General features: G+C 68.1%; 96 protein-coding genes and 6 pseudogenes (2 of these 102 running past the window's edge). 65 read left to right on the forward strand and 37 right to left on the reverse strand.

What is annotated here, in order from left to right:
- The 4 genes in view from ACZ5RK_RS09775 to ACZ5RK_RS09790 are tightly spaced (at most 12 nt apart) and all read left to right on the forward strand, a layout consistent with a single transcriptional unit that may run on beyond the window.
- Positions 1-1,434 carry the 3' portion of an MBL fold metallo-hydrolase gene (locus ACZ5RK_RS09775; protein ID WP_464909007.1) on the forward strand. The gene continues 3 nt to the left of window position 1, outside the view, so only the last 1,434 of its 1,437 coding nucleotides appear in the window; the start codon falls outside the window, past its left edge; it ends in the stop codon at positions 1,432-1,434.
- 12 nt (positions 1,435-1,446) lie between these two features.
- On the forward strand, positions 1,447-2,106 hold the full coding sequence (locus ACZ5RK_RS09780; protein WP_464909008.1) for a rhodanese-like domain-containing protein: 660 nt from the start codon (positions 1,447-1,449) through the stop codon (positions 2,104-2,106).
- Positions 2,103-2,849: a sulfite exporter TauE/SafE family protein gene (locus tag ACZ5RK_RS09785; protein WP_464909009.1), complete on the forward strand. Its 747-nt coding sequence runs from the start codon at positions 2,103-2,105 to the stop codon at positions 2,847-2,849. Before ACZ5RK_RS09780 ends, ACZ5RK_RS09785 begins: the two co-directional genes overlap by 4 nt.
- Positions 2,850-2,858: 9 nt before the next feature.
- A complete protein-coding gene (locus ACZ5RK_RS09790; RefSeq protein ID WP_464909010.1) occupies positions 2,859-3,707 on the forward strand; it encodes a nitrilase-related carbon-nitrogen hydrolase in 849 nt (282 codons plus the stop codon).
- Here the strand turns inward: ACZ5RK_RS09790 and ACZ5RK_RS09795 are convergent.
- The gene (locus ACZ5RK_RS09795; protein WP_464909011.1) at positions 3,702-4,616 is read right to left on the reverse strand and encodes a peptidylprolyl isomerase; all 915 of its coding nucleotides are present in this window, start codon (positions 4,614-4,616) and stop codon (positions 3,702-3,704) included. The two genes, ACZ5RK_RS09790 and ACZ5RK_RS09795, sit on opposite strands and share 6 nt — an antisense overlap.
- Between ACZ5RK_RS09795 and hemE the strand changes: the two genes are divergently transcribed.
- The 6 genes and pseudogenes from hemE (at position 4,615) to ACZ5RK_RS09825 (ending at position 16,512) form a co-directional block, all read left to right on the forward strand.
- A complete protein-coding gene (hemE, locus tag ACZ5RK_RS09800; RefSeq protein WP_464909012.1) occupies positions 4,615-5,655 on the forward strand; it encodes a uroporphyrinogen decarboxylase in 1,041 nt (346 codons plus the stop codon). The two genes, ACZ5RK_RS09795 and hemE, sit on opposite strands and share 2 nt — an antisense overlap.
- Positions 5,652-6,604: pseudogene (hemH, locus tag ACZ5RK_RS09805) on the forward strand (ferrochelatase). The gene hemE and the pseudogene hemH overlap by 4 nt, the downstream one beginning before the upstream one ends.
- Complete coding sequence (hemG, locus tag ACZ5RK_RS09810) at positions 6,592-7,947, forward strand: protoporphyrinogen oxidase (protein WP_464909013.1); 1,356 nt, start codon at positions 6,592-6,594, stop codon at positions 7,945-7,947. The pseudogene hemH and the gene hemG overlap by 13 nt, the downstream one beginning before the upstream one ends.
- A gap of 35 nt (positions 7,948-7,982) precedes the next feature.
- Entirely contained in the window at positions 7,983-10,232 is a 2,250-nt protein-coding gene (locus tag ACZ5RK_RS09815; RefSeq protein ID WP_464909014.1) for a diguanylate cyclase, read from the forward strand.
- A gap of 57 nt (positions 10,233-10,289) precedes the next feature.
- On the forward strand, positions 10,290-12,848 hold the full coding sequence (locus ACZ5RK_RS09820; RefSeq protein ID WP_464909015.1) for a sensor domain-containing phosphodiesterase: 2,559 nt from the start codon (positions 10,290-10,292) through the stop codon (positions 12,846-12,848).
- Positions 12,849-12,855: 7 nt separating this feature from the next.
- Complete coding sequence (locus ACZ5RK_RS09825) at positions 12,856-16,512, forward strand: PAS domain S-box protein (protein ID WP_464909016.1); 3,657 nt, start codon at positions 12,856-12,858, stop codon at positions 16,510-16,512.
- Here ACZ5RK_RS09825 and ACZ5RK_RS09830 read toward each other — a convergent pair.
- The 8 genes from ACZ5RK_RS09830 to ACZ5RK_RS09865 all read right to left on the reverse strand — a co-directional run bounded on the left by ACZ5RK_RS09830 (position 16,509) and on the right by ACZ5RK_RS09865 (position 27,349).
- Positions 16,509-17,348, reverse strand: a complete 840-nt coding sequence (locus ACZ5RK_RS09830; protein ID WP_464910080.1) for a protoglobin domain-containing protein — start codon at positions 17,346-17,348, stop codon at positions 16,509-16,511. The genes ACZ5RK_RS09825 and ACZ5RK_RS09830 overlap by 4 nt on opposite strands.
- 206 nt (positions 17,349-17,554) lie before the next feature.
- Positions 17,555-18,886 carry an MFS transporter gene (locus ACZ5RK_RS09835; RefSeq protein ID WP_464909017.1) on the reverse strand — a complete coding sequence of 444 codons (1,332 nt, stop codon included), beginning with the start codon at positions 18,884-18,886 and terminating at the stop codon, positions 17,555-17,557.
- Positions 18,883-20,211: an MFS transporter gene (locus tag ACZ5RK_RS09840; RefSeq protein ID WP_464909018.1), complete on the reverse strand. Its 1,329-nt coding sequence runs from the start codon at positions 20,209-20,211 to the stop codon at positions 18,883-18,885. The genes ACZ5RK_RS09835 and ACZ5RK_RS09840 overlap by 4 nt, the downstream gene beginning before the upstream one ends.
- Before the next feature lie 3 nt (positions 20,212-20,214).
- The gene (narI, locus tag ACZ5RK_RS09845) at positions 20,215-20,892 is read right to left on the reverse strand and encodes a respiratory nitrate reductase subunit gamma (RefSeq protein ID WP_464909019.1); all 678 of its coding nucleotides are present in this window, start codon (positions 20,890-20,892) and stop codon (positions 20,215-20,217) included.
- 3 nt (positions 20,893-20,895) lie between these two features.
- Positions 20,896-21,408, reverse strand: coding sequence for a nitrate reductase molybdenum cofactor assembly chaperone (locus ACZ5RK_RS09850; RefSeq protein ID WP_054647170.1), 513 nt, complete (start codon positions 21,406-21,408; stop codon positions 20,896-20,898).
- A gap of 9 nt (positions 21,409-21,417) precedes the next feature.
- Entirely contained in the window at positions 21,418-22,953 is a 1,536-nt protein-coding gene (gene narH / locus ACZ5RK_RS09855) for a nitrate reductase subunit beta (protein ID WP_464909020.1), read from the reverse strand.
- An 11-nt stretch (positions 22,954-22,964) separates the two neighbouring features.
- Complete coding sequence (locus ACZ5RK_RS09860; RefSeq protein ID WP_464909021.1) at positions 22,965-26,555, reverse strand: nitrate reductase subunit alpha; 3,591 nt, start codon at positions 26,553-26,555, stop codon at positions 22,965-22,967.
- Positions 26,556-26,557: 2 nt separating this feature from the next.
- Complete coding sequence (locus ACZ5RK_RS09865; protein ID WP_464909022.1) at positions 26,558-27,349, reverse strand: c-type cytochrome; 792 nt, start codon at positions 27,347-27,349, stop codon at positions 26,558-26,560.
- A 498-nt stretch (positions 27,350-27,847) separates the two neighbouring features.
- On the opposite strand from ACZ5RK_RS09865, the pseudogene ACZ5RK_RS09870 reads away from it, so the two are divergent.
- The 6 genes and pseudogenes from ACZ5RK_RS09870 to ACZ5RK_RS09895 all read left to right on the forward strand — a co-directional run.
- Positions 27,848-28,114, forward strand: a pseudogene (locus ACZ5RK_RS09870) (GAF domain-containing protein); the annotation flags it as partial.
- Between the two features lie 196 nt (positions 28,115-28,310).
- A complete protein-coding gene (locus ACZ5RK_RS09875) occupies positions 28,311-29,252 on the forward strand; it encodes an AfsR/SARP family transcriptional regulator (protein ID WP_464909023.1) in 942 nt (313 codons plus the stop codon).
- A gap of 2 nt (positions 29,253-29,254) precedes the next feature.
- Complete coding sequence (locus tag ACZ5RK_RS09880) at positions 29,255-29,911, forward strand: Crp/Fnr family transcriptional regulator (protein WP_464909024.1); 657 nt, start codon at positions 29,255-29,257, stop codon at positions 29,909-29,911.
- An 80-nt stretch (positions 29,912-29,991) separates the two neighbouring features.
- On the forward strand, positions 29,992-30,225 hold the full coding sequence (locus ACZ5RK_RS09885; RefSeq protein ID WP_464910081.1) for a FeoA family protein: 234 nt from the start codon (positions 29,992-29,994) through the stop codon (positions 30,223-30,225).
- Positions 30,222-32,300 (forward strand): ferrous iron transport protein B, encoded by a 2,079-nt coding sequence (feoB, locus tag ACZ5RK_RS09890; RefSeq protein WP_464909025.1) that lies wholly within the window; start codon positions 30,222-30,224, stop codon positions 32,298-32,300. Before ACZ5RK_RS09885 ends, feoB begins: the two co-directional genes overlap by 4 nt.
- On the forward strand, positions 32,297-32,515 hold the full coding sequence (locus ACZ5RK_RS09895) for a hypothetical protein (protein WP_464909026.1): 219 nt from the start codon (positions 32,297-32,299) through the stop codon (positions 32,513-32,515). The genes feoB and ACZ5RK_RS09895 overlap by 4 nt, the downstream gene beginning before the upstream one ends.
- Here the strand turns inward: ACZ5RK_RS09895 and ACZ5RK_RS09900 are convergent.
- The 4 genes from ACZ5RK_RS09900 to ACZ5RK_RS09915 form a co-directional block, all read right to left on the reverse strand.
- Entirely contained in the window at positions 32,512-32,775 is a 264-nt protein-coding gene (locus ACZ5RK_RS09900; RefSeq protein ID WP_464909027.1) for an indolepyruvate ferredoxin oxidoreductase subunit alpha, read from the reverse strand. The two genes, ACZ5RK_RS09895 and ACZ5RK_RS09900, sit on opposite strands and share 4 nt — an antisense overlap.
- Before the next feature lie 11 nt (positions 32,776-32,786).
- Complete coding sequence (locus ACZ5RK_RS09905) at positions 32,787-34,397, reverse strand: IS200/IS605 family accessory protein TnpB-related protein (RefSeq protein WP_464909028.1); 1,611 nt, start codon at positions 34,395-34,397, stop codon at positions 32,787-32,789.
- A gap of 185 nt (positions 34,398-34,582) precedes the next feature.
- Positions 34,583-34,999 carry a TA system VapC family ribonuclease toxin gene (locus tag ACZ5RK_RS09910; RefSeq protein WP_464909029.1) on the reverse strand — a complete coding sequence of 139 codons (417 nt, stop codon included), beginning with the start codon at positions 34,997-34,999 and terminating at the stop codon, positions 34,583-34,585.
- Complete coding sequence (locus ACZ5RK_RS09915) at positions 34,980-35,222, reverse strand: hypothetical protein (RefSeq protein ID WP_014511201.1); 243 nt, start codon at positions 35,220-35,222, stop codon at positions 34,980-34,982. The genes ACZ5RK_RS09910 and ACZ5RK_RS09915 overlap by 20 nt, the downstream gene beginning before the upstream one ends.
- An 87-nt stretch (positions 35,223-35,309) precedes the next feature.
- On the opposite strand from ACZ5RK_RS09915, the pseudogene ACZ5RK_RS09920 reads away from it, so the two are divergent.
- The 3 genes and pseudogenes from ACZ5RK_RS09920 to ACZ5RK_RS09930 all read left to right on the forward strand — a co-directional run.
- Positions 35,310-35,699 (forward strand): annotated as a pseudogene (locus ACZ5RK_RS09920) (hypothetical protein); the annotation flags it as partial.
- 159 nt (positions 35,700-35,858) lie between these two features.
- On the forward strand, positions 35,859-36,959 hold the full coding sequence (locus ACZ5RK_RS09925) for a YwiC-like family protein (RefSeq protein WP_464910082.1): 1,101 nt from the start codon (positions 35,859-35,861) through the stop codon (positions 36,957-36,959).
- Between the two features lie 51 nt (positions 36,960-37,010).
- The gene (locus tag ACZ5RK_RS09930) at positions 37,011-38,015 is read left to right on the forward strand and encodes a S1C family serine protease (protein WP_464909030.1); all 1,005 of its coding nucleotides are present in this window, start codon (positions 37,011-37,013) and stop codon (positions 38,013-38,015) included.
- Positions 38,016-38,069: 54 nt separating this feature from the next.
- Here the strand turns inward: ACZ5RK_RS09930 and ACZ5RK_RS09935 are convergent, their stop codons facing one another.
- Together ACZ5RK_RS09935 and ACZ5RK_RS09940 are read right to left on the reverse strand one after the other, a co-directional pair.
- Positions 38,070-39,611, reverse strand: coding sequence for a S8 family peptidase (locus ACZ5RK_RS09935; protein WP_464909031.1), 1,542 nt, complete (start codon positions 39,609-39,611; stop codon positions 38,070-38,072).
- Positions 39,612-39,683: 72 nt separating this feature from the next.
- On the reverse strand, positions 39,684-40,670 hold the full coding sequence (locus tag ACZ5RK_RS09940; protein ID WP_464909032.1) for a P1 family peptidase: 987 nt from the start codon (positions 40,668-40,670) through the stop codon (positions 39,684-39,686).
- 44 nt (positions 40,671-40,714) lie between these two features.
- Here ACZ5RK_RS09940 and ACZ5RK_RS09945 point away from each other — a divergent pair, with 44 nt between their 5' ends.
- The 4 genes from ACZ5RK_RS09945 to ACZ5RK_RS09960 all read left to right on the forward strand — a co-directional run bounded on the left by ACZ5RK_RS09945 (position 40,715) and on the right by ACZ5RK_RS09960 (position 45,181).
- Positions 40,715-41,776 carry a class II aldolase/adducin family protein gene (locus ACZ5RK_RS09945; protein ID WP_464909033.1) on the forward strand — a complete coding sequence of 354 codons (1,062 nt, stop codon included), beginning with the start codon at positions 40,715-40,717 and terminating at the stop codon, positions 41,774-41,776.
- A complete protein-coding gene (locus ACZ5RK_RS09950; RefSeq protein ID WP_464909034.1) occupies positions 41,773-42,867 on the forward strand; it encodes a zinc-dependent alcohol dehydrogenase in 1,095 nt (364 codons plus the stop codon). The genes ACZ5RK_RS09945 and ACZ5RK_RS09950 overlap by 4 nt, the downstream gene beginning before the upstream one ends.
- A 213-nt stretch (positions 42,868-43,080) precedes the next feature.
- The gene (locus ACZ5RK_RS09955) at positions 43,081-43,935 is read left to right on the forward strand and encodes a cell division protein FtsX (RefSeq protein ID WP_054647542.1); all 855 of its coding nucleotides are present in this window, start codon (positions 43,081-43,083) and stop codon (positions 43,933-43,935) included.
- A gap of 1 nt (position 43,936) precedes the next feature.
- Entirely contained in the window at positions 43,937-45,181 is a 1,245-nt protein-coding gene (locus ACZ5RK_RS09960) for a murein hydrolase activator EnvC family protein (protein WP_464909035.1), read from the forward strand.
- Positions 45,182-45,209: 28 nt separating this feature from the next.
- On the opposite strand, the gene hpf is transcribed toward ACZ5RK_RS09960, so the two are convergent.
- Both hpf and ftsE read right to left on the reverse strand, forming a co-directional pair.
- Positions 45,210-45,770, reverse strand: a complete 561-nt coding sequence (hpf, locus tag ACZ5RK_RS09965) for a ribosome hibernation-promoting factor, HPF/YfiA family (protein ID WP_464909036.1) — start codon at positions 45,768-45,770, stop codon at positions 45,210-45,212.
- Complete coding sequence (ftsE, locus tag ACZ5RK_RS09970; protein WP_054647072.1) at positions 45,767-46,495, reverse strand: cell division ATP-binding protein FtsE; 729 nt, start codon at positions 46,493-46,495, stop codon at positions 45,767-45,769. Before ftsE ends, hpf begins: the two co-directional genes overlap by 4 nt.
- Before the next feature lie 76 nt (positions 46,496-46,571).
- On the opposite strand from ftsE, the gene ACZ5RK_RS09975 reads away from it, so the two are divergent.
- On the forward strand, positions 46,572-47,891 hold the full coding sequence (locus ACZ5RK_RS09975; RefSeq protein WP_464909037.1) for a S41 family peptidase: 1,320 nt from the start codon (positions 46,572-46,574) through the stop codon (positions 47,889-47,891).
- Between the two features lie 52 nt (positions 47,892-47,943).
- On the opposite strand, the gene metG is transcribed toward ACZ5RK_RS09975, so the two are convergent.
- The 4 genes from metG to ACZ5RK_RS09995 all read right to left on the reverse strand — a co-directional run bounded on the left by metG (position 47,944) and on the right by ACZ5RK_RS09995 (position 51,605).
- On the reverse strand, positions 47,944-49,803 hold the full coding sequence (metG, locus tag ACZ5RK_RS09980; RefSeq protein WP_464909038.1) for a methionine--tRNA ligase: 1,860 nt from the start codon (positions 49,801-49,803) through the stop codon (positions 47,944-47,946).
- Between the two features lie 95 nt (positions 49,804-49,898).
- Complete coding sequence (gene rpiA / locus ACZ5RK_RS09985) at positions 49,899-50,582, reverse strand: ribose-5-phosphate isomerase RpiA (protein WP_464909039.1); 684 nt, start codon at positions 50,580-50,582, stop codon at positions 49,899-49,901.
- On the reverse strand, positions 50,582-51,046 hold the full coding sequence (bcp, locus tag ACZ5RK_RS09990) for a thioredoxin-dependent thiol peroxidase (protein ID WP_054647071.1): 465 nt from the start codon (positions 51,044-51,046) through the stop codon (positions 50,582-50,584). The genes rpiA and bcp overlap by 1 nt, the downstream gene beginning before the upstream one ends.
- A gap of 73 nt (positions 51,047-51,119) precedes the next feature.
- Positions 51,120-51,605, reverse strand: a complete 486-nt coding sequence (locus tag ACZ5RK_RS09995; protein ID WP_054647070.1) for an adenosine diphosphatase — start codon at positions 51,603-51,605, stop codon at positions 51,120-51,122.
- A 48-nt stretch (positions 51,606-51,653) separates the two neighbouring features.
- Between ACZ5RK_RS09995 and mqnC the strand changes: the two genes are divergently transcribed.
- On the forward strand, positions 51,654-52,814 hold the full coding sequence (gene mqnC / locus ACZ5RK_RS10000; RefSeq protein WP_464909040.1) for a cyclic dehypoxanthinyl futalosine synthase: 1,161 nt from the start codon (positions 51,654-51,656) through the stop codon (positions 52,812-52,814).
- On the opposite strand, the gene trpA is transcribed toward mqnC, so the two are convergent.
- The gene (gene trpA / locus ACZ5RK_RS10005; RefSeq protein ID WP_464909041.1) at positions 52,811-53,587 is read right to left on the reverse strand and encodes a tryptophan synthase subunit alpha; all 777 of its coding nucleotides are present in this window, start codon (positions 53,585-53,587) and stop codon (positions 52,811-52,813) included. The two genes, mqnC and trpA, sit on opposite strands and share 4 nt — an antisense overlap.
- Positions 53,584-54,801 (reverse strand): tryptophan synthase subunit beta, encoded by a 1,218-nt coding sequence (gene trpB, locus ACZ5RK_RS10010; RefSeq protein ID WP_464909042.1) that lies wholly within the window; start codon positions 54,799-54,801, stop codon positions 53,584-53,586. The genes trpA and trpB overlap by 4 nt, the downstream gene beginning before the upstream one ends.
- Positions 54,802-54,982: 181 nt before the next feature.
- Here trpB and thyX point away from each other — a divergent pair, with 181 nt between their 5' ends.
- Positions 54,983-55,798: an FAD-dependent thymidylate synthase gene (thyX, locus tag ACZ5RK_RS10015; RefSeq protein WP_464909043.1), complete on the forward strand. Its 816-nt coding sequence runs from the start codon at positions 54,983-54,985 to the stop codon at positions 55,796-55,798.
- Here thyX and ligA read toward each other — a convergent pair.
- Positions 55,795-57,819, reverse strand: coding sequence for an NAD-dependent DNA ligase LigA (gene ligA / locus ACZ5RK_RS10020; protein WP_464909044.1), 2,025 nt, complete (start codon positions 57,817-57,819; stop codon positions 55,795-55,797). The genes thyX and ligA overlap by 4 nt on opposite strands.
- 48 nt (positions 57,820-57,867) lie before the next feature.
- Between ligA and ACZ5RK_RS10025 the strand changes: the two genes are divergently transcribed.
- The 6 genes and pseudogenes from ACZ5RK_RS10025 to ACZ5RK_RS10050 form a co-directional block, all read left to right on the forward strand.
- The gene (locus tag ACZ5RK_RS10025; RefSeq protein ID WP_464909045.1) at positions 57,868-59,184 is read left to right on the forward strand and encodes a hypothetical protein; all 1,317 of its coding nucleotides are present in this window, start codon (positions 57,868-57,870) and stop codon (positions 59,182-59,184) included.
- Positions 59,181-59,486 carry a hypothetical protein gene (locus tag ACZ5RK_RS10030; protein WP_464909046.1) on the forward strand — a complete coding sequence of 102 codons (306 nt, stop codon included), beginning with the start codon at positions 59,181-59,183 and terminating at the stop codon, positions 59,484-59,486. Before ACZ5RK_RS10025 ends, ACZ5RK_RS10030 begins: the two co-directional genes overlap by 4 nt.
- 408 nt (positions 59,487-59,894) lie before the next feature.
- Positions 59,895-60,101, forward strand: coding sequence for a hypothetical protein (locus tag ACZ5RK_RS10035; protein WP_054647397.1), 207 nt, complete (start codon positions 59,895-59,897; stop codon positions 60,099-60,101).
- A 336-nt stretch (positions 60,102-60,437) separates the two neighbouring features.
- Complete coding sequence (locus ACZ5RK_RS10040) at positions 60,438-61,622, forward strand: hypothetical protein (protein ID WP_464910083.1); 1,185 nt, start codon at positions 60,438-60,440, stop codon at positions 61,620-61,622.
- 254 nt (positions 61,623-61,876) lie between these two features.
- A complete protein-coding gene (locus ACZ5RK_RS10045) occupies positions 61,877-62,308 on the forward strand; it encodes a hypothetical protein (RefSeq protein ID WP_054647396.1) in 432 nt (143 codons plus the stop codon).
- Positions 62,305-62,655 (forward strand): annotated as a pseudogene (locus tag ACZ5RK_RS10050) (zonular occludens toxin domain-containing protein); the annotation flags it as partial. The gene ACZ5RK_RS10045 and the pseudogene ACZ5RK_RS10050, both read left to right, overlap by 4 nt.
- 178 nt (positions 62,656-62,833) lie before the next feature.
- Here the strand turns inward: ACZ5RK_RS10050 and ACZ5RK_RS10055 are convergent.
- Positions 62,834-63,912, reverse strand: a pseudogene (locus ACZ5RK_RS10055) (IS630 family transposase).
- Positions 63,913-64,637: 725 nt separating this feature from the next.
- Here ACZ5RK_RS10055 and ACZ5RK_RS10060 point away from each other — a divergent pair.
- The 3 genes from ACZ5RK_RS10060 (at position 64,638) to ACZ5RK_RS10070 (ending at position 68,264) form a co-directional block, all read left to right on the forward strand.
- Entirely contained in the window at positions 64,638-65,507 is an 870-nt protein-coding gene (locus tag ACZ5RK_RS10060; protein ID WP_464910084.1) for an IS110 family RNA-guided transposase, read from the forward strand.
- An 80-nt stretch (positions 65,508-65,587) separates the two neighbouring features.
- Entirely contained in the window at positions 65,588-66,712 is a 1,125-nt protein-coding gene (locus ACZ5RK_RS10065) for a BMP family lipoprotein (RefSeq protein WP_464909047.1), read from the forward strand.
- 61 nt (positions 66,713-66,773) lie between these two features.
- The gene (locus ACZ5RK_RS10070; protein WP_464909048.1) at positions 66,774-68,264 is read left to right on the forward strand and encodes an ABC transporter ATP-binding protein; all 1,491 of its coding nucleotides are present in this window, start codon (positions 66,774-66,776) and stop codon (positions 68,262-68,264) included.
- Between the two features lie 121 nt (positions 68,265-68,385).
- Here ACZ5RK_RS10070 and ACZ5RK_RS10075 read toward each other — a convergent pair whose 3' ends face one another.
- The 5 genes from ACZ5RK_RS10075 to ACZ5RK_RS10095 form a co-directional block, all read right to left on the reverse strand.
- Complete coding sequence (locus ACZ5RK_RS10075; RefSeq protein WP_464909049.1) at positions 68,386-69,315, reverse strand: hypothetical protein; 930 nt, start codon at positions 69,313-69,315, stop codon at positions 68,386-68,388.
- Positions 69,316-70,173, reverse strand: coding sequence for an LptA/OstA family protein (locus tag ACZ5RK_RS10080; RefSeq protein WP_464909050.1), 858 nt, complete (start codon positions 70,171-70,173; stop codon positions 69,316-69,318).
- A complete protein-coding gene (locus ACZ5RK_RS10085; protein ID WP_464909051.1) occupies positions 70,170-70,724 on the reverse strand; it encodes a hypothetical protein in 555 nt (184 codons plus the stop codon). Before ACZ5RK_RS10085 ends, ACZ5RK_RS10080 begins: the two co-directional genes overlap by 4 nt.
- An 81-nt stretch (positions 70,725-70,805) precedes the next feature.
- Positions 70,806-71,828, reverse strand: coding sequence for a lipid II:glycine glycyltransferase FemX (locus ACZ5RK_RS10090; RefSeq protein WP_464909052.1), 1,023 nt, complete (start codon positions 71,826-71,828; stop codon positions 70,806-70,808).
- Between the two features lie 3 nt (positions 71,829-71,831).
- The gene (locus ACZ5RK_RS10095; RefSeq protein ID WP_464909053.1) at positions 71,832-72,581 is read right to left on the reverse strand and encodes a response regulator; all 750 of its coding nucleotides are present in this window, start codon (positions 72,579-72,581) and stop codon (positions 71,832-71,834) included.
- Positions 72,582-72,653: 72 nt separating this feature from the next.
- Between ACZ5RK_RS10095 and pheA the strand changes: the two genes are divergently transcribed.
- The gene (gene pheA / locus ACZ5RK_RS10100; RefSeq protein WP_464909054.1) at positions 72,654-73,475 is read left to right on the forward strand and encodes a prephenate dehydratase; all 822 of its coding nucleotides are present in this window, start codon (positions 72,654-72,656) and stop codon (positions 73,473-73,475) included.
- Positions 73,476-73,631: 156 nt separating this feature from the next.
- Here pheA and ACZ5RK_RS10105 read toward each other — a convergent pair whose 3' ends face one another.
- Together ACZ5RK_RS10105 and ACZ5RK_RS10110 are read right to left on the reverse strand one after the other, a co-directional pair.
- Positions 73,632-74,264: a CBS and ACT domain-containing protein gene (locus ACZ5RK_RS10105; RefSeq protein ID WP_464909055.1), complete on the reverse strand. Its 633-nt coding sequence runs from the start codon at positions 74,262-74,264 to the stop codon at positions 73,632-73,634.
- Positions 74,265-74,352: 88 nt separating this feature from the next.
- On the reverse strand, positions 74,353-74,793 hold the full coding sequence (locus tag ACZ5RK_RS10110; RefSeq protein ID WP_464909056.1) for a hypothetical protein: 441 nt from the start codon (positions 74,791-74,793) through the stop codon (positions 74,353-74,355).
- Between the two features lie 97 nt (positions 74,794-74,890).
- On the opposite strand from ACZ5RK_RS10110, the gene ACZ5RK_RS10115 reads away from it, so the two are divergent.
- The 7 genes from ACZ5RK_RS10115 to ACZ5RK_RS10145 all read left to right on the forward strand — a co-directional run bounded on the left by ACZ5RK_RS10115 (position 74,891) and on the right by ACZ5RK_RS10145 (position 82,409).
- Positions 74,891-75,382 carry an OmpH family outer membrane protein gene (locus tag ACZ5RK_RS10115; protein WP_464909057.1) on the forward strand — a complete coding sequence of 164 codons (492 nt, stop codon included), beginning with the start codon at positions 74,891-74,893 and terminating at the stop codon, positions 75,380-75,382.
- Positions 75,383-75,446: 64 nt separating this feature from the next.
- On the forward strand, positions 75,447-78,023 hold the full coding sequence (locus tag ACZ5RK_RS10120) for a DNA translocase FtsK (protein WP_464909058.1): 2,577 nt from the start codon (positions 75,447-75,449) through the stop codon (positions 78,021-78,023).
- A gap of 40 nt (positions 78,024-78,063) precedes the next feature.
- Positions 78,064-78,465 carry an S-adenosylmethionine decarboxylase family protein gene (locus tag ACZ5RK_RS10125; protein ID WP_054647521.1) on the forward strand — a complete coding sequence of 134 codons (402 nt, stop codon included), beginning with the start codon at positions 78,064-78,066 and terminating at the stop codon, positions 78,463-78,465.
- Positions 78,466-78,467: 2 nt separating this feature from the next.
- The gene (speE, locus tag ACZ5RK_RS10130; protein WP_464909059.1) at positions 78,468-79,412 is read left to right on the forward strand and encodes a polyamine aminopropyltransferase; all 945 of its coding nucleotides are present in this window, start codon (positions 78,468-78,470) and stop codon (positions 79,410-79,412) included.
- Positions 79,413-79,462: 50 nt separating this feature from the next.
- Positions 79,463-80,110 (forward strand): DsbA family protein, encoded by a 648-nt coding sequence (locus ACZ5RK_RS10135; protein ID WP_464909060.1) that lies wholly within the window; start codon positions 79,463-79,465, stop codon positions 80,108-80,110.
- A 42-nt stretch (positions 80,111-80,152) separates the two neighbouring features.
- Positions 80,153-81,688, forward strand: a complete 1,536-nt coding sequence (locus tag ACZ5RK_RS10140; RefSeq protein ID WP_464909061.1) for a cation:proton antiporter domain-containing protein — start codon at positions 80,153-80,155, stop codon at positions 81,686-81,688.
- On the forward strand, positions 81,675-82,409 hold the full coding sequence (locus ACZ5RK_RS10145) for a YebC/PmpR family DNA-binding transcriptional regulator (RefSeq protein ID WP_464909062.1): 735 nt from the start codon (positions 81,675-81,677) through the stop codon (positions 82,407-82,409). The genes ACZ5RK_RS10140 and ACZ5RK_RS10145 overlap by 14 nt, the downstream gene beginning before the upstream one ends.
- Before the next feature lie 12 nt (positions 82,410-82,421).
- Here the strand turns inward: ACZ5RK_RS10145 and secA are convergent, their stop codons facing one another.
- Both secA and tsaD read right to left on the reverse strand, forming a co-directional pair.
- Positions 82,422-85,415, reverse strand: a complete 2,994-nt coding sequence (gene secA, locus ACZ5RK_RS10150) for a preprotein translocase subunit SecA (protein ID WP_464909063.1) — start codon at positions 85,413-85,415, stop codon at positions 82,422-82,424.
- A 38-nt stretch (positions 85,416-85,453) separates the two neighbouring features.
- Positions 85,454-86,425 carry a tRNA (adenosine(37)-N6)-threonylcarbamoyltransferase complex transferase subunit TsaD gene (tsaD, locus tag ACZ5RK_RS10155; protein ID WP_054647394.1) on the reverse strand — a complete coding sequence of 324 codons (972 nt, stop codon included), beginning with the start codon at positions 86,423-86,425 and terminating at the stop codon, positions 85,454-85,456.
- Positions 86,426-86,460: 35 nt separating this feature from the next.
- On the opposite strand from tsaD, the gene ACZ5RK_RS10160 reads away from it, so the two are divergent.
- The 14 genes and pseudogenes from ACZ5RK_RS10160 (at position 86,461) to ACZ5RK_RS10225 (ending at position 98,714) form a co-directional block, all read left to right on the forward strand.
- Positions 86,461-87,777: a vWA domain-containing protein gene (locus tag ACZ5RK_RS10160; protein WP_464909064.1), complete on the forward strand. Its 1,317-nt coding sequence runs from the start codon at positions 86,461-86,463 to the stop codon at positions 87,775-87,777.
- A 7-nt stretch (positions 87,778-87,784) separates the two neighbouring features.
- Positions 87,785-88,195, forward strand: coding sequence for a DUF1999 family protein (locus ACZ5RK_RS10165; protein WP_464909065.1), 411 nt, complete (start codon positions 87,785-87,787; stop codon positions 88,193-88,195).
- A 4-nt stretch (positions 88,196-88,199) separates the two neighbouring features.
- Entirely contained in the window at positions 88,200-88,409 is a 210-nt protein-coding gene (locus ACZ5RK_RS10170; protein ID WP_464909066.1) for a heavy-metal-associated domain-containing protein, read from the forward strand.
- A gap of 9 nt (positions 88,410-88,418) precedes the next feature.
- Complete coding sequence (locus ACZ5RK_RS10175) at positions 88,419-89,576, forward strand: acyl-CoA dehydrogenase family protein (RefSeq protein ID WP_464909067.1); 1,158 nt, start codon at positions 88,419-88,421, stop codon at positions 89,574-89,576.
- A 3-nt stretch (positions 89,577-89,579) separates the two neighbouring features.
- Positions 89,580-90,458, forward strand: a complete 879-nt coding sequence (holA, locus tag ACZ5RK_RS10180) for a DNA polymerase III subunit delta (RefSeq protein WP_464909068.1) — start codon at positions 89,580-89,582, stop codon at positions 90,456-90,458.
- Between the two features lie 31 nt (positions 90,459-90,489).
- The gene (locus ACZ5RK_RS10185; RefSeq protein WP_464909069.1) at positions 90,490-91,884 is read left to right on the forward strand and encodes a TldD/PmbA family protein; all 1,395 of its coding nucleotides are present in this window, start codon (positions 90,490-90,492) and stop codon (positions 91,882-91,884) included.
- Entirely contained in the window at positions 91,881-93,191 is a 1,311-nt protein-coding gene (locus ACZ5RK_RS10190; protein ID WP_464909070.1) for a TldD/PmbA family protein, read from the forward strand. Before ACZ5RK_RS10185 ends, ACZ5RK_RS10190 begins: the two co-directional genes overlap by 4 nt.
- A 27-nt stretch (positions 93,192-93,218) precedes the next feature.
- Positions 93,219-94,154, forward strand: a complete 936-nt coding sequence (locus ACZ5RK_RS10195) for a 2-hydroxyacid dehydrogenase (protein ID WP_464909071.1) — start codon at positions 93,219-93,221, stop codon at positions 94,152-94,154.
- A 4-nt stretch (positions 94,155-94,158) separates the two neighbouring features.
- Positions 94,159-94,905 (forward strand): sulfite exporter TauE/SafE family protein, encoded by a 747-nt coding sequence (locus tag ACZ5RK_RS10200; protein ID WP_054647165.1) that lies wholly within the window; start codon positions 94,159-94,161, stop codon positions 94,903-94,905.
- 63 nt (positions 94,906-94,968) lie between these two features.
- Positions 94,969-95,298 carry an SPW repeat protein gene (locus ACZ5RK_RS10205; RefSeq protein ID WP_464909072.1) on the forward strand — a complete coding sequence of 110 codons (330 nt, stop codon included), beginning with the start codon at positions 94,969-94,971 and terminating at the stop codon, positions 95,296-95,298.
- 206 nt (positions 95,299-95,504) lie between these two features.
- Positions 95,505-96,050: a bifunctional pyr operon transcriptional regulator/uracil phosphoribosyltransferase PyrR gene (gene pyrR / locus ACZ5RK_RS10210; RefSeq protein ID WP_464909073.1), complete on the forward strand. Its 546-nt coding sequence runs from the start codon at positions 95,505-95,507 to the stop codon at positions 96,048-96,050.
- The gene (locus tag ACZ5RK_RS10215) at positions 96,047-96,955 is read left to right on the forward strand and encodes an aspartate carbamoyltransferase catalytic subunit (RefSeq protein ID WP_464909074.1); all 909 of its coding nucleotides are present in this window, start codon (positions 96,047-96,049) and stop codon (positions 96,953-96,955) included. The genes pyrR and ACZ5RK_RS10215 overlap by 4 nt, the downstream gene beginning before the upstream one ends.
- On the forward strand, positions 96,952-98,232 hold the full coding sequence (locus ACZ5RK_RS10220) for a dihydroorotase (RefSeq protein ID WP_464909075.1): 1,281 nt from the start codon (positions 96,952-96,954) through the stop codon (positions 98,230-98,232). The genes ACZ5RK_RS10215 and ACZ5RK_RS10220 overlap by 4 nt, the downstream gene beginning before the upstream one ends.
- 4 nt (positions 98,233-98,236) lie before the next feature.
- A pseudogene (locus tag ACZ5RK_RS10225) lies at positions 98,237-98,714 on the forward strand (Uma2 family endonuclease).
- Between the two features lie 43 nt (positions 98,715-98,757).
- On the opposite strand, the gene ACZ5RK_RS10230 reads toward ACZ5RK_RS10225, so the two are convergent.
- Positions 98,758-99,798, reverse strand: a complete 1,041-nt coding sequence (locus ACZ5RK_RS10230) for a quinone-dependent dihydroorotate dehydrogenase (RefSeq protein ID WP_464909076.1) — start codon at positions 99,796-99,798, stop codon at positions 98,758-98,760.
- Between the two features lie 92 nt (positions 99,799-99,890).
- Here ACZ5RK_RS10230 and ACZ5RK_RS10235 point away from each other — a divergent pair, with 92 nt between their 5' ends.
- Positions 99,891-100,412 carry a hypothetical protein gene (locus ACZ5RK_RS10235; protein WP_464909077.1) on the forward strand — a complete coding sequence of 174 codons (522 nt, stop codon included), beginning with the start codon at positions 99,891-99,893 and terminating at the stop codon, positions 100,410-100,412.
- A gap of 66 nt (positions 100,413-100,478) precedes the next feature.
- Positions 100,479-102,863 carry an endopeptidase La gene (gene lon, locus ACZ5RK_RS10240; RefSeq protein WP_464909078.1) on the forward strand — a complete coding sequence of 795 codons (2,385 nt, stop codon included), beginning with the start codon at positions 100,479-100,481 and terminating at the stop codon, positions 102,861-102,863.
- On the opposite strand, the gene ACZ5RK_RS10245 is transcribed toward lon, so the two are convergent.
- The gene (locus ACZ5RK_RS10245) at positions 102,860-104,545 is read right to left on the reverse strand and encodes a hypothetical protein (RefSeq protein WP_464909079.1); all 1,686 of its coding nucleotides are present in this window, start codon (positions 104,543-104,545) and stop codon (positions 102,860-102,862) included. The genes lon and ACZ5RK_RS10245 overlap by 4 nt on opposite strands.
- A 167-nt stretch (positions 104,546-104,712) precedes the next feature.
- Between ACZ5RK_RS10245 and ACZ5RK_RS10250 the strand changes: the two genes are divergently transcribed.
- The 6 genes from ACZ5RK_RS10250 to ACZ5RK_RS10275 are packed head-to-tail and all read left to right on the forward strand — an operon-like array spanning position 104,713 to position 111,196.
- Positions 104,713-105,519 carry a hypothetical protein gene (locus ACZ5RK_RS10250; RefSeq protein ID WP_464909080.1) on the forward strand — a complete coding sequence of 269 codons (807 nt, stop codon included), beginning with the start codon at positions 104,713-104,715 and terminating at the stop codon, positions 105,517-105,519.
- Positions 105,520-105,566: 47 nt separating this feature from the next.
- Positions 105,567-106,310, forward strand: coding sequence for a hypothetical protein (locus tag ACZ5RK_RS10255; protein WP_464909081.1), 744 nt, complete (start codon positions 105,567-105,569; stop codon positions 106,308-106,310).
- Positions 106,311-106,321: 11 nt separating this feature from the next.
- Positions 106,322-107,005, forward strand: coding sequence for a hypothetical protein (locus tag ACZ5RK_RS10260; protein ID WP_464909082.1), 684 nt, complete (start codon positions 106,322-106,324; stop codon positions 107,003-107,005).
- A 56-nt stretch (positions 107,006-107,061) separates the two neighbouring features.
- Positions 107,062-107,844, forward strand: a complete 783-nt coding sequence (locus ACZ5RK_RS10265; RefSeq protein ID WP_464909083.1) for a fimbrial biogenesis chaperone — start codon at positions 107,062-107,064, stop codon at positions 107,842-107,844.
- Between the two features lie 12 nt (positions 107,845-107,856).
- Entirely contained in the window at positions 107,857-108,333 is a 477-nt protein-coding gene (locus ACZ5RK_RS10270) for a hypothetical protein (protein WP_464909084.1), read from the forward strand.
- Between the two features lies 1 nt (position 108,334).
- Positions 108,335-111,196: a COG1470 family protein gene (locus tag ACZ5RK_RS10275; RefSeq protein ID WP_464909085.1), complete on the forward strand. Its 2,862-nt coding sequence runs from the start codon at positions 108,335-108,337 to the stop codon at positions 111,194-111,196.
- Here ACZ5RK_RS10275 and ACZ5RK_RS10280 read toward each other — a convergent pair.
- Positions 111,193-111,631, reverse strand: partial view of a molybdenum cofactor guanylyltransferase gene (locus ACZ5RK_RS10280; RefSeq protein ID WP_464909086.1) — the 3' portion only. 119 nt of this gene lie beyond the right edge of the window; 439 of the gene's 558 nt are visible here — the last part of the coding sequence; its start codon lies off the right edge, out of view; the stop codon is at positions 111,193-111,195. The genes ACZ5RK_RS10275 and ACZ5RK_RS10280 overlap by 4 nt on opposite strands.

The raw sequence follows: 111,631 nt of genomic DNA on the forward strand, positions 1-111,631 counted from the left end.
GTGTTCCGCCAAATCTACGAAGAAGGGCTCGCCCAGATGAGCTACCTCCTGGGTTGCGCCGCCACCGGGGAGGCGCTGGTGGTGGACCCCAGGCGGGACGTGGACGTCTATTTGGAGCTCGCTCAGAGCCTCGGCCTCCGCATCACCGCCATCGCCGAGACCCACATCCACGCCGACTACCTCTCGGGGGCCCGGGAGCTCGCCAAGGCCACGGGGGCTACCCTCTACCTCTCCGACGAGGGGGACGAGAACTGGAAGTACAAGAACCTGGAGGGCTTCCCCCACGTCCTCCTCAAGGACGGGGACGAGTTTGGGGTGGGGAACATCCGCGTCCGGGCGGTCCACACCCCGGGCCACACCCCCGAGCACCTCTCCTTCCTGGTGGCGGACGGGGCGGTGACCGAGGAGCCCCTCCTCTTCCTCACCGGGGACTTCGTCTTCGTGGGGGACGTGGGGCGGCCCGACCTCCTGGAGGAGGCGGCCGGGATCAAGGGCACGGCCGTCCCCGGGGCCAGGCGGATGTTCCAAAGCCTCCAGGAGAAGTTCCTCACCCTTCCCGACCACGTCCAGGTCTGGCCCGGCCACGGGGCGGGCTCGGCCTGCGGCAAGGCGCTTGGGGCACTTCCCGCCACCACCGTGGGCTACGAGCGCCGCCACGCCTGGTGGGCGGAGTACCTGGAGAAGAACGACGAGGAAGGCTTCGTGCGGGCCCTCCTCCAGGGCCAGCCCGAGGCCCCCACCTACTTCAAGGAGATGAAGCGGCTCAACCGGGACGGGATGCCCATCCTGGGAGGCATCCCCCACCCGGGCCGCCTCACCCCGGCCCAGTTCGCGCGCTGGTTGGGAGAGGGGGCCATCCTGGTAGACACCCGGGACAAGTTCGCCTTCGCCGGGGGGCACCTCCCCGGGAGCATCAACATCCCCGCCGGGAAGAACTTCACCACCTGGGCGGGGTGGCTCCTCCCCTACGGCCAGCCCCTCGTCCTCCTGGCCCACCCCAGCGAGGTGGAGAGGCTCACCCGGGCCCTGGTTCGCATCGGCCTGGACGAGGTGGTGGGGTACATCCCGGGGCTTGAGGGCTACGCCCAGGGCGAGCTGGAGACCGTCCCCCAGATCTCCGTCAAGGAGGCCAGGGAGCTTTGGGCAAAGGGGAGCGCCGTCATCCTGGACGTCCGGGGGAGGGACGAGTACCTGGCCGGGCATATCCCCGGGGCCCTGAACCTCCACGCCGGCCGCGTCCTGGCCCACCTGGACAAGCTTCCCAAGGACCGGCCCCTCCTGGTCCACTGCGTGGGCGGGGACCGCTCCAGCACCGCCATCAGCGCCCTCCTGGCCCACGGCCTGAGGAACGCCCTCAACCTCACCGGGGGGATCCGGGCCTGGCAGGAGGCGGGCTACCCGGTGGTGAAGGGCGAGGAGCTGGTGGAGGCCTGAAGGAGGCCAGCCATGTACGAGACCCAGGTCAAGGACCTAAGCCCGGAAGAGGCCAAAAGGCTATACGACCAAGGCGTGCTCTTCGTGGACGTGCGGGAGGTGGAGGAGTACGCCCAGGCCAGGATCCCGGGGGCCAGGCTCCTCCCCCTCTCCGAGTTCCTGGCCCGCCACGGCGAGATCCCCAAGGACCAGCCCGTGGTCCTTTACTGCCGCACGGGCAACCGCTCCTGGCAGGCGGCGGCCTGGCTCAGCGCCCAGGGGTGGACGGGGGTCTACAACCTGGAGGGGGGCATCGTCCGCTGGTACCGCGCGGGGCTCCCCGTGGACACCACCCCGGTGGAGGTGGGCTACGCCGCCACCCCCTTTAAGGAGGTGGGGCCCCACGAGGCGGCGAGGCTTTTGGAGGAGGCCTTGGTGGTGGACGTGCGGGAGGAGTGGGAGTACCGGGAAGGCCACCTCCCCAAGGCCGTGAACATCCCCCTTTCCACCCTGCCCCAGAGGCTTTCCGAGCTCCCCCAGGACCGGCCCATCCTCCTCGTGTGCAACTCGGGGAACCGCTCCGGGGTGGCCGCCGACTTCCTGGTGCAGCAGGGCTTCCCCGGAGAGAAGGTCTACAACCTGGAAGGGGGGACCTACGCCTGGATGGGGGCGGGGTTCCCGGTGGAGCGATGACCCTGGCCCTCCTCGGCGCCCTGCTCGTGGGCCTCTCCCTGGGGCTTCTGGGCTCGGGGGGGTCCATCCTCACCGTGCCCGTTCTGGTCTACCTCCTGGGGGAGCCCCCCAAGCAGGCCATCGCCGAAAGCCTCCTCATCGTGGGGGGGATCGCCCTTCTGGGGGCGGTCCCCTACGCCCTGAGGGGGCTTGTGGACTTCCGGAACGTCCTCTTCTTCGGTCTACCCGGCATGGCGGGCACCTACCTCGGGGCATGGCTCTCCCAGTTCGTCTCCGGGGAGGTGCAGCTTCTCACCTTCGCCCTGGTCATGGTCCTCGCCGCCTACTTCATGGCCAGGCCCACCCCCTTGCGCACAACGCCGGGGAAGCGCAAGCCCTGGAAGATCGTCCTGGATGGCCTTTTCGTGGGCGCCCTCACCGGGTTCGTGGGAGTGGGCGGGGGCTTCCTCATCGTGCCCGCTTTGGTCCTCCTGGGGGGGCTTCCCATGCACCTCGCCGTGGGGACGAGCCTCCTCATCATCGCCATGAAGTCCTTCGCCGGCTTCTACAAGTACCTCCACCTCCTCCCCGCCCTGGGCCTTTCGGTGAACTACCCGGTGGCGGGGCTCTTTATCCTGGTGGGCACCCTGGGGAGCTTCCTCGGGGGGAGGGTCGCCGTGGGCCTGCCCCAGGAGGGCCTGAAGCGGGGCTTCGCCCTCTTCCTGGTGGCCATGGGGGTCTACATCCTGGCCCAGGGCCTTTAAACTGAGGGGGTGCCCTTCCGCACCCTCCTGGTCCTCCAGGCGGAGGTCATCCCGGAGGCCTACCGCTGGGAGGAAGCTTTTCGGGAGCGGGTCTTCGCCCTCCTGAAGCCCTTGGAAGGCACCCCCTCCCCGAGGCTTGCCGCCTTCCCCGAGCTCTTCGGCCTCCCCCTCCTCCTCCACCTGGAGGGGGAGGTTTCCGGGAAGGACCTCCTCAAGGACCCCCTCCTCCCCTGGCGGCGGGCCAGGCGGGCCTACGGGGTCTTCCACCGGGTCATGGCCGAGGCCGCCCGGGCCTTCGGGACCTACCTCCTTTCCGGCTCCCTCCTCTCCCCGCCTTACGAGGAGGAGCTCGCCCGGGGGCGCTTCGCCCGCACGCCCCTTTTCCAGAACCTGGCCCTCTTCTATAACCCCGAGGGCCGCCTCCTGGCCCAGGTGCCCAAGATGGAGCTCACCCCCCCGGAGAGGTGGCTCAAGGGGGGAGGCTTCGGCCCCCACCTGGTGGAGACCCGGGCCGGGCGGGTGGGGGTCCTCATCTGCTTGGACGGTTTTTTTGAAAAACACCTAGCCCGGCTGGACGCCCTGGGGGCGGAAATCCTCCTGCAACCCTCCGCCAACCCCGCCCCCTGGGACCGCCCCTGGCCCAAAGACCCCTCCCGCAAGGAAGGGGAGGTCTGGCTGGCCTCGGCGGAGGAGAGGCTCGTGGGCCGGGAGAACCTCAGGCTCCTCTTGAACCCCATGCTGAACGGGAGGATCCTGGGGCTAGCCTTTGAGGGGCGAAGCGGGATCTACGCTCCGGGAAAGGCCCTCCTCCTGGCCTCGAGGCCCACCGGGGACGAGGCCCTCCTCCTCACCCTATAGCCCTTCGGGGAAGAGCCGGATGGGGACCTTGCGGATCAGGGCTTTGGCCAGCTTCTCCCAGGCCAGGTCCCGCACCGGGGCTTTTAGGTCCTCCGCCACCTCCTCCAGGGGGTAGCGACCCGGGGGCACCACCCGCTCCAGGAGGACCAGGTGGAAGCCGTACTCGGTCCTCACGGGCGGGGAGACCTCCCCGGGCTTGAGGGCGAGGAGGGCCTTCTCAAAGGCCGGGAGGTAGGTGCCCACGGGCTCGCACGGAAGCTCCCCCCCGGACTCCTTGGAGCCCGGGTCCTGGGAAAGGGCCTTGGCCACCTCGGGAAAGGCCTCCCCCCGCTCCAGGCGGGCCATGGCCTCCTTGGCCTCCTCCAGAGTGGGGAGGAGGATGTGCCGGGCGCAGTAGAGGGTCCCGTGGCGGTACGCCGGGGAAAGGAGCCAGAGGAGCTTGAGGGCCGCCGGGGAAACCTCAAGCCTCTCCCGGTAGTGGGCCTCCAGGGCCTCGAGGGCCATGGCCTCGGCGAGGAGGGTGCGGTAGGTGGGGAGGTCCGGCACCCCGGCCTCCCTCAGGGCCCCTTCCAAGGCCCCCTCGCCGGGAAAGGCCCCCTTGAGCGCCTCCACCCGGGCCTCCACGCTGTCCGGCAGGGGAAAGAAGCCCTGAGCCCGAGCCACCTGCAAAAGCGCCCTCTCCTCCGCCAGGGCCTCGAGGTAGGGGGCGCGGTACTGGGCGAGAAGGGCACGGGTCTCCTCCGTGTCGGGCAGGCCCAGCTGCCGTAGAGCGCTTTTGGCGAAAATCCCGAAGCGGAGCTCAAACTGGCTCCTGGTGAGGACCTCCCCTCCCACCTGGGCCACCACGGGGTCCTCCTGGGCGAGGGCGAGGCCAGCGACCAAGGACAGGGCCAAAAAGAAGGCGCGCATGCCCCATGCTAGCATAGGGGGCGTGAACGACCTCATCCTGAAGGCGGCCCGGGGGGAGCCCACCCAGAGGCCCCCCGTCTGGTTCATGCGCCAGGCGGGCCGCTACCAGAAGGAGTACCAAGAGATCCGTCAGCGCTATACCCTCCCCGAGATCGTGCAAACCCCCGAGATCTGCGCTGAGGTCACCCTCCTCCCCGTGCGGCAGCTCGGGGTGGACGCCGCCATCCTCTTCGCCGACATCACCACCCCCCTTTACGGCATGGGGGTGGACCTGGACCTGGTGGAGGGCAAGGGGCCGGTGATCCACCGCCCCATCCGGGACGAGAAGGGGGTGGAGGCCCTAAGGCCTCTGGAGCCCGAGGAGGCGGTGCCCTTCGTGTTGGAGACCATCCGCATCCTCAAGCGGGAGCTTAAGGTCCCCCTCATCGGCTTCGCCGGGGCCCCCTTCACCTTGGCGAGCTACCTGGTGGAGGGGGGCCCGAGCCGCCACTTCCTCGAGGTGAAGGCCTTCATGTACCGGGAGGAGGCCCTGTGGCACCGCCTCATGGAGAAGCTCACCGAGGCCATGGCCCGCTACCTGAAGGCCCAGGCTGAGGCGGGGGCCGACCTCCTCCAGGTCTTCGATTCCTGGGTAGGGGCCCTCTCCCCCGCGGACTACCGCCTTTACGTCAAGCCCCACATGGAGAGGCTCTTCCGGGCCCTAAAGCCCCTCGGGGTGCCCGTGATCCACTTCGGGGTGGGGACCATGGGGCTCCTAAAGGACATGCGGGAGGCCGGGGGGGAGGTCCTGGGCCTGGACCACCACACCCCCCTCCCCTGGGCCCGGGAGGTCCTGGGGAAGAGCCCCGTGCAGGGGAACCTGGACCCGGCGGTCCTCCTCGCCCCCAAGGAGGTCATAAGGCGGGAGGTCCTGCGGGTCCTAAGGGAAAACGACGGGAGGCCAGGGCACATCTTCAACCTGGGCCACGGGATCCTGCCCAAGACCCCGGTGGAAAACGTGCGGTACGTGGTAGAACTCGTAAGGGAGGCAACCCCATGAACGTCCTACTGATGGCCTATGGTACCCCCTACGCCCCAGAGGAGATAGAACCCTACTACACAGACATCCGCCGAGGCAAAAGGCCCCCAGAGGAGCTTCTCCACGAGCTCAGCGAGCGCTACGCCGCCATCGGCAAAAGCCCCTTGAACGAGATCACCCTGGCCCAGGCCGTGCGCCTCCAGGCCCTTCTGAACCTGGAGGCCCCTTCCTACCCCAAGCGCCTCCTTGGGCCCTTCCCCCCCGCGCCCCCCAGGGCCCGGCGCGGGTGTACGTGGGCACCAAGCACTGGCACCCCACCCTCGGGGAGGCGGTAGCCGCCATGCACGAGGACGGGGTCAGGCGGGCGGTGGCCCTGGTGGCCGCTCCCCACTACTCCTTGAGGAGCGTGGCCGAGTACCAGGAGAAGGTGGAGGCCGCCCTCAAGGCCCTCCCTGAGCCCATAGACTTCGTCTGGGTGGAAAGCTACGAGGCCCACCCCGGCCTCATCGCCGCCTACGCCAGGAGGCTGGAGGAGGCCATCTGGCGGCTCAAGGACCCCAAGCGGGCGGCCTACGTCTTCACCGCCCACTCCATCCCCCTCTCCGCCGTGGAGAAGGGGGACCCCTACCCAAGGCAGGTGGAAAAAACGGCGGAACTCATCGCCAGGAGGCTCTCCCTCCCCCGCTTCCACGTGGCCTACCAGTCGGCGGGGCGCACCCCCGAGCCCTGGCTCGGCCCCGACATCAACGAGCTCCTGAGGAGGCTCAAGGAGGAGGGCTTTGAGGAGGCGGTGGTCCAGGCGGTGGGCTTTCCCGCCGACCACCTGGAGGTCTTCTACGACCTGGACCTCGAGGCCCAGGCCACGGCGAGGGAGGTGGGCTTGAGGCTCCTTAGGGCCCGGAGCCTGAACGCCGATCTGGACTACATCCAAGTCCTCAAGGATCTGGTGGAGGCGGCGTGGCTGAGGTAGCCGTGGTGGGCGGGGGATGGGCGGGGCTTGCTGCCGCCCTGGCCCTGAAGGAGGCGGGGGCGGACTTCCTCCTCCTGGAGGCCGCCCCCCGCCTGGGGGGCAAGGTGCGCACCCTGAGGCAGGGGGGCCTCCTGGTGGAAGGCGGCCCCGACGCCAGCGTGCGCTACAAGAAGGAGGTGCTGGACCTCGGCCAGGCCTTCGGCCTCGAGCCCATAGGCACCCTTCCGCAAAAGCCCTCCGCCCTCATCCTGCGCAAGGGGAAAGCCCACCCCCTGCCCGAGGAGCTTTTCCAGGTGGTTCCGGGAGACCTCGGCGCCCTGGCCAAGACCCCCCTCCTCTCCTTCCCGGGGAAGCTCCGCGCCCTCCTGGACCTCCTCCTCCCCCGGGGGGCCAAGGAGGACGAGGCCCTGAGGGAGTTCGTGGAGAGGCGCCTAGGCCCGGAGGCCTACCGGGCCCTGGTGGCCCCCCTGGCCGGGGGGATCTACGGGGGGGAGCCCGACGAGCTTTCCCTAAAGGCGGCCTTCCCGCAGCTTCTGGAGCTGGAGAGGAAGCACCGGAGCCTCCTCCTCGGGGCCCTTAAGGCCCGCAAGGGGCGGGGGAGCCGGGAGGGAGGAAGCCTCTTCTTCTCCTTCCCGGAGGGCCTGGGAAGCCTCACCCAGAGGATGGCCGAGGCCCTTGGGGAAAGGGTCCTCCTGGCCACCCCGGTCCTGGGGCTGGAGCCTTCGGGGGGTCGCTTCCGCCTCCACACCCCCCGGGGGACCCTGGAGGCCGAGACCGTGGTCCTGGCCACCCCCGCCCCCCAGGCGGCCGCCCTCCTCAGGCCCTTCCTCCCCGAGGCCACGGCCCTCCTCAAGGGCATCCCCCACGCCCCGGCGGCCACGGTGAGCCTGGCCTTCAAGGAGGCGTTGCCGGTGGCGGGCCACGGCCTCCTCATCGCGGGGGGGGAGGGGTACCGGGTGCGGGGCTTCACCTGGACCCACAAGAAGTGGCCCCACCGGGCCCCGGAGGGCTTTAGCCTGGTCCGGGCCTACCTCTCGGGGGAGGTGGCCCGGCTTTCCGAGGCCGAACTGGCCCGGGTGGCCCTGGAGGACCTGAGGCGCTTCCTGGGCCGGGAGGTGCGCCCGAGCCACACCTTCGCCTTCCGCTTCCCCGAGGGGATGCCGGGCTACCGGGTGGGCCACCTGGAGCGGGTGGAGCGCCTGGAGATGGCCCTCCTCAAGGCCCCGGGGCTCTTCCTGGCGGGGAACTACCTGGAAGGGGTGGGGCTTCCCGAGGTGGTGCGCTCGGGAAAGAGGGCGGCGGAAAGGGCCCTGGCCTACCTGGCCCTGGCCAAGACCCCCTAGCGCCACGCCCCCTCATGGGGTAAAGTGGCGCAAATATGACCCCGCTCTACCTGGCCGTGGCCGCAGGCGCCTTCCTCCTGGGGATTGGGGTGGGCCTTCTGGGCTACCCGGACCTCTACGCCCTCCCCTGGTTCATGATCGCCGTGGCCATCGTGGCCAGCGCCTACGGCCTGGGGTACGGGCTTCTCCTCTCCGCCCTCTCCCTCCTCGTCCTCGCCCCCTTCCCTGGCTTTGACCTCATGGCGGTGGGGATCCTCCTCCTCTCGGCCCTCCTCGCCCACCAGGTGGGGGAAGGCCTCCGCCAGGCCCACCGCCGGGCCAGGAGCCTGGCCCGGGCCCAGCGCCTCCTGGCCGAGGCCCTGGAAGCCCTCCCCCAGGCGGAAAGCCGCGAAACCCTCCTGCGAGGCCTCCCCGAGCGCCTCGCCCTCCTGGGCCAAGGGGGCCAGGTGGGGGTCTGGGTTCCCACAGGCCGGGGCTTCCGCCTCCTGGCCAGTTCCCCGCCCCTGCCCCTCCAGGAGGTGGCCGACACGGGGGTCATCGGGTGGGCCTTCAGGGAGGGCAGTCCCGTGCACGTGCCCGACGTGCGCAAGGAGCCCACCTACATCGGCATCCCCGGCCTCACCACCCAAAGCGAGCTCTCCCTCCCCCTCCTGGAGCGGGGGGAGGTGGTGGCCGTCTTGAACCTGGAAAGGGACCGCCCCTTTCTCCCCGAGGAGGTGGAGGGCCTAAAGCGCTTCGCCCAGGCGGTAAGCCTGCAGCTGGACCAGCTTGCGGACCTCCAGGAAAGGCGGCTCCAGGCAGAGCTTTCCGCAAGGCTCCAAAGCGCCCCCACCCTGGCCCAGGCGGCGGAAAAGGCCCTGGCCCTCCTGGTGGAGGCCCTGGGCCTCGAGGCCGGAACCCTCTGGGAGGCCCGGGGCGGCCGCATGGTAAGCCTGGCCCACGTGGGCGTGCACGAGGAAAGCCTCCTAAAGATCCTCCGGGAAGGCCTCCCCTACGGCGTGGGCCTCGCCTGGCAGGTCTACGAGACGGCAAGCCCCCTCTTCACCGCCCGCTACGCCGAGGAGGCCCGGGTGGTGCCCGCCCTCAAGGCCCTGGGCTGGCGGACCTTCGCCGCCATCCCCGTGCCCTCCTTAGGGGCCAGAAGGAGCCGCCGGGTGCTGGTCCTCGGGCAGAGGGAGGAGAGGCTTTGGCGCAAGAGCGAGGAGGAACTCCTCCTTCTGGCCTCCCGCACCCTGGGCCTGGGTTTGGAGCGCCTACAGGAGACGGAGCGGCACCAAGGGGTCAACCGCCTCTTCCTGGATCTTTTGGAAAAACCCTTGGAGGAGCTGTACCAGGAGGTCCTGGAGGAGGCCATCCGCCAGGTCCCCGGGTCCGAGGCGGGAAGCCTCCTGGTGCTGGAGGAGGGCGTCTACCGCTTCCGGGCGGCGGTGGGGTACGACCTGGAAGGGCTTAAGGCCATCGCCTTCCCCCCTGAGGGCATGCTCCTCTGGTACGGCCACCCCGAGGAACGGGCGAGGCAGGGCGAGCCCCGGCTCATGAGCGTGGAGGAGCGGCCCATCGCCGAGATCAGCCACAAGACCGCACCCCCCGAGGTTATAGACCGGGCGGGAAGGGCCACGGAGATCCGGGCCAACCTCTGCCTGCCCGTCCCCTACAAGGGGGAGGTCCTGGCCTACCTCAACCTGGACAACCTCCACGACCCCCAGGCCTTCGGGGAGGACTCCCTGAAGGCCGCCCGCTTCTTCGCCGCCCCCCTCGCCACCCTCCTCCACGAAACCCGCACCCGGAGGCTTTTAGAGGAGGCCGCCCTCACCGACCCCCTCACGGGCCTCCCCAACCGCCGGGCCTTTGAGCGGGCCTTCCTGGAGGAGCTCAAACGGGCGGAACGCTACGGCTACCCCCTTTCCCTGGCGGTGATGGACCTCCGGGGCTTCAAGCCGGTGAACGACCGCCTGGGCCACGCCGTGGGGGACCTGGCCCTCCTAAAGGTGGCCGAGGCCCTGCAGCGGGAAAGGCGGAACGGGGACCGGGTCTTCCGCTGGGGCGGGGACGAGTTTGCCGCCCTCTTCCCCCACACGGGGAAGGAAGGGGCCACCAAGGCGGCCCTCCGCTACGCCCGGGCCATAGAGGCCCTCTGCTTTGAGGGGCTCTGCCTGGGGGTGAACATCGGCCTCGCCACCTTTCCCGAAGACGGCACCACCGCCGATGCCCTCCTCTCCGCCGCCGACACCCGCATGTACCAGGCCAAGGCCCGGGGGCTTCCCCTGCTGGTGGAAGGCCTGTAAAGACCGCCCCGGAGCCCGCCCTTCGGGTGTCGGGTGTATGCTTTACCGGGTCTGGTTATGAGCGGGGGGCATGTACCGGTTTTCGCCCAGGCCCTCCTGTCCCTCCTGCGGCAGGGCCTTCAGGGCCTCCCCGAGGCCCTGCGCTTCCTGGGAGAAGCCCTAAAGGCCCACCGCGCCTACCTCTTCCGCCTGGAGGTGCGGGAGGGGACCTGGTACACCTCCCAGCTGGCCGAGTGGGCGGGCCCGGAGGCCACCCCAGAGCTCCAGAACCCCGCCCTCCAGAACCTCCCCGTGGTGGAAGCGGGCTACGGCCGCTGGCTCCAGGCCTTCCTGGAGGGCCGGGCGGTGGGCGGCCCCGTGAGCACCTTCCCCGAGGCCGAGCGGCCCCTCCTGGAGGCCCAGGAGATCCGAAGCCTCCTGGTGGTGCCCGTGTTCGTGGACGGGGCCCTCTGGGGCTTCCTGGGGGTGGACGACTGCCTGAGAGCGCGGAGCTTTGGCCCCGGGGAGGAAGCCCTGCTGCGGGCGGTGGCCGAGGCCCTGGCCCGCGCCCTGGACCTCTTTGAGCGCCACCGCTGGCTGGAGCGCCTCCTGGCCCTCTCTCCCTTCTACCTGGCCCGGCTGGACGCCCGCGGCCGGGTCCTCTGGGCCAATCCCGCCTGGCGGAGGGCCTTTTCCAAGCCCCCTCCCCTGCCCCTCCAGGACGCCCTGGCCCGCCCGGGCCGCCCCCTAACCGCCGCCACCCCGGGGGCGGGCTGGACCCTCCTGGCCGTGCCCGGACCCGGGAAGGAGGTCCTGGAGGTGCTGGTCCTAGGCGTGGACGAGCGGGAGCGCCAGGAGGCCCAGGTGCGCCAGGCCCGCCACGAGGCCTTCCGGCGCAACCTCCTCCGGGTCTACGAGACCCTCGTGGCCGAGGGGCTTTCCGAGTCCGTCTTTGGACTGGTCCTCGAGGCCGCCCTGGACACCATCCCCAGCGCCCAGGCGGGAAGCGTTACCGTCCTCATAGAGGACGGGTACTACCACTTCGTGGCCGCCCGGGGCTACGACCTACGCTCCCTCCGTCAGGTCCGCCTCCACCCTGAGGAGCCCCTCTCCCTCACCGGGCACCGGGAGGCCCAGGTCTTCACCCGGCGGGACCTGGAGCGCTTCAACCGCAGGCTGGACCCGGGCCGCCGCAAGGTCATGGAGGAGGCCGGGCGCACGCGGGAGATCCGGGCCGTCCTTTCGGTGCCCGTCTACCTGGCCGGGGAGCGGAAGGCCTTCTTGTACCTGGACAACTTTGAGCGGGAGGACGCCTTCGGCCCCTTGGACCTGGAACTGGCCCAGGCCTTCGCCAGCCAGCTCGGGCTTCTCCTGAGGAGGATGGAGCTGGAGAGCCGGCTCGCCCACCTGGCCTACCACGACGTCCTCACGGGCCTGCCCAACCGCCTCTTCTTCCTGGAAAAGCTGTCCCAGGCCCTTAAGGAGGCCCCCTCCCAGCTGGCCGTGCTCTACCTGGACCTGGACGGCCTCAAGCTGGTCAACGATCTGGAGGGCCACGCCGCCGGGGACGAGGTGATCCGCACCGTGGCCGCCCGGCTCCGCGCCGCCCTCCGCCCCCGGGACCTGGTGGCCCGCCAGGGGGGAGACGAGTTCCTGGTCCTCCTCACCGGCCTCAAGGAGCCCAAGGAGGCGGCGCAGGTGGCAGAAAGGCTTCTGGAGGTGGTGCGCCTTCCCCTGCCCCTGGGCCGAAAGGTCTACCACCTCACCACCTCTTTGGGCATCGCCCTGGGGGAGGCGGGGCTTTCCCCGGGGGAGCTCCTGAAGCGGGCGGACCTGGCCCTCTACCGGGCCAAGGGCGAGGGCAAGGACCGCCTGGCCTTCTACGAGGAGGTCCTGCAGGAGGCCCTAAAGCGGGAGATGACCCTCCTGGAGGCCCTGCGGGGGGACCTGGAGGGGGGCGGGGGCCTGTACCTGGCCTACCAGCCCATCGTGGACCTGCAAAGCGGCCGAAAGGTGGCTCTGGAGGCCCTCCTGCGCTGGCGCCTCGCCCCGCCTGCGGAGCTCGTCTCCCTGGCGGAGCGGCACCGCCTCATGCCCGAGCTGGGGGCCTTCGTGCTGCGCCGGGCCCTGGCCGAGGCCAGGCGCCACGGCCTTCCCGTCCACGTGAACGTGAGCCCCCAGGAGCTCCTTCGCCCCGGCTACCCCGCCCAGGTGGCCTCCCTGCTGGAGGAGGTAGGCCTTCCGCCGGAGAGGCTGGTGTTGGAGGTCACGGAGACCAGCCTGGCCCCCGACGAGCGAGGGCGGGACGCCAGCGAAAGCCTCCGCATCCTGAGGGGGCTTGGGGTGCGGGTCTTTCTGGACGACTTCGGGAGCGGCTACTCCAGCCTGGAGCGCCTGGCCCGCCTTCCCGTGGACGGCCTGAAGCTGGGCCAGGCCTTCACCCGGGCCCTGGGAAACCCCCCGGACCCCCGAGGCCCCGCCGCCCGGCTGGTGGCCGCCGTCTTGGCCTTGGCCCAGGCCCTGGGCCTGCAGGCGGTGGCCGAGGGGATAGAGGACGAGTCCACCCTGGCCTACCTGAAAAAGCTGGGCTTCCCCCTGGGGCAGGGCTACCTCCTGGGCCGGCCCGCCCCCCTATAATGAGAAAATGCGCCACAAGGGCGCCTGGAAGATCGCCCTGGCCTACGCCCTCTTCGCCTCGGCCTGGGTCCTGGTAAGCGACCGGCTTCTCCTCCTTTTCGCTTCCGATCCCGAGGCCCTCACCCGGTGGCAGACGGGGAAGGGGGTTCTCTTCGTCCTCCTCTCCAGCCTCCTGGTTTACGCCCTGGCCCGCCGCCTCGAGGCCTTCCTGCGAAGCCAGGCCTTGGCGGAAGGGCGCTTCCGGAGCCTGGTGGAAAACAGCCGGGAGCTCATCTACCTCCTGGACGCCCAGGGCCGGATGCTCTACGCCTCCCCCAACGTGGACCAGGTCCTGGGCTACAATCCCCTGGGCTACACCCGCGAGACCCTCCCGGTCCTGGACTTCGTCCACCCCGAGGACCGCCCCTACGCCGAGGCCGCCCTGGAGGACCTCATCCGCCACCCCGGGGCCACCCGGGAGTACCGCGTGCGCATCCTGGACGCCCAGGGCCAGGTACGGGCGGTGCGGGTCTGGGGGCGGAACCTCCTCCAGGACGAGGCGGTGGGGGCCATTGTCGTAAACGTGCAGGACGAGACCGAGCTGGAGGCGGAGCGGGCCCGGCTGCGAGGCGTTTTGGAAGCACTTCCAGGACAGGTGTACCAGGCACGGGTGGCGGAGGAAGAGGACCCCGCCTACGCCCCCCTGATCTACGCCGCCCCCCGCCAGGCGGAAACCCTTCTGGGCTACCCCGCCGAGGCCCTCCTCCAAGACCCTGCCTTCTACCTCGCCCAGGTCCACCCGGAGGACCGCCCCAGGGTGGAGGAGACGGTGCGGCGGGCCGTGGCCGAGCCCGGGAAGGTCCAGACCTGCACCTACCGCTTCCTCCACGGCGAGCGGAAAACCTGGGTCTGGCTCAGGGACACCGTGGTCTACCACGCCGAAAACCGCCTCCTCACCGGCTACACCTACGACGTCACCCAGGAGGTGGCCCAGGAGGAGCGCTTCCGCCTCCTCTTCCAGGCCCATCCCATGCCCATGTGGGTCTACGACCTGGAAACCTACCGCTTCCTGGAGGTGAACGAGGCGGCCATGGCCAAGTACGGCTACACCCGGGAGGAGTTCCTCTCCATGACCATCCTGCAGATCCGGCCCGAAAGGGAAAGGCCCCGCCTCCTGGAGGACCTAAAGGGAAAGCGCCCGCCCCTCCAGGTCTCCGGCCCCTGGACCCACCGCCTCAAGGACGGGCGGGAGATCCAGGTGGAGATCCACTCCCACACCCTGGACTGGGGAGGAAGGCCCGCCGCCTTGGTGGTGGCCGTGGACGTCACCGAGAAGCTACGGGCCGAGGCCACCCGCAGGCTCCTGGAAGAGGCCCTGGAGGCCGCCCACGAGGCGGTGGTCCTCACCGACCGCCAAGGCACCATAGAGTGGGTGAACCCGGCCTTCACCCGGCTCACCGGCTACCCCCGGGAGGAGGCCCTGGGGAAGAACCTCCGCATCCTCAAGTCCGGGGTCCACGACCGGGCCTTCTACCAGAACCTCTGGGACACCATCCTCTCCGGGAAGGTCTTTGAGGGCGAGCTGGTCAACCGCCGCAAGGACGGCACCCTCTACACCGAGCGCATGACCATCACCCCCGTCAAGGAGGAAGGCGCGGTCCACCACTTCATCGCCCTCAAGCGGGACGTCACCGAGGAGAAGGCCAGGGAACGGGCCCTGAAGGAGTCCGAGGCCCTCTTCCGCACCCTGGCGGAGACCGCCCCCGCCTTCATCCTCCTCTGGCAGATGGAGGACCCAAGGAACCCCAAAAGCGCCCGGCTCACCTTCGCCAACCAAGCGGTCACGGAGCTTTTGGGCTACACTCCGGAGGACCTCAAGGCCAGGCCCATCTGGGAGTTCGTCCACCCCGCCGACCGGGAGAGGGTGCGGGCGCGGGGCCTAGCCCGCCTGGCAGGGGAAAGCCCCCCGGCCTGCTATACCTTCCGCATCCTCACCAAGGAAGGCGAGGTGCGCTGGCTGGACTACTCCGACGCCCGCACCGAACTCCGAGGGAGGCCCGCCATCCTGGGGGTGGGGCTGGACGTCACCGAGGCCCGGGAAAGGGAGCTTGCCCTGGAGGCCTTCGCCCGGGTGGCCGTGGCCCTAAGGCAGAGCGAGGAGGTAAAGGCCATGATGACCCAGGCCCTCGAGGCCACCCTGGCGGCCATGGAGGCCCCGGTGGGGAGCATCCTCCTCTACGACCCGGACACCCGCCGCCTGGAGGAGGCGGCCAGCCAAGGATGGCTTAAGGAGATCCCAGTCCCAAGGACCCTGGAGGGGGAGGGGCTCGTGGCCCGGGCCTTCCGCGGCGAGGTGGTGGTGAGCCCGGACCTGAAGCGCGACCCCCGGGTCCGGCCGGGGGCCCGCCCCCTGGTCCCCGAGGGGTGGAGCGGGGTGGTGGTGCCCCTCTTGGCCGGCACCAACCCCGTGGGGGCCCTCACCCTGGCCTGGCCCCACCCCCGCACCCCCACCCCCAAGGAGGTGGAGCGGGTCCAGCTCATCGCCGAGACCATCGGCAACGCTGTGCGCCGGGCCAGCCTAAGGCAGAAGCTGGCCCGAAGGCTGGAGCACCTGGAGGCCCTCCGGTCCATAGACCAGGCCATCACCGCCTCCCTGGACCTGGGGCTCACCCTGGACATCTTCCTGAACCACGTGATGCGCCTCCCCCTGGACGCCGCCGCCCTCTTCCTGTACGAGCCCGTGGGCAAAACCCTGCGCCTCACCGCCAGCCGGGGCTTTCTCCGGCCCAAAGGGGAGCTTCCCCACACCCTCCGCCTGGGCCAGGGGCACGTGGGCCAGGCCGCCCTTCTGGGGAAGGTGGTGCACGTGCCCGACCTGGCCCAGGACCCCGGGACCCACCCCGAGTTCACCCGGCAGGAGGGCCTGGTCTCGGAGCGGGCCTACCCCCTCTTCGCCAAGGGGCGGCTCCTGGGGGTGCTCGCCCTCTTCACCCGCAGGCCCTGGAACCTCTCCCCCGAGGACGAGGCCTTCCTCGAGGCCCTGGCCGGTCAGAGCGCCATCGCCCTGGACAACGCCCTCACCTTCCAGGCCTTGCAGCAAAGCCGGCGGGAGCTGGAGGCCGCCTACGACCTCACCCTCTGGGGCTGGGCCAAGGCGGTGGAGCTCCGGGACCAGGAGACGGCGGGGCACACCGAGCGGGTCACGGACCTGACCTTGCGCTTGGCGAAGGCCCTGGGGGTGCCGGAGGAGGACCTGGAGCACATAAGACGCGGGGCCATCCTCCACGACGTGGGCAAGATCGCCATCCCGGACGCCATCCTCCTCAAGCCCGGCCCCCTGACGGAGGAGGAGTGGCAGGTGATGCGGCTCCACCCCGTCTACGCCTACCAGTGGCTTTCCGGGATCCCCTACCTGAGGAAGGCCCTGGAGATCCCCTACGCCCACCACGAGCGCTGGGACGGCTCGGGCTACCCCCGGGGGCTCAAAGGCCTGGAAATCCCCCTCTCCGCCCGTATCTTCGCCGTGGTGGACGTGTACGACGCCCTCACCTCGGACCGGCCCTACCGCAAGGCCTGGCCCCAGGAGAAGGCCCTGGCCTACCTCAGGGAGGAGGCGGGGCGGCTCTTTGACCCCGAGGTGGTGGCGGCCTTCCTGGAGCTCCTGGCCGAGGAAACAAACCCCTAGCGCCCCGGAGGAAGGAGGGTGATCCGGTCCTCCGGCTCGAGGGGGGTGGCCAGGCCCTGGAGGTAGCGCACGTCCCGCCCCTGGAGGAGTACGGCCCAGCGGGGCCGCAGGCGGTAGAGGGTCTTGGGCTCCAGCCAAAGCCCCACCTCCTCCTCGGAGGCCACGCCCTCCAGGGCCAGGTCCCGGAGGCCCGGGTTCACGGAGAAGACCTTATTCAGGGCCTCCCCCACGCTTTCCGCCCGCAAGAAAAGGGGCTCGGGCTGGGCCGGGTAGGCCAGGCCCACCGCCTGGAAGCCCACCTCGGCCCTTCCCTCCCGCAGGGCCAACGCGGCGTCAAAGCCCTTGCGCATCACCTCCTCCTGGGCCGAGAGGTAGACAAGCCAGGGGCGGACATCCCCCACCCTTTCCGCCACGTACCGCCCCACCATGGCGAAGGAAAGCCCCACGTACTCCGGGGGGATGCGGGCCCGCTTGGGCCCAAGCCCCCCGTGCCAGAGCCCGGCCCGGTACACCTCCCGGGCGAACTCCCTCGAGGTGTCCACCCCTAGGGTGCGGGCCAGCCAGGCGGCGAAGAAGGCCCGCCTCAGGTAAAGTTCCTCCTCGGGTACCCTTCCCTCCCAGCCCAGGGCCTTGGCCGTGCTCGGGTGGCGGCTCAGGTGGTCGTAGACGCCGGCCACGAAGGAAGCCGCCTCCGCAAGAAGCCTCTCCGCATCCAGGCGCATGGCCCGCTTTTCCGCCTCCCCCAGCCCCCCGAAGGCGAGGAGGTCCCGAAAGACCTCCTCGGGCAAAGGGGGCAGGTCCAGCACCAAGGCCTCCTCGGCCGAAACCGCTTCCACCTCCAACCCCTCCTTTCCCTCAGCATATCCCCGGCCTGGCCATGGCGTGGTGGCGAGGAGCCATAGCCCCTCGTAGCCCTCCCACACGGGCCCCACCTCCTTGGCGGCGGCCATGCGGTGCTGCGCCACGGCCCGGCCCCCTCGCCGCCACGACCTGGGTCAAGACGAGCCCCCGGGGGGAGAACCCGCCCGGGGGCTTCCCCACCTCAGCAGGGCTTCTCCGCCCCCTTCCTGGCGTAGAAGTACCAGTTGAGGAAAAGGTTCAGGGCGTAAAAGACCATGAGGCCGTAGAAGAAGGCGGTGAAGCCCCCCGTGGCCCGCTGGGTGTAGGCGGCCAGGGTGGAGAAGAGGAAGGGCCCGTAGGCGGCCACGGCCGCCGTCCAGCCGATGACCCCTCCCGCCTGCCGGGGCGGGAAGATCATGGGCATCTGCTTGAAGGTGCTGGCATTCCCCACGCCGCTGAAGAAGAAGACCAGGAGCATGGCCATCAGGAACATCGGAAACTGCTCCAGGGAGGTGGGCCGGGTGAAGAGGGTGACGAGGAGGGCCGAGAGAAAGATGCCCAGGGCCGAAACCTGGGTGACCACCGCCCCCCCCAGGCGGTCGGCGAAGGGGCCGGCTATCACCCGGGCCAACGAGCCCACCAAGGGCCCCAGGAAGGCGTACCGCAAGGGGTCGGGGGCCCCTTCAAACTTCCCGTAGACCTCGCGAATCAAGAGGGGGAATATGGCGGAGAAGCCCGAGAAAGAGCCGAAGGTCATGATGTACAGGCTGGTCATGATCCAGGTGTGCTTGTCCCGGAAGATGTCCAGCTGCTCGCGGAAGTTGGCCCGTATGGGCACGCTCCGGAGGTAGACCCAGGCGAGAAGGGCGCCCAACAAGACGAGGGGCACCCAGACCAAGGTGGCGTTCTGCAGCCAGATGGGCTGGGACACCCCGGGCTTGGGGGTGAAGGTCTGTGGCCCGCCCAGGAGGGAACCGAAGAGGGCAAAGCCGATGACCCAGGGGGTCACGAACTGCACGATGGAAACGCCAAAATTACCGATACCCGCCTGCAAGCCCAAAGCCGTCCCCTGGAGGCGCTTGGGAAAGAAGTAGCTGGTGGAGGGCATGAAGCCGGAGAAGTTGCCCCCGCCAATGCCGGCCAAGAAGGCCAGGAGCAGGAGCGCCCCATAGGGGACCCCCGGGTTCTGCACGGCGAAGCCCCACCCCAGGAGGGGAATGAGAAGGAGCAGGGTGGAGAAGGTCACCAGCCGACGGGTGCCCAGGATGGGGGGCAGGAAGGTCCAGACGATGCGTAAGGTGCCCCCGGCCAGGCCGGGCATGGCCGTCAGCCAGAAGAGTTGCGTTGTGCTCAAATCAAACCCTGCCTTGGGCAAGCGCACCACCAGGGCGCTCACCACGTACCAGGTGATGAAGGCAAGGGTGAGGTTGAAGGTGGTGATCCAGAGGGTGCGCCAGGCCAGGGCCGGGTCCCAGCGCTTGGGATCTTCCGGGTTCCACTCCGAAAGCCACTCGGTCTTTTGGGTGCGGGTCATGGCCGATCTCCTTTCACCTCAAACTCGTTCCTTAGGTGCCGGGCCTCCGCCTGGAGGAGCTGGAGCACCGTGAGGTGCATCCACAGGAAGGCGAGGAGCGTGAGGACAAAGAGGACGAAGAAGGTCATCTGGGGAAGACCGGTCCAGGCCTGGGCGTAGGCGAAGAGGGGCGGGAGGAAGAAGCCGCCCAGGGCCCCCAGCATCCCCACAAGCCCGCCCACCGCCCCCACATCCCGGGGAAAGTAGGTAGGGATGTGCTTGTAGACGGCCGCCTTGCCGATGCCCATCCCCACCCCGATGAGAAACACCAAGGCGGTGAAGAGCCAGACGTTCATGGTGAACCGCATGACCTCCTTGGTCCCCGCCTTGGTGTAGAGGACGATGTGCCCCTCGGGCATCATCAGGACGCCCGAGGCCAGGAGGATGATGCCGAAGGTCCAGTACATCACCCGCCTGGCACCTAAGCGGTCGGAGAGGTACCCCCCCACCGGGCGCAAAAGGCTCGCCGGGAAGATGAAGAGCGCCGTGAGGAGGGCCGCCTCGTGCAGGGGGAGGCCGAAGACGTCCACGTAGTACTTGGGAAGCCAGGCGGAGAGGGCCACGTACGCCCCAAAGACCACCACGTAGTAGAGGCTGAAGCGCCAGACCCGCACGTAGCGGAGGGGCCTTAGCATCTCCAGGAAGGGCCTCCCCTGGCCTGGGCGCTTATCCTTTCTGGGGGTGCCGAACCAGAGGGCGAAGCCCATGAGGACCAGAAGGACCGCATAGAGGAAGGGAATGAAGCGCCACCCTCCCGGGATGAGCCCGCCCAGGTACCCGGCGGCGGGCACGCTGGCGATGAGGGCCGGGCCGATGAACTTGGTGACGCTGGCCCCCACGTTACCCGCCCCAAAAACCCCCAAGGCGAAGCCCTGCTGTTCCTTGGGGAACCAGGCGGAGTTCCAGGCGATGCCCACGCTGAAGCTGTTGCCGGCGAAGCCCACCAGGAAGGCGTAGAGGAGGAGTTCCTCGTAGCTCGCCGCCCGGGAAACCAGGTAAGCGGGGATGGCGGTGAAGAAGAGCATGAGGGTGAAGACCAGGCGCCCCCCATAGCGGTCAGTAAGGATCCCGGCGAGAAGCCGCCACAAGGACCCGTTCAGGATGGCCACGGCCGAGATCCAGGAAAGCTGCACGTCCGTGAGGCCAAACTCCTTGCGAATGGGCACGCCCAGCACCCCGAACATCAGCCACACCGCGAACATCAGGGTGAAGGCGAGGGTGGAAAGCCAGAGCACCCGGATGCGGTCAGGGCGCTCCTTCTGCAGCAGAAGGGGATCATGGGTCATGGTTCACCTCGCAAGCTTGCGCACCCAGACGACGATCTGCCAGGGGCGCGCCACGTATCCCAGGGGAACGGTGACGATGTGGACAAGCCTGGAAAAGGGAAAGAGGGCCAAGAAGAGCCAGAAGTTGAAGACGTGAAGCTGGGTCCAGAAGGGGAGGTCCTGGAGGAGCTCAGGCCGGGGGTTTAGGGTGAGGACGGACCAGAGGTAGGGGGTCATCACCGCCGGGAACCAAAAGGCCCCGTAGCGGTAGAGGACCGCCGTAAGGACCCCGGTGAGGGCGGAGATAAGGACGACCACTAAGACCGCGTAGTCCATGGGGGTGGAGGCCGCCCGTACCCGGGCCACGGAGATGCGCCGGGCGAGGAGGACGTAGGTGCCCACGAGGGCCCAAAGCCCCAGGCCAAGCCCGGTGATCTCCAAGAGGTAAAGCCTTATGGGCACGGCGTTCCAGAGGAAGAGCCCCTTGGGGAGGAGAAGGGCCAGAAGGTGCCCAAGGAGCACAATCACCAGGCCCCAGTGCATGGCGGTGGAGCCGAAGAAGAGGCGCTTCTGCTCCAGAAGCTGGCTGGACTGGGCCGAGACCGAGAAGGGCCTATAGACCATGCGGTAAGCGGTCACCGCCACCGCCAGGGTCAGGGCGATGTAGGGGAAGACGCCGAAGAAGAGGGTGTTCCAGCTCATCCGTCACCTCCTTTCCGCTATCCCCTGCAAAGCCTCCTGAACGGCCTCGAGGATCAGGAGGTAGGGGTTCTTGGCGTCTAAGGTCCTTAGGGTTTTCTGCATCTCGGAAAGAGCCCGGGGAAGAATCTCCACAAGCTCCGGCAAAGGCTTTTCCGCCCGGGCCAGGTAGCGGAGGACGTTGGTGAGGTGGTCGGGAAGCTCGCTCCCCGGGTCCAGGCCGAGCTCGCGGAAGGCCCGCACCAAGGCGGCCAGGAGCTCTCCCCGCTGATAGCTTTCCCCGTAGACGGCGAAGCCCACGTAGGGCGCGGTGGTGGGGGTGAGGTCCAGGGTGCGGGTGTAGAGCTCCTCCCACTCCCCTAGGGAGAGGTCCTCCACCTGACGCAGGAAGCGCTCCAGCCTCTGCTTGGCCAGCCCCCTGGGGCAGGCGATCCAGCGCCGCCAGAGTTCCTCCAGGTGGCCCGGCATGGGGTAGGCGAAGGCCAGGGCCAGGGTTTCCAGAAGCTCGGGGTTTCCCATGATCCCCTCCTATTCCCCGCGCAGGGGCGGCTGGATGTACCCAAGGCCCGTCTCCCCCTTGTGGGCCAAGGGGTCCTTGAAGACCTCTGCGGCCATCTCCCGGTGGTACGGGGGAAGGACGAACCGCTCCTCCAGGGTGGGCAGGGTGGTGAGGCGGTAGATGGCCTCGGCCTCTTCCAGGGTGAGGCCGGCATCCTCCAGGACCCGGAGGGCCCTCTCGGTGGGACGGCCCTCGAGGCTCTCCTGCCGCTTCAGGATGCGCACCGCCAGCATCTTCTTGAGGACGGGAACGATGAGGGCCTCGTTTCCGGCGGCGAAGAGGCTCGCCAGGTAGCGCACGGGCAGGCGGGCCTTCTCCAGGCTGGCGTAGACCTCAAAGTCCAGGTCGGTCTCCGGGAGGTCCAGGCGCACCAAGCCCCCGTTCCCCTGGCTTGCACGCAGGGCCTTCTCCACCGTGGCCACCACCGGGGAAAGGGGCGGGACGTAGAACATCATGGCCAGGGTACGGTACTCGGGATGGAGGGGTAGGGCCAAGCGCCAGACCTTGACGAACCGGTAGATGGGGCTTTTCTGGGCAGCCCGGATCCAGCCCTCGTCTATCCCCTCCGCCTGGGCGGCGGCGATGACCTCGGGGTCAAAGGGGTCCAGGATGAGGGAGAGCTGGGACTCCACCAAGCGCTCGTCCGGCACCATGGCCGCCTCGGGGATGCGGTCGGCATCGTAGAGGAGTACTCCCATGTAGCGGATGCGTCCCACGCAGGAGTGGGCGCAGGCCGGGGCCTGGCCCGTCTCCAGGCGGGGGAAGCAGAGGATGCACTTCTCGCTCTTGCCCGTGGCCCAGTTGTAGTAGACCTTCTTGTAAGGACAGGCGGCCACGCACATGCGCCAGGCTTTGCACTTGTTCTCGTTGACCAAAACCACCCCGTCCTCGGCCCGCTTGTAGATGGCCCCCGAGGGGCAGGCGGCCACGCAGGCGGGGTTCAGGCAGTGGTTGCAGATCCGGGGCAGGTACTGGAAGACCACGCCCTCAATCTCCGAAAGCTGGGCCCGTATCTCGGGGTCCAAGGCCTCCAGGTTGGGGTCGTTCTGGGCGTAGAGGGGGCTCCCCCCAAGGTCGTCGTCCCAGTTGGGGCCGGCCTCCGGGATCATGGATTCCCCGGTGATCATGGACACGGGGATGGCCGTGGGCTGGTCCTCGCCCTCCGGGGCGGTGAAGAGGTCCGAGTAGCGGAAGGTGAAGGGCTCGTAGTAGTCGTCCAGGGAGGGCAGGGCGGGGTTGAAGAAGAGGCGCAGAAGCCCTTGGGTTCGGGAGTGGAGCCTTAGGTCCAGGTGGCCGTCCTTGTACTCCCAGCCCCCCCTAAAGCGCTCCTGGTCCTCCCAGCCCGTGGGGTAGCCGGTGCCGGGGCGGGTTTCCACGTTATTCCACCACATGTACTCCGCGCCCTTGCGGTCCGTCCAAAGGTTCTTACAGGCCACGGAGCACGTGTGGCAGCCGATGCACTTGTCCAGGTGGAAGAGCATGGACATGTGGGCTCTGACCTTCATGGGCTACCTCCTTACCACTCTGGGGGCCTTTCCAGCTTGCGCACGTAGACCCAGGTGTCCCGGTTCACCCCCACGGGGCCCCAGTAGTTGAAGGCGTAGGTGAACTGGGCATAGCCGCCGGACATCAAGACGGGCTTGAGGCGGGCGCGGGTGATGGAGTTGTTCATCCCCGCCCGCTTGCCCCTCAAGGGGCTTTTGGGGATGCCCACGGTGCGCTCGGTGGCGTGGTAGACGAAGACCGTGCCCCTGGGAATCCGGGCCGAGACGATGGCCCGCTGGACGAAGACCCCGTTGTCGTTGAAAAGCTCCACCCAGTCGTTGTCCCGGATGCCGAGCTCGGCGGCGTCCTTGTCGTTGAGCCAGACGGGGTAGCCGCCCCGGGAGAGGGTCATCATGCGGTGGTTCTCGGAGTAGGTGGAGTGGATGGACCACTTCCCGTGGGGGGTGATGTAGTTTAGGAGCTTGCCCTGGGCCTCCTCGGCCGCCTTCTCCGTCTCCTGGAGCATGAAGACCTCGGGGCGGGGCTTGTAGGTGGGCAGGTGCTCCCCCCAGGCTAGGTAGTTCGGGTGGTCCAGGTAGAGGTGCTGCCTTCCCGTGAGGGTGCGCCAGGGGATCAGGCGCTCCACGTTCAAGGTGTAGGGGCTATAGGCACGGCCGTGGTTGATGACAGCGCTCCAGGTGGGGGTGGTGAGCTGGCGGCGGGGCTGGGCCACGAGGTCCTTGAAGGAGATGCGCACGTGGCGGTTGCCCTCGGCCAGGTCGGTAAGCTGCACCCCGGTCTTCTTCTCCTCGTCCAGGAAGGCCCGGTAGGCGAGTTCCCCGTTGGAAACAGGGTCCAGGAGGAGGATGGCCTCCGCCACCTGGCGGGCCTCCTCCAGGGAGGGCCGCTTCTCCCCCTGGTAGAGCCGGGGCTGGCGCCCGGCGAGCTCCTGGTAGAAGTCCTCCACGGGGATGGAGAGGCCGTGCATCCCCACCCCCACCTTCTCCACCACCGGCCCCAGGGTGACGAACTTCTCGTAAAGCTGGGTGTAGTCCCGCTCCACCACCCGGAACTTGGGCATGGTCTTGCCGGGGATGGCCTCCACCTCGCCCTTCTTCCAGTCCCGGTCCTCGAGCTGGGCGAGCTCGTCCGGGGTATCGTGCTGCAGGGGGATCATGACCAGGTCCTTCACGGGCCTAGGCAGGTGGACCCGGGCGAGCTCCGAAACCTTCCGGGCTATGGCCTTGAAGATCTCCCAGTCGGGCTTGGACTCCCAAGAGGGAGGCACGGCGGCCTGGAGGGGGTTGATGAAGGTGTGCATGTCGGTGGTGTTCAGGTCGTCCTTCTCGTACCAGGTGGCGGCGGGCAGGACGATGTCCGAGTAGAGGGCGCTGGTGTCCATGCGGAAGTTGAGGTCCACCACCAGGTCCAGCTTCCCCTCGGGGGCGGGCTTCCGGTAGACCGCTTCGGAAACGTGGTCCTCCGCCACCTCCTCGGCCACGGCGGCCGTGTGGGTCCCCAGGTAGTGCTTGAGGAAGTACTCGTGCCCCTTGGCGCTGGTGCCGATGGCGTTCCCCCGCCAGATGAACCAGACCCTGGGCCAGTTCTCGGGGGCGTCGGGGTCTTCCACGGCGAAGCGGAGCTCCCCCCGCTTCAGGGCCTCCACCACGTGCTGGACGATCTCGGCCTCCGTCTTCGCCCCTTTGGCCTCGGCCTCGGCCACCACCTGCAAGGGGTTCTTGTTGAACTGGGGGAAGAAGGGAAGCCACCCTTTACGCACCGCCCGCACCTGGTGGTCTAGGGTGTGGTCGGAGAGGCCCTTGGCCGTCTTGTCGTAGGCGGAAAAGCCCCGCTCGTAGCGCCACTGGTCGGAGTGGACGTAGTGGAAGCTGGGGGTGTTCTGCTGCCTAGGCGGGTAGCCCCAGTCGGTGGCGAAGGCGATGGGCCCCCAGGAGGCCTGGTTGGCCAGCTTCTCCTGGCCCACGTAGTGGGCGAGGCCCCCCCCGTTCACCCCCACGCTCCCCGTGAGCATGAGGGCCACGATCCCCGCCCGGTACAGGAGATTGTTGTGGTACCAGTGGTTGATGCCGGCCCCGATGATGATGAGGTTCTTCCCCCGGGTCCTGAGGCCGTTCTCCCCCCAGGCCCTGGCGTAGGTGAGGAGGGTGTCCCGGTGGATCCCTGTCCACTTTTCCTGCCAAGCCGGGGTATAGGGAAGGTCGTCCTCGTAGGAGACGGGGTAGTCCCCGGGAAGGCCCCGCCCCACTCCGAACTGGGCCATGAGGAGGTCAAAGACCGTGGCCACGGCCACCCTCTCCCCGTTTTTGGTGGCCACGTACTTGACCGGCACCCCCCGCTTGAGCTTCCGGTCCGAGGCGAAGTCGTCAAACTCCACCAGGGCCACCTCGTCCTCCACCCCGAGGAGGCTCAGGCGGGGGTTCAAGGGCTCCCCGGTTCTGGGGTCTTCCAGCTTCAGGTTCCACTTCCCCTTCTCCTTCTGCCAGCGAAAGCCCAGGGTCCCCATGGGCATCCTGGGGCCCTTGGCCTCGTCAAAGACGAGGAGCTTGAAGTCGCCGTTTTCCTCCTCGGCGTACTCGGCCAGGCGGTTCGCCCTTAGGTAGCGCCCGGGACGGCCTTCTTGGATCTCCACCAGGAAGGGGGCGTCGGTGTAGCGCTTCAGGTAGTCCTGGAAGTAAGGCACCTCCCGCTCGGCGTAGAACTCCTTCAGGAGGACGTGGTTCACCGCCATCCAGAAGGCCCCGTCCTGGCCGGGGTGGATGGGAATCCACCAGTCGGCGTACTTGGACACCTGGGAGAAGTCGGGGCTGAAGACGGTGAGCTTGGCCCCGGCGTGCCGCACCTCGGCGATGAAGTGGGTGTCGGGGGTGCGGGTCATGTTGAGGTTGGAGCCCATGACGGCGATGAAACGGGCGTTGTACCAGTCCGCCGACTCGTGAACGTCGGTCTGCTCGCCCCAGATCTCCGGGGAGGCGTTGGGCAGGTCGCAGTACCAGTCGTAGAAGCTCAGGGGCACGCCGCCCAAAAGGGAGAGGAAGCGGCTTCCGGCGGCGTAGGAGATCTGGCTCATGGCGGGGATGGGCGAGAAGCCGATGACCCGGTCCGGGCCGTAACGCTTCACCGTGGAGACCACGGCGGCGGCGATGAGCTCCAGAACCTCGTCCCAGGAAGCCCGCCTGAAGCCCCCTTTGCCCCGGGCCTTCTGGTAGCGCTTGCGCTTGTGGGGGTCGCTCTGAATGGCTTCCCAGGCAGCCACGGGGTCCGGGTGGGCTTTCTTGGCCTCCCGCCAGAGGTCCAAGAGGGCCCCCTTGGCGTAGGGGTACTTCACCCGGATGGGGCTATAGAGGTACCAGCTGAAGCTTATGCCCCGCTGGCACCCCCGGGGCTCGTAAGGGGGAAGGCCCGCCTCGAGGCTGGGGTAGTCCGTGGCCTGGAGCTCCCAGGTGACGATCCCATCCTTGACGAAGACCTCCCAGGAGCAGGAGCCCGTGCAGTTCACCCCGTGGGTGGTGCGCACCCGTTTGTCGTGCTGGAAACGGTTGCGGTAAAACTCCTCCCACTTCCGCTCCGCCGGATTTTCCATCTCCTTGATCCAGTCCCTCATGCTTACCTCCTAAGCTGGGCGCGGATCCGCTCCGCAAGGCTTCTCGGCCGAAGCTGCCAAAGGATGGCCTGGTAAAGGAGAAGCAGGGCCAAGAGCACGAGGCCCGCCACCAGGAAGCGCCCCAGGTACAGGGAAGGGGGCCGGGGGGCCTCCGGGGACACCTGAACCAAAAAAGCGGCCAAGGCGCTGGCCTCCTCCGCGGTCAGGGGCTTCCCCTTGTAAGCCTCCCGCATCACGGGGAAAGCCGGGTTCTGGAGCAGGGCCGTTAGCCCCACCTCGCCCCCAAGGCGCTTGGCGGCGTCGGTCAGGTCCCTGCCCAAAGAACCCCCCCCGAGGAAGCCCACCCCGGCCACGGTGTGGCAGGCCTGGCAGGGGGCCCCGCCGTTTTGCAAGGCCTTCTGGCCCAGGTAAAGGGCCCGGCCCAGGGCAGCATCCCCCTGGGCCTGGGGTGGAGAGCCGGTCCCGGCCGGGGCGGCCCCCAGGCCCCGGAGGTACTGGACTATGGCCCGGACCGCGGCCTCAGGAACCTGGGGCATGGGGGGCATGACGCCGTTATAGGTGGTTCTCCCCACCTCCAAAGGCCCGGAAAGCCCTTTCCCCACCACCTTAAGCACATAGGCCTCGTCGGAGGCCCTGGGGTTCCCCGCCAGGGGGGGGATGGCCCCGGGCACACCCTGCCCCTCCGGCCCGTGGCAGGCGGCGCAGTGCTTTTCGTAGAGGGCCTTTCCTTCCTGGGCCAAGGTCCATCCCAGGAGGAGGGCCAAGGCTAGGGAAAGCATCCTTTTCCCCGTCATCCTCACCTCCGGTCCCCAGTCTGGGGGGAGGCCCTGGCAGGCGCTTTCCGGGCCCGGGACATCTGTCCTAAGAGAGGCCCCCTAGGCTTAGGACGGATGAAGCCGCTGGCCCGGATACGCCTGGACGGGAGAGGCCTGGTGCGGGAGGTCCAGGCCGACCCGTCCTTGGGCCTGGAAGGGACAAACCTCCCCTGCGCCGACCTGGTCCAAGGCCGGGACCCCTTCGGCAGGCCGCTTTGCGTCCGCTGCCCGGTGCTGCGGGAACTCAAGCGGGGGGCCTACCGGGCCTCCACCCCCCTCCTCCTCAAAGGGCGGCGCCTCCGCTGCCAGGGTTATTCGGAAAGCGGGGGGTTCCTGGTGGAGCTCCGCCCGGAGAGGAGCGAACCGCCGGACCTCCTGCTGGAACTTTCCCGCCTCTCCCAGCACCTCCTTCGCCAGCCCGAGACCTTCCCCCAGGGCCTCCAGGACTTCCTCAAGACCCTGAGGGAGGCCTTGGGCATGGAGGCGGCGGAGCTCTTCCTCGCCGACCCCGAGGGACACCACCTGATCCTCACCGCCTACGACGGGCTACACCGGGAGGCCTTTCTGGAAAGGCCCTGGTTCCAACTGGGGGAGGGCTACCCAGGGATCGTGGCCCTGAGGCGCGAACCCCTCTTCACCCATGCGCTGGGGGAGGATCCCCGTTACCTAAGGCAGAAGGTGAAGCAACTGGGCTACCAGACCTATGTCTGCTACCCCCTGGAGCTCCCCCACGGCCTCATCGGCGTTCTCAACCTCGCTTCCCGCAACTCCCAAGTGGACCACGAAGCGCTTTTGGACACCTTCGGCCGCGTGGGCCCCCTTTTCGCCAGCACCCTTTACACCCTCCTCACCCGCCTGGGGGAGGTGGGGCTCGAAGGCCCTCGCCCAGCACCTCTTCCGGGGCGAGATTTCCGAGGCCCTCCTCACCCTTCTGCGGGAGGTGCGCCGCCTGGCGCGGGCCACGGGGGTGCGGGTGGTGGCCCGGGAAGGGCACCGGGTGGAGCTGGGCTGGGCCCCGCCCTGCGCCATGAGGGACTGCCCCGCCTGGCGAGGGGAGGTGGTGGGCCTGAGGAACGGTCTCCCCGACTGCCCCGAGGCCAAGGGCCGCCCCCGGATCTGCCTGCCCCTCTGGGCTCGAGGCGAGGTGGTGGCGGTCCAGACCCTCTTCCACGCCCACCCCCCACGCCCTCCCACAAGCCCTGCGGCCCCGGTCCTCTGGCTGGAGCGGCTGGCCCTTCCCCTGCTCTTCCCCAAGGAGGGTGCGGCCAAGGCCACCCCCGAGCTGGAGGTGTACGCCCTCGGGGAGTTCCGGGTACGCTACCAGGGGCAGGAACTGACCCTCAGGCGCTTCGGCAGGCAGGGCGCCTGGCGCCTTCTCAAGCTCCTTCTGGCCAACAAGGACCGGGCTTTGTACGCCGAGGACCTCGCCGAAGCCCTATTTCCCGAACTCCCTCCAGAAAAAGCCCGGCAGGAGGTGTACACCCTGGTCTACCACCTGCGCAAGGCCCTGCCGGGGATCGTGGAGCGGGAGGGGGAGTACTACCGGCTCCGGCTCCCTGAGCACCGCTTCCTGGACTTTGAGCGCTTTGAGGCCCTGATGCGCAAGGCGGACCTCGAGGAGGGCCTCGCCGCCTTCAAGACCCTGCGCCAGGCCCTGGAGCTCTACAAGGGTCCCCTCTTCGGCGACGACCCCTACGGGGAGTGGGCGGAGGCCGAGCGGGCCTACCTGCAGGAAAGGGCCCTCTCCGGCCTTCTGCGCCTGGGGGAACTGGCCGAGGCCTTGGGGTACAAAGAGGTGGCCAAGGAGGCCTACGCCCGCGCCCTCAAGCTGGAGCCTCTCCTGGAGGAGGCCCAAAGGCGCCTCCTCGCCCTGAAGGAGTGAGGATGGACCTCGCCCAGGTCCCCCTTTTCCGCGAGCTCGCTCCCGAGGACCTGAGGGCCCTGGTGGCAGAGGCCCAGGTCCGGCGCCTGCGCAAAGGGGAACTCCTCTTCCTGGAAGGTGAGCCCGTCCAGGGCCTCTTCGTGGTCCAGAAGGGGCTCGTCAAGGTCTACAAGCTGGACCCCGAGGGGCGGAAGCAGGTGGTCTTGCACGTGGAGGGGCCGGGGCGGGTCCTGGCCGAGGTGGCCCTCTTTCTAGACCGCGCCACCTACCCGGCCAGCGCCGAGGCCCTGGAGGAAAGCGAGGTCCTGGCCATTCCTAAGGACCGGTTTTTCCGGCTCTTGGAGGAAAGACCCCCCCTGGCCCGGGCCCTGATCCGTTACCTGGCCCGTCGCCAAGGCCAGCTCCTCCACCTTCTGGACCGCCTGGTCTTCCACGAGGTGCGCGAGAGGCTCTGCGAGTTCCTCCTGGAGAGGCTACGGGAAGAAGGGCAGGGCTTCCGCCTCCCCACCAACCCCGAGCTCGCCGCCCTCTTGGGCACCGTGCCCGAGGCGGTCTCCCGCAACCTGGGCGAGCTCTACCGCCGGGGGCTCATCCGCCTCTCGGGAAGGCGGGTGGAGGTGCCGGACCCCGGGGCCCTGGAGGGCCTGATTAAACGCTAACGCTTCTCATTATTGAATCACAAAATCCGACCGGAATACTTGACTTTCACCCCCCTTGGGTTTAACCTCCCCCTTAGGTGATGCCCATGTCTTCCCTGGCCCACCTCCCTCCCGGCACCCGTGCCCGCGTCCTGCGGGTCCCCCCCGAGCGCAGGCGGCTTCTGGCCCTGGGCCTCAGGCCCGGGGTCCTGGTGGAGGTCCTTCTCCGGGCCCCCCTGGGGGACCCGCTGGAGGTGCGGGCCGGGGACGCCTTCCTCCTCCTGAGGCAGAGCGAGGCCAGCCAGGTCCTAGTGGAGACCTTGGAGGAGGCGTGAGCTGCCCCCGTTGCCATGCCCCCACCCCGGTCCTCAAGGCCGAGGAACGCTGGGCCCTGGTGGGCAACCCCAACACGGGGAAGAGCTCCCTCATCAACGCCCTGGCGGGGGCGCGTCTGGAAGTGGGCAACTGGCCCGGCACCACCCTGGAAAGGCTATCAGCCCACCTCCGCCTGGGCGAGGCCCGGGTGGAGCTGGTGGACCTCCCCGGCACCTACAGCCTCCTCCCTACCTCCCCCGAGGAGGGCCTGGTCCTAAAGGAGCTTCTCCTGGACCCGCCGGACCGCCTCCTCTTGGTCCTGGACGGGGGCAACCTGGAGCGGAGCCTGGTCCTGGCCCTGGAGGCCGTGGAGCTGGCCCTTCCCACCGCCGTGGTGGTGAACCTCTTGGACGAGGCCGAGGCCAAGGGCCTGGAGGTGGACCTCGCCGCCTTGGAGGAAGCCCTGGGCCTCCCCGTGGCCGGCGCCGTGGCCAGCCGGGGCCGGGTGGAGGGTGTTTTGGAGAAGGTCCTCGAGGCCCGGGTGCCTAGGCCCCCGGTGCGCTACCCCGCGCCCCTGGAAGAAGCCCTGGCCCGCCTGGAGCCCCTTATTCCCCAGCCCGGCCGCCGGGCCCTCGGCCTCCTCGCCCTCCTGGGGGAGAGGGTACCCCTGCCCCAGGAGGCCCAAAGGCGCGCCGTAGAGGAACGGGAAAGGCTTTCGGCGGAGGGGCTTGACCCCTACCTGCTGGCCCTCGAGGCCCGCTACCAAAGGGCCCGGGAGGTCTACCACCAAGCCGTGCGCCGCAAGGAGGCCCCGCCCTCCCTCACCGAGAGGCTGGACCGCCTGGTCCTCCACCCCCTTTTGGGCCTTCCCCTCTTCCTCCTGGCCATGTTCTTGGCCTTCCGCTTCACCTTCGCCCTCTCCGCCCCCTGGGTGGACCTCATGGGCCAGGCCCAGGAGGTGCTGGCAGGCTGGAGCCTGGCCCTTCCCCTCCCCCATCTTCTCCGCTCCTTCCTGGCGGAAGGGGTGGTGGCGGGGGTGGGCACGGTCCTCTCCTTTACCCCCGTCCTCTTCCTCCTCTATCTGGCCCTGGCCTTCCTGGAAACCTCCGGCTTCCTGGCCCGCATGGCCTTTGTGGCTGACCGGGTCATGGGCTGGGCAGGCCTTCCCGGAAAGGCCTTCATCCCCTTGGTCCTGGGTTTCGGGTGCAACGTGCCCGCCGTCTACGCCACCCGGGCCCTCGCCCACCCCCTGGACCGGCTTAGGGTGGCCCTGGCCATCCCCTTCCTGGCCTGCGGCGCCAGGCTTCCGGTCTTCACCCTCTTCGCCTTCGCCTTCTTTCCCGAGCGCGCCCCTCTGGTGGTCTTCGGCCTGTACCTTCTGGGCCTGGGGGTAGGCCTTCTCACCGCTCTTCTCCTGGGGAGGGCCCTGGGGGCTTCTGCCAGCGAGGGCGCCATGGAACTCCCCCCTTACCGCTTCCCTCCCCTAAGGCTCCTCCTGCGCCTCTCCCTGGCCCGCACCGGGAGCTTCGTGCGGGGGGCCGGGGGGCCCATCCTCCTGGCGGTCCTCCTCATCTGGACCCTGCTCCACGTGCCCTTAGCCGGGTCCACGCCCTACGCCCTCCTGGCCCAGGCCCTCACCCCCCTCTTCGCCCCCTTGGGCCTCGGCGACTGGCGGCTGGTGGGCGCCTTGGTGCCGGGCTTCGTGGCCAAGGAGGTGGTGGTGGGGGCTTTGGGGGTGAGCTTCCTGGGAACCGAGGCCATGGGTCCCCTGGGGCTCCTCGAGGGGCTCAGGACCCTGGCCCAGGGGCTCTGGGGGGCCCTTGCCGGCACCCTCCAGGGACTCCTGGCCCTCCTCGCCCCTCCGAGCCTTCTACCCCCCCTCGAGCCCACGCCTCTCCAGGCGGTCCTCAAAGGGGCCGTGAGCCCCCAGGGCGCCCTGGCCTACCTGGTCTTCGTCCTCCTCTACACCCCCTGCGTGGCCACCCTCACCGCCCTCAGGCAGGTGATCGGGAAAAGGTGGGCCGGCTTGTCCGTGGTCTACCAGCTTTCCTTGGCCTACCTCCTGGCCTTCCTGGCCTACCGGCTATGGCCATGATCCAAGAAGCCCTCGCCCTCCTCACCCTCCCCAGGACCCCTTCCCAGCTGGCCCAGGCCCTGGGGCTGAGGCCGGAAACGGCGGCCCTTCTCCTGGAAAAGCTCGCGGCCCGGGGCTACGTCCGTCCCCTGGCCTGTGGGGCGGCCTGTGGAAGCTGCGCCTTCCGCGGGGTGTGCCAGGCAGACGGGGAACCTTACTGGGTGCGCTCGGGTTAACCCGAAAGCACGTGCACGTTGGGCAGGGTCTGGGCCCAGGTGCGGTTCTTGTCTATGTAGATCCGCCACTGCTCGGGGACGTCCTCCTCGGGGTAGATGGCGCTCACCGGACAGGCGGGCACGCAGGCCCCGCAGTCAATGCACTCGTCGGGGTGGATATAAAGCTGCTCCCCGGCGTCGTAGATGCACTCCACCGGACAGACCTCCTGGCAACTCCTGTCCTTCACGCCGATGCAGGGCTCGCAGATCACGTGGGGCATCCCTCACCTGGTCAACCAAAGCGCACATTACTGCGCGCCGGCCCCCCACCAGGAGGAGGACCTAGGCCAACCCTCCACCCCTCCCACGGTCCCCCGAGGAGGACGGGCTTGAGGGGAGAGAGGTCCCTCGGTACCTCGCGCCCGAGGAGGGGAAGGGTCAGGCCCGTAGGGCCTATCTTGCAGAGGCCTACCCTCAAGACCCGCCAGGGATTGGCGCCAACGGGGTTCCTTCCCTCGGTTGACCCCTCTTGGCTCCCCGGTGAGCCCTGAAGGCTTGAAAGCAAGGACAGGGAAGCGCGGGCCTTTCTCAGCTCGCGAACAAGCCTCCTCTTGAGGTAGGGGTTGCGCTCAGCCCCGTGCCTGGCCCCGAGTTCCCCGACCCTGGAGGCGTAGAAGTCCTGAACGTGAGCCCGAAAGGTTCCGTCCTGGATAAGGGCTTGGTAGCCCCTGGGCAACTTCTCCCGGAATCCCAGAGCCCTTCTCCCGATGACAAGGGCGGCGGCCACGTCCTTGGAGAGGGAAAGCAGAGGGGCGTACTTGAGCATCCCTATCGTGGAGGTGTCCTGGGGGTTCACCTCCAACACCTCCACGCCCCGCTTCCTGGCGAGGGAGTGGACCTTCCTCAGGAGGGAACGGTAGGCGAAGCGGTGCGCTTTCCTCCGGAAGGCCCTGCCAGAGCCATCGCCCCTCATCGTCTTGCGGAGGTATCTGAGGCGTTCCGTGGCGATGGCCACCCCGCGCTCCTCGGCCAGGGAGACCACCTGGTGGGCCACCTTCCAGAGGACCAGTTCCTTCGCCCCCCTGTTCTCTGCCCGGTCCACCTCCTCCAGGGAGAGGGTGAGGTGGCGCCTCAGGTTCCCGTCAGGGGAGACGAGGGCCAAGGCAAGATGGTAAGGGTCCGAGTTCACGTCCAGGGCGAGGACGCCGTTCTCCTTCGTGGCCACGAGGGGCGCGGGCTCCTCCTCCCAGGCGAAGGTGGCGTAGACCTTGCCCCCCTTGAGGGTGAGCTCCACGTTGTAGGGAAGCGAGGCGTACACCCTCTGGAGGAGGGCGTTAAGGTTCGGGTGGCCCGTCTTCACCAGGGCGTGGGCGTAGCTCCCGTCCCCCAGGTTGATCCGGAGCCACAAGCTCCCGTCCTTGACGAGGAGCCTCAGGTTCAGGTTGCCCCCCTTGGTCCTGTCCCCGCGGGAGTAGAGAAGGCCCTGACGCCTTTCCCGCCACTCCCGTTTGAGTTTCTTGAGGGCTTCGCCGGAGAGGTGCTTCCGCTTCAGTTGCTCAAAGAGCTTCCTTCCCCCGAAGACGACTTTGCGGGGGTCTTCTCCTCTCTCCCTGGTGGAGTCCAGGATGGCCCCGGCCTTCACGATGGCGTCGTCCGCGTGGCGGGTGTTGAGGCGGAAGAGGGTACAGAGGGGGCCGTCCTGTCGTTTGAGCTCCTCCCGGTCCTTTCCTTCCAGAAGGCGGTTGTAGGCGTAGCGCACGGCGGCGGAAAACCTGCGCATGAGGTCCAGGGTGGCTTTCCGGCCTTCTTCAGAAGGGAAGGCGAGAAGGGCCTGGGCCCCGGTGAAGGCCTTCTCCTTTTTCCTTTTCCTGGACCTTCCCCGCGAGGTAGCTCCGCTGACCACCGACGGCCTCCTGTGAGGGAGTATAGCCCTTCCAGGGCTTTTCATCGTACGGGACTCGCTCGGGTGAGGTGGAAGGATGCGAAGGCGCGCGAGCGCTTGGGTAAAGAGGTGTGCGCTATGTCCCAACTGTTTGCACCTCCACCTCCCAGGGTGGGAGCGGCGCGGGAGGCCGTCCATGACCGGGGTCAAGGGGAAAGGCGAAGGACCTCCAGCCCGGGAAAGCGCAGAAAGTCCTGGTCAAAGGTCACCAGGCGGTGGCCCCCGGCCAGGGCGAAGGCCGCCAGGTAGGCGTCCGTCCAGAGGCGGGGAGAAAGCCCTCCCTGGACCAGGTCGGCCAGGGCCTCGTCCAGGCCCTCAGGCTCTTCCAAAAGCGGAACCCCCGAGCTCAAGCGCAGCTCCCAATAGACCTTCCAGGCTTCCCTCACCCCCAAGGGCTTGCCGTCCATGGCCCTGGCGTTCGTCAGGAGGCGGAGGAGGCCCAAGGCCGTGACTCGGACCAGGAAGGGATCGGAAGCCCTCTCCCAGTAAGCCCGGGCCCGGGGGTGGAAGGGGTGCTCGGGCACCAAGAGGGCGAACCAGACGTTAAGGTCCAGCAGGTCCACCCTCGTCCTCCAGGAGGGCCCAAAGCTCCTCGTGGGTGCGAACGGGGATGCGCCGCCCAGCCTCGGGGACCCGCGGCAGGGGCCGAGGCCCAGGAGACCCCCCCCGCCTCAACCCCTCCTCCAGGTAGCGGATCACCAGCTCCCGGAGGGTCTTCCCCTCCCTGGCGGCCTGGAGCTTCAGCCGCCGGTACAGGGGGTCCGGCAGGTCCAGGGTGGTGCGCATACAGCCATATTAGCATTCAGAGCCCCTGGACGGGCGAAGGTGAGAACGGCCGTTGACGCCCAGGTCCTAGGCCGCCTAGGGTGAGGCATGGTCCGCCTGCGCAAGCCCCTCCCTCCCTACACCCTCCAGACCCCAGAGGGGGGCAAGGTCTACCTTCCGGACCTCAAGGGGAGGCCCCTCGTCCTCCTCAAGGACGAGGCTCTGGCCCGGGGCCTCGCCCTGCGGGAAGCGGAGCTCGAGGCCCTGGGGGCCCAGGCCTACCTCCTGGCCCAGACCCCCAGGGCCACACCCCTCCCCCTCCTCCTGGACCCGGAAGGAACCCTCCTCCCCGCCATCCCCGAAGGGGGCGCCCTGGTGGCAGACGCCTTCCTCGAGGTCTACCACCTGGGCCCCGTGAGGGACGAGGAGGAGATTCTGGAATGGATCCGCTTCGTGGAGGCCCAGTGCCCGGAGTGCGTCCTACCGGAGGCGGACTGGTTCCAAGCTGGGGGGAAGGAGGACCGGACCATGGCCCACTACCTGGTGCGCGCCCGCCTGCGGCCGGAGCCCGCCGGAGAACCTCCGCCCTCCTCATGCTGGGGGTACTCTGGGGCCAGGGGACCTTTATCCCGGGCCCCATCCCCTACCCTGAAAACCATGCGCAAAGCTGCAGGCGCCCCCCTCAAACCGGTAGCCCTCCCCACGGAGCACGGGGGCTGGGGCTTCACCCTCGAGCCTCTCCTCCTCGGCCTCCTCCTCGCCCCCGGCCTCCCCACCCTGGGGCTTTTCCTTTTCGGCCTCTTTGGCTTCCTCGCCCGCCACCCCCTGAAGCTCCTCTACCAGGACCTGAGGCGGGGCCAGCGCTACCCTCGCACGGACCTTGCCCTAAAAGTGGGCGCAGGCTACCTCGCCCTCGCCCTTTCCGGGTTTCTCCTCGCCCTCCTCACCGCGGAAGACTCCTTCCTCCCTCCCCTCCTCCTCGCCCTGCCCCTCGGGGGGTACGTGGTCTACACGGACGCCCGAAACCGCTCCCGGGACCTCTTCCCCGAGACGGCCGCCGCCCTCTTCATGGCTGCCTTCGCCCCCGCCGGGGTCCTCGCCGGGGGGCTTTCCCGGGAGGTGGCCCTGGGAAGCTTCCTCGCCCTGGCCCTAAGGGACGTGGCCGCCCTCTACTACGCCCGCACCCAGGTCTTGAGGGCCCGGGGCTCGAGGCCCAGGACCTACCCCGCCCACCTCGCCCTTTGGGCCTCGGCCCTCCTGGCCCTTTCCCTCGCCCTCAGGGCTCTTCTTCCCTGGCCCACCTTCCTCGCCCTTCTGCTTCTCGCCCTCTACGGCACCCGGGCCCTCCTGCGGCCTCCGGTGCCCGCCCGCCTCGTGGGCTGGACGCAGATGGGCTTCGGCCTCCTCATCGTCCTGTCCGCCGCCCTGGGCTACACCCTCCAGGGCCTCCCCACGGCCCTCCTCGGGACGCCCGCCTTGCACCGACTTTTGGGGTTCGCCCTCGTGGCCCTCGCCTTCCTCATGGGCGCCTACCTCCTCGTAAAGCGGCAGGTGCCCCGCATGACCCGGGTCCTCCTCGGCCTCTACGACCTGAACGCCCTCCTGGGCCTGGTCTACCTGGCCCTGGCGGGAAGGCTCTCCCCTCACCCCTTCCTCGCCCTCCTCGGGGTCGCTCTCCTTCACCTCCTCCTGAGGCGCCCCCACCCCTGGCCGGGGATCGGGTTCCTGCTCCTCGGGGTCCTGCTCCTCTGGCACTGAAGGGTGGCCCCCGACACCCTCCAGGGCCAAGGAAAGGGGCAGAATGAGGCCATGCGCTTCCTCCGGCCCCTGGCCCTGGTGTTGCTTCTGGGGCTAGCCCTCCAGGCCCTTATCGCCAAGGGGCCGCCCGTCCTCTGGGCCGAGCCTGTCCAGGCGAGTCCCGAGGCCCTCCAGGAGGTCTACGCCAAGGCCCACCCCGCCGCGTTGCGCATAGAGGGCCCCGAGGGCGGGCGGGGCACGGGCTTCTTCTACGCCCAAGGCCTCGTCCTCACCGCCTACCACGTGGTGGCCGAGGGGGGGCCTCTCCGGCTGGTCCTTGCCGACCGCACCCAGGCCGAGGCCCGGGTTTTGGGCTTCGCCGAGCCCTGGGACCTGGCGGTCCTGGCCACGGAGGCCAAGGCCCCGGCCACCCTCCCCCTGGAGACGGCCCGGCGCCCCCGGGTGGGGGAGGCGGTGCTCCACATCGGCAACGGGCGGAACCAGTTCATCGCTCCCCGGTACGGGAGGGTGACCCGCCTCGAGGCCAGCCCCTCCCCCTTCCTCCCCCAAGGCCTGGTGGAAACCTCCCTGCCCTTAGCCCCCGGGGACTCGGGGGGGCCGGTGCTGGACGCCGAGGGACGGGTCTTCGGGGTGGCGGTGGCCATCGGGCAGACGGAGGAGGGCTTCCGCAGCTTCTTCACCCCCCTCTTCGGGCGGAAGGACGCCCTCGCCGCCTGGGAAAGGGGGGAGAGGAGCTACTGGCCCTACCTGGGCCTAAGGGGCCCCCGGGCCCTTACCCCCGAGCTCGCCCAGGAGCTGGGCCTGCCCCCTGGGGGCGTGCTGGTGGGGGAGGTGGTCCCGGGGGGAGCCGCCCACCGGGCGGGGCTTAAGGGCCTGGAATCGGGCGGGGTACCGGACGTGATCCTCGAGGTGGATGGGGTGCCGGTAAACAGCTTTGGGGACCTCCTCCGTGAAGTGCGCAGGCACCAGGTGGGGGACGGAATCCGCCTCACCGTGCGCCGGGAAAGCCATGTCTTCCAGGTGGAAGCGGTCCTCACCCCCTTCCCAGGACGCTAAAGGGAAAACCTCCCCCAGGCGCTTCCCAGGGGAGGCATGCATCAACCCCCGAACCTAGGGGCGCTGGAGCCAGAACTCGTACGTCCCTGAACCGCTATAGGCATAGATACGCCAGACATAGTAGCCTGCGGTTCCGCTATAGGTGAGACTTTCCTCCGAAGTAGACCCTGTAGAGCTGGCCACAGTCACCCAACGGGAACCATTCCAACGCCAGAGGTATAGGTCAAAGTCCGTTCCGGCGGGGCCCCTAAGCCAGGCCCTATGGGTACCGGCAGGGCTATAGTAGTAGGTGCCGTTGGGCTGGAAGTCATAGTCGCCAGGACCGGAAAGGCTACCCGTGTAGTAGCTGCAGTCGGCACAGGGGGCTGTGGAACCGCCCCCCGAGGAGAGCAGGGAGTAAAGGAGGCGGTTAGGGGACCCCGAGCCAATCCCCGAAAGCCGCCCCGTAGTGGCTCCGTTGAGGATGGCATCGGCTACAACGGTTGGCGTGGCCGAGGGGTTTTGCTCTAGATACAAAGCAGCCACCCCGGCCACATGGGGGGTGGCCATGGAGGTGCCGCTAAGGGTCTGGGTGGCCGTGTCCGAGGTGTACCAGGCCGAGGGGATGGAAGCCCCAGGGGCGAAGAGGTCCACGCAACTACCGTAGTTGGAGAAGCTGGCACGGGCATCGGAGGATGTGGTAGCCCCCACGGTAAGGGCCTCGGCCACCCGAGCCGGAGAGTAGTTGCAGGCATTAGCGTTGTCGTTCCCTGCGGCCACAGCGTAGACCACCCCCGCGGCGATGGAGTTCTTCACGGCGTTGTCCAGAGCCGTGGAGGCTCCGCCTCCTAGGCTCATGTTGGCGACGGCCGGCTTGCGGTGGTTCTGCGTGACCCAGTCCACTCCGGCGATGACCCCAGAAGTGGAGCCGGAACCGTTGCAGTCCAGGACGCGCACGGCGTAGAGGTTGGCCGCCTTGGCTACCCCATAGGTCACCCCGCCGATCGTCCCCGCCACGTGGGTGCCGTGGCCGTTACAGTCCTGGCCGTTCCCCCCTAGGGCATCGTAGCCCACCTGGGCCCGGCCGCCGAACTCCTGGTGGGTCGTGCGAATTCCGGTGTCAATCACATAGACGTTAACCCCCCTTCCCGTAGCGGTGTAGGTGTAGCTGTTGGAAAGAGGGAGGTCCCGCTGGTCAATCCGGTCCAGGCCCCAAGGAGCAGGGCTCTGGGTAGCCCACGCTCGCACCACCTTGTCCGCCTCTATGAACTCCACGTCGGGATCCTGCCTTAAGGCCTCTAAGGCTTGGGGCGCCATCACTGCCACAAATCCCTGGAGGGCGCCCGTGTAGGCCTGGGTCACCGCCACCCCCTGGGGAGCCAGCCGTGCCTGCAGGGTTGTGACTCCACCCTGGAGCATGGACTGACCTCTTCCCTTCTTAAAGACCACAATGTAACGGCCTGGGATAGCTTCAGGGTCATCCAGGCCATAGACGGGGGCCTCCTTGGGCCAGAAGGCCTCAGCTAAGGTAGGGGTTGGATCGGGCTTAGAAGCCATCTGGCAACCGCCCAAAACGAGAGCCGCGAAAAGCCCCACCAGCCAGTAAGTCTTCCTCATACGCTCCTCCGCGGTTTTAGCGAGGGCAATCTATCCCAAGGATGCTCAGGGGTCAAGGAAACTTTTATTCGGTCATTCTCCATTCTTATGCACAAGCTCCCGGTATGCGGGCACCCTCGGCACCCCCTCCGCCCACAGCACCCCCCGGGCGATGGCCCGGGCGAGGGCGTCGGCGGCGTAGGCCCCGAGGCGGAGGAGGAGGTAGGGCTCCACCCCCCTCCCGTCCCCCAGGGCCAGGGCGAAGGCCAGGTCCCCGTCCAAGGGGGTGTGGGCCGGGCGGAGGGCCCGGGCGAGGCCGTCTTGGGCCATGATGGCGAGCCTTTTGGCCTGGGCCTTGGTGAGGGGGGCGTCCGTGGCCACCACGGCCAGGGTGGTGTGCTGGCCCAGGAGGAAGGGAAAGCGGTAGTCCTCGAGGCTTCCCCGGTAACGGGAGAGGTCCGGAAGGAGGGCTCTTTCCTCCGGGGCGAGGAGGCCTTCGGCGTAGAGCCTCCCCGTGAGGGGGTCAAAGGGGCGGCCGAGGCTGTTCACCGCGGCCAGGGCCATGACCCGAAAGCCCTCCTCCAGAAGGTAGCCCGCAAGGCCAAAGCCCCCCTTCACCCCGCCCGAGACCGCCCCCGTTCCCGCCCCCACGCTCCCCTCGGCCACCTCGCCTCCCGCGGCCAAGCAGGCCCCATACCCCGCCTCCGCCCCCGGAGGCCTGAAGACCCTTCCCCGCCCCAGGTCGTAAAGCACCGCCGCGGGCACGATGGGCACCACGCCCCCCGGGGTGGGGAAGCCCTTGCCCCTTTCCCGGAGGTAGCGCACCACCCCGTCCGCGGCGGCGAGGCCAAAGGCGCTTCCCCCCGTGAGGAGAACGGCCTGGATCCTTTCCACGGTGTTCTCGGGGGCGAGAAGGTCCGTCTCCCGGGTGCCCGGGGCCGCCCCCCGCACGTCCACCGCCGCCACCGCCCCCTCCTCCACCAGGACCACGGTGCACCCGGTGAGGGCCTCCTCATCGGTGAAGTGCCCCACCCGAAGCCCCGGGAGGAGGGCGCTCTTCCCCCAGAGCGCTTCCGCCATGGACCCAGTATGGGGTAGCCTAAAGGCCAGAGCAAGGAGGTCCTATGTGGGAGTACCTCATCCACGGGGAACCGACGCCCAGGCTTAAGACCCTCCTAGAGGGGGTGGGGAAGGCCCTCGAGGCCCAGGGCTTCCGCTTTAACCCCGAATCCGAAGCCCCCAACCTGGTCCTCAACGCCATCACCCCGGAGAACCCCAGGCCCTACCGCCGCAAGGCCCAGGCCACCTTCGTGGCCTCGGCCATGGAGCTTCCCGCCTTCCCCCAAGACCCCTTGCGGGAGCTCTACCCCTACCTGGTCCGGGCGCTCTCCAACGTCCTCTTGGCCTACGCGCCGGGCCGGGGGGTGAAGTTCCTCACCCTGGAGCTCGGCCACTACGAGGAGCCCGAGGGCGAGGGGTTTTACCAGCGGGTGGCGGGGCGCTTAAGGCCCATCGCCTGCAGCCGCCTCGTCATCAACAACGTCTTTGAGCCGGACCTCGAGCCCGAGCTCTGGCAGGGGGACGAGCTCACCGAGAGCATGCACCGGGCGGGGAAGAGGCTGAAAGCCTGGGACCTCCTCCCGGCCCCCTTCCCCATTGAGGAGATCCTCCCCCCCGAGGACCTGAGGCACGTGAAAAGGCTCTACGGCATCGGGGGGCTTTCCTACGGGAACCTCTCCGTGCGCAAGGACGAAAGGCGCTTCTGGATGTCGGCAAGCGGGGTGGACAAGGCGAACCTCAAGGAGATCGGCCGGGACATCCTCATGGTGAAGGACTACGACCCCGAAGGGAACGCCATCCTCCTCTCCGTCCCTCCCCACGTGGAGCCCAGGCGGGTGAGCGTGGACGCCATAGAGCACTGGATGATCTACCGCGAGCACCCCGGGGTGGGGGCCATCCTCCACGTCCACGCCTGGATGGAGGGGGTCCCGGCCACCCCCTTCAACTACCCCTGCGGCACCTACGAGCTGGCCCAGGCGGTGGCGGAGAAGGTGCGGGAGGCCCCTGACCCCACCCGGGCGGTGGTGGGCCTCAAGAACCACGGCCTCACCATCACCGGACGCAGCCTGGACGAGATCCTGGAGCGCATTGAGGGCAGGCTCATCCGCACGGTGCCCATGACATGAAGGCCCTCCTCTACACCCCCTCCCTCCCCCGCTTCCTGGGGGCGAGGCTTCTCGGCAAGCGCTTCCCCAAAAGCCTCCTCCCCCTCAGGCTCGCCGAGGTCCCCCTTCCCGAACGGGAAGGCTTCCTCAAGGTCAGGGTGCGCCTAAGCGGGGTCTGCGGCTCGGACCTCGCCCTCCTCTACGGGAAAAGCCCCCCCACCATAAGCCCCTTCTTCTCCTTCCCCGCCGTCCTCGGCCACGAGATCCTGGGGGAGGTGGAGGGAAGCCGGGTGGCGGTGAACCCCCTCCTCGCCTGCGCCGAAAGGGGGCTTCCCCCCTGCCCCATGTGCCAAAGGGGGGAGGAGGGGCTCTGCCAGAACGTGGCGGAAGGCTCCTTGGCCCCGGGGATCCTGGGCTACAACCGGGACCTCCCGGGGGGGTGGGGGGAGTGGGTCCTGGCTCGGCCCGAGAGGCTTTTCCCCGTTCCCGAAGGGGTTCCCGACGAACGGGCCGTCTTCGCCGAGCCCCTGGCGGTGGTCCTCAGGGGCCTGAGGAAGCTCAGACCCTGGCCCGGGGAGGTGCTGGTGCTGGGGATGGGGACCATCGGCCTCCTGGCGGTGAGGCTCTTAAGGGCCTTGGGCTACACGGGAAGGCTTTTCGCCGTGGCCAAGTACCCCCACCAGGCGGAGAGGGCGAAGGCCTTCGGGGCGGACGGGGTCTTCGCCAGCGCCAAGGAGGCCCTCCGGGAGAGGGCCAAGCGCTACCGCTACCTCCTCTTTGAGGGCTCTAGGGGCGGGTACGAGGCGGTGGTGGAGGCCTCGGGAAGCGGGAGGGGCTTCCGGGAGGCCCTCGCCCTCGCCCGGGAAGGGGGAAGGGTGCTCCTTTTGGGGGCCCCGGGGCTCGAGCTCGTGGACCTCTCCCCCTTCTGGTTCAAGGAGGTGGGGCTCCTGGGGAGCTACACCTACACCCGGGAGGAGTTCCGGGAGGCGGTGGAGCTTCTTGGGGAGCTGAGGGGCCTCGAGGCCCTGGCGGGGGGGATCTATCCCCTGGAAGGGTGGCGGGAGGCGCTCAAGGCCCGGGGCAAGGCTCTCTTCCGGCCAAATGTGCCCTAGAGGGGGGCGGCCTTAGGGGCAAGGGGGTATACTCCCGAGAAACCCCGGGAGGCAGCATGGCGTGGGACGAGGCGCCCTTTCTGGAGGCAGGGGAGAAGCTTAGGGGGCTTCCTTAAGGAGGTCAATCTTTACCCTAAGGCCGTATAGCGGCCAAGTCTGAGGAAAAGGACCCGCTAAAGGTCCTTCTCACCGGGGGAGCTTAAGATATAGGGCGTGTACGCCCTCCGCGAGGCCCTTCGCCAGATCCTCAGGCACCCCACGGCCAGCCTCGCCACCTTCTTCACCGCCTTGGTCTCCTTCGCCCTCCTCTACTTTCTAGGCCTCCTCCTCTGGAACCTGGAAAGGGTGGTGCAGAGCCTGGAGAAGGAGCTGGAGGTGGCCGCCTTCCTCAAGGCGGACGCCAACGTGGAAACCCTCCTCACCGAGATCCAGGCCTGGCCCGAGGTGGGAGAGGTGCGCTTGGTGCCCAAGGAGGAGGCCCTGGCCCAGCTGGTCCTGGACTACCCCTACCTGGCCGAGGCCAAGGACCTGGTGGGAAACCCCCTCCCCGACACCCTGCGGCTCCGGCTGAGGAACCCGGAGGCGGTGCGCACCGTGGCCGAACGCCTGCGGAAGCTTCCTGGAGTGGAAGGGGTGGAGTACGGAGGGGAGCTCACGGAGCGCCTGGTGCAGGTGCTTTCGGGAAGCCGCCTGGCCATGGGGGTGCTGGTGGGGCTTCTCCTCCTCAACACCTTTTTCAGCGTGATGGGGTCCATCCGCCTTTCGGTGGAAAGCCGTAAGGAGGCGCTTTCCATCATGCTCCTGGTGGGGGCCACGCGGCGCTTCGCCCAGGGGCCCTTTGTGGTGGAAGGCCTCCTCCTCACCCTGGCGGCCGGGCTTTTGGCGGTGCTTTCGGGAGGAAGCCTCTACCTGGGGCTTTCCCGGGCCCTCCAGGGCCTCCTCCCCTTCCTCCCGGTTCTCGGCCAGGGGGATCTCCTGCGAACCGCCCTTGGGGTCCTCTTCCTGGCCCTGGTGCTGGGGGCAGGGGGGGCCTACATGGCCAGCCGGGCCTACCTCAAGGAGGTTTAGGGTGGCGAGGCTTTGGCTTTGGCTCTGCCTTCTCCTTTCCTTCCTGGCCCTGGGACAGGACGTGGCCACCCAGGAAAAGAGGGTGCGGGCCCTGGAGGCCGAGGCCGCCCAAGCCCGCGCCCTGGACGAGAGGGCCCAGGCCCAGATCCAGCGCCTCAACCGCGAGCTCGCCCGCCTCTCCCAACGGGTGCAGAACCTCCTTGCGGAAAAGGCCCGCCTGGAGGAGGAGATCCGCCGCCTCGAGGGGGAAAGGCAGGCCCTGCGCCGGGAGATCGCCCGGCTCAAGGAAGCCGTCCGGGAGACCGAGGCCCGGATCGCCAAGCTGGAGGGGAACCTGGCCGCCCTGAGGGGGAGGCTCGAGGCCCTCATGCGAAGCCTGTACCGGGAGCGGTCCGGCCGGTACCTGCCCCTTCTTCGGGCCCAGTCCTTCACCGACCTGGCGGTGCGGGCCCGCTGGGTGGGCTACATCTCCCGGCAGGACACCGAGCTGGTGCGCCTTTTCCAGGCCACCCTCAAGGCCCTGAAGGAGGAGCGGGAGCGCCTCGCCCTCCTCCTCGCCGACCTCACCGCCAAGGAAGCGGCCCTGGCGGAGAACCAACGGAGGCTGGAATCCCAGCGCCAGAGCCTCGAGGCCACCCTGAAAAGCCTCCGCCAGGAAGAGGAGGGCAAAAAGGCCCTCCTCCGGGACGCCCTCACCGAGCGCCAACGCCTGCAAAGGGCCTTGGCCCAGCTCCAGGCCCAGGTCTTGGAGGAACGGCAGAGGCTCCTCGCCCTTAAGGAGGCGGAGCGAAGGCGCCAAGAGGAGGCCCGCAGGCGCCAACAAGCCCAAGCCCCCCAGACCGTGGTGGTGCCCCCGCCCCCCCTCCCCGCCACCCTAGGACGCCTGGCCTTCCCCGTGCCCGGGGGACGGGTCCTGGTCCCCTACGGGCAGGAGGGACCCTTCCAGGTCCTCCAAGGCCCCGCCCCGGGAAGCCCCGTCCAGGCGGCGGCGGAAGGGTACGTGGCGGGGATCCTCTACCTGCCCAATCTGGGCTACACGGTGATGGTGGTGCACACGGAGACCCTCTCCACCGTGTACACCAACCTGCAAGAACCCCTGGTGCAGGAGGGAGAACGGGTGCGCCAGGGCCAGGTGCTGGGCTACACCGGGGGGGGCCTTCTCATTCCCCCGGACGCGCTGGAGTTCCGGGTGGCGGTGCGGGTGGGAGGGGAGACCCGTTTCGTGGACCCCTCGGCCTACTATTAAGGGCCCCCCACCCCAACCTTGACCTCACCTAGGCGGGCTCAATCAGCCCGTAGTTGCCGTCCTTGCGGCGGTAGATGACGTTGATCTCCTCGGTCTTGGCGTTGCGGAAGACAAAGAAATCGTGCCCCAGGGCCTCCATCTGAAAGGCGGCCTCCTCGGGGTCCATGGGCTTCATCTCAAAGCGCTTCACCCGCACGATCCTGGGGCCTTCCTCCTCCTCGGGCTTGCGCAGGGCCTCCATGTCCCGCACCTCGGGGGGAGGGGGGCCCTGGTAGGTGTGGCGCTTGCCCATATAGCGGCGCTCCTTGAAGCGCTTGAGCTGGGTTTCCAAGCGGTCCACCATGCGGTCAATGGCCACGTAGAGGTCGGGGTCCTCCTCCTCTACCCGCACCAGCCCCCCGGGGAGGTCCACCTGCACCTCGGCCTTGGCCTTGCGCTCCACGTGCTGGCTCCCCGCCAGGGAAAGGACCACCTTGGCCATGAGCTCCCCGTTTTGGTAGCGGTCCAGGCGGGAAAGCTTTTTCTCCACGTAGTCCCGGATGGCGTCGGTGATCTCCAGGTTGCGGCCGACGAGCTTGTAGATGTTCATGCGCCCTCCTTTCCGCCCCGGTCAGGGCTTTCCCTTACCCTTATGCTACCACCTTCCCCGGGACGCTCGTCCCGCACCACCTGCCCCGCCTTCAGGACCACGACCCGGGTGGGGTAGGCCTCCAAAAGCTCCCGGCTGTGGGTGGCCACCACCACCGTGGCCCCCCGCTGGTGGGCCGCCTTGAGGATATCCAGCACCTGGAGGGCGTTTTCCGAGTCCAGGTTGCCCGTGGGCTCGTCGGCGAGGATGACCGGGGGGTCCAGAAGGAGCGCCCGGGCCAGGGCCACCCGCTGGGCCTCCCCCACGGAGAGCTCCTCGGGGAAGGCCCGTTTCTTGTGGGCAAGCCCCACCCGGCGTAGCGCCAAGGCGATGCGCTCCGGCCACTCCCTAGAGGGCACTCCCTGGACCCTGAGGACGAAGGCCAGGTTCTCCTCCACGGTCATGTCGGCGAGGAGGCGGTGGTCCTGGAAAACCATGCCGATCCTGCGGCGGTGGAGGGCGATGCCGTCCCCCCTCAAGGCCTTCAGGTTCTGTCCGGCGAAGTAGACCGCCCCCTGGGTGGGGGTAAGCCGCCTGAGGATGAGGGAAAGAAGGGTGGACTTTCCCGCTCCCGAGTGGCCCACCACGAAGACGAACTCTCCCTTTTTGACCTCGAGGCTCACGTTGTAAAGGGCCTTGGTCCTGGTGCGGGGGTACTCCAGGCTCACCCGGTGAAAGGCGATCATGCCCCCACTATAGGGGAGGCGGACCACGCTTTCTTCTCATGGAAAGGCGCTATAGTGAAGGCGAGTGAGGGAGAGGATGAAGCGAAGCGCATGGGTCATCGCGGGGCTTGGGGTGTTGCTGGCCTTGGTCTACGCCCAGCTCCCCCGCCCCCAGGCGGAAAACCTGTTGCAAAACCCCAACGGCCAGGCCCTTCTGGAGGTCTACCAGAGGATCCAGCAGGACTACCTGGAGTCCCTTCCCAGGGAAAAGCTGAACAAGCTTTTAGAGGGGGCCATCGGGGGAATGGTCCAGGCCCTGGAGGACCCCTTCACCAGCTACTCCCCGCCCCAGCGGGCAAGCCTGAGGCAGGAAGACCTAAGGGGGGAGTTCTACGGCATCGGGGCCACCCTCACCCCCGCCAACCCCGACGGCACCGGGGCCAAGATCGAAGGGGTGATGAAGGGCCTCCCCGCCCAGCGGGCGGGCCTCAGGGCCGGGGACGTGATCCTCGAGGTGGACGGGGAGGACGTGACCAAGCTTCCCCTCCAGGAAGTGGTGGCCCGCATCCGCGGCCGCGAGGGGACCAAGGTTACCCTCAAGGTGCGCCGGGAAGGGGTTCCGGCCCCCTTGGTCTTTGAGCTCGTCCGGGAAAAGGTGGAGATCATCTCGGTCTCCACGGGCAGGATCGGGGACGTGGGCTACGTGGCCCTGGAAACCTTCGCCAACTTCAAGGTGGAGGACCAGCTGAAAAAGGCCATAGAGGACCTGAAGGCCCAAGGGGTGAAGAAGCTCATCTTTGACCTCAGGGACAACGGCGGCGGCCTCCTGGACCAGGGGTGCGCCGTGGCCAGCGCCTTTTTGAAGGAAGGCCCCATTGTCTACACCCGCACCAAGAACCTCACCCGGGTCTGGTGCGAGGCCTCGGGGAGGCCCCTTTGGGAGGGCCCCATGGTGGTCCTGGTGAACGGCAACTCCGCCTCGGCCAGCGAGATCGTGGCCGGAGCCCTCCAGGACTACGGCCGGGCCAAGCTCATCGGGGAGAAGACCTTCGGCAAGGGCGTGGGCCAGACCCCCTACACCCTGGCCAACGGGGGCGAGCTCACCCTGGTGACCTTTGAGTGGCTCACCCCCAAGCGCCGGGCCATCAACAAGGAGGGCCTGAAGCCCGACATTGAGGTCAAGGACACCCGCTTCCCCACCCCCTTCTCCCTCCAGGGAGCGGGGGCCCCGCCTGGGGCGGAGGTAACGGTGACCCTAAACGGCAAGACGGTGAAGGTAAAAGCCGACCAGGAGGGCAAGTTCACCTACGCCGAGCCCCAGCGGAGCCGCCCCTTGCCCGAGGATCGGGGCCAGGCGGTCTTGGACCTGGAAAACGACGCCATCCTGAAGCGGGCCCTGGAGGAGCTGAACCGATAACACCACCCCATGCTGGCTTGCGCCAGCATGGGGGCCCCGGTTAGGCCGGGGCCTACTTCACCACCGCCCCGGGCGGCACCTCCCCCTCCACGGTCACCAGGGCCAGGGCCTCCCCCTCCTGGGCGGCGAGGATCATGCCCCGGCTCTCCACGCCCCGGAGCTTGGCGGGCATGAGGTTGGCCACCAGGACCACCTTCTTCCCCACGAGTTCCTCGGGGCGGTACCACTTGGCGATCCCCGAGACCACGGTGCGCTCCTCGTTCCCCAGGGAAAGCCTGAGGACGAGAAGCCGGTCGGCATTGGGGTGCTTCTCCGCCGCCACCACCTCCGCCACCCGGAGCTCCACCTTGGCGAAGTCCTCAATGCCGATGAGGTGCTCCTCCTTGGGCTTGGCCTCCCCCTTGGTTTCCTTTTCCTTGGGGAAGAGGACGGGAGCCTCCTTTGGAATGGGCTTGGGCTCGGCCAGGCCCCAGCGCTCCGCCTCCTCCAGGCGCACCGCCTCCTTAAGCCCCAAGGCCCGCCTAAGCTCTGCCATCTTGCCCGGCATGGCGGGGGTGAGGAGGATGGAGGCGATCCTCAGGCCCTCCACCACCCGGTAGAGGACGGCCCGGGCCGCCCCGGGGTCCTCCCGGTAGAGCTCCCAGGGCTTCTTCTCGTTGATGTAGCGGTTTAAGGCCTTGACGTAGGCCATGGCCTCCTCGAGGGCCACGTGGAACTTAAGCTCCCGCACCAGGGGCCTGAGCTTCCCCGCAAGCCCCGTCCCCTCCGCAAGCTCCTCCCCCCCCACGGGCTCGGGGATGCGGCCCTCGGCGAAGCGGAGGAGCATGGCCCGGGTCCGCTGGACGAGGTTCCCCAGGTCGTCGGCCAGGTCGGCCTCGTACCGGGCCTTAAGGGCCTCCTCCCCCACCGGGGTGTCCTGGCCGTAGGGGATCTCCCTAAGGAGGTAGTAGCGGAGGGCGTCCCGGCCGTACTTCTCCAGAAGGGCGAAGGGGTCCACCACGTTCCCCAAGGTCTTGGACATCTTACGCCCGTCCGGGCCCAGCAAGAACCCCCCCACGTTCAGGTGGCGGTACATGGGAATCCCCGCAGCCTTCAGCATGGTGGGCCAGAAGACGGCGTGGGGCTTCAGGATGTCCTTGCCGATGAGGTGCCAGGCGTGAGGCCAGAAGACCCGGTAGGCCTCCCCCTCGGGGTAGCCCAGGGCGGAAACGTAGTTCAGGAGGGCGTCAAACCACACGTAGGTGACGTGGTCCTCGTCCCAGGGGAGGGGAATGCCCCAGGGGACCCGGGACTTGGGTCTGGAGATGGAGAGGTCCCCGATGGGCTCGGCGAGCATGGCCAGCACCTCGTTCCTATACCCTTCGGGCCGGATGAGGTCGGGGTGGTCCTGGAGGTAATGGAGAAGCCACTCCCGGTACTTCTCCATGCGGAAGAAGTAGTTCCCCTCCCTCCGCCTCTCCACGGGCCTCCCGTGGATGGGGCAGAGGCCCTCCACGAGCTCCTTTTCCGTGTAGAAGCGCTCGCAAGAGACGCAGTAGAGGCCCTCGTACTCCCCGTAGTAGATGTCCCCGGCCTCGTAGACCTTCTGCAGGACGAGCTGCACCACCCTCTTATGCCTTTCCTCCGTGGTGCGGATGAAGTCGTCGTAGGCGACGCCGAGAAGGTCCCAGGCCCGCTTGAAGCGCCCGGAAACCCGGTCCACGAAGGCCTTGGGGTCTTCCCCCGCGGCCTGGGCCGCCCGGTAGACCGTCTCCCCGTGCTCGTCGGTGCCGGTGAGGAAGAAGGTGCGGTACCCGTCCAGGCGGTGCCACCGGGCCAGGAAGTCCGCCACCACCGTGGTGTAGGCGTGGCCCAGGTGGGGCTCGGCGTTCACGTAGTAGATGGGGGTGGTCACGTAGAAGACCTTTTCCATGCGCCCTCCTCAAAAAAAACCGGGGCATGCGCCCCGGGCGGGGAGGTTTCCCCGCCCTAGAACCGGGGCATGCCCTTCATGGCCTCCATTCTACACTAGGGAAGAAGCTCCTCCACCCCCAAAGGCCCCGCCACCAAGGCCCGGGTGGCCATCCCCACGAAAAGCCCCGTCTCTACCACCCCGGGGATCTCCAAAAGCGCCCGGTGCAGGCCCAGAGGGTCCCCGATGGGGCCGAAGCGGCAGTCGGCGATGAGGTGGCCGTTATCGGTGAAGTAGAACTCGTCCCCGTCCATGCGGAGCTCGGGCTCCCCCCCCAAGGCGGCGATGGCCCGAAGGGTCGCCCGGTGGCCGAAGGGGACGATCTCCACCGGCACCGGCCCCCGGCCCAGGACGGGCACCTTCTTGGTGTGGTCGGCGATGACCAGAAACTCCCTGGCCGAGGCCTCCACGATCTTTTCCCGGAGGAGCGCCCCACCCATGCCCTTGACGAGGGAGAGGTCGGGAGCGATCTCGTCCGCCCCGTCAATGGCCAGGTCCACCCCCTCAGGAGGGAGGTCCACCAGGGGGATCCCCTCCCTCAAGGCCAGCTCCCGGGTGGCCTCGGAGGTGGGGACGCCCCTGACCCCCTTAAGCTCCCCCTCCCTTAGGCGGCGGGCGAGCTCGAGGACGGCGTACCGGGCCGTGGAACCCGTGCCCAGGCCCACCACCATCCCGTCCTGGACGTAGGCGATGGCGGCGTGGGCCGCCTCCTTCTTGTAGGCCTCCAAGGGGCGCTCCATCAGGCCCCCTTCAGCGCCTCAAGGGCCTCGGCCACCTCTAGGGCGTGCCCCTCGGGGGAGACCTTGCGCCAGAGCTTGGCGATCCTGCCCTCGGGGTCGATGAGGAAGGTCTGGCGCAGCACCCCCTCGTACTCCTTGCCGTAGAGCTTCTTCTTCCCCCAGGCACCGTAGGCCCTTATGACCTCCCGCTCGGGATCTGCGAGGAGGGGGAAGTTTAAACCGTACTTCTCGGCGAAGCGCCGGTGGCTTTCCACGTCGTCCGCCGAAACCCCGAGGACCACCGCCCCCAGGGCCCTTAGGCTTCCCATGTGGTCCCGGAAGCCGCAGGCCTCCTTGGTACAACCCGGGGTGTCGTCCTTGGGGTAGAAGTAGAGGACCACCCACCGCCCCCGGTAGTCGGAGAGGCGGTGAACCCTGCCCTCCTGGTCGGGGAGGGCGAAGTCCGGGGCCAAAGAACCTTCCATATGTGGGATTATACCCGGCCCTCGCCCTCTTTACCGGGGCCCCCATGCTGGCGCAAGCCAGCATGGGGTGGGATTAGAGCTTGTAGCCGAAGCGGCGAAGCAGGTCCTTGCGCCAGGCCACCTCGGCCTCGTCCTCCACGCCCAGGGGCTTGAAGCCATCCATGACCCCGAGGATGGCCCTCTGCTCTCCCTCCTCGGCCACCACCACCTTCAGGGGGTTGGCGGTGGCGGCATAGATCCGCACCACCTCGGGGCAGGCCTTGACGGCGTGGAGGACGTTGATGGGGTAGAAGCCCTCCCCTAAGACGATGAGGAAGGCGTGGCCCGAGGCCAGGTTCAAGAGGTTCCTCACGGCGAGCTCCACCAGGGCCTCGTCCGTCCCCGAGCGGCGGATGAGGCGCTTGCCACTGGCCTCGGAGAAGGCCAGGCCGAACCGGATCCCCGGCACCGCCGTCACCAAGGCCTCGTGCAGGTCCTCCACCGTCTTGATGAAGTGGGCCTGGCCCAGGATGACGTTCAGGTTCTCGGGTTTCTCGATGGGGATGAGCTTGAGCTCCATGCCCCGATTTTACCCAAGGCCCCCCCGCCCGGGAAAAGCGGGTGTAGGATGGAGGACATGGACGTCCTGGAGAAGGCCGTGGCCGGGGAGAGGCTTTCCGAGGCCGAGGTCCTAACCCTCTTTGACCTTCCCCTCCCCGAGCTCGCCGCCGCCGCCCACGAGGTGCGCCTGAGGAAGACCGACCCCGAGGTGGTCACCTTCCTCATTGACCGCAACATCAACTACACCAACGTCTGCACCGTGGCCTGCGCCTTCTGCGCCTTCTACCGCACCAAGAGGCAGAAGGACGCCTACACCCTGAGTTACGAGGAGATCGCCCAAAAGATTGAGGAACTCTACCAGGTGGGGGGGAAGCGGATCCTCATGCAAGGCGGGGTGAACCCCGAGCTTCCCCTGGAGTGGTACCTGGACCTCCTCCGCTACCTCAAGGGCCGCTTCCCCGACCTGCGCATAGACGCCTTCAGCCCCGAGGAGATCCTGGGGCTGGAGCGGCTCACCGGCCTTAAGGCCGAGGCGATTCTGGAGAAGCTCAAGGAGGCAGGCCTGGACGGGATGCCGGGAGCAGGGGCGGAGATCCTGGTGGACGCGGTGCGGCAAAGAGCGGCCCCCGCCCGCATCCGGACCGCCGACTGGTACCGCATCGTGGACGCCGCCCAGGCCCTGGGCCTCTACACCCTGGCCAGCATGGTCATCGGCTTTGGGGAGGGGAAGGAGGAGAGGACCGCCCACCTCCTGGGCCTCCGCGCCCAGCAGGACAGGGCCCTGGAGCGCTACAAAAACGGCTTCGCCGCCTTTGCCCTCTGGACGCTTCAGGTGGAGCACACCCGCCTCAAGGGCAAGGCCCCCGGGGCCACGGCCCACGAGTACCTGAAGACCCTCGCCATCGCCCGCCTCGCCCTGGACAACTTCGCCCACCTCCAGGCCTCCTGGCCCACCCTGGGCTTCAAGGTGGCCCAGGCCGCCCTCTTCTACGGGGCCGACGACTTCGGAAGCACCATGCTGGAGGAGAACGTGGTCTCGGCGGCGGGAGGGCACGGCCGCACCCACGCCACGGTGCGCCAGATGGTGCGCCACATCGTGGACGCCGGGTTTAAGCCCGCGGAAAGGGACCCCCTCTACCGCATCCTCCGCTACCCGGACCCGAAGGCCCTCCTCCAGGAGCCGGAGCCCCTGGATTTGGATCTGAAGGGCTCTCCCGCGGGCGCCTAGGCCTTTTCCCTCTGGAGCCCCCGCCGGATCTCCTCCAGGAGGGGGCCCAGGGGGCGGCCCGCCTCGAGGGCCCGTATGAGGGCGCTCCCCACCACCACCCCATCGGCCACCGCCGCCTGGGCCGCTGTCTTTTGGCCCGAAACCCCGAAGCCCACGGCCACGGGGAGAGGGGTCTGGGCCTTGATGCGGCGCACCAGGTCCTCCACCTCTTCGGGAAGCCTCTCCCGCTCCCCGGTCACCCCGGTAACGGAAACGGCGTAGACGAAGCCCGTGGCGTAGCGGACCACGGTGGCGATGCGGGCTTCCGTGGAGGTGGGGGCGAGGAGAAACACCGTCTCCAGGCCGATCCCCTGGGCCAGGCGCACCAGGCCTGGGTCCTCGTCCGGAGGGAGGTCGGGGAGGATAAGGCCCGTGGCCCCCGCCTGCTTAAAGAGGCTGAAGAAGCGCTCCGGCCCCCAGGCCAGGACGGGGTTCAGGTAGGTCATGAGGAAAAGGGGCTTCTCGGTGAGGGAACGCACCTCCCGCACCAGCTCCAAGGTCCCCTGGACGCTCATGCCCTTCCTCAGGGCGGTCTCGCTGGCCCGCTGGATCACCGGGCCGTCCCCCAGGGGGTCGGAGTAGGGCAGGCCGATCTCCAAAAGGTCGGCAAAGGGAAGGACCTCCCCCACCGCCTGCAAAAAACCCTCCCGGCTGGGGAAGCCCGCGGTGAGGTAGGGGATGAGGGCGGCCCTTTCCTCCCTCTTGGCCTGGGCAAAGGCCTCCTTTGTGGTCATAGCTCCCCCCCAAGGAGACGCATGGCCTCGGTGACGTCCTTGTCCCCCCGGCCCGAGAGGTTGATGACCACCACCTCGTCCTTGCCCATCTCCGGCACCACCTTGGCGGCATGGGCGATGGCGTGGGCGGACTCCAGGGCGGGGATGATCCCCTCCAGCCTGGCCAGAAGCTTGAAGCCCTCCAAGGCCTCCTCGTCGGTAACGCTGGCGTACTCGGCGAGGCCGGTGTCGGCGTAGTAGCTGTGCTCCGGCCCCACCCCCGGGTAGTCCAGACCCGCCGAGACGGAGTGGGCCGGGGTGATCTGGCCATCGTGGTCGTAGAGGAGGTACATGTAGCTCCCGTGGAGCACCCCCCGCTTCCCCGCCCCGATGCTGGCGGCGTGCCTGCCCGTGGAAAGCCCTTCCCCGGCGGCCTCCACCCCGATGAGCCTTGGCCGCTCCCCTTCGGGCAGGTAGGCGAAGGGGGCGAAGAGGCCCACGGCGTTGGACCCGCCCCCCACGGCGGCGATGAGGGCGTCGGGCAGGCGGCCAAAAAGCTCCCGGCTCTGCCGCTTCACCTCCTCCCCGATGACGCTCTGGAAGTCCCGCACCATCATGGGGTAGGGGTGGGGGCCCACCACCGAGCCCAGGATGTAGAAGGTGGTGCGCACGTGGGTGATCCAGTCGCGGATGGCCTCGTTGGTGGCGTCCTTGAGGGTGCGGCTTCCCGCGGCCACGGGGCGCACCTCGGCCCCCAGGAGCTTCATGCGGAAGACGTTCAGGGCCTGGCGCCTCACGTCCTCCTCCCCCATGTAGACCACGCACTCCATGCCGAAGAGGGCCGCCACCGTGGCCACGCTCACCCCGTGCTGCCCCGCCCCCGTTTCGGCGATGACCCGGCGCTTGCCCATGCGCTTCGCCAGGAGGGCCTGGCCCAGGGTGTTGTTGATCTTGTGGGCCCCGGTGTGGAGAAGGTCCTCCCGCTTGAGATAGACCTGGGCCCCACCCCAGTACCGGGAAAGCCGCCTGGCGTGGTAGAGGGGTGTGGGCCTCCCTGCGAAGTTCCTCAGGTAGTGGTCCAGCTCCGCCAAAAAGGCGGGGTCCTTCTTGGCCTCCCGGTAGGCGGCCTCCACCTCCTCCAGGGCCGGGATCAGGGTCTCCGGCACGTACCGCCCCCCATAGGGCCCAAAGCGGCCCCGCTCGTTGGGTAAGGGGAAATCGGGTAAGGTGAGCATATCCCTCCAAAAAAGGCGCCAAGCGCCCGCAAGCCTTTCTATCCTAAGCCTTCGGTGCCGCCAGGGCCAAGGCCCTCAGGCCCGGTAACGCCCGTGGCGCCGCTTGTGGGGGAAGGGGGTTCTGACCCGCATGCCCTAAGGGTAAGGGGGAAAGGCCCGCCTGGCAAGTAGACTGGGGGGTATGGAGCCTGGAAGGGTCATACCCGTCCTGGACAAGGGATTTGTGCGCCTGGTGGACGTGATGGGGGACGACCGCGCCATCGTGCAGGCGGCCCGGGTGTCCTACGGGGAAGGAACCAAGACCGTGCGGGAAGACGCCGCCCTCATTGACTACCTCATGCGCCACCGCCACACCAGCCCCTTTGAGATGGTGGAGTTTAAGTTCCACGTCAAGGCCCCCCTCTTTGTGGTGCGCCAGTGGTTCCGCCACCGCACGGCCAGCGTCAACGAGGTGTCCGGACGCTACTCGGTCCTCAAAGACGAGTTCTACGAACCCGAGGCCTTTCGCAAGCAGGCGGGGAGGAACAAGCAGGCCTCGGAAGGCGCGCTTGAGGACGAAGAGGCCCTGGACCTCCTCCATAGGGTAAAGAAGGAAACCTACGAGGCCTACCAGGCCCTCCTGGAGAAGGGGGTTGCCCGGGAGATGGCGAGGATGGTCCTCCCCCTTTCCCTCTACACCGAGTTCTACTGGAAGCAGGACCTGCACAACCTCTTCCACTTCCTCAAGCTCCGCCTCGCCCCCGAAGCGCAATGGGAGATCCGCCAGTACGCCAAGGCCATAGCCCTCCTCGTCAAGGAGAAGGTCCCCCTGGCTTGGCAGAGTTACGAAGAGCACGTGCTTCAGGGGAAGAGCCTTTCCCGCACAGAGCTTAAGGCCCTCCGGGGCCTCTTGACCCCGGAAACCTACGAGAAGGCCCTTTCGGCCTTAGGCCTCCAGGGAAGCCGCCTGCGGGAGGCCTTGGAGAAGCTCTTCGGCCCGGAAGACGCCCTCCCTTAAGCCCCCACCCTTTGCCCCGTGCGGGCCTCTATAAGGCGGTAAAGCTCCTCCTCCGTGAGGGTGGGGACCCCCAGGGCCTTGGCCTTCTCCAGCTTGCTCCCGGGGTTTTCCCCCACCACCAGGTAACTCGTCTTGCGGCTCACGGAGTCCGTCACCTTGGCCCCGAGGCGCCGAAGAAGGGCCTTCACCTCCTCCCGGGGGCGGGAAAGCTCCCCGGTGATCACCAAGGTAAGGCCCTTCAGGGCCTCTCCCCCCCTCTCCTTGGCCTCCATCTCCACCCCCGCTTCCTTAAGCCGCCGCACCAGGCGGCGGAACTCGGGGTCGCGGAGGGTTTCCAGGATGGCCCTGGCGGTGAGCTCCCCCACCTCCTCCACCTCCAAGAGCTCCTCCAGGCTGGCCTCGAGGAGGCGGTCCATGGTCCGGAACCGGGCGGCCAGGTTCCGGGCCAAGACCTCCCCCACCCCGGGAAGCCCCAGGGCGAAGAGAAGGCGCTCCAGGCCCCGGTGTTTGCTCTCCTCTATCTGGCGGAGGAGGTTTTGGGCGCTCTTCTCCCCCATACGCTCCAGGCCCACCAGGTCCTCCTTCCTTAGGCGGTAGAGGTCGGCCACGTCCTTGACCAGACCCTTTTCCAGAAGTTTTTCTATGAGCTTCTCCCCCAGGCCCTGGATGTCCATGGCCTTGCGGGAAGCGTAGTGGCGGAGGGCCTCAAAGCGCTTGGCGGGGCATAAGGGGTTGGGGCAGCGGTGGACCTTCCCTTCCTTGACCAGGGGGTGGCCGCACTCTGGACAGCGCTCGGGCCAGCGGATGGGACGCTCCTCCCCGGTCCTCTTCTCCTTCAGGACCCTCAGGACCTCGGGGATCACCCCGCCCGCCTTGTGAACCAGGACGAAGTCCCCGATGCGGAGGTCCAGCTCTTCTATGTACGCCTCGTTGTGGAGGGTAACCCGGGAAACCTCGCTCCCCTCTATAAAGACAGGTTCCAGAATCCCCACCGGGGTCACCCGCCCGGTGCGGCCCACCTGGAAGACCACGTCCAGAAGCCGCGTCTCCTTCTCCTCGGCGGGGAACTTGTAGGCGATGGCGAAGCGGGGGGCCCTGGCGGTGTAGCCGAGCTCCCGCCAGAGGGCAAGCTCGTCCAGCTTCACCACCACCCCATCCGCCTCAAAGGGAAGGGTCCGCCGCTTTTTAAGCCAGTCCTGGTAAATCCTTTCCACCCCTTCCGTCCCCACCGCCCGGGCGAAGCCGTGCTCCACGGGGAAGCCCTTTTCCTTGAGCCAGTGGAGGAGGGCAAACTGGGTAGCGACCCCTTCCCTTTCCACCTCTTCCAGCCCAAGCCCCAGGGCGTAGAAGGTGGCCCTAAGGCCCCGCCTGGCGGTGATCCGGGGGTCTTTCTGCCTCAAAGACCCCGCGGCGGCGTTCCGGGGGTTTTTGAAGATCTTCTCCCCCTTTTCCTCCAGCTCCTCGTTGAGCCGGAGAAAGGCCTCTATGGGCATGTAGACCTCTCCTCGGACCTCGAGGCGCTCCGGCACCCCCTTTAGCCTCCTGGGGAGGGTGGGGAGGGTGAGGAGGTTCTGGGTCACCTCCTCCCCCACCTCCCCGTCCCCCCGGGTGGCCCCCCAGACCAGGATGCCCTCCTCGTAGTAGAGGTTCACGGAAAGCCCGTCCACCTTGTGCTCCACCGTGTAGGCGAAGGGGCCCCCTCGCCCCAGGGCCCGCTCTATCCTTTCCTCAAAGGCCCGGACCTCCTCCAGGGAGAAGGCGTTGTCCAGGGAGTACATGCGGGTGGGATGGCGGATGGCCCGGAAGGTGGCCTCCAGGGGCCTCGCCCCCACCTGAAGCGTGGGGGAGTCGGGGCTCCTTAGCTCGGGAAAGCGCTCCTCCAGGTCCCTTAGCTCCCTAAGAAGGCGGTCGTACTCGGCGTCGGAGATCTCCGGGGAATCCAGGACGTAGTAGCGGTAGTTGTGGTAGCGGATGAGGTCCCGGAGCTCGTTCACCCGTTTGCGGGCTTCCTCGAGGGTCATGCCTTGAGACTACCATGCGGCTTGATGAGCAGGATATTAGGGCATGGCTTGGACACGCTGGTCCTCAACTTTTACTGGCCCGAGGGGACGTATTCCCTCCCCGAGGGCTTACCTGAGAAGTTGGATGCCCTTAAGGACCAGTACCGGGTCAATCCCGAGGCGGCCATCCTCTGGGGTGTGGACGCCTACCTGCCTATCCCTAACCCTGCTCTTGACGGTTCTCTGTATGAAGCGGCCTTGGTCAGGCCTACCCGTCATTATCCCTGGCAGTTGAGCTTTGGGGCTGACGCTGTTCTGGTGAGCCTTTCGGCGGCCAAGGATACTACTCGCCGTTCCACCTTCCCTGCGGTGCGGGTGGAGCTCACCGGGCGCTTCATGATGTACGCTCGCCGGGATGCTCAGGCTGTGGTTTCCTGGCTCTTGGAGGCCCTGCAGAATCTGACGGGCTCCCGCCCTGAGCGTGTTCAGGTTTCTCGGGCCGACCTTTTCGTGGATTTGGAAGTCCCTGCTGGCACCTTCAAGGTCCAGGATGTGGACCGCTTCACGTCTAGGGGCAGGGTGCGCGGCCTCTACTCCGTGGGGGAGGCGGCGGGCCGCCAGGCCCCCGCCCCCCACGGGGAGGGGCTCATGAGTAACACGCCCCCCTCTACGCGACTGGAGGCCCCCCCATCCTGGGAGGAGGGCCCTGAGCACGTCGCCGCCTTCCTCCGTGGCCGGGAGTGGAGTGGATTCACGTTTGGCCGTGGCCCTCTCATGGCTCGGGTCTACTCCAAGACTATAGAGGCTAAGGCTAAGCCTGTTTCTAGGGTGCTCCTGAGGTCCTACGAGGAGGCCCTTGGCCCCATCACTGGGGAAGTGGTTCGCGTGGAGTTCCAGCTTCGTTCTGAAGTTCTCGCTGAGCTAATCGTGCCTGGTGATGGTTCTGACTTGCGGGATTGGTACGATTTCCTTTGGTTTGTTCCCGCCATATGGGAGTACCTGACGGGCTTCTGGTTGGTGTTGCGGGCTAAGGACCACGGCTATACCCGCATGCGTGATGCTCCTTTGGACCCGCTTTGGTTACTTGTTCAAGGTGCCTTCAAAAAAGGGGGTGAGAATGAGGGTTTTGGTCCAGCGGTGAGGGATAAGCGTCTGGGTGCGGTTGACCCCGTGGCTTTGCTCAAGCAGGCCCTCGGGGCTTTCATGACCGCTAAGGCCGTGGCGGCCCTCTCTGGCCTTTCCGATTTCTTCCGGGAAACTTGGGTCAACCTTTTTGAGGCCTTTGATGTGCGCGGTGCTGAGCGCTACTACAGGCAGGCTGAGTCTAGGAAGCTGGCTAGGTACGGGCTAATGCCCGAGGCGTATGCCTATGGAGGTACACCATGAGGGCGATTTTAGTTTTGGGAGTGTCTGAGTTCACTCGGAAGGATGGCACTAAGGGTGCTCGTGTAGTGGTGGCTTCTACCCCTCGCAACCCGAATGCCCGGGGTCTTTTGGCTGCTGAGCTTGAGGTGTTGCCCGAGGTGGCTGACGCCTTTAAGGTTCTGCCGGGCCTTTACAGGCTGGACTTGGAGACTTCCATCGCTAACGGCTTCGGTGGCCGTGCCAATGAGGTTCGCACCGTTGTCGTGGGCGCCGAGTTCATCTCTGAGCTGGTTCCTGCCCGTAAGGAGGTCAAGCAGGCATGATTGAGCCCGCCTATCTGCATGAGGTTCTGAAGGCCTTTGCCTTCGCCCTTGGGCTGATAGGTGGCTTGCTTGTGGGGGGTGATTGGTAGATGGACCCTCACGCTTGGTTTTTGTGGGTTTTAGGCCTTACTGCTACTCCTTATTCCCTTCTCGCGGCCTACCGCTACATGGGCCGCCTCTACGGGGGTATCTGATGTGGCAGTGCGTTCAGTGCGGCCTTCTCTACACCTTCCGCCCTCCCTCGTGCCTCTTCTGTGGGGGTGATGTGTGGATTACCGTGAGGTTTTCCAGGCCTTCTGGTGGGGACTCGGGGCTGGCCTCGTGGCCTCGTTCCTCCGCAACCTACTCCGTAGGCTCTAGGCACAGCCGGGGCATGACCCCGTTAGGTGCAGAAAGGAGGTGAGTGCTGTGAAGCGGGTGCTTCGTCTTCTCCCTGCCGCCGCGGTCCTGGCCGTTTCCGCCTTTGCTCAGGAGGCCGGTTTTGACCCCGCCCAGATTGCTCAGGGCGTTCAGAACTACGTTCTCCAGATTGCTGCGGCTGGCGTGGGTGTTCTCGTTCTCACCATTGGCCTCTCTGCCGCTTGGCGTTACGCTAAGCGCTTCCTCAAGGGGTAGGCCATGGGTTGGCGGGCTCTCCTACTGGTGGTGGTTGCTTTCCTGGTAGGGGGGCCCGCCCTTGCTTCTCCCTCCGATGCGTGGAAAGGGGCCATCAAAGGGGCCGTTGAGGGGATGACCCTGGACGAGATTATTGAGTGGTCTAACGGCCAATATCGCCGCCGAGCTACTATAGGCCGTTATGTTCGGTGGGGTGGCTCTATTCTCCTTGGATCTGCCCTGGTTTATACTGCTTTGGACTGGTTCTATGGGCATTTGAAGGAGCAGACGGGTACGTCTTTAGATGAATGGCGCTTTTGGGAGCCTGTGGACTGGTTGGAGGGATACTGTTTTGATATGGATGTATATGGTACTAAGCTAGCCACTATCAATTTTGTGCTTTTTGCTAGCGGCCGTCCGGAGCAGGCTCCGTTTGATACTTATCACCAGGTGAGGAATCAAAACTGTACTGCTGGCTTGGTGCTTTCCTATGCGCCTAGTGGGTGGGTTCAGACGTTTCATCCTCCACGGCGTGCTTGTAGCTACAAATCTGGTTATTCTGTGTGCGTGGTCCTGGTTCCGAAGGAAGGGGCTGGGCGCCCTGACCTTCCCACCTGGCTCCGGCAAGAACCGGATGCGGCCCCTGCCGTGCGGGATGTTGTGACTAGATATGTGGATGCTCATCCGCTAGGCTCGCCAAGTGTACCTTACCCGGGGGTTCGGCTGGAGCCTGTCCCTAACCCAAATCAGTGGACCGATAACCCCTTTACCCGTCCCGACATAGATACCGATGGGGATGGCTGGCCTGACTCTATTGAGTGGCATGAGGCCAACCGCCGGGGTCTCCCCTGGCCTGACGTTATCAATGACCCTCAGGTCCATCCTGACCCTAACGCTGACCCTGACGGGGACGGTTACCCTAATCTGCAAGAGGTTCAGGTAGGTACTGACCCCTATGACCCCGCTTCTCACCCTTCTCCTCGTTCTCCCACCAGTCCCTGGGTGGATACTGATGGGGATGGGTACCCTGATTCCCAGGAGATTGCTGAGGGGACTGACTCCCGGGACGCTTCCAGCCACCCTGACCCCGCTACTACTCCTCCTCAGCAGAAGCCCGAGGAGAATCCCGATTCCTGGCCGGGCGGTCCCCCTGCTGGACGCATCCAGCCCGTTCAGCTTCCCGAGGTTCCTCAGCTAGAGAAGAAGGACCTGCCCCGTTTTTCTGACTTAGACCGGGTTGCTGACGCTTGGAAGCAGCAGGTGGCCGATAGGTTTGGGCAGCGCATAAACACCATAAGGCAAGTGGCTATGGAGAAGTTCCCGTTTGGCATTGTTTTCCGCCTTACCAATAGACCCCCCATTTCTACCGAGTCCGTTTCCTGTTCCGTGCCTGTTGCTATTGGCCCCGTTACCGGGGAGTGGAATCCGTGCAACACTCCCTTCTGGCAGGTGGCTACCCAGTTCCGCCCCGTTCTCCTCGGCCTGTTCATGCTCGGGCTGACGTTCTCAATCGTTAGGAGGGCCCTGGATGTTCAGCCCTAAAGGGAATCCCTTCACAAGCGCCATTTTCCCCGCGCGTGCCCTCAACTGGTCTGGGTCTGGGGGCGGCGGGGTCCCCGTCAAGGGCGTTAGCCCCGGAGGGGCGGGCCGTGCATGCCTCTACGTTCTCCGGAGCCTTGCGAGGACGGGTGGAGACCTGCCGGAGGCCCGCCCCGGAGGGGTGCTCCGCACCCTTGACGGGGTGCCGCCCCCCAGTACGCTGTCCGGGCGGGCACGCGCGGGGGAAGGAGGTTGATATGAGTGCTCTCATCTCCGGTCTCCTGGACCTGCTCCAGTGGCTGGCTGGTACGTTCTCCGCCCTCGCTACCTGGCTGGTGAATACCGTCCAGGCCGTGGCTGCGTGGGTTCTCCGCCTGGTGGAGTACCCTCTTGTCTGGCTTTGGAATGCTGCTGTTGATGTCCTAGTGTGGGTTCTCAACGCCGTCTTTTGGCTCCTGGGGCATGTTGTTGATGTCCTTCTTGCCCTCTTGCAACTCCTGGTTAGCCTGCTGCCTAATATGCCTCCGTCTCTGCAGGATGCCATGGACCGCTATGTCATTCCCGCCTACAACATTGCTAACCAGATATTCCCCCTTTCTGAGGCGATAACGTATTTCTCCATCTGGGCTACGTTCTATGGCTTGTTTGCTCTGTGGCGCTTTATCACCTTCCTCCGGGGTGGCCGATGATAGAAGCTTTTGTTGGCATTCCTGGTAGTGGGAAGAGCTATGCCCTTGTCCTCAAGGGTCTCCAGGCCCTCGCACAAGGCCGCCCTGTTTACGCCAACTTCGGCTATATCCGGGAGAATGTCTATTATTGGCTCCGCAAGCGTGCTGGGCTTCCCCATAGGGAGGCAGTTTTGAGGACTGACCTAATCCACGAGATTCGTGATTATTCTGAACTCCTGAACGTGCATGATGGGGTCCTTCTCTTTGATGAAGCCCACATGTGGCTTCCCTCCCGGCAGTTTGACCTTATCCCCGTGGAGGTCATAGCCTTCTGGTCCCAGCACCGGAAGGTGGGCGTGGATGTCTACCTGGCTACTCAGCGCTATGGCTCGGTGGATGCCATAGTGAGGGAGTTGGTGGCCTTCGTCTACTGGGCACGCCCTGCCCCGTTCTGGCTCCGGGTCCTCCTCTACCCGGTGGCTCGGGGTCGGAAGGTTCTGCGCTACACGTCCATAATGGACGAATCCCTGGGCATGATGCAGCGCACTACTCGGGGTATCTTTGAGGGGGTGGCTCGCAATAAGTGCCCACGCATAGACCTTGCGACACCCCCTGCCCCATCCGCTCCCGCAGCCTCTCAAGGGCCTCAGCCACCGCCCCCCTCAGCTCCCCCACGCTCCCGTAGTGCCTCCGGGGCAGCAAAAACCCCTTCACCCGCCGCCACACCCCCTCCACCGGATTCAGGTGCGGGCTGTACCGGGGCAGGTAGGCCACCTCTAGCCCACGCTCCCTCCACCTCCCCGCCGCCTCCCGAAAGGCCCGGGACCGGTGAAAGGGCGCGTTGTCCAGGAACACCACCCCACGCGCCCCCTCCCGCTCCACCTCCCGGCTCAGTCCCTCCAGGTAGGCCACCACCTCCCCCGTCCCGCACCGCCCCTCCAGAAGCCTGTACCCTAGGACCCAGCCCCCCCAGGGAAGCCTCTCCAGGTGCGCCACCGCGTTCACCCGCCCCGACCTCCCCCAGGACCGCGGCACCCGCACCGCCTCCCCCTTCCTCGCCCAGGCGTAGGTGGGAGGCAGGGAGAGCCCAAACCCGCTCTCATCCAAAAAGAACACCCTCAGCCCCCCCTTTCCGCCTCCCCCAAGGCCGCCTTGAACCCCTCCACCTCCTCTTCCCGGGGCTTCCCCGTGGGCACATAGCGCGTCCGTTTCCACCGGTAGCCCATCTCCAGAAGCCTCCGCCGCACCGTCCCCGGGTGGAAGGTCACGAAGAAGCGCCTCTCCAGAGCCTCCAGAAGCCGGGGGGCCGTCCAGGCCTCCTCCCCCTGCAGAAGCTCCCGCAGGAAGGCGCTCATGGCCGGGGTCCACCGGGGCCTGGCCCCGGGGGGCTTACCGTCCTCAAGCCCCTCTATCCCCCTCTCCAGCCACCGCCTGAGGTCGCGGTGGAGGGTGGTGCGGTCCAGGCCCAGGTGGCGGGCGATCCGGGGAGCCGTCCACCCCTGGGCGGCCAGGCGTACCGCCTGGGCCCGGCGCCGGACCTTGTGGGGGACCACGGGGTTGGTCTCCAGCTCCCGGAGCTGGGCCTCCTGCTCGGGGGTCAGGTGGATGCGAAGGGGGGCAGGCATGTAGATAGTTTAATGCATAGACACTTAGCATCCTCATTCTGGACCCTCTCGCTGCTTCCTGCTACGATACCTACGCCATCTTTGAGCCTCCCATAGTCCGCCTTCAGCGTGAGCTGGACCCCAAGAAGCGGGCCGTCTTTGACCGCATGGGATTGGCCTGGGATGCCTCTAAGGTCCGTGGTCGCCGGGATGCCCCTCGGGCTGTGGACGGGGCTCCCTGGCTCACCATGCAGGAGCTGGCCCGGGCCTACCGGGAAGGTCGCCCCCCCCACGAACTTCTCCGGCAGAAGTGGCAGGAGTGGGTAGACTCTTTGCGTGGGGTGGTTCCTCCTGGTTCTCCTCCTGATACTGCTGGCCCTTCTGCTGAGGGGCCTTTGGACTGGTCCAGCTTCGCTTGGGGTGGCTAGGTGCCCTAAGTGCGGCATGCCTCAGGCCCTTGCTCTTCAGGTCAAGGCGGGCAAGCGCTTCTGCCCCTACGTTGCCTATGGGCAGTGCCCCTATGACCCTCGCCGTGGGCTCTGGCGGCAAAGGCGCTAAGATGGTTCCGGGGCAGGCTTGGGCCGCTGGGTAAACTGGCCTTCGGGGTCGTCCTTGAGACTGGCCTTCTCCCCCGGCGTCATGGTAGTTGGCCCTCGGGGTCGCTTGGAAGAGTGCATGGGGGGGCCTGCCCCTATACTTTGGTTGTGGTCTTTGTTGGCGTGGACGTGAGTGCGCATAGGTTGGATGTGGCCCTGGGTAATGGGGTTCTTCAGTTCCCTAACCCTGAGGGCATACCTGACCTTATCGCCGCTTTGCCTCCTGGTGCCGTGGTGGGTCTGGAGGCTACGGGAGTCTACGGGAAACCTCTGGCTTTTGCCCTTTACCGCGCGGGCTTCAGGGTCTATGTTCTCAACCCGCTGGCGGTCAAAAACTATGCCCGTTCCCTTCTGCGGCGGGCTAAGACTGACCGGGCGGATGCCCGTCTGTTGGCTCGCTTCTTGGCTGAGCGCCACCAGGACTTGGAGCCCTATGAACCTACTCCGGATGCCATCTATCAGGTGGGTCTTCTGGTTCGGTTTGCGCATGGGTTGCGTTCTCAGCGGGTAGCTGTCTTGAACCGTCTTCATGCGTGGCAGTACGCTTGGCCGGGTGGCTTTCAGGTGGTGGCTCATGTGCCTCGTACCCTGGAGGATTTACGGGCTAACCTCGAGGCCCTGGCGGTTGACCTTCTCCGGTCTGACCCCGAGGCCTGGAGGCAGTTTGAGGCGTTGCAAACTCTACCCGGCATAGGCCCCTCTAATGCCCTCACTATACTGGCCTACTCAGGGGACTTGCGGCGCTTCAAGTCTGCTCGGGCCTACGCCGCCTTCACCGGGTTGACTCCGGCGGTCCACCAGTCTGGTGAGCTACCTGAGCGGTCTAGGATTTCCCGCATGGGGACGGGTCCGCTGAGGGGTGCTTTTTGGATGGCGGCCTTGCATGCTCAACGGGTGGAGCCGTATGCCTCCTTGGTGGACCGCCTTCTGCGGTCTGGAAAGTCTAAGAAGTCCGCCCTCACTGCCGTAGCTAATAGGCTGGCACGTGCGTCTTGGGCGGTGGTCGTGAAGGGTTTCTAGTGGGGGGCTTGACAAGTGGGCGTTGGAAGTTTACCCAAGCCCGGTATAATAGGCCCCGGCGAGTAGCCACGGAGGTGAACATGAAACGAGCTTTAGCGCTTATGGCGGTGCTGGCCCTGGGCCTCGGCCTGGCCCAGGTGCGGGTGGGGATTGCCTTTGATGCCGGCGGCAAGTTTGACCGCTCCTTCAACCAGTCCGCCTGGGAGGGGGCGCAGAAGGCGGCCAAGGACCTCGGGGTCAAGCTCTTTGACTTTGAGCCCGCCGATCCCTCCCAGGTGGGCCAGGGCATCCGCACCTTCGCCGAGGAGGGCTTTGACCTGGTGATCGGCGTGGGCTTCGCCAACGAGCCCGCCATCACCGCCACGGCCAAGGAGTTCCCCAAGGTGAACTTCGCCGTCATCGACGCCGTGCCCGGGGAAGGGAAGCTCCAAAACGCCGTGGGCCTGGTCTTCCGGGAGCACGAGGGCAGCTTCCTGGTGGGCTACATCGCCGGGAAGATGAGCCGCACCGGCGTGGTGGGCTTCATCGGGGGTATGGACATCCCCCTCATCCACAAGTTTGAAGCGGGCTTCCGCGCCGGGGCCGAGTACGCCTTCAAGGAGGACAAGATCCAGGGCAAGGTGCTGGTGGGCTACGTGGGCAACACCCCCGCCGCTTGGAACGACCCGGCCAAGGCCAAGGAGATCGCCGCAGCCCAGGTGCGCCAGGGCGCCGACATCATCTACGCCGCCGCCGGGGGCTCGGGCCTCGGGCTCATCGACTACGTGAAGCAGGCCAAGTGCCTCAAGGAAGGGGGCAACGTCAAGTTCGTGCGTAAGGCCGACCCCTACGCCAAGGTGCCCAAGTACGCCGACTACACCAAGGCCTGCGGCACCGACGGCACCAAAGCCACGCCTCTCTTCTTCATCGGCGTGGACGCCAACCAGAACTACCTGGGCGACACCGACAACAACCCCAACACCCTGAACCACGGCCTCACCTCCATGATGAAGCGGGTGGACGTGGCCACCTACGAGGTCATCAAGAGCGTGGTGCAGAAGGCCTTCAAGGGCGGGGTCAGGGAGTTCGGCCTGGCCAACAACGGCGTGGGCTACGCCCTGGACCAGTACAACAAGGCCCTGATCCCCGCGAGCGTGGTAAGCAAGCTGGAGGTCCTGAAGCAGCAGATCATCAAGGGCCAGATCAAGGTGCCCGAAAGCCGCTAAGGGCGGGTGAGCTTGGAGCCGGGGCCTTTGGCCCCGGCTTTTTCGGGGTATACTCCCTCCCGTGGCGAAGGCCCTGGTCCTCAAAGACATCACCAAGCGCTTCCCCCTGGTCCTGGCCAACGACCGCATCTCCTTGGACCTGGAATGGGGGGAGGTGCTGGCCCTGGTGGGGGAGAACGGGGCGGGCAAGTCCACCCTGATGAAGATCGTCTACGGCCTCCAGCCCCCCGACTCGGGGGAGATGTGGGTGGAGGGGAGGCCCTACAGGCCCAAAAGCCCCACCGACGCCATCCGGGCGGGCATCGGCATGGTCCACCAGCACTTCATGCTGGTGGAGCCCTTCACCGTGCTGGAGAACCTGGTCTTAGGCCTCGAGCCCGGAAGCCCCCTCTTCTTGGACCTCGAGGCGGCCCGAAAGCGGGCGGGCCGCCTCATGGAGGAACTGGGCTTCCAGGTGCCCCTGGAGGAGAAGGTGGAAAACCTCCCCGTGGGCCTGCAGCAGCGGGTGGAGATCCTCAAGGCCCTCTACCGGGAGGCCAGGATCCTCATCCTGGACGAGCCCACCGCCGTCCTCACCCCCCAGGAGGCCGAGGAGCTCTTCCGCTTCCTCAGGGCCTACGTGGCCAAGGGAAACGCCGCCATCTTCATCAGCCACAAGCTCAAGGAGGTGCTGGAGGTCTCCGACCGCGTCACCGTGGTCCGGGACGGGAAGGTGGTGGGCACGGTGCGGACCCGGGAAACCTCCCTGGAGGCCCTCGCCCGCATGATGGTGGGCCGGGAGGTGGTCCTGAGGGTGGAGAAGGCCCCGGCGAGGCCAGGGGAGGTGGTCTTGGAGGTGGAGGGCCTCGAGGCCCCGCCTCGCCTCAAGGGGGTGAGCTTCCGGGTCAGGGCCGGGGAGATCGTGGGCATCGCCGGGGTGGAGGGGAACGGCCAGACCGAGCTGGTGGAGGCCCTGGCGGGCCTTCGCCGCCACCGGGGGGTGGCCCGCTACCTGGGCAAGCCCCTCCCCCCCATGGCCCGGGGGGTGCGGGAGCTGGGGGTGAGCCACATCCCCGAGGACCGGCTCCTCCGCGGCCTGGTCCTGGACTTTTCCGTGAAAGAAAACGCCGTCCTCGGGGACCACCACCGCCCGCCCTTCCGGGGGTTCCTGGGCTTCCTGGAGGAGGGGGCCCTCGAGGCCCACGCCCAGCGCCTGGTGGAACGCTTTGACGTGAGGCCCCGCTCCACCGCCCTCTCCGCCCGGCGCTTCTCGGGGGGCAACCAGCAAAAGATCGTGGTGGGAAGGGAGCTCCTTAGAGCCCCTAAGCTCCTCATCGCCGCCCAGCCCACCCGGGGCGTGGACGTGGGAGCCATTGAGTTCATCCACCGCCAGCTGGTGGAGGCCCGGGACCAGGGGATGGCGGTGCTCCTGGTCTCCGCCGACCTCTCCGAGGTCCTGGCCCTCTCCGACCGGATCCTGGTGATGCACGGGGGAAGGATCGTGGGGGAACTTTCCCCCGGGGAGGCCACGGAGGAACGGCTGGGCCTCCTCATGGCCGGCATCACCGCCTAAATACCCCGCTCTGGCTTGCGGTACTTAATACCCTCCCTGTTTCCTTCGCCCTACCGGCTCGGGGAAGCCCGCCTAGGGGCCCCCATGCTGGCCCAAGCCAGCATGGGGTGGCATTAGGCCCCTACTCCCGGAACTCCCCCGCCACCCGGGAAAGCACCACCACCTCCCCGGTCCTTAGGGCGTAGCGCACCCGTTCGCCCCGGACAAAGCCCTTCTCGTCCCGGCTTTCCACCCCGCCGTAAAGGTAGGCGTACCCCTCCTTCTCTTGAAGGAGGGCCTTCTCCGCCCGGGTGGTGCGCCCCCCCTGGGCGAAGGTCACCCCGCCCAGGAGCCAGAGGCGGTCCTCGTCCAGGAGGTAGCGGAGGCTTCCCGCCTTGCCGGTGAGGGGCTTCTCCCCCTGGCGCTCCACCTCCAGGGGCCCCTCCAAAAGCGCTTCCCCGGTGTCGTTGTGGTAGCGTAAGCGGCTTCCCTTGACCCGCACCGCCCCCTGGGCCACCACCACCTCCCCCGGACCCGGGCGAAGCTCTAGACGCCCCTCTTCTTCCACAAAGCGGGCCTCCCCTCCGGAGAGGGAAAGCTCCTCCCGCCCCCCCCGCTCCACCACCGCCAAGGGCCCCCGGGCCTCCACCTCCTCCCCCAGGCGCACCTCCACCCCCTTGGGGTCGGAAAGCACCAGGCGCAAATACCTTTCCCCCTTCCCCTCCCCCGCCCGCCTCAGGCGCATGAGGTAAGGAAGGCCCTCCCGCTCCAGGTCCCGGTTGTAGGCCGCCTCCACCCGCTCCCCCGGCTTCAACCCCTCCTCCACCGCACTCCCGGCATCGCGGTAGAAGGTGCGATCCCCCACCTGCACCCGGTCCGGCGCCAAGGAGCGGAGCTCGCCCGAATACAGGTCCCCGTAGTCGGCGTAGAAAAGGCTCCCCTCCTCCCCCGAAACCCAGGCCACCACCTTCTTGTCCTTGCGGACGAGCTCCACCTCCGGGCGGTAGACCTCCTGGGCCAGGGCGAGGGCGAGGCCAAGAAGGGCGAGGAAAAGGGGCCTAAGCCCGAGCACCTACCTCTCCCCGAGCTTCTTGAAGTCCCCCAAGGGCAGGCGGAAGGCCTGGCCGTAGACCCGGACCTGGTGGCGGTTCACGTTGTGAAGCAGGGTGGAGCCGGAAAGCCGGAAGCCCTCCTTCTTGTTCTCGCTCACCGCAGGCTTCCCCAAAACGATGGCCTCGCCGGTGGTGTCGTCGTAGTAAAGGCTTTCCCCGGTGGTCACCAAGTCCCCGTCCTGGAGCCGCACCCCACCCGTGGCGATGAGCTTTCTGGGGCCGGTGAGGCTTCGCACCTCCTTGGCCAGGATCCTGAGGTCCCCGTCCTTGCGCTTGCGGACCAGGACCACCTCCTTGGGATCGGAGAAGACGGCCAGGCCCCTTTCCTCCTCGTAGTAGACCAGGCCTGCCCGGCCCTCCTGCTGGCCGCTACGCAGCAGGGCGTTTTCGCTGGTGGAGGTATCCGTGTCCACCTGGAAGGTCATGCGGCTTCCCTCCACCTCCACGGGGTCCTCCCCCGGCTTGGGTTCCTGGCGCATGTGGGCAGGGCCAACAAGCTCCCCTTCCCCGGTCTTCTCCCGGTAGACCAAGAGGGGCCCCCTGGCCTCCACCCGGCCCCGGCGCACCACCACGCCCCCCTCAAAGCGGGCCTCCCGCTCCCCTTCCGCCTCCTGCATGGTCTTGCCCTTGGGAGCGGTGAGGGTAGCCCTGGGGGCCTCGATGGTGAGGTCCTTGACCCGGCCCTTAACCCCCCCCTCAAAGGTCCAGGGCCCATAGCGAAGATCCCCGGAGAGCCGACCACCTTCCACCTGGATCACCCGCACGTTGGCGGCCGCCAAAGCCAGCCCCAAAACCAAAAGCCATCCCCATCTCCTCATGAACGTCCTCCCTCCACGGTGCAAGGTCCAAAGCTGCCCCCTGCGGGGAAGGAAAAGCGGGGGTGGGCCGCTTCCATCCTCTGCAGGGCGAAGTCCGAGCGAAACTCCCAAGCCTCCCCCCGGAGGTTCGGGGCCTCTATCCGCACCCAGGGCGCCTGGAACCCCTCCTTCTGCCGAATGAGCACCTCCCCCTTACCCGGGGCGGAAAGCTCCAAGCGGTAGCAACCCTGGAGGATCTCCACCCGGGCGTAGGGCAGGCGGAGGTTGTCCCCGGGCTCCACCACCACCTCCGGGGCAAAGAGGCGCAGGTCCAGCCTGCCCTCCACGTACCGGGCCCCGGAAATCCCCCCGCGGATGCGGAAGACCCCGCCCTCCTCCACCATCTCCTCCGCCAGAAAGCGCCACTCCACCCCCTCCTCCTCCGGGAAGAGGGCGAAGGCCACGCCCTGGAGCCGGACCCCCGCCTCCTCCCTCGGACCCCCAGGGGGACGGAGGAGGAAAAACCCTAGGACCACCGCCAGGGCCAGGAGGAGCACAAGCCAGCGCCCCACGCCCCTACCTTATCCGAGCCACCTTGAGAAAGATGATTCCCCGTTTAAGTACCCCGCCGTGGCCTAGGCCCAGGCGGGCGGTTACCCCAGCACGTCCCTGGGGTTTCCCCGCACCCGGAGGTTCACCCAGGTCTTCCGCAACCGGAGAAGGGCCCTCAAGGGGCGGTAGAGGGGGGAGAGGGGCAGGGCGTAGGCGGGAAAGCGCACCCTCCTGCCCCCAAACCCCTCCTTGAAGCGCCAGATCCCCTCGGCATGGCTCCCCTCGGGGTTTTGCGGCACCCCCCAGAGGTCGTAGACCCGGTACCCCCGGGCAAGGCCATGGCGGATGGCGGCCAGGTGCATCCCCATGGGGGCCTTGGCCTCGGGGTGCTTCCGGCTACTTCCCCCATAGAGGTAGTCCACCTTGCCGGCGAAGGCCACGAAGAGCCCGGCGGCCAGGGCCTCTCCCTCCTTGCGGGCCACGGCGAGGAAGGCCTCCCCCAAAGGCTGGTTCATCTCCTTTAGGACCGCCCGATAGTAGGCCTCGGAATGCTGCAGAAGCTTGGCCCGCCGGTTGGTTTCCTCAAAGAGGCGGAAGAAGTCTGAGAAGGCCTCCTCGCCCTCCACCAAGAGCTCCACCCGCTTGAGGGCCAGCCTGGCGTTTCTCCGGTGCATCTCCTTCATGCCTCTAAGAAGGGCCTCCTCCCCTTGGGTAAGGTCCAGCCAGAGGGAAAAGGCCGGCTGCACGGGTTCTTCGGGAAGGAGGCCGGGGAAGGTGGGGGGGGACGCCTCGGCGGGAAGGCCCGCCTCCGGTTCCAGGAGGAGGTGGGTGCCCCTCACCCCGCGGGCCAGGGCCCGGGCCACGGCGGGGAGGTCCTGGAGGTGGCGGAGGGCGGGCCCCCTAGGGGCGTAGGCCAGGGTAAGGCCCCCGGGGAGGGACCTGAGGAGGACCTGGGCCGCCCCCAGAAGCTCGCCTTTCCGGTAGACCGCCAGGCGCCGCGGCGTCCAACCGGAAAGGCGCTTCACCTCCCCCCAGCCCCAAGACTGCAGAGCGCTGGTGATGGGGAAGGCCGCCACCAGGGTGTTCCAGGCCTCGGGTTCGCGGATTTCCGAAAGCTCCCACACCCTTCAAGGGTACAGGGCCCGGGCGAGGTCTTCCAGGAGGCCATCCCCCTCCAAGGGCAGCCCCTGGCGCTCCAGGTAGGCCTTAAGGGCCTCGGCGAAGCGCGGGTCCTTAACCCGGGCCACCCGCTCGGCGAGGGGCACCAGGGGCCAGCCGTAGGCCAGGTGGCCTAAAAGGTCATAGAGGTCGTAGGCCCCGGGGAGGATACGGCGCAGAAGCGCCTCGGTCCAGCCCTTGGCCACCAGGTTCTGCAGGAGGGCCCGGCGGCTTGCCGTCTTGCGCCAAAGCTCCCGGAAGCGCTTCTCCTCGGGAAGGACCTGGGCGAGGCGGGAGCGCACCTCCTCCAGGGTGGCCACCCGCTCCCCCCCAGGCAGGAGGTACCCCTCCCGGCTCAAAAGGCCTTCCACCGCCTGCTTAAGCCGCCGCCCCGCCACGGGCTTTTCCAGGAAAAGGTCCGCCCCCAGGGCCTTCCCCACCCCCTCCAGCTCCCGCCCGCCCCCGGTGAAGAGGATGACCGGGACCTTGCTCAGGCGGCGGACGGCGCGAATGCGCCCCAGGAGGGAGAGGCCGTCCATATCGGGCATCATGATGTCCAGGACGATGAGGTCGGGGGTCTCCTTGCGCAGGTACTCCAGGGCGGCCTTGGCCGAGTCCGCCGAGATCACCTCGTGGCCCGAGCCGGAAAGGAGCACCTCCAGGAGGTAGCGGATGCGAGGATCGTCGTCCACCACGAGAAGGCGCGCCACGGAAAACATGCTAAGCCAAGGGGGCGCTCCCGTGCACCCCAGCCCTTCCCGCCGGGCTCCCGGGGAAGGTATCATGGGGCGATGAAGATCGCCTTCCAGGGCACGGAAGGGGCCTACAGCGAGGAGGCCTTGCTCAAGACCTTCCCCGAGGCCATCCCCTTGGGCTTCCCCACCTTCCACCAGGTCTTTGAGGCGGTGGAGGCGGGGGAGGCCGAGCTGGGCGTGGTGCCCGTGGAAAACACCACCGCCGGGAGCATCAACCAGACCTACGACCTCCTCCTGGAAAGCGACCTCCACGTGGTGGGAGAGGTGGTCCACCGGGTGGAGCACTGCCTGCTCGCCCCCAGGGGCACGGGGCTAAAGGACCTAAAGGCCGTGAAGAGCCACCCCCAGGCCCTGGCCCAGTGCGACGGCTTCCTGGCCCGGATGCGCCTGACCCCCATCCCCGTCTACGACACCGCGGGGGCTGCCCGGGCCCTGGCCGAGCACCCCGAGCCCGGGGTGGGGGCCATCGCCTCGAGGCGGGCCGCTGAGCTCTATGGCCTGGAGATCCTGGCGGAGAACATAGAGGACTACCCCCACAACTACACCCGCTTCTTCGTCATCGGGCGCGAGGAGGCCAAAAAGGGGGAGGGGCCCTACAAGACCAGCATCGTCTTCGCCGTGCGCCACCGCCCCGGGGGGCTTTTGGAGGCCCTTTCGGTCTTCGCCGAAGCCGGGGTCAACCTCACCAAGCTGGAGTCCAGGCCCCGCCGGGACAGGCCCTTCAGCTACCTCTTCTACCTGGACCTCGAGGGCCACCTGGAGGACCCAGGCCCCGCCCAGGCCCTCCTGGGCCTCCTAAGGCGGGCGGCCTTCCTAAAGGTCCTGGGCTCTTACCCCGCTTACCAAAACGGCTCCTAAGTGCCCGCGCCTTGGCTCTGCGGCATGAGGGCCTCTACCTGAAGGTCCAGGAAAGCCCCTTTCTCCCTGTTTCCTTCGCCCTACCGGCTCGGAGAAGGCTGCCTAGGGACCTTTTACCGGGGCCCCCGTGCTGGCCCAAGCCAGCATGGGGTGGTATTAGCCCGCCCGGACGTCCACCACCTTTTCCCCCGCGGCCCTCAAGCGGTCCGGGACCTTCTCCACCTCCTCCCCCACCACCCGCATCACCAGGCGCTGGTAGCCGGGGAGGTGGGCCGCCGTGGCGATGGAGACGATGTTGGCCGGGGGCACGGCCTGGGCCATCTGCGCCAGGGCCCCGGGCACGTCGGGGATGTCCACGGTGATGCGAAGCCCCCCAAGCTTCAGGCCCAAGACCTCAATAAAGGCCCGAAGCACGTCGGTCACGGTGATGATCCCCACCAGCCTCTCCCCCTCCATCACCGGCAGGCCGCCGATCTTCTTCTCCTCCATGAGAAGGGCCGCCTTCTCCAAGGGCTCCTCGGCCCCCACGGTGACCACGGGCTTGGCCATCACCTCCTGCACCGTGAGCTTGGAGAGGAGGTAGTTCAGCTCCCACACCGAGAGGGTGGTGGCCTTGGAGGGCATGGCGTCCTTCAGGTCCTTGTCCGTCACCAGGCCGATGAGCTTCCCGTCCTTCACCACCGGAAGGCGGCGGAAGCCCCTGTGCTTCAAAAGGTTTATGGCTTCCAACACGGGGGTATCAGGGGCCACGGTGAGGGGGTCCTTGGTCATCCAGTCCCGGACCAGCATGGTTCACCTCCGCCTCCAGTCTAGCCGGAAGCCTGGTGAAAAATGTCCCCGGACGGGGAAAGGCCCATCCGGAGCCGCGGTGGGGCGCTCAGCGCAGGTTGGCCCCCAGCACCGTGCGGCCAAACCGGCCGCCGCCAAAGGCGTAGAAGTACTCCCCGTCCACGAAGAAGCCGGTGCGGGGGTCCAGGAGGAACTCCACCCCCAAGGAGAGGTGGAGCCCCACCTCCCCTGCGCCGCCGAAATAAGCGCCCAGGCCCCCGCCGAAGTAGGGGCGGATGCCCCTGAGGTCCCGGTCCAGCTGGCCCAGGTCGGGCTTGAAGAGCACCTCCCCGGCCACCAAGGCGCTGGGGCCCCCGGGAAACAGGTCCCCGAAGGCGCGGAAGGCCAGGTTCCGCTCCAGGGGGGTCTCGAGGCCGAGCCCCAGCCCCGGCCCGGGGCTAGGGAGGGAAAGGCGGAAGGAAACCGCCCGCTGGGCCGACGCCAGGCCGCTTAGGGCAAGGAAGAGGAGAAGCCACACCGCTTTGCGCATACCCACCTCCGGGCACCCATCCTACTCCCCCTCGCCCCCAAAGGGAAGGAAGCCTCCTCTCACCTCGGCCTAACCCTGGGCCCGTAAGCTTTACCCCATGAAGCGGCTTTCCCTTCTGGCCCTCTTCCTGGCCCTCGGCGCCCTCCTCACCCCCCTGCTGGCCCAGAACAAAAGCGTGGCCACCCGCGTGGGCTTCGTGGATGCCGATGCCCTCATCCAGGCCCACCCCGACTACAAAAAGGTCCAGGACCTCCAGGCCCAGGCCCGCAAGGAACTCGCCCCCCTGGAGGAGAAGCTCAAGCCCCTGGACCAGAAGATCCGCTCCGGCCAGGCCACGGCCAAGGAGCGCCAGGACTACGAGGCCCTGACCAAGACCTACCAGGACACCCTCAAGAAGTGGCAGGAGCGGCAGAACCCCGTGCTCAAGCCCATCCTGGAGGAGGTGGACCAGGCCATCGCCAAGGTGGCCAAGGCCCAGGGCTTCGCCGTAGTCATGAGCCGGCAGGTGGCGGCCCAGTCGGGCCTGGTGGTCTACGCCGACGAGGACACCGACCTCACCCAGGCGGTCATCAAGGAGCTTAAGCGCTAGCCTTCCCCGCCTAAGACCCCCTGGGGCCTCTGCCCCAGGGGTTCGGCCCTTTATAATGGCTCCGATGGCTAAGCGGAAGCCCGCCGCCAAACCCCTTCCCAACCGCGACCTCGAGGCCTGGTCCGCCGCCCTAGGGGCGCTGGGATTCTTTCTCCTCCTCCCCTTGGGGGTTTCCACGGGCGCCCTCGGGGCCTTCCTCAAGGCCCACTTCTACGGCCTCCTCGGGCTTACCGCCTACCTCCTGGCCCTGAGCCTCTTTCCCCTGGCCTACGCCCTCTACCGCCGCAAACCCTTAAAGCCCCTCCTGCGGCACCTCCTCTTCCTCCACCTCCTGGCCTTCAGCCTCCTCCCCCTCCTGGGGCCCCTTTCCGGAAAGCTGGGCCAGGGGTGGAGGACGGCCCTGGAGGCCAAGGCCGGCCTCCTTGGGCTCTCCCTCCCCCTCCTCTTGGCCTCCCTGGTGGTGGACCTCTGGCGGGGCAGGCCCCCTTTCCACCTGCTCCTCTCCGCCTTCCGCCTCGGGGTAGAGGGGGTGCGCAAGGGGCGCTATGGGCTTAAGACCCTCCTCCTAAGGCGGCGGATCGGGGTCCTGGCCCGGCTCTACCCCGAGCACGCCGCCCTCAAGGCCCTGGCCCAGAGCCTCGGCCCAAGGGAGCTCCCGGAGGTGGAAAGGGCCCTGCAAAGCTTCCTCCAGGAACGCGCGGGGGAGCTGGAAAGGCGCCTGGCCGAGGAGGAGCGCCCCCTTCTTCCCAGGCTCCAGGCCCTCCTCCAGGCCCTAAACCGCCCCCTGGCCGGGGAGGGCCCCTTGAGGGACGCCTTGGAGGAAAGGCGGGCCGCCCTTCTCCTCGAGGCCCAGGCCCTCCTCGCCCGCATCAGGGGCCTCTCCGAACCGGTTCGGGTGCGGGCGAGCCTAAAGGGGCTCCTTCGGGGAAGGCGCCTCCTTTGGGAAAGGCAGGCCCGGTGGGAGGAGGCCTCCGGGCTTGTGGAAGACCTGGAGGCCCGCTTCCAGGAGTTTTCCCGCTGGCTCCGCTTCCTGGAGGCCCATCCCGAGGCCCAAAGGGAGGGCCTGCGGGCCCTCCTCACCGGCACCCCCCCTCCCGAGGCCCCAAGCCCCCCCAGGCCCGAGCCCCCGGCCCCGGTGGACCTGGACCTGGTCTTCCCCGACCCGCCGCAGAAACCCTCCCCTAAGCCCTCCACCGCCCCCAGCACCGCCCTGGCCCTCCCCACCCCCGACCTCCTGGACCCCCCCGAGGCCAAGGAGCGAAGCCGGGCCCTGGAGGAGGAGGCCGAGCGCCTGAAAAGGGGCATCGCCGAAACCCTGAAGCAGTTTGGCGTCCAGGCAGAGGTGGTGGGCCACGCCCGGGGGCCCAGCGTCACCCGCTACGAGCTCCTTCCCGCCCCCGGGGAAAAGATCAGCCGCATCCAGAGCCTGCAAAACGACCTGGCCCGCGCCCTGGCGGTGGGGGCGGTGCGGGTGGAGGCCCCCATCCCCGGCAAAAACACCGTGGGCCTGGAGGTGCCCAACCCCAAGCGGGAACTGGTCCGCTTCTCCGAGGCCGTCCTCACCCCCGCCTTCCAGCAGGCCAAGGCCCTCCTCCCCCTGGTCCTGGGGAAGAGCATTGAGGGGGAGATCTGGGTGCGGGACCTGGTCAAAATGCCCCACCTCCTCATCGCCGGCTCCACGGGAAGCGGCAAGAGCGTGGCCATCAACGTCCTCATCCAGAGCCTCCTCTTCAAGCACCTGCCCACCTCCTTGCGCCTCCTCCTCATAGACCCCAAGATGGTGGAGCTCACCCCCTACGAGGGCATCCCTCACCTGGTGCGCCCGGTGGTCACGAGCCCCGAGGAGGCCGCCGGGGTCCTGCAGGGGGCGGTGGCCCACATGGAAAGGCGCTACCGGATGATGAGCCAGGTGGGGGCCAGGAACCTGGAGCAGTACAACGCCAAGGTGGGCCCCGAGGAGGCCCTCCCCTATCTGGTCATCGTGGTGGACGAGCTCGCCGACCTCATGATGACCGCCCCCAAGGAGGTAGAGGCGGCCATTTTGCGCCTCGCCCAGATGGCCCGGGCCACGGGGATGCACCTCATCCTCGCCACCCAGCGGCCCAGCGTGGACATCCTCACCTCTCTCATCAAGGTGAACATCCCCGCCCGCCTGGCCTTCGCCGTCTCCAGCGGCTTTGACTCCCGCACCATCCTGGACACCCAAGGGGCGGAGAAGCTCATCGGCCAGGGGGACGCCCTCTTTCACCAGCCGGGCCTGCCCAAGCCCGTGCGCCTCCAGGTACCCTACCTTTCCGAGGAGGAGGTGGCCCGGGTGGCGGGCTTCCTGCGGGGGCAGAGCTATGAAGACCGCTTCGCCGAGGCCTACGGGGCCGACTTTGAGCCCCCAAGGGCCCCGGAGGGCGGGGGGCCGGGGGAGGTGGACTTCTCCGACCCCCTCCTGAGGAAGGCGGCGGAGATCGTGGTGGAGGAGGGCTACGGCTCGGTGAGCCGCCTGCAGCGGCGGCTCTCCGTGGGCCACGCCCGCGCCGGGAAGCTCATGGACGCCCTCGAGGCCATGGGCATCGTGGGCCCGCCCCGGGGCTCCAAACCCCGGGAGGTCCTGGTCACCAAGGACCAGCTCAAGGACTTCTTCGGCTAGGGGTTGCCCCCCCGGGGGAGGGGGGCTATGATGGGCGCTTGTGGAGACGGTGCCGGGTGGGCGCTGGGTGGCGGAGATCTACGGGTGCGATCTCTCGGTTTTGGAAAACCCCAAGATGGTGGAGGCGGCCCTTTTGGATGCGGTGATGCGCTTGGGCGCCCCCAGGGGCTCGGCCCAGTCGGTGGTCTACAAGTTCCACCCCCAGGGGCTTTCCGCAGCGGTGGTGAGCCCCGTGGCCGCGGTGATGATCCACACCTGGCCCGAGGACAACGCCTCCGCCACCCTGGACCTCTACTTCTACCGGGACGGGGTGGACCCGGAGGAGGTGCTCAAGGGCCTCTCCCGGGCCTTCGGGGCCAAGGAGGAGTCCGCCTTCCGCTACTGGCGGGGCACGGAGCACGCCATCCGGCGCAGGACCTTTTCCCAAGGGAAAGGAGGTTAGGCATGGACTACGGCATGTACTTCTTTGAACACATCACCCCCTACGAGACCATGGTGCGCCGCATGGAGCGGGTCATCGCCTCCGGGCGCACCCGGTACCAGGACTACTTCCTGTTTGAAACCAAGGGCTTCGGCAAGGTGCTCGTCCTGGACAAGGACGTGCAGAGCACCGAGCGGGACGAGTACATCTACCACGAGACCCTGGTCCACCCCGCCATGCTCACCCACCCCGAGCCCAAGCGGGTGCTCATCGTGGGGGGCGGGGAGGGGGCCACGCTTAGGGAGGTGCTCAAGCACCCCACGGTGGAAAAGGCGGTGATGGTGGACATTGACGGGGAGCTTTTGGAGGTGGCCAAGCGCCACATGCCCGAGTGGCACCAGGGGGCCTTTGAGGACCCCCGCACCCTCCTGGTCATCGAGGACGCCCGGGCCTACCTGGAGCGCACGGAGGAGCGGTACGACGTCATCATCCTTGACCTCACCGACCCCGTGGGGGAGGAAAACCCCGCCAGGCTCCTCTACACCGTGGAGTTCTACCGTCTGGTGAAGGCCCACCTGAACCCCGGGGGCGTGATGGGGATGCAGGCGGGGATGATCCTCCTCACCCACCACCGCGTCCACCCCGTGGTCCACCGCACGGTGCGGGAGGCCTTCCGCTACGTGCGGAGCTACAAGAACCACATCCCGGGCTTCTTCCTCAACTTCGGCTTCCTCCTGGCCTCGGACGCCTTTGACCCGGCGGCCTTCTCCGAAGGGGTTATAGAGGCGAGGATCCGCGAGCGGAACCTGGCCCTGCGCCACCTCACTGCCCCCTACCTCGAGGCCATGTTCGTCCTGCCCAAGGACATCCAGGAGGCCATTGAGGGGGAAACCCTGGTCTCCACCGACGCCCATCCCTTCTACGTGACCCCGGAAGGGGAGGCCCGGCAGGCCCCCTACACCGGCTAAGCGCCCGTGGCCGTTAAGCCTTCTCACCCTCCCCGTGGTAGAGTAGGCCCATGCAGCGCGCTATAGTCCTCATAGTGCTGGCCCTGGCCCTCCTGGGCCTGGGCTGGATCTTCCTGGGGCCCAAAGGAAAGAAGGGGGTGGACCCGGCCCAAGGGGCCCGCTTCGCCCTGGGCCGGGAGGAGGCCCCCCTCGTGGTGGTGGACTTCTCCAACTATCTCTGCCCCCACTGCCAGAACCACGCCCTGAACGTCCTCCCCCGGCTCAAGGCCGAGTACATAGACACCGGGAAGGTGCGCTACCTCTTCCGCGACTTCCCCTTCCCCGGGCAGGCGAACGTGATCCGGGCGAGCGAGGCGGCGGCCTGCGCCAACGAGCAGGGGCGCTACTACGAGTACCACGAGGCCCTCTTCCGGGCGGCGGGCGCCTGGGGCGGCCTCCTTGGGGAGAGCCTGGACCGCTACCTCGTGGACCTGGGGGAGCAGCTGGGCCTGGAGAGGGCTCGCTTTGGTCAGTGCCTGGCCTCCGGGCGCATGCGGGACGGGGTCTTGGCCGACCAGAAGCTGGCCAACGACCTCGGCCTCACCGGCACCCCCACCTTCTTCATCGCCGGGGAGAAGCGCACGGGCTTCCTCCCCTACGAGGAGTGGAAGGCCCTTCTGGACAAGGCCCTGGCGGAAAAGGCCCCCTCCTCCCCCTGAACCCCACCCCTTTCCCCGAAGCCCCTCTGCTACCCTTGGGGCATGGAGGCCCTCTGGGTAGCCGCAGCCTTCGCCCTGGGCCTTATGGCCCACCGCCTGGGGTTTCCCCCCCTGGTGGGCTATCTGGGGGCGGGGTTTCTCCTTCACGGCCTAGGCTTTCGGGAAACCGCCTTTCTGTCCAAGGCCGCGGAGATAGGGATCCTGCTCCTCCTCTTCAGCGTGGGGCTCAAACTCCGCCTGAAGGACCTCCTGGACCCCCGGGTCCTGGGAGCCGGGGGGGTCCATTTGCTGCTCTTTGGCCTTCTCGCCTGCCTCCTGGTCCAAAGCCTTCCCCTGGCCCTGGCCCTGGCCTTCTCCAGCACGGTGCTGGTGGCCAAGCTCCTGGAGGACAAGAAGGAACTCACCACCTACCACGGGAGGCTGGCCATAGGCATCCTGGTCCTGCAAGACCTGGTGGCCGTGGGGCTTCTGGGGCTTTACGGGGCCAAGGAGGTAAGCCCGTGGGCGGTCCTCCTCCTCTTCCTGCCCCTTTTCCGGCGGGGGATGGGCTGGCTTATGGAGGGAAGCGGGCACGAGGAGCTTTTGGTCCTCTTCGGCCTCGGCGTGGCCCTCCTCGGGGGGGAAAGCTTCCGCCAGGTGGGGCTTTCCCCGGAGCTTGGGGCCCTCCTCTTCGGGACCCTCCTGGCAGGCCACCCCAAGGGAGCGGAGATGGGCCGGGTCCTCTGGAGCCTGAAGGAGGCCTTCCTGGTAGCCTTTTTCCTGGAGATCGGCATGCGCCAGGGCCTACAGGGGGTGGACCTGGGCCTTCTTTCCGGCCTCCTCCTCCTCTCCCTCCTGAAGACCCCCCTTTTCCTGGCCCTCTTCCTCCTCTTAGGCCTCAGGGCCAGGACGGGCTTCGTGGCCGGGCTCTACCTCGGGAACTACTCGGAGTTCGCCCTCATCGTGGGAGTGGTCCTGGAGAAGGCCGGCCTTCTCCCCGGAGGCCTCGCCACCCTGGCCCTTCTGGTGGCCCTCTCCATGGCCCTCTCCGCCCCCCTGGCCCGCCTTAGCCACACCCTTTACAAGCGCTTGGAGCCCTTCCTCCTCCGCCTGGAGCGCCCGGGGCGCCACCCCGACGAGGAACCCGAGCGGCTGGACGGGGCCACGGCCCTGGTGGTGGGGATGGGGCGCACGGGGGGCGCGGTGTACAAGGTGCTGGAGGCCAAAGGGGAGAGGCCCTTCGGCCTGGACGCCGACCCCGAGAAGGTGGAGCGCCACCGGGCCAAGGGGCGGCGGGTGCTCTACGGGGACGCCGAGGACCCGGAGCTTTGGGAGCGGCTGGACCTCTCGGGGCTAAAGGCGGTGGTCCTGGCCCTGCCGGACCTCGAGGCCAAGCTCCTGGCCGCCCGCTGGCTCAAGGAGCGGGGGTTTCCCGGCATCCTCGCCGCCACCAGCTTTCATCTGGAAGAGGACCCCGCCCTGGAGGCCGCCGGGGTCAACCTGCTTTTCCACCCCTTCCGGGAAGCCGGGGAGCGCCTGGGGGAAAGGGTGCTGGAGGCGCTGGCTATAATGGGTGAGGTGAGCCATGGCCGGTCATAGCAAGTGGGCACAGATCAAGCGGAAGAAGGCCGCAAACGACCTCAAACGCGGCAAGATCATCTCCAAGCACCTCCGGGCCATCCAGGCCGCGGCCCGGGCCGGGGGAAGCCCCTACCCCGAGGCCAACGTCCAGCTCCGGAACGCCATTGAGGCGGCCAGGGCCGAGGACGTCCCCATGGAAAACATCGAGCGCCTCCTGCAGAAGCTGCAAGGGGGCGGGGAAAGCGGCGAGCAGTACGAGGAAGTGGTCTACGAGGGCTACGCCCCCGGGGGGGTGGCCGTCTTGGTCTACGCCCTCACCGACAACCGTAACCGCACCGCCGGCGAGGTGCGCCACGTCTTCGGCAAGTACGGGGGGTCCTTGGGCACCTCGGGGAGCGTGGCCTGGCAGTTTGAGCGAAAGGGCATCCTGGTCTGTGAGAACACCGAGGCGGCCCAGGAGGCGGCCATTGAGCTTGGGGCTTTGGACCTCGAGGAGGAGGGGGAAAGCCTCACCGTCTACACCGACCCCGCCGAGGCCTACCGCATGGCCGAGGCCCTCAAGGCCCGGGGCATCCGGGTGGAGGCCGTGGAGGTGGCCCAGCACCCCCAGAACGTGGTGGCCCTAAGCCCCGAGGAGGCCTCCAAGGTGATGCGCCTGGTGGAGGCCCTGGAGGACCTGGACGACGTGCAGCACGTCTACACCAACCTGGACCCGGCAAGCCTCCAGGTGGAGGCCTAAACCCCAGGCGGCCTACTCCTTCTTGCGCTTCTTCTCCTCCCGCATCAGGCGGCGGCGCTCCGCCCGGGAGAGCCCCGGCTGGGGCGGGGGCGTGGGGCGCTTCCTTTCCACCCCGAAGACCCCGGCCTCTTCGCGCTTCTCGGGCACGGGGACGAAGGGGGCCTCCCGCACGGGCCGCACGGGCTCGGCCTCCACCTTGAGGCGGAAGAGGAACTTGGCCACCTCGGTCTTGATGAAGGCCACCATCTCGTTGAAGAGGCGGGTGGCCTCAATCTTGTACTCCTGGAAGGGGTCCTTCTGGCCGTAGCCCCGGAGGAAGATCCCCTGCCTCAGGACGTCCAGGTTGTGGAGGTGCTCCTTCCAGGCGGAGTCCACCACGTTGAGGATCACAAAGCGCTCCACGGCCCGCATGAGGGGCGGGGAAAGCTCCTCTTCCCGGGCCTCGTAGGCCTTCAGGGCCGCCTCCACCAGGCGCTCCACCCCCTCCTCGGGCTTCAAGGCCCTAAGCTCCGCAAAGGGGAAGTCCTGGAGCTGGGGCACGGTGTCCAGAAGGGAGGCCTTGAGGCCTTCCAGGTCCCAGTCCTCGGGATGGAGCTGGGGGTTCAGGAAGTTCTCCGCCAGGGAGGCCACCGTTTCCTCCACCATCCCCAGGGCGGCCTCCTTCACCTCCTCGTCCTTGCCCAGGAGGATCAGGCGGCGCTGGGCGTAGATGACCTCCCGCTGGCGGGCCATCACGTCGTCAAACTGGAGCAGTTGCTTGCGGATGGCGAAGTTCCGGTCCTCCACCCGCTTTTGCGCCCTTTCTATGGAGCGGGTGACCATGGGGTGCTCAATGGGCTCGGAGTCGTCAAAGCCCATGCGGTCCAGCATGGCGATGACCCGGTCGGAGGCGAAGAGGCGCATGAGGTCGTCGTCAAAGGAGACGTAGAAGCGGCTCCCCCCGGGGTCCCCCTGCCGCCCGGAGCGGCCCCGGAGCTGGTTGTCTATGCGGCGGGACTCGTGCCTTTCCGTGCCCAGGATGAAAAGCCCCCCCAGGGCCCGCACCCTTTCCTCGTCCTCCTTGCAGGTCTCCCGGATCTCCCGGATCTTCTCCAGGAGCTCCTCTCGGATGCCGAGCTCCTGAGCCAGGGCCCTAGCCTCCTCCTCCTTTCCCGCCACCATCTTCTTGATGAAGAGCTCCACCCTCCACTGGTACCGGTCAAAGCCCTCCTTCTCCAAAAGGGAGGCCGCCAGGTACTCGGGGTTGCCGCCGAGCTTGATGTCCGTGCCCCGGCCCGCCATGTTGGTGGCGATGGTGACCGTCTTGCTCCGGCCCGCCTGGGCCACGATCTCCGCCTCCCTGGCGTGGTGCTTGGCGTTTAGGACCTGGTGGGGGATGCCCTGGCGGAGGACGGAGAGGGTGTGCACCGCCCGCTTAAGCCCCTCCCAGGCGGTCCTGAGGTTCCCCTTCGGCGGGATGAGGGCCTCAAAGGGGGCGAGGTCCTCGTCCTTGAGCTGGGCGGGCCTTTCCAAAAGCTTCCTGAGCCTCTCCCACTCCGGGCCCTGCTGCTTCTGGCTCGCCTTCTTGAAGAGCTCCAGGCGCATCTCCAGCCTGGGGAGGTAGAGCCTGGGCTCCTTGAGCATCTGGGAGAGCCTTTCCGACTTCTCAATGCTGATGGTGCCCACCAGGACGGGCTGGCCCCTCTCGTACTTCTCGGCGATCTCCTCCACCACGGCGTAGAACTTCCCCTTCTCCGTGCGGTAGACCACGTCGGGGAAGTCCTTGCGGATCATGGGGCGGTTGGTGGGCACCACCACCACGTCCATGCCGTAGATCTCCTGGAACTCCTTCTCCTCGGTCTTGGCGGTGCCGGTCATGCCCGCCCGTTTCTCGTAGAGGCGGAAGAAGTTCTGGTAGGTGATGGTGGCCAGGGTCTGGTTCTCCCGCTCAATCCGGACCCCCTCCTTGGCCTCTATGGCCTGGTGAAGCCCCTCCCCGTAGCGGCGGCCCGGCATAAGGCGGCCCGTGAACTCGTCCACGATGATGACCTGGCCGTCCTGGACGATGTAGTCCCGGTCCCGGTGGTAGAGCTCTTTCGCCCGGATGGCCTGGATGAGCATATGGGCGAGCTCCATGTTCTCCGGGCTGAAGAGGCCCTCAATGCCGAGGAGCCTCTCCGCCTTGGCGATGCCTTGGAGGGTGAGGTGGACGGAACGGTTCTTCTCCTCAATGGTGTAGTCCCCCGTGGGCTCCTTGCGCACCCCGGGCTCGGCGGGCAGGCCCCTTTCCAGCTTCTTGGCGATCTCGGCCATCTTGTAGTAGAGGTCGGTGGCCTTCTCCGCAGGGCCAGAGATGATGAGGGGGGTGCGGGCCTCGTCAATGAGGATGGAGTCCACCTCGTCAATGATGGCGTAGTGGAGGGGATAGTCGTGGCGGAGGACGAGCTGGTCGGGGCTTATGGCCATGTTGTCCCGCAGGTAGTCAAAGCCGAGCTCGGCGTTGGTCACGTAGGTGACGTCGGCGAGGTAGGCCTTGCGCCTCTCCTCCGGGGTGGAGGCGTGCTGGATGACCCCCACGGTAAGGCCCAGGCCCCGGTAGACGGGCCCCATCCACTCGGCGTCGCGCCGGGCCAGGTAGTCGTTCACCGTGACCACGTGGACGCCCTTGCCGGTGAGGGCGTTCAAGGCCACGGCCAGGGTGGCCACCAGGGTCTTGCCCTCGCCCGTCTTCATCTCGGCGATCTTGCCCTCGTGGAGAACGGCCCCGCCGATGAGCTGCACGTCAAAGTGGCGCATGCCCAGGTAGCGCTTGGCGGACTCCCGGGTGAGGGCGAAGGCCATGGGGAGAAGCTCGTCCAGGGAGGCCCCCTTTTGGTGCTTCTCCTTAAGCTCCCGGTAGGCGGCGGCCAGGTCCTGGATCTTCTCCACCTCGGCCTCGAGGCGGTTCGTGGGCTCCACCACCTGCTTCTGGTAGCGGGCGATCTCCCGTTCGTTGTTGTCAAAGAGCTTCCGTATGAGGCCCAGCATCCTAAGGCCGATTGTACCCCTTCGGGATGAGAAAGCCTTCAGGCCTCCTCCAGGGGCCAGTAGGCCGTGGCCCCCAAGGAGAGGGGGCTCGGGGGAAAACCCCTCCGGTAGCGCCGCCAGGCGGCCAGGGCGATCATGGCCCCGTTGTCCTGGGAAAGCCCCTTGGGAGGGAAGTAGACCCTTAGGCCCGCCTCCTTAAAGCGCTCCTGCAGCGCCCGGTTGGCCGCCACCCCCCCGGCCACCAGGAGCGTCCTGTGCCCCGTGTCCGCGGCCGCTCTCAAGACCACCTCGGCCAGGTGGGCGATGGCCGCCTCCTGGAAGCCCCTGGCGAGGGCGGCCTTGGGGAGGCCCTTCTCCACCAGGTGGAGGGCCTTGGTCTTGAGCCCGGAGAAGCTGAAGTCGTACCCCTCCTGGCCCCTCAGGGGCACGGGGAAGGGAATGGCCTCCTCCGCCTCCTCGGCCAGGCGCTCCACCTCGGGCCCCCCGGGGAAGCCGAGGCCCAAGAGCCTCGCCACCTTGTCAAAGGCCTCCCCGGCGGCGTCGTCCCGGGTGGCCCCGAGGAGGCGGTACCGGCCCAGGTCCAAGACCTCGTAGAGGTGGGTGTGCCCCCCCGAGGCCACCAGGGCCAGGAAGGGGGGCTCCAGGTCCTCGGGCCAGGCGGCGGCGATGTGGCCCTCGAGGTGGTGGATGGCGTAGAAGGGCCTTTCCAGGGCGAAGGCCATCCCCTTGGCGTAGGTGTAGCCCACGAGGAGGGCCCCGATGAGCCCGGGCCCCCGGGTGGCGGCGATGAGGCCGAGGTCCTTAGGCCGGAGGCCCGCCCCGGCCAAGGCCCTTTCCACCAGGAGGGGGAGAGCCTTTAGGTGCTCGCGGCTCGCCAGCTCCGGCACCACCCCGCCAAAGGCCTCGTGCAGGCGCACCTGGCTCGCCACCAAGTTCACCCGCACCTCGCCGTCTTCCACCAGGCCCACCCCGGTGTCGTCGCAGGAGGTGTCTATGCCCAAGACCCACACCGCCCCCACTCTAGCAGGGGTAGCCTGAGGGCAGGGTGCTCTGGCTCCTCCCCCCGGTCCTCCTCCTCGTCTACCTCCTCTACCGGAGGCGCACCCCCAGGAAGAGGCCCTGGGCGGGGGTGTGGCTTTGGCGGCGGGGACAGGCCCGGCGCTTCCAGCCCAGGCTGGACCTCCGGCTCCTTCTCCTCCTCCTGGGGGCGGGCCTTATGGTCCTGGCCCTGGAGGACCCCCCCCTGGGGCCCTCCCCCCTGGTCCTGGTGGTGGACGCCTCGGCCAGCATGGCCGCCCGGGAAGGAAAGGGCACCCGGCTGGACCTGGCCAAGGAAAGGCTCCTCCCCCTTCTGGAGAGGGCCCCGGAGGCCCTTTTGGTGCGGGCCGGGGAGAGGCCGGAGGCCTTCGGCCCCGCCCCCGGGGTGGCCTTGAGGGAAAGGCTTCTCGCCCTGGAGGCCAAGGATCGGAGAGCGGACCTGGAGGCGGCCATCGCCCTGGGAAGGAGGCTCCTCAAGGCCCCGGTGGTGGTGGCCACGGACGGGCCCGCGCCCTTGGGGGTGGAGGGGTACCTGGGGGTGGGAAGCCCTCAGGAGAACCTGGGCCTGGTGGCCGTGGCCCCGGGGTTCCTCGCCCTGGGCAACAGCGCCTCCAGGACCCTCCGCGCCCGGGTGGAGGCGGGGGGGAGGGTGCGGGAAGTGGAGGTCCCCCCCAGGGGGTTCGCCCGCCTCGAGGGCCTCCCCACCCCCTTCACCGCCAGGCTCCTGGGGGAAGACGCCCTCCCCCTGGACGACCAGGCCGCCTTCGGCCTAAAGCGCCTGGGGGTGGACTACCCCAGGCTTCCCGCCCTGGAAAGGCTCTTCCGCCTCCTAGACACCATCCCGGGAAGCGAGGTCCTGGTGCGCGTGGCCGTCCCCCAGGGGGTCCCCGAACGGCCCACCCTTTACCTCGCCCCTTTCGGGAAAGACCCCCTCCCCGTCCTCCTCACCGCCCCCCACCCCCTCCTGGAGGGCGTACCCCTCCAGGGGGAAAGGCTTCCTCCGCCCCCTCCTCCCCAAGGCCCCTGGCAGGCCTTGGCGGAAGGGGAGGGGGGCGTGGGCCTCCTCTACGCCGCCGAGGGTGGCCTCTACCTCCCGCCCTTGGAGGCCGTCCGGGATCGGCCCCTCTTCCCCCTCCTGGTCCACCGCTTCCTCAAGCCCTACCGGGAGGTGTCCCAGGGCCTCCTCGCCCCCGAGGAGACCTTCCTCCCCACCCCCGGGGCAAGCTTCCTGCCCCGAAGCCCCGGGGGGGCGGGCCGCTTCCTGGCCCTCCTCGCCGCCCTGGTCCTCCTTCTGGAGGCCCTCCTCTTCCGCTTCCGGGGATAATGGGACCATGCGCTTCCGCCCCTTCACCGAGCTGGACCTCGAGGCCCTGAACCGGGTGGCGGGAAACCGCCCCTTGAGCCTGGGCGCCGTGCGCCACTTCGCCCGCACGGGCCACTCCTTTTTGGCCGAGGAGGATGAGCCCATGGGCTTCGCCCTGGCCCAGGCGGTCTGGCAGGGGGAGGCCGCCACGGTCCTCATCACCCGCATTGAGGGCAAGACCCCGGAGGCCCTCCGAGGCCTCCTCAGGGCGGTGGTGAAGAGCGCCCACGACGCCGGGGTCTACGAGGTGGCCCTCCACCTGGACCCGGGAAGGAAGGACCTGGAGCTGGCCCTGAAGGAGGAGGGCTTCGCCGTGGGCCCCCTGGTGCTGGCGGTCCGGGCCCTGGGAAGCCGGGGGGTGCGGGGCGTCCTAGAATAAGGGCATGAACCGCGTGCTCATCGGCATCCGAGGGGAGCCCGCCCCGGAGGGCATGGAGCGCATCCTGGCGGCCCTCAGGGGGTTGGAAGGGGTAGGCCAGGCCCAGGCCACGGGGCCCGCCCAGATCCTGGTGGAGTACGACCCCCAGGCCCTCACGGTCATGGACCTCATCCGCACCATCCGGGAAGAGGGTTTCCTGGCGGGGATGCTCTAGACTGAGGGCATGCTGGACTTCTACGCCCTGGAGGACCTCCTCACCCCGGAGGAGAAGGAGATCCAGAAGGCCGCCCGCCGCTTCCTGGAGAGGGAGGCCCTGCCCTACATCCGCCAATGGTGGGAGGAAGGGGTCTTCCCCACCCACCTCATCCCCAGGTTCGCCGAGCTGGGCTTCCTAGGCCCCACCCTTCCCCCCGAGTACGGGGGGGCGGGGGTGACCAGCGCCGCCTACGGCCTCATCGCCTACGAGCTTGAACGGGTGGACTCGGGGCTCAGGAGCTTTGTGAGCGTCCAGAGCTCCCTGGTCATGTACCCCATCTACGCCTTCGGGAGCGAGGAGCAAAAAAGGGAGTTCCTCCCCAAGCTCGCCCGCGGGGAGATGGTGGGGGCTTTCGGCCTCACCGAGCCCGACGGGGGCTCCGACCCCTACGGCAACATGAAGACCCGGGCCAGGCGGGAGGGGGACACCTGGGTCCTAAACGGCACCAAGATGTGGATCACCAACGGCAACCTGGCCCACCTCGCCATCCTCTGGGCCAAGGACGAGGAGGGGCAGGTCCTGGGCTTTATCGTCCCCACCGACACCCCGGGCTTCCAGGCCCGGGAGGTGAAGCACAAGATGTCTCTCCGCGCCTCGGTGACCAGCGAGCTCGTCCTCGAGGAGGTGCGGGTGCCCGAGTCCTTGCGCCTCCCCAAGGCCCTGGGCCTCAAGGCCCCCCTCTCCTGCCTCACCCAGGCCCGCTTCGGCATCGCCTGGGGGGTCCTGGGGGCCCTGGAGGCCGTCTATACCGAGGCGGTGGAGTTCGCCAAGAGCCGCTCCACCTTCGGCGAGCCCATCGCCAAGAAGCAGCTCGTGCAGGCCAAGCTGGCCGAGATGCTCGCCTGGCACACGGAAGGGCTTCTCCTGGCCTGGAGGCTCGCCCGGCTTAAGGACGAGGGGAAGCTCCAGCCCGCCCAGGTCTCCCTGGCCAAAAGGCAGAACGTCTGGAAGGCCCTTCAGGCCGCCCGCCTGGCCCGGGACATCCTGGGAGGAAGCGGCATCACCCTGGAGTACCACGCCATCCGCCACATGCTGAACCTGGAAACCGTCTACACCTACGAGGGCACCCACAACGTCCACACCCTGGTCCTGGGGCGGGAGGCCACGGGCCTGAACGCCTTTTAGGCCATGGTGGTGGCCTTCACCGGGGACCCCTTCCTGGCGCGGGAGGCCCTTCTTCAGGAGGCGAGGCTCTTGGGCCTTTCCCGCTTCACCGAGCCCACCTCCGAGGCCCTGGCCCAGGCCCTCGCCCCGGGGCTTTTCGGGAGCGGGGGGGCGATGCTGGACCTGAGGGAGGTGGGGGAGGCGGAGTGGAAGGCCCTGAGGCCCCTTCTGGAAGGCGTGCCCGAGAGCGTTCCCGTCCTCCTCCTGGACCCCAGGCCAAGCCCTTCCCGGGCCGCCTTCTACCGGGGTAGGGAGAGGCGGGACTTCCCCACCCCCAAGGGGAAGGACCTCCTCCGGCACCTGGAGAACCGGGCCAAGCGCCTGGGGCTCAAGCTCCCAAGCGGGGTGGCGCAGTACCTGGCCTCCCTGGAAGGGGACCTCGAGGCCCTGGAGCGGGAGCTGGAGAAGCTTTCCCTCCTCTCCCCTCCCCTCACCCTGGAGAAGGTGGAGCGGGTGGTGGCCCTGAGGCCCCCCCTCACCGGCTTTGACCTGGTGCGCTCCGTGCTGGAGAGGAACCCCAAGGAGGCCCTCCTGCGCCTCAAGCGCCTCAAGGAGGAGGGGGAGGAGCCCCTGAGGCTCCTCGGGGCCCTCTCCTGGCAGTTCGCCCTCCTGGCCAAGGCCTTTTTCCTCCTAAGGGAGAACCCCAGGCCCAAGGAGGAGGACCTGGCCCGCCTCGAGGCCCACCCCTACGCCGCCCGCCGCGCCCTGGAGGAGGCGAGGAGGCTTGGGAAAGAGACCCTGGAGGAGGCCCTGGACATCCTCATAAGGGCGGAAAAGCGGGCCAAGGAAGGGAAGGACCCCTGGCTCGCCCTGGAGGAGGCCGTCCTCCGCCTCAGCGGTTGACCCGCAGGTCAGCCCCGGGTAGACTCGGGGCATGCTCAAGCCCGAGCTCGTGGAGGCGGTGCTCGCCCGGGCCCTGAAGGGCGGGGCGGACTTCGCCGAGGTCTACGCCGAGCGCTCCAGGAAGCGCAGGATGAAGGTGCGCGCCGGGGCCCTGGAAGAGGCCCTCTCCGGCCTGGACTACGGGGCGGGGGTGCGGCTCTTCTTCGGTCCCCAGGTGGTCTACGCCTACACCAACGACCTCACCCAGGAAGGCCTCCTAGAAGCCCTGGAAACCCTCCTCCGGGCCAAGGGGAGCCTGGGCCAGGTGGACGAAGGGGGCCAAGGGGGCTTGGACTTCCGCCGGTCCACGCCCAAGGGCCTCCACGCCCCCAAGGTGGCCTACGGGAAAAAGGACAAGCGCTACCGGCTGGAGAGGCTTTTGGAGGCCGAGGCCGGGGCCAGGATCGCCCCCGAGATCCAGGAAGTGGAGGCGAACCTCCTGGAGTGGGAACAGGAGGTCCTCATCGCCAACACCGAGGGGGTCTTTGCCGAGGAGAAGAGGGTGCGCACCCGGCTCTTCGTCCTGGCAGTGGCCCAGGACGGAACCGAGGTGCAGACGGGCTACAGCGCCCCCGGCAAGAGCGTGGGCCTGGAGCTCTTTGACCTCTACCCCCCCAGGGCGGTGGGGGAGAAGGCCACCCGCCAGGCCCTCACCAACCTCAAGGCCAAGCCCGCCCCCGCGGGGACCTTCCCCGTAGTGGTGGGCCCGGGCTTCGGCGGCGTCCTCTTCCACGAGGCGGTGGGCCACCTCCTGGAGACCACCAGCGTGGCCAAGAAGGCCAGCGTCCTCGCCGACAAGCTTGGGGAAAGGGTGGCGGGCCCCGCCGTCACCTACATTGACGACGGCACCCTGCCCCACGCCTGGGGCTCCACCGAGGTGGACGACGAGGGCCGCCCCACGGAGCGCACGGTGCTCATAGAAAAGGGCGTGCTCAGGAGCTACATGGTGGACCGGCTGGGCCACCTCCTCACCGGCTACCCCATGACGGGCTCGGGGCGCCGCCAGGACTACACCTTCGCCCCCACCTCCCGCATGCGGAACACCTTTATCGCCCCGGGGGAGGCCCGGGTGGAGGACCTTTTCGCCGGCATAGACTTCGGCCTCTACGCCAAGGAGATGGGGGGCGGGCAGGTGAAGCCGGGAAGCGGCGAGTACAACTTCGCCGTGCAGGAGGGGTACATCATCCGCAAGGGCCGCATAGAGGAACCCGTGCGCGGGGCGATGCTGGTGGGCAAGGGCCCCGAGACCCTCATGCGGGTGGTGGCCGTGGCCCAGGACCTGGAAAACGCCCCCGGGATGTGCGGAAGCCTCTCCGGGGCCGTCCCCGTGGAGGTGGGCCAGCCCCACGTCCTGGTCTCGGAAATCGTGGTGGGAGGTCGGGCATGACCCTGGAAGAGGCCAAGGCCTACGTGCTCCGGCGGGCCCGGGAGATGGGCCTAAAGGTGGAGCTCCTCTTTCAGGAGGAGCGGGAGCTCTCCTTGAGGGCCCGGGAAGGGCGGCTCGAGGAGATCAAGGAGGCCCGCCAGGCCGGGGTGGGCCTCCGGGTGGAGGCGGAGGGAAGGGTGGGGTACGCCTACACCGAGGAGCTCTCCCCGGAGGCCCTGGACTGGGCCCTGGAGGAGGCCCGGGAGAACGCCCTCCTCTCCGGCAAGAAGGGGAGCCTGCCCCAAGGTGGGCCCCTGGGAGGCCACGACCTCCTGGGGGAAGGCCTCTCCGCCCCCCTGGAGCGGAAGAAGGAGGCGGCCCTGGCCCTGGAGGAGGCCATCCGCCAAGACCCCCGGGTGAGGAGCGTCCTCATGGGGGGCTACCTGGAGCGGGAAGTCCGCGTGGGCCTAGAGAGCACCGAGGGGGCAAGCGGCGCCTTCCGCACGGGCCTTTCCGCCCTGATAGGGAGCTTCGTCATGGCCGAAGGGCAAAGCGTCAAGCAGGGGTGGGACTTCAGGGCGGCCAAGGAGTTCCACGCCCTGGAGCCCGGGCGCACCGCCCTCGAGTTCCGGGAGAAGACGGCGAGGCTCCTCCATGCCAAGCCCCTCCACACGGGCCGCTACCGGGCCTACCTGGAGCCCAAGGCCATGGCCATGCTCCTCTCCGTCCTCGCCGAGGCCCTCTCCGGCAAGAACGCCCTCGAGGGGAAAAGCCGCCTCCTGGGGAGGCTTGGGGAGAAGGTGGCGGGCGACCTGGTGACCCTCGTGGACGACCCCACCCTGGAAAAGGGCCTCCTCTCCCGCCCCTTTGACGCCGAGGGCACCCCCACCGCCCGCACCGTGGTGGTGGAGAAGGGAATCTTCAAGACCTTCCTCCACAACTCCGAGACCGCAAGGGCCCTCGGGCACCCAAACACCGGCCACGCCGCCCGCCCCTACCGGGGGGTCCTGGGGGTCGCCCCCACCAACCTCTACCTGGAGCCCGTGGGAGGCCTACGGCTCACGGAAGGGGTGGTCATCACCGAGTTCATGGGCCTCCACGCCGGGGCGGACCCCGTGAGCCTGGACTTCTCCCTGCAGGCCCTGGGGCTTTGGGTGGAGGAGGGGGAGGTGAGGCACGCCGTGGAGAACTTCGCCGTCTCCGGGAATCTGCTGGAGCTTCTCCAGGCGGTGGAGGCGGTGGGGGACGACCTGGACTGGCTCCTCCTGGACGCCGCCTACGGGAGCCCCACCGTGGCCGTGGCCGAACTCTCCTTCGCCGGGGCGTGATGCCACCCCAAGCTAGCATGGGGTGGTATGAGGGTCTTCGTTACCCGCACCCTTCCCGGAAAAGCCCTGGAGCGGCTTAAGGAGCGGGGCCTACAGGTGGAGGTCTACCAAGGCCTCTTCCTCCCCCGGGAAGAGCTTTTGCGGCGGGTGGAGGGGACGGTAGGCCTCATCCCTACCGTGGAGGACCGCATAGACGCCGAGGTCATGGACCGGGCCGGAGGCCTCAAGGTCATCGCCTGCTACAGCGTGGGGGTGGACCACGTGGACCTCGAGGCCGCCCGAAAGCGGGGGATCCGCGTCACCCACACCCCAGGGGTCCTCACCGAGGCCACCGCCGACCTCACCCTTGCCCTCCTCCTCGCCGTGGCGAGGCGGGTGGTGGAGGGGGTGGCCTACGCCAGGGACGGCCTCTGGAAGGCCTGGCACCCCGAGCTCCTTTTGGGCCAGGACCTCCAGGGCTTGACCCTTGGCCTCATCGGCATGGGCCGGATCGGCCAGGCGGTGGCCAAGAGGGCCCTGGCCTTCGGGATGCGGGTGGTCTACCACGCCCGCACCCCCAAGCCCCTCCCCTATCCCTTCCTCTCCCTGGAGGAACTCCTCCAAGAGGCGGACATCGTCTCCCTCCACGCCCCCCTCACCCCGGAAACCCACAGGCTCCTGAACCGGGAACGGCTCTTCGCCATGAAGCGGGGGAGCATCCTCCTTAACACCGCCCGGGGGGCCCTGGTGGACACCGAGGCCCTGGTGGAAGCCCTAAAGAGCCACCTTTTCGGGGCGGGCCTGGACGTCACCGATCCCGAACCCCTGCCGGAGGGCCACCCCCTCTACGCCCTCCCCAACGCCGTCATCACCCCCCACATCGGCTCGGCGGGCCGTGGGACCCGGGAGCGGATGGCCGAGGTGGCGGTGGAGAACCTCCTGGCCGTCCTGGAGGGAAGGGAGCCCCCAAACCCGGTAGGATGACCCCATGAGCTTCTTCATCGGTCTCCTGGCGGGCTTCTTCGGCGGGATGGTGGGCCTTGGGGGCGGGGTGGTCATGATCCCCCTCATGGTGGGGCTCTTAAAGCTCTCCCAGCACAAGGCCCACGGCACCAGCCTGGTGGCCGTCTTCTTCACCGGGCTCATGGGAGCCTTCACCTACGGCCTCCAGGGCTCCTTGGACCTCGAGGCCGCCTTCTTCCTGGCCCTCACCGCCATCCTCACCGCCCGCCTGGGGGCCCGCTACGCCCACGGCCTCCCGGAAGCGTCGCTCAAGCGGGCCTTCGGCTGGTTTCTCTTCCTCGTCTCCTTTCTCCTCCTCTTAAAGCCCTACCTGGCCCCCAGGGGCCTGGCGCAAGGGGAGCTGGCCCAAGACCTGGCCCTCCTCCTCTCCGGCGCCTTCACCGGCTTCCTCTCGGGGATGATGGGGGTGGGCGGGGGGACCATCATGGTCCCGGCCATGGTCCTCCTCCTGGGCATGCCCCAGCACACCGCCCAGGGCACAAGCCTCCTCGCCATGGTGCCGGCGAGCCTGGTGGGGGCCTACACCCATTTCCGCCTGGGCAACGTGGAGGAAGGTCTGGCCCTTGGCCTCGTGCCGGGGGTCTTCCTGGGCACCTTTTTGGGAGGGGAACTGGCCCACTTCCTGCCCGAAACGGGCTTGCGCCTGGTCTTCGCCGCCGTGCTCCTCTGGACGGCCTGGCGGTACCTCCGTCCCTCTTTCCAGAAAAAGTGACATAATGCCCTATCCAAAAGGCGCAGGTCGCTTTACTTTGGGTTTGGAAGGAGGTGAAAGCCTATGCGTCGCTGGCAGGACTGGGCCAACCTGATCCTGGGCCTTTGGCTTGTCCTCTCGCCGTGGCTTCTGGGCTTTAGCGGCACCCCGGCCGCCATGTGGAACGCCCTCATCATCGGGGTGGTGGTAGGGCTGATGGCCCTCTTGCACCTCCGGGGCGGCCCCATGTGGGAGGAATGGGTCAACGTGGTCTTAGGCGTGTGGCTCATCCTCTCCCCCTGGATCCTGGGGTTCAGCGGGATGACCAACGCCATGTGGAACGCGGTGATCGTGGGCCTCCTGGTAGGGGTCCTGGCCCTGAGCGTCACCCGGGAGAAGCCCAAGGCCGCTTAAGCTTCGTAGCCCGGGCTCCCCGCCTGGGGCCAGGCCCCAGGCGGGGTTCCCCTTGCCCGGTGGGGGCGCGGGGTGTAAGGTAAGGGTGGCCTTTAAACCGGTCCCGCGAGGCCGGAAAGGGGGGAAGATGCGAGGAAAAAGGGAACGGGCCAAGAGAATGCAGGCGGGCGGAGGCTTCGGCCTCCGCCTTTTTCGGGGGGTGGGGGGTGCGGTTTAAGGCGGAGCTCATGAACGCCGAGGAAATGCGGCGGGCCCTCTACCGCATCGCCCACGAGATCGTGGAGGCCAACAAGGGCACGGAGGGCCTGGCCCTGGTGGGCATCCACACCCGGGGCATTCCCCTGGCAGGGCGCATCGCCCGGTTCATCCGGGAGTTTGAGGGGCAGGAGTTGCCCGTGGGGATTCTGGACATCACCCTCTACCGGGACGACCTCACGGAGATCGGCTACAGGCCCCAGGTGCGGGAGACCAGGATCCCCTTTGACCTCACGGGGAAGGCCATCGTCCTGGTGGACGACGTCCTCTACACGGGCCGCACCGCCCGGGCCGCCCTGGACGCCCTCATGGACCTGGGGAGGCCACGGCGCATCTACCTGGCGGTCCTTGTGGACCGGGGGCACCGGGAGCTTCCCATCCGGGCGGACTTCGTGGGGAAAAACGTCCCCACCGCAAGGAACGAGGTGGTGAAGGTGAAGGTGGAGGAGGTGGACGGGGAGGACCGGGTGGAGCTTTGGGAAAGGGAGGGGGCATGAGGCATCTCCTGGACTTTCAGGGATGGAGCAGGGCCCAGGTGGAAAGCCTTCTGGAGACGGCCAGGGTGATGCGGGAGGTGCTGGAGCGCCCCATAAAGAAGGTCCCGGCCCTCCAGGGCTTCACCGTGGCCACGGTCTTCTTTGAGCCCTCCACCAGGACCCGGATCTCCTTTGAGCTCGCCGCCAGGCGCATGTCGGCGGACGTGGTCTCCTTCGCCGCCCAAACCAGCAGCCTCCAGAAGGGGGAAAGCTACAAGGACACCCTCCTCACCCTCGAGGCCATGGGGGTGGACGCCTACGTCATCCGGGCCGACAGCGCCGGGGTGCCCCACCAGGCCACCCGCTGGGTCAAAGGCGCCGTGGTCAACGGGGGGGACGGCCGCCGGGCCCACCCCACCCAGGCCCTCCTGGACGCCTACACCCTCCTGGAGATCCTGGGCACCCTGGAGGGGAAAAAGATCGCCATCGTGGGGGACATCCTCCACTCCCGGGTGGCCCGGTCCAATGCCGAGCTCCTTCCCCTCCTCGGGGCCCGGGTCTTCTGCGCCGGCCCCCCAAGCCTCCTCCCCCAAAGCCTCCCCGGGGTCCGCCTCACCCCAAGCCTGGAGGAGGCCCTGGAGGAGGCGGACGCCGTCATGGTGCTCAGGCTCCAGAAGGAGAGGATGGAGGCGGGGCTCGTGAACCTAAAGGACTACGTGGCCCGCTACCAGGTGACGGAAGAGCGCCTCGCCCTGGCCAAGCCCCAGGCCCCCCTCCTCCACCCCGGCCCCATGAACCGGGACGTGGAGCTGGAAGGCTCCCTGGCGGACTCGGCAAGGAGCCTGGTGAACCGCCAGGTGCAAAACGGGGTGGCGGTGCGCATGGCGGTGCTCTACCACCTCCTGGTGGGGAGGGAGAAGGCATGATCCTGATCCGAAACGTCCGGCTGGTGGACGCCCGGGGCGAACGGGGCCCCGTGGACGTCCTTATCGGCGAGGGGAGGATCCTTTCCCTGGAAGGGGGGGAGGCCGAGGAGGTGGTGGACGGAAAGGGGAAGCTCCTCGTCCCGGGGTTTTTAGACCTCCACGCCCACCTCCGGGAGCCCGGGGAGGAGGTGAAGGAGGACCTTTTCTCGGGGCTCCTGGCGGCGGTGAAGGGCGGGTACACGGACGTGGTGTCCATGCCCAACACCAGGCCCCCCGTGGACACCCCCGAGGCCGTGCGGGCCCTACGGGAGAAGGCGGAAGGCCTCCGCTTAGCCCGCCTCTACCCCGCCGCCGCCCTCACCCTGGGGCAGGAAGGGAAGGCGCTCACGGAGGTGGGCCCCCTCCGGGAGGCCGGGGCCGTCCTCCTCACCGACGACGGGCGCACCAACGAGGACGCCGGCCTCCTGGCGGCGGGGCTTCTCATGGCCGCCCCCTTAGGCCTTCCCGTGGCCGTCCACGCCGAGGACCAGAGCCTCAGGCGAAACGGGGTGATGAACGACGGGGCCTTGGCGGACCTTCTGGGCCTTCCCGGCAACCCCCCGGAGGCCGAGGCCGCCCGCATCGCCCGGGACCTCGAGGTCCTCCGCTACGCCAAAAGGCGAAGCCAGACCCCGCCCAGGCTCCACGTCCAGCACCTCTCCACCGGGCGGGGCCTGGAGCTCATCCGGGAGGCCAAGCGGGCGGGCCTTCCCGTGACCGCCGAGGCCACCCCCCACCACCTCACCCTTACGGAAGAGGCCCTGAAGGCCTTGGACCCCCTCTTCAAGGTGGCCCCGCCCCTCCGCGCGGAAGAGGACCGGGAGGCCCTGGCGGAGGGTCTTCTGGACGGCACCGTTGACGCCATCGCCACCGACCACGCCCCCCACACCCTGGCGGAGAAGGAGATGGACCTCCTAAGGGCCCCCTTCGGGATCCCGAGCCTCGAGGTGGCCTTCCCCCTCCTCTACACCGAGCTCCACCTCAAGCGGGGCTTCCCCCTCCCCCGCCTCGTGGCGCTTTTCACCGACGGGCCGAGGCGGGTCCTGGGCCTTCCCCCCTTGCACCTGGAGGAAGGGGCCGAGGCGAGCCTCGTCCTCCTCTCCCCCAAGGAGCGCCCCGTGGACCCCTCCCGCTTCGCCTCCAAGGCCAAGTACTCCCCCTGGGCGGGGTGGGTCCTCGGGGGCTGGCCCGTCCTCACCCTGGTGGCGGGGCGGGTGGTCTTCCAGGCGCTAGAATGAGGGCGTGCTGAAGAAGCTCCTGGAGGCAGATGCCATCGGCCTCAGGCTGGAGTGGGTGGGGGGCTTCCCCTCTGGGAGGCCCACCCCACCTACCGGCACCAGAAGGCCGTGGACCGCATTCGGCAAAGCCTCCGCCCCAAGGAAGGGGCTTCCTGCCCCTGCGCCCACGTGGCCGAGGTCTACGTGCGCTTCCTCAACGGCTCCTACAAAAGCCCGATATCGCCATCTTCTGCCGGGAGCCCGAGGAGCTGGACGAGGCCATCACCCTCCTCCCCGAGGCGGTGGTGGAGGTGGTAAACCGGGGCTACGAGGCCAAGGACCTGGAAATCGGCCCCCGTTTCTACCTCTCCCAGGGGGTGAAGGACGTGGTGGTCTTTGACCCCTACACCCTTCTCGTCCTCCACCTGCGCCGGGACGGGGCCTCACGCTACGTTTCCCCCGTGGAGCTGGAACTCGAGGCGGGCTGCCTCCTCACCGTCTGAACCCCGTACGGGCTCGCACCCCCGTGGGAGCCCGGACCCCGGCTCACGAGCGGCGAAGCTCCCTCAAGGAGGAGACGCCCTCCGCCTCCATGAGGCGGAGAAGCCCAAGGAGTAGCCGCCTGGGGAAAAGGGGACCCCCGTAGACGAAGCCGGTGTAGACCTGGACCAGGCTCGCCCCGGCCTTAAGCCTCTCCCAGAGGTCCAAGGGGGTCTCCACCCCGCCCACGCTCACCAGGGCCAGGCCCTCCGCGCCCTCCGCCAGGTGGCGGAGGACCTCCAGGGCCCTTCCCTTTAGGGGCCTTCCCGAAAGCCCCCCAGCCTCCTCGGCCAGGGGGCTTTTTAGGCCCTCCCGGGCGAGGGTGGTGTTCACCGCCACTAGGCCCTCCAGGCGGTGCTTCTTCGCCAGGAGGAGGACCTGGTCCAGGGCCTCAAAGGAGAGGTCCGGGGCCACCTTGAGGAGGAGGGGCTTAGGGGTGGCCGGGCGCAGGCGGGAAAGAAGCTCCTCCAGGAAGGGACCTTCCTGCAGGGCGCGAAGCCCCGGGGTGTTGGGGGAGCTCACGTTGAGGACGAAGTAGTCCCCCAAAGGCTCCAGGATGCGGAGGGCTTCCAGGTAGTCCTCCGCCGCCCTTTCCAAGGGGGTGTCCCGGTTCTTCCCCAGGTTGACCCCCAAAGGGAGGGGAAGCCCCCTTTGGCGGAAGCGCTTTAGCCTCTCCGCCGCCGCCAAGGCCCCCTGGTTGTTGAAGCCCATCCGGTTGATGAGGGCCCGGTCCTCCACCAGGCGGAAGAGCCTCGGCTTTGGGTTTCCCCCCTGGGGCCTCGGGGTGAGGGTCCCCACCTCGGCGAAGCCAAAGCCCAGGGCCCACCAGGCCCCAAGGGCCCTGGCGTCCTTGTCCATCCCCGCGGCGAGGCCCAGGGGGTTGGGGAAGGAAACCCCAAAGGCCTCCACCCTCAGGCGGGGGTCCTCCACCCGGAGAAGCCTCGCCGGAGCCTCCAAAAGAGGCCCCCTTTCCGACCAGAAGGAAAGGAGCCTCAAGGCGAGCTCGTGGGCGCCCTCGGCCTCCAGGGCGAAGAGCAGGCGGTGCATGGCCCCATGCTACCCGGGGGACGGGGGCTGGGGTTAAGCGCCCCGGAAGGGCCTTGTTGCAAAACCGAGGAGCGGGCACATAGGATGGGCCCATGCGCCCTCGGTCCTTGCTTCCCCTGGCCTTAGGTGCCCTTCTCGCCGCCTGCTCCCCCAGCATTACCATCCGCCTTCCCGACCAGACCGTGGAGGTGCCCGTCCTGGGCGACACCGTGGGCAAGGTGGTTTACCCGGCCGAGCCCCGGACCTTTACCTCCCCCGGGAGCGTCCTGAAGGACGTGCGGGTGGCGGGCACCCTCGAGGCCAGCCAGCCCCTCTTCCTCACCCTGGACCTCTACGCCCGCACCCAAGACCCCGCCCAAGACCCAGGCTGCCAGCCCCTCGGCGACCTCACCACCCCGTACGCCTACGCCTGCGCCGTGGGCGCCGAAGACGGCTTCATAGGCGAGGCCAGCTTCCAGGGAACCTCCACCCCCCTCTCCCTGAATGGCCCGAAGCTCACGGAGGGGCTGCAGCAGGGGAGGCTTTGGCTTGGGGTCAAGGTCCAGGGCCTCCCCGCCGCCCGGATCACCTTCACCTTCAAGAACCTGCGGGCCACCTTCACCCTGGGCCTTTAGCCCGCCCAAGGCCTTTGTGCCCCAGGGCCCCGAGGCCTTCCCCCTTGGGCGGTATCATGGGGGTAGATGAAGGACGCCTTGCGCTTAGAACTGCCCGTCTTGCCCCTCAGGAACACCGTCATCCTCCCCCACACCACCACGGGGGTGGACGTGGGCCGCATGAAGAGCAAAAGGGCGGTGGAGGAGGCCCTCTCCGCCGACCGCTACATCTTCCTCGTGGCCCAGAAGGACCCCGAGGTGGACGACCCCACCCCGGAGGACCTCTACGCCGTGGGCACCCTGGCCGTGGTCAAGCAGGCCATGCGCCTGCCCGACGGCACCCTGCAGGTGATGGTGGAGGCGAGGAGCCGGGCGAGGCTTCTCCAGTACGTGGCCGCCCCCTACCTCCGGGCCGTGGGAGAGGCCCTCCCCGAGCCCCCCTTGCAGGACCCAAGCCTCGCCCGGGTCCTGGTGGGGGAGGTGCAGGAGGCCTTTGAGCGCTACCTGCAAAACCACAAGACCCTCCGCCTGGACCGCTACCAGCAGGAGGCCATCAAGAGCACCCTGGACCCCGCCCTCCTGGCCGACCTGGTGGCCCACCACGCCACCTGGCCCCTGGAGGACAAGCAGGACCTCCTGGAAACCCCCCAGGTGGAAGAGCGCCTGAAGAAGGTCCTGGCCCTCCTCCTGCGCGACCTGGAGCGCTTTGAGCTGGACAAGAAGATCGCCGCCCGGGTCAAGGAGCAGATGGACCAGAACCAAAGGGAGTACTACCTCCGGGAGCAGATGAAGGCCATCCAGAAGGAGCTGGGGGGCGGGGAGGATTTTCTCTCGGAGATAGAGGAGCTGAGGGAGCGCATAGAGAAGAGGGGGATGCCCGAGGGGGTGAAGGAGAAGGCCCTCAAGGAGCTCAAGCGCTTAGAGCGCATGCAGCCGGGCTCCCCCGAGGCCACGGTGAGCCGCACCTACCTGGACTGGCTTCTGGACGTGCCCTGGACCGAGGCTGACCCCGAGGTCTTGGACATCTCCCTAACCAGGCGGGTTCTGGACGAGGACCACTACGGCCTGAAGGACGTGAAGGAGCGCATCCTGGAGTACCTGGCGGTGCGCCAGCTCACCCAGGGGAAAGAGGTCAAGGGCCACGCCCCCATCCTCTGCTTCGTGGGGCCCCCCGGGGTGGGCAAGACCTCCCTGGGCAAGAGCATCGCCCGCAGCATGAACCGCAAGTTCCACCGCATCTCCCTGGGCGGGGTACGGGACGAGGCGGAGATCCGGGGCCACCGCCGCACCTACATCGGGGCCCTTCCCGGCAAGATCGTCCAGGGGATGCGGCAGGTGGGGGTGGTGAACCCCGTTTTCCTCCTGGACGAGATTGACAAGCTCTCCTCCGACTGGCGGGGGGACCCGGCGGCGGCCCTTTTAGAGGTGCTGGACCCCGAGCAGAACCACACCTTCACCGACCACTACCTGGACGTGCCCTACGACCTCTCCAAGGTCTTCTTCATCACCACCGCCAACACCCTCTCCACCATCCCGAGGCCCCTTCTGGACCGGATGGAGGTCATTGAGATCCCGGGCTACACCCTCCCCGAGAAGCGCGCCATAGCCCGCCACTTCCGCTGGCCCTTCCAGGTGAAGGAGGCGGGCCTCGAGGACAGGCTGGAGATCACCGACCGGGCCCTGGACCGCATCGTCCAGGAGTACACCCGGGAGGCCGGGGTGCGGAACCTGGACCGGGAGCTCTCCAAGGTGGCCAGGAAGGCCGCCAAGGACTACCTGGAGAAGCCCTGGGAAGGGGTGCGGGTGGTGGACGCCGAGGACCTCGAGGCCTACCTGGGCGTGCCCAAGTACCGCCCCGACCGGGCGGAGAAGGCCCCCCAGGTGGGCCTGGCCCAGGGCCTGGCCTGGACCCCCTACGGGGGCACCCTCCTCACCATTGAGGCCGTGGCCGTCCCCGGCACGGGCAAGGTGAACCTCACGGGGAACCTGGGGGAGGTGATGAAGGAGTCGGCCCACGCCGCCCTCACCTACCTTAGGGCCCACCGGGAGGAGTGGGGCCTCCCGGAGGGCTTCCACAAGGACTACGACCTCCACATCCACGTGCCCGAAGGGGCCACCCCCAAGGACGGCCCCTCGGCGGGCATCACCATGGCCACCGCCCTGGCCAGCGCCCTCACCGGCAGGCCCGTGCGCATGGACATCGCCATGACCGGGGAGATCACCTTAAGGGGCAAGGTCCTCCCCATCGGCGGGGTGAAGGAGAAGCTTTTGGCCGCCCACCAGGCGGGAATCTACCGGGTCATCCTCCCCAAGGAGAACGCCCCCGAGCTCAAGGAGGTGCCCGAGGAGGTCCTTAAGGACCTGGAGATCCTCTTCGTGGAGGAGGTGGGGGAGGTCCTGAGGCTTCTCCTCCTGCCCCCCCCGCCCCCTCCCTTCCCCGCCGACAGGCCCCAGCCGGGGGCGGGGGCTTAAAGCTCCACGGGGACACCCAAAGGAGCGAGAACCTCCTGGTGCCTTCCCGGAACGGCTTTCAGGACCTCTAGGTGCAGGGAGGCCACCCCTGGGGTGGCGAGCTCTAGGGTGTAGCTCCCCGGAGGAAGGAGAAAGGAATAGTCCAGGACCTCCTGGGGCAACACCGTGCCCCAGAAGAAGTGGGCGGGGGAGGCCACGGGCAGAAAGAAAACCTCCCGCTCCTCGGAGCGCAAGGACAGGGGGCTGGCCTCGAGGCTGGCCCCGAACCCCAGGGGAAGCTCCTGGTAGAGGAAGCCCTGCAAGCGCACCACGCCGGCCTCCCCCAGCTCAAACCCCTCTCCCGCCCGCCTTCCACCCCAGGACACCAGGACCACCTCCGGGGCCCTTTCCAACGCCCGCCTGGCCCCAAGCCCCACCCGCACCTTAGGAAGGGGCTTGGGGCCTTCCAGGTCCAAGGCCATGGCTCGCCGCCACCCCTTAAGGGCCCGGGCCAGGCCGGTCCGGTCCACAGGCTCCCCTCCCCGAAGGCGGTGGTAGGCCTCGGCCACGGGGTCGCCTGCTTCTCGAAAAGCCTCGGCCAGCCGCAGGTGCCAGCGGGCCTGCTCCCCTGCAGCCAGGCCCGCCGTCAAGTAGGGTCGGAACTCGGGCTCGCTGAGCCAGTAGCGCCCCTCAGCGAAGCAGAACCAGCCTCGGTGTTCCAGCTCCTCCAAAGCCGGGGTCCAGCCCAGGGCCCCGGCGGCCTCCGGGGACCAGGGCCCGGGGTGGAGGGCCAGCACCTCCAGCGTCCGGCGGACTTCCTGGGGCAAGTGGCGGGCCTCGAGGGCCACCATGGCCCGCACCCGCTGGGGAAGGGCCTCGGGGTTCCCCATGGCCAGGAGTTCCCGCAAGACCTCTACCCGGCCACCGCTTCTCAGGTAGAAGCGGGCGGCCTCGGCGAAGGGCAGGTGGCGTAAAGGCCCCCCTACCGCTTCCTGCCAGGAGAGGCGGGGAACCCGCTCCACCAGGGTCATCTCCGCGGGAAAGCGAGCCCTAAGGGCCAGAAGGAAGGAGGGATCCTCCCCAAAGCTGGAGCGGGCCACCACCAGGACCTGCCCGGGGGTGGGTTCCAGGGCAAGGGCCGCCTCCTTGGGGGGTAGGGGGTCGCTAAAGAAAAAGACGCCGCGCCCCGGCCCAGAGCCCCGCTTCCAGGGCAGGCCCAGCTGGGCGGCCAAGGCCCGGGCCAGCTCCTCCCGGCCCGAGCCCGGGGGACCCACCAGGACCACCAGGGCGGGAGGCCTGACCCCCCTCAGGCGCTCGGGGAAAGGGAGGGTTTCCTCCCCCGACCCCAGCCGGGCCCGCAAGGCCTGGAGCCAGTCGTCAAAGGCCGGGGAGAGGTCCTCCAGGCCCTCCAGGGGATCGCCGCCCCCCGGGGTGCGGTCCAGCTCCACCCCGGGGGGCAGAGAGAGCACCGGGCCGTGGAAGGCCTCCTTCCCCAGGAAGGAGCGAAGGTGGGTGAGCTCCGCCCGCAGGTTCTGCGAGGCCGCCCCGTGGCCCCAAAGGAGATCGGCGAGGCGCTCCCTGCGGGCGGGGCCTTCCAGGGCCAGGTAGTAGAGGATCCCCAGGGCCTTGCGCCGCAGGGGGAGGGCCCCAAGGGGGCCCTCCGCCCGCGCTGGGCCGTAGAGAAAGAGGCGTACCCGGATCACGGAGCACCTCCGTTAAGCCAGACGTTAAAGCGGCGTTAAGAAGGTGAGCTCAGGCCTACCTTAATTTAACACCTCCCCTGTAAAAGCCGTGTCAAAAATGACCCCTCCCCTTTACGCCCCCTTCACGCCCCTCCTCCTAACCTGGCGGGCAGAGGGAGGTGAGAAGGATGAGGCTTGGGTCCCTAGGCCTTCTGGCGCTCCTGCCCCTCCTCCTAGGGGCGGTGGGACCCCAGGCCTCGGTGCGGGTAGAAGTGCGAATCCCCGAGCGCGCGGCCCTATGGTTGGAAGGCCCGGACCTCGGCCCCGGCGGGGGCCTGGGGCGCTTCCTCTGGGCGGGAAGGGGCGGGGGAAGCCCGGCCCAGCCCCCCTACTGCCCGAGGGACCCCCTGGACCCCAGCCTCTGCCTGAGGGACCCGGTGGTGGTCTTTGACCTCAGGTGCGCCACCTTGGGCCCCGTCCCCCCTCACTGCGCCGCCCTCTACGGCGGGGACGGGCGCTTCCTGGACGAGGAGGGGCGCCCCTACCCCCCCTATCTCCCGGACGGGGAGGGGCGGGTCATCCCGGGGTCCAAGCGCTTCCCCCAGTTCTTCGTCCACCCCTCCATGCGCCTCCACGTCTTCACCCAGAGCCAGCGCTGGGCCCTGGAAGTGGCCTTTGAGGTGGAGCCCACGAGTCCGGAAGGGGCGGTGCTGGACGCCAGCCACTTCGCCGTCCACTCCATCCTCACGGGCCGGGGCGGGGTACCCCCCACGCCCCACTGGAAGTGCCTGGCCTACCACCCCGACTGGGACCGCCCTCCTTCCCACCTCTGCCCGGCCCCCGCGGGGCCCCAGGGAGGGGTGCTCCTGGAGGAGGTCACGGACCACCCGGGCGGCTGGCAGTCGGTCACCCTGGGGATCAAGCTCCGCTTGGACGGCTCCGAGGCGCCGGGCGAGTACGAGGGTCAGCTGGTCTATACCCTGACCCTCCTATAGGCGGCAAGGCACAAGGCGACCGGGCACGGCAAGAGAGGTGACGGAAGATGCGGAACAAGGTTCTTTGGCTTCTGGCCCTGGCTTTTCTAGGCGGCATGGCCCTGGCCCAGGTGGGCTTCCCCTCGGAAGGGGACCTGGACGGCACCGTGGAAGAACTCTGGGACGAAAACCACGACCAGGCGGCGGTGAAGGAGAAGGTGCGGGTCATCATCCCTCCCCGTTACGCCCTGCACCTCACCGAGGACGAGTGGAACTTGGACTTGAATAGCCCGCAAGAAGCCCCATCCCCCTATACCTACGACCCCAATAACCCCACGCCCCCTGCGGAGGGGTGCTACCTGGTGCCCAAGGCGGTCAAGACCCTCTCCGACCTGCAGAACTACCTCCTCTCGGGTCGCGTCCTCCGGCCCATCGGGGCCTACCCCGCCGCCAAGGACTACGACGGGGACGGGAAGCTGGAGGACGACGAGAAGGGCACCCTCATCTGCATCAACCAGAAGGTCCTGCAGAAGTTCTCCAATGACCCCGATGGCTGGCAACTCTCCGTAACCGTCACGGGCACGCCCGCCAGCGGCTTCGGCTACTTCGGCCTGGCCGACTTCATCGGCATGGTGCCCATGGGCGGCTTCGTCACCAACTCCCTGCCCTCTGGCCCTCATGTCGTGGCCTCCAACACCGGCCCCACGGGCGGCTGGCTGGACGACACCATCGTGGAGAGCTTCTGGTTTGACGGCTCCGAGCTGGACGGCACCTATACCCTCAACGTGACCTTCACCCTGGCAGGTCTCTAAGGAGGTGAGCGATGAAGAAGCTGATCCTTTCCCTGAGCGCCCTGGTCCTCTTCCTGGGCCTGGCCCTGGCGGGCGAGAGCTACGACGTGGACGACAGCCAGGCCACCGTCACGGAGCGCATCAACCTCACCATCCCCCAGCGGGTGGCCCTGCACCTCACCGAGGACGAGTGGGTCCTGGACCTCAATACCCCCCCTCTTGGCAATGGCGGTGAGGGGTGCTTCCTGGTGCCCAAGGGCTTCTCGGGCTCCCTCGAGGACGCCCTGAGCGCAGCCCTGGACGGCGAGCTCACTCCCATTGACACCTACCCCGCCATAAAGGACATGGACGGGGATGGCTCCATTGAGGCCGGCGAGAAGGGCACCCTCATCTGCATCAACCAGAAGGTCCTGCAGAAGTTCTGCAACAACGGGGATGGGTGCGAGCTGGACCTCAAGGTGACCCGTACACTGGGCGACCCCACCTACGGCAGGCTGGGGGTACGTGACGAGGCCCCCGATATCGGCCACTCCAGGTTCGTAGAGATCATCCCCGGCACGAACGACGACGGCGACCCCTTGGAGCTCTTGAAGAGGGTGGGAGAGCGCCTCCCCGGCTGGCTGGACGACACCATCATAGAGGCCTTCTGGTTTGACGGCTCCGAGGTGGCGGGCACCTACGAGTTCAACTTCCTCTTCCAGCTCGCGGCCCTTTGAGGCCCCTTACCCCCCGGGGCTTTCCGCCCCGGGGGGTCTTCCCCTAGACTCTAGCCATGAAAAAGCTCCTCGGGCTTCTCATGCTCGCCTCCTTGGCCCAGGCCCAGACCGGGGTGGGGGTTTCCCCGCCCCGGGTCCTCCTGCCCCTGGCGCCCGGGGCCAGCACCACCCAGACCGTGACCGTGGACCACCCGGGCCGACAGGGGACCCTCCAGGTGAGCGTGGTCCTTTCCGACGTCCTTCTGGCCCCGGACGGCCGCCCCCTCTACCTGGACCCTGGAAGCCACTCCCGGAGCCTGGTGGGGTGGCTCTCGGTCTCCCCCCTGGAGTTCCTCCTGCAACCCCAGGGAAGCCAGGAGGTGCGCTACACGGTGCGGGTGCCCCCGGAGGCCAAGGAAGGCACCTACTGGGGCATCGTCTTCTTTGAGTCGGGCCCTGCCCAGGGACGGGAAGGTGGCCAGGGCATCGGCATCCGGGTGCGCACCCGGGTGGGGCACGTGGTCTACGTGGACATAGGCCGGGTGGAGCGCTCCGGCCGCATCCAGGGGGTGCGGTACCGCCCCCCCCTGGGGCGGGAGCCCGCGACCTTGCAGGTGGTCTTCCAGAACACGGGAAACGGGGTCATGCGCCTCACGGGCCGGGTAGAGGTGCGGGACGCCCAAGGGAAAACCGTGGTCCAGGCCGCCGTCCCCGAGACGGCCAGCCTCCCCGGGGCCACCCACGAGGTGCCCGTACCCCTGGAGAAACCCCTTCCCCCCGGGCGGTACGTGGTCCTTGCGGTCCTGGACTACGGCGAGGCCCGCCTCATCGCCGGGGAGTCGCGGCTGGAGGTGCGTTGAAGGAGGTGGATTTTGCGCAAGGCAACGCTTCTGGCCATGGGGATGGCCCTCTTCGCGCTGGCCCAGGTGCCCGTGGGGGTCAACCTTCCCGAGGGAAGCGCCCTCTCCCTAAGTGCCGAAGAGGTGGTCTTTGACCTGGCCCAGAAAGGCTACCCCCCGCCCACCTTTCCCTACCCTTACGACCCCACAAGCCCTCCGGGCCCCCTCACCCTGAGCGTCTTCAGCAACGTGGAGGGGGGCTGGGCGGTGGAGGTCCTGGCGGAGCCTTTGGTAGCCGAGGGAGGGAAGGTCCTCTCCCCAAGCCAGCTGGAGGTGCGGGTGGACGGGGGCCCGTGGACGGCCTTAGGCCCTAGAACGGTGCTGGTCACGGGAAGCGGCCCCTCCGGGGGGTACCGGCGGCACCTCTTGGAGTTCCGCCTGGTCCTCACGGGAAGCGAGGCCCCGGGGGTCTACCGGGGAAGCCTCGTCTTCACCCTAAGCCGCCTGTAACATGCGGCCTCTTCTGCCCCTCGTGGCGGCCATAAGCCTTGCCTTGGCCCTGGAGGTGCCGGAGCGCCTCGAGGCCAAGCGAGGGGGCTTCCTCTCCATTCCCGTGCGGGGGGAAGGGACCATCGCCGCCCAGGCCCCCGAGGTCTTTCTGCCCCTCACGGGAGCGGTGGAGGGGGAGGGGCTTCTCAACTTCCTGGTGCGCCCCGAGGCCCGGGCCGGGGAATACCGGGTGCGGGTGCGGGACACCCGGGAAGAGCGGGAGGTAAAGGTGCAGGTCCTTCCCGAGGCAGGCCTGGCCCTCAAGGTTCCCCCGGGAGGCACGGGAGTGGAGGGAGAAACCCTCACCTACACCCTCTTACTGCAGAACATCGGAAACGCCCAAGACCGGGTGCGGCTAGAGGTCCGCTCCCTCCTCCCCTACCGCCTGGAAAGCGCCCTGGTAGAGCTGGAACCCGGGGAGACCAAGGAAATCCCCCTCGAGTTCACCCTCACCGGGCGCAACCGGGACACGGCCACGGTCCTGGCCTACTCCAGCCTGGACCCCGGCCTTCGCACCTATGGGGTCATTGAAACCGTCATCCTGCCCTTCGCCGGGGCGGAGAACCTGGGGCGGAACAGCCTGCGCTACCGCTTCGGCCTCCGGCTGGCCTACGGACAGGGGGAGCTGGGTTACGCCGTGGCCCTGGGGCTTTCCGGGAGCCTCTCGGACTACGTGGGGCTCGCCTCGGGCCTGGAGTGGGGCAAGGAGGCGGTGAAAGGGGAGGCCTTTCTGCGAGGCGAGGGCTTCTCCCTAGGCTTCCGGGGGTACGGAGGCTACCTGCGCCTGGAGGGGGAGTGGGGTCCCGTGCAGGCCTACTACGCCTTCGGAAGCGTGGCCCCTACCCTAGGGGTCCTCTACCAGGAAGGACCCGCCCGGCTCGGCCTCACGGTAAGCGCTCTTGCCCAGCGCCTGGACCTGGGCTATGCCCTTAGGGAAGGGACCCTCACCCTCACCCCCTACCTCGCCCTGCGGCGGCGGGCGGATCCGGAAGAGGTGCGGGTGGGGGGCGGCCTCGAGGCCCGGGTGGAGGAGCGGGCCTTCAGCCTGGCGGGGCGGCTGGAGTACCTGGAGGGCCCAGCCCTCCGGCTCGGCGGGGCCACCCGGGCCCAGGAGCCCTGGGGGCTCAAAGGAGAGGTGGCCTTCCAGGGGGGCACCTTCCAGGGAAGCCTGCAGGGGAACGTGGCCCTCACGGAGGAAGTGCGGGCGGGTGTCTCCCTCACCGCCAGCCCGTCTCTGGGAGGGCGCTTCGGCCTGGAATACCGGCCCCTGCCCCTGCCCCTCACCCTGCGGGCAGGGGTGGGTTACCAGGGGGGGCCCGCCGCCGATTTGGGCTTCCGCCTCCGCCTGGACGGGTTAGAGCTGGGAGGAGGTCTCTCCTATCTGGTCCAAGGGGCCGCCTCCCTCCTCTACCTGGGCTACCGGGAGCGGGACTACAGCGTGCGGGCCGCCCTCTCTTTCTCCCCCACCGCGAGGACCCTTCTCTTGGCGGGGGAAGGCCGCCTGGAAGGCCTGGAGGGAAGCGCCCAGCTGGGCTATGACTTTCTCGCCCAAAAGCCCGAGGCCCAGGCCGCCCTCCTCTACCGCCTGCCCGAGGGGTTCGGGCTGGGCCTCCTCGGGGGGTACCGCCAGGGGGTGCTCTCCTGGCAGGCCCTAGGGGTGATGGAGGTCAAGGGCGGCTTCAACACCCCCGAGGAAGTGGTCCAGGCCTTTGGAGGCCGGGCCACGGGGTACGTGGAGGGGGTGGTCTTCCACGATCGTAACCGGGACGGGGTGCGCAACCTGGACGAGCCCCCCCTCCTTGGGGCCCGGGTGCGGGTGGGGGCCCTCGAGGCCCAAAGCGACGCCGGGGGCCGCTACCGCTTGGAGCTTTACCCCGGGGTCTACCGCTTGGAGGTGGGGGGCCTGGAGGCCAACCTGGCCCTACGCCGCGTAGTGGAGGCCCGGGTGGAAAAGGGGAAAACCCTACCCCTAGACCTGCCCATGGAGACCGTAGTGGGTCTTCAGGGACAGGTCTACCTGGACGAGAACCGCAACGGCCAGCGTGACGAGGGGGAAGCCATAGTCCCCTACGCCCGGATACGGTTGCAGGGCCCCGAGGTCCGCACCGCCCTGGCGGACGGCCGGGGTAGCTTCGTGGTGGGTGGCCTCCTCCCGGGGCGGTACACCCTGAGCCTGGACCCCAGGAGCCTGGGGCGCCTGCAGGAGCCTGGGGAACCCCTGGTCCTGGACCTGGAACCCGGCCCCATGCCCCAGGTGGCCCTGGCGGCCAGGCCGGTGGTGCGGGAGGTGGTGCGCACCCTCACCGAGGAGACCCTGGGGGTGGTCCTCCTCCCCCTTCCCTCCTCCCTCCCCCCGGGAGCAGAACTCCCCCTCAGGGCCCAGGTGCAAGGAAGCCCCGAGGGGGTGGTGGCGGAGGTCTTGGGGCGCACCTACCCGCTGGCCCCCCTGGAAGAGGGGATCTGGGGTGGGTATGTGCCCGTGGCAGGAGAGGGCATTTTAGAAGTGCGGGTGCGGGCCTTTAGGAAGGGGGAGGAAGCGGAAGCCGCCGCCCTCATCCCGCTGCGCCCCGGGCCCTTGGCTACCCTCGCCGCCACCCCGGCCCTAGTGGACCCCGGGGAGGAGGTGCGCCTCGAGGCCCGCCTCCTGCGCCGGGCAAGCCGGGTGGAAGTGCGCCTTGGTCCCCTCATCGTTCCCTTGGAAAAGGTGGACGACCTCACCTACCGGGGAAGCCTCCTCGCCCCCAAGACCCCCGGGGCCTACCCGCTGGAGCTTTACCTGGACGGGACCCTGGCCCACACCGTCCGCATCCGGGTGCGGGACTAGGGAAGCTCCTCCTTGCGGTTGGCGTTGAGGAAAAGCCTTTCCCCGAAGCGGGCCACCACCTCCTCTGCGGGGATGTAGGTGGCCCCCAGGGCTTCCATCACCCGCCTGAGGAGGAAGTCCCCCTCCCGGATCTGCCTTTCCACCTGGGGTAGGCAGTCCCGGTGGTAAAAGGCCATGAGGGGCTCCAGGTGCCCCTCGGGGCTAAAGGGCACCACCACGGGGTAGGGGGAGGACCGGGCCTTCTCGTAGAGAAAGTCCCAGTACTCCCGGGTGAGGAAGGGCAGGTCGGTGGCCGCCACGGCCACCCAGGGGAAGCGGGCGTGGTGGAGGGCGGAGTGCAGGCCGGAGAGGCTATCCGCCCCCGGAAGGAGGTCGGGATAGACGGGAACGCCAAACCCGGGGTAGGGCCGGTTGGCCACGACGAAGCGCTGGGAG

Source organism: Thermus kawarayensis JCM 12314, assembly GCF_055393575.1.

Coding starts and splice junctions, on each gene's coding strand:
- ACZ5RK_RS09780 (WP_464909008.1), top strand. CDS start 1,447: ATGTACGAGACCCAGGTCAAGGACCTAAGCCCGGAAGAGGCCAAAAGG.
- ACZ5RK_RS09785 (WP_464909009.1), top strand. CDS start 2,103: ATGACCCTGGCCCTCCTCGGCGCCCTGCTCGTGGGCCTCTCCCTGGGG.
- hemE (WP_464909012.1), top strand. CDS start 4,615: ATGCCCCATGCTAGCATAGGGGGCGTGAACGACCTCATCCTGAAGGCG.
- ACZ5RK_RS09795 (WP_464909011.1), bottom strand. CDS start 4,616: ATGCGCGCCTTCTTTTTGGCCCTGTCCTTGGTCGCTGGCCTCGCCCTC.
- ACZ5RK_RS09815 (WP_464909014.1), top strand. CDS start 7,983: ATGACCCCGCTCTACCTGGCCGTGGCCGCAGGCGCCTTCCTCCTGGGG.
- ACZ5RK_RS09820 (WP_464909015.1), top strand. CDS start 10,290: ATGAGCGGGGGGCATGTACCGGTTTTCGCCCAGGCCCTCCTGTCCCTC.
- ACZ5RK_RS09825 (WP_464909016.1), top strand. CDS start 12,856: ATGCGCCACAAGGGCGCCTGGAAGATCGCCCTGGCCTACGCCCTCTTC.
- ACZ5RK_RS09835 (WP_464909017.1), bottom strand. CDS start 18,886: ATGACCCGCACCCAAAAGACCGAGTGGCTTTCGGAGTGGAACCCGGAA.
- ACZ5RK_RS09840 (WP_464909018.1), bottom strand. CDS start 20,211: ATGACCCATGATCCCCTTCTGCTGCAGAAGGAGCGCCCTGACCGCATC.
- narI (WP_464909019.1), bottom strand. CDS start 20,892: ATGAGCTGGAACACCCTCTTCTTCGGCGTCTTCCCCTACATCGCCCTG.
- ACZ5RK_RS09850 (WP_054647170.1), bottom strand. CDS start 21,408: ATGGGAAACCCCGAGCTTCTGGAAACCCTGGCCCTGGCCTTCGCCTAC.
- narH (WP_464909020.1), bottom strand. CDS start 22,953: ATGAAGGTCAGAGCCCACATGTCCATGCTCTTCCACCTGGACAAGTGC.
- ACZ5RK_RS09860 (WP_464909021.1), bottom strand. CDS start 26,555: ATGAGGGACTGGATCAAGGAGATGGAAAATCCGGCGGAGCGGAAGTGG.
- ACZ5RK_RS09865 (WP_464909022.1), bottom strand. CDS start 27,349: ATGACGGGGAAAAGGATGCTTTCCCTAGCCTTGGCCCTCCTCCTGGGA.
- ACZ5RK_RS09880 (WP_464909024.1), top strand. CDS start 29,255: ATGGACCTCGCCCAGGTCCCCCTTTTCCGCGAGCTCGCTCCCGAGGAC.
- ACZ5RK_RS09885 (WP_464910081.1), top strand. CDS start 29,992: ATGCCCATGTCTTCCCTGGCCCACCTCCCTCCCGGCACCCGTGCCCGC.
- ACZ5RK_RS09895 (WP_464909026.1), top strand. CDS start 32,297: ATGATCCAAGAAGCCCTCGCCCTCCTCACCCTCCCCAGGACCCCTTCC.
- ACZ5RK_RS09900 (WP_464909027.1), bottom strand. CDS start 32,775: ATGCCCCACGTGATCTGCGAGCCCTGCATCGGCGTGAAGGACAGGAGT.
- ACZ5RK_RS09915 (WP_014511201.1), bottom strand. CDS start 35,222: ATGCGCACCACCCTGGACCTGCCGGACCCCCTGTACCGGCGGCTGAAG.
- ACZ5RK_RS09925 (WP_464910082.1), top strand. CDS start 35,859: ATGCGCAAAGCTGCAGGCGCCCCCCTCAAACCGGTAGCCCTCCCCACG.
- ACZ5RK_RS09930 (WP_464909030.1), top strand. CDS start 37,011: ATGCGCTTCCTCCGGCCCCTGGCCCTGGTGTTGCTTCTGGGGCTAGCC.
- ACZ5RK_RS09935 (WP_464909031.1), bottom strand. CDS start 39,611: ATGAGGAAGACTTACTGGCTGGTGGGGCTTTTCGCGGCTCTCGTTTTG.
- ACZ5RK_RS09940 (WP_464909032.1), bottom strand. CDS start 40,670: ATGGCGGAAGCGCTCTGGGGGAAGAGCGCCCTCCTCCCGGGGCTTCGG.
- ACZ5RK_RS09945 (WP_464909033.1), top strand. CDS start 40,715: ATGTGGGAGTACCTCATCCACGGGGAACCGACGCCCAGGCTTAAGACC.
- ACZ5RK_RS09950 (WP_464909034.1), top strand. CDS start 41,773: ATGAAGGCCCTCCTCTACACCCCCTCCCTCCCCCGCTTCCTGGGGGCG.
- hpf (WP_464909036.1), bottom strand. CDS start 45,770: ATGAACATCTACAAGCTCGTCGGCCGCAACCTGGAGATCACCGACGCC.
- ftsE (WP_054647072.1), bottom strand. CDS start 46,495: ATGATCGCCTTTCACCGGGTGAGCCTGGAGTACCCCCGCACCAGGACC.
- ACZ5RK_RS09975 (WP_464909037.1), top strand. CDS start 46,572: ATGAAGCGAAGCGCATGGGTCATCGCGGGGCTTGGGGTGTTGCTGGCC.
- metG (WP_464909038.1), bottom strand. CDS start 49,803: ATGGAAAAGGTCTTCTACGTGACCACCCCCATCTACTACGTGAACGCC.
- rpiA (WP_464909039.1), bottom strand. CDS start 50,582: ATGGAGCGCCCCTTGGAGGCCTACAAGAAGGAGGCGGCCCACGCCGCC.
- bcp (WP_054647071.1), bottom strand. CDS start 51,046: ATGGAAGGTTCTTTGGCCCCGGACTTCGCCCTCCCCGACCAGGAGGGC.
- ACZ5RK_RS09995 (WP_054647070.1), bottom strand. CDS start 51,605: ATGGAGCTCAAGCTCATCCCCATCGAGAAACCCGAGAACCTGAACGTC.
- mqnC (WP_464909040.1), top strand. CDS start 51,654: ATGGAGGACATGGACGTCCTGGAGAAGGCCGTGGCCGGGGAGAGGCTT.
- trpA (WP_464909041.1), bottom strand. CDS start 53,587: ATGACCACAAAGGAGGCCTTTGCCCAGGCCAAGAGGGAGGAAAGGGCC.
- trpB (WP_464909042.1), bottom strand. CDS start 54,801: ATGCTCACCTTACCCGATTTCCCCTTACCCAACGAGCGGGGCCGCTTT.
- thyX (WP_464909043.1), top strand. CDS start 54,983: ATGGAGCCTGGAAGGGTCATACCCGTCCTGGACAAGGGATTTGTGCGC.
- ligA (WP_464909044.1), bottom strand. CDS start 57,819: ATGACCCTCGAGGAAGCCCGCAAACGGGTGAACGAGCTCCGGGACCTC.
- ACZ5RK_RS10030 (WP_464909046.1), top strand. CDS start 59,181: ATGAGGGCGATTTTAGTTTTGGGAGTGTCTGAGTTCACTCGGAAGGAT.
- ACZ5RK_RS10040 (WP_464910083.1), top strand. CDS start 60,438: ATGGATGTATATGGTACTAAGCTAGCCACTATCAATTTTGTGCTTTTT.
- ACZ5RK_RS10045 (WP_054647396.1), top strand. CDS start 61,877: ATGAGTGCTCTCATCTCCGGTCTCCTGGACCTGCTCCAGTGGCTGGCT.
- ACZ5RK_RS10065 (WP_464909047.1), top strand. CDS start 65,588: ATGAAACGAGCTTTAGCGCTTATGGCGGTGCTGGCCCTGGGCCTCGGC.
- ACZ5RK_RS10080 (WP_464909050.1), bottom strand. CDS start 70,173: ATGAGGAGATGGGGATGGCTTTTGGTTTTGGGGCTGGCTTTGGCGGCC.
- ACZ5RK_RS10095 (WP_464909053.1), bottom strand. CDS start 72,581: ATGTTTTCCGTGGCGCGCCTTCTCGTGGTGGACGACGATCCTCGCATC.
- pheA (WP_464909054.1), top strand. CDS start 72,654: ATGAAGATCGCCTTCCAGGGCACGGAAGGGGCCTACAGCGAGGAGGCC.
- ACZ5RK_RS10105 (WP_464909055.1), bottom strand. CDS start 74,264: ATGCTGGTCCGGGACTGGATGACCAAGGACCCCCTCACCGTGGCCCCT.
- ACZ5RK_RS10110 (WP_464909056.1), bottom strand. CDS start 74,793: ATGCGCAAAGCGGTGTGGCTTCTCCTCTTCCTTGCCCTAAGCGGCCTG.
- ACZ5RK_RS10115 (WP_464909057.1), top strand. CDS start 74,891: ATGAAGCGGCTTTCCCTTCTGGCCCTCTTCCTGGCCCTCGGCGCCCTC.
- ACZ5RK_RS10120 (WP_464909058.1), top strand. CDS start 75,447: ATGGCTAAGCGGAAGCCCGCCGCCAAACCCCTTCCCAACCGCGACCTC.
- speE (WP_464909059.1), top strand. CDS start 78,468: ATGGACTACGGCATGTACTTCTTTGAACACATCACCCCCTACGAGACC.
- ACZ5RK_RS10135 (WP_464909060.1), top strand. CDS start 79,463: ATGCAGCGCGCTATAGTCCTCATAGTGCTGGCCCTGGCCCTCCTGGGC.
- ACZ5RK_RS10140 (WP_464909061.1), top strand. CDS start 80,153: ATGGAGGCCCTCTGGGTAGCCGCAGCCTTCGCCCTGGGCCTTATGGCC.
- ACZ5RK_RS10145 (WP_464909062.1), top strand. CDS start 81,675: ATGGCCGGTCATAGCAAGTGGGCACAGATCAAGCGGAAGAAGGCCGCA.
- secA (WP_464909063.1), bottom strand. CDS start 85,415: ATGCTGGGCCTCATACGGAAGCTCTTTGACAACAACGAACGGGAGATC.
- ACZ5RK_RS10165 (WP_464909065.1), top strand. CDS start 87,785: ATGCGCTTCCGCCCCTTCACCGAGCTGGACCTCGAGGCCCTGAACCGG.
- ACZ5RK_RS10170 (WP_464909066.1), top strand. CDS start 88,200: ATGAACCGCGTGCTCATCGGCATCCGAGGGGAGCCCGCCCCGGAGGGC.
- ACZ5RK_RS10175 (WP_464909067.1), top strand. CDS start 88,419: ATGCTGGACTTCTACGCCCTGGAGGACCTCCTCACCCCGGAGGAGAAG.
- holA (WP_464909068.1), top strand. CDS start 89,580: ATGGTGGTGGCCTTCACCGGGGACCCCTTCCTGGCGCGGGAGGCCCTT.
- ACZ5RK_RS10185 (WP_464909069.1), top strand. CDS start 90,490: ATGCTCAAGCCCGAGCTCGTGGAGGCGGTGCTCGCCCGGGCCCTGAAG.
- ACZ5RK_RS10190 (WP_464909070.1), top strand. CDS start 91,881: ATGACCCTGGAAGAGGCCAAGGCCTACGTGCTCCGGCGGGCCCGGGAG.
- ACZ5RK_RS10195 (WP_464909071.1), top strand. CDS start 93,219: ATGAGGGTCTTCGTTACCCGCACCCTTCCCGGAAAAGCCCTGGAGCGG.
- ACZ5RK_RS10200 (WP_054647165.1), top strand. CDS start 94,159: ATGAGCTTCTTCATCGGTCTCCTGGCGGGCTTCTTCGGCGGGATGGTG.
- ACZ5RK_RS10205 (WP_464909072.1), top strand. CDS start 94,969: ATGCGTCGCTGGCAGGACTGGGCCAACCTGATCCTGGGCCTTTGGCTT.
- ACZ5RK_RS10215 (WP_464909074.1), top strand. CDS start 96,047: ATGAGGCATCTCCTGGACTTTCAGGGATGGAGCAGGGCCCAGGTGGAA.
- ACZ5RK_RS10220 (WP_464909075.1), top strand. CDS start 96,952: ATGATCCTGATCCGAAACGTCCGGCTGGTGGACGCCCGGGGCGAACGG.
- ACZ5RK_RS10230 (WP_464909076.1), bottom strand. CDS start 99,798: ATGCACCGCCTGCTCTTCGCCCTGGAGGCCGAGGGCGCCCACGAGCTC.
- ACZ5RK_RS10235 (WP_464909077.1), top strand. CDS start 99,891: ATGCGCCCTCGGTCCTTGCTTCCCCTGGCCTTAGGTGCCCTTCTCGCC.
- lon (WP_464909078.1), top strand. CDS start 100,479: ATGAAGGACGCCTTGCGCTTAGAACTGCCCGTCTTGCCCCTCAGGAAC.
- ACZ5RK_RS10250 (WP_464909080.1), top strand. CDS start 104,713: ATGAGGCTTGGGTCCCTAGGCCTTCTGGCGCTCCTGCCCCTCCTCCTA.
- ACZ5RK_RS10255 (WP_464909081.1), top strand. CDS start 105,567: ATGCGGAACAAGGTTCTTTGGCTTCTGGCCCTGGCTTTTCTAGGCGGC.
- ACZ5RK_RS10260 (WP_464909082.1), top strand. CDS start 106,322: ATGAAGAAGCTGATCCTTTCCCTGAGCGCCCTGGTCCTCTTCCTGGGC.
- ACZ5RK_RS10265 (WP_464909083.1), top strand. CDS start 107,062: ATGAAAAAGCTCCTCGGGCTTCTCATGCTCGCCTCCTTGGCCCAGGCC.
- ACZ5RK_RS10275 (WP_464909085.1), top strand. CDS start 108,335: ATGCGGCCTCTTCTGCCCCTCGTGGCGGCCATAAGCCTTGCCTTGGCC.